General features: G+C 30.9%; 114 protein-coding genes and 1 tRNA gene (2 of these 115 only partly in view). 45 read left to right on the forward strand and 70 right to left on the reverse strand.

Annotation, left to right across the window (positions count from 1 at the left end; genetic code table 11):
- A protein-coding gene (locus ACTT9U_RS06180) for an aminomethyl transferase family protein (RefSeq protein WP_440932291.1) crosses the window boundary here: on the forward strand, window positions 1-248 show its final stretch. Its footprint begins 1,111 nt before the window's first position; only the last 248 of its 1,359 coding nucleotides appear in the window; its start codon lies beyond the left edge, outside the window; it ends in the stop codon at window positions 246-248.
- Window positions 249-397: 149 nt separating this feature from the next.
- Window positions 398-943: a hypothetical protein gene (locus ACTT9U_RS06185; protein ID WP_440932292.1), complete on the forward strand. Its 546-nt coding sequence runs from the start codon at window positions 398-400 to the stop codon at window positions 941-943.
- On the opposite strand, the gene ACTT9U_RS06190 is transcribed toward ACTT9U_RS06185, so the two are convergent.
- Genes ACTT9U_RS06190 through ACTT9U_RS06210 form a run of 5 tightly spaced genes read right to left on the reverse strand, consistent with a single transcriptional unit; the run spans window position 940 to window position 5,167 of the window.
- A complete protein-coding gene (locus ACTT9U_RS06190; RefSeq protein WP_440932293.1) occupies window positions 940-1,101 on the reverse strand; it encodes a hypothetical protein in 162 nt (53 codons plus the stop codon). The two genes, ACTT9U_RS06185 and ACTT9U_RS06190, sit on opposite strands and share 4 nt — an antisense overlap.
- Window positions 1,101-1,925: a DUF4422 domain-containing protein gene (locus ACTT9U_RS06195; RefSeq protein ID WP_440932294.1), complete on the reverse strand. Its 825-nt coding sequence runs from the start codon at window positions 1,923-1,925 to the stop codon at window positions 1,101-1,103. Before ACTT9U_RS06195 ends, ACTT9U_RS06190 begins: the two co-directional genes overlap by 1 nt.
- Window positions 1,918-2,526 (reverse strand): DUF3726 domain-containing protein, encoded by a 609-nt coding sequence (locus tag ACTT9U_RS06200; RefSeq protein WP_440932295.1) that lies wholly within the window; start codon window positions 2,524-2,526, stop codon window positions 1,918-1,920. Before ACTT9U_RS06200 ends, ACTT9U_RS06195 begins: the two co-directional genes overlap by 8 nt.
- Window positions 2,527-2,531: 5 nt before the next feature.
- Window positions 2,532-4,193, reverse strand: coding sequence for a hypothetical protein (locus ACTT9U_RS06205; RefSeq protein ID WP_440932296.1), 1,662 nt, complete (start codon window positions 4,191-4,193; stop codon window positions 2,532-2,534).
- Window positions 4,194-4,195: 2 nt separating this feature from the next.
- Window positions 4,196-5,167, reverse strand: a complete 972-nt coding sequence (locus ACTT9U_RS06210) for a membrane dipeptidase (RefSeq protein ID WP_440932297.1) — start codon at window positions 5,165-5,167, stop codon at window positions 4,196-4,198.
- 92 nt (window positions 5,168-5,259) lie between these two features.
- Between ACTT9U_RS06210 and purE the strand changes: the two genes are divergently transcribed.
- From purE to ACTT9U_RS06240, 6 genes are read left to right on the forward strand one after another with little or no spacing between them, the layout of a single operon-like run.
- On the forward strand, window positions 5,260-5,745 hold the full coding sequence (gene purE, locus ACTT9U_RS06215) for a 5-(carboxyamino)imidazole ribonucleotide mutase (protein ID WP_440932298.1): 486 nt from the start codon (window positions 5,260-5,262) through the stop codon (window positions 5,743-5,745).
- Between the two features lie 5 nt (window positions 5,746-5,750).
- On the forward strand, window positions 5,751-6,797 hold the full coding sequence (locus ACTT9U_RS06220; RefSeq protein WP_440932299.1) for a 5-(carboxyamino)imidazole ribonucleotide synthase: 1,047 nt from the start codon (window positions 5,751-5,753) through the stop codon (window positions 6,795-6,797).
- Window positions 6,797-7,261, forward strand: a complete 465-nt coding sequence (locus ACTT9U_RS06225; protein ID WP_440932300.1) for a GNAT family N-acetyltransferase — start codon at window positions 6,797-6,799, stop codon at window positions 7,259-7,261. The genes ACTT9U_RS06220 and ACTT9U_RS06225 overlap by 1 nt, the downstream gene beginning before the upstream one ends.
- A gap of 13 nt (window positions 7,262-7,274) precedes the next feature.
- Window positions 7,275-8,021, forward strand: coding sequence for an aspartate/glutamate racemase family protein (locus tag ACTT9U_RS06230; protein WP_440932301.1), 747 nt, complete (start codon window positions 7,275-7,277; stop codon window positions 8,019-8,021).
- 3 nt (window positions 8,022-8,024) lie between these two features.
- Window positions 8,025-8,465 carry a hypothetical protein gene (locus ACTT9U_RS06235; protein ID WP_440932302.1) on the forward strand — a complete coding sequence of 147 codons (441 nt, stop codon included), beginning with the start codon at window positions 8,025-8,027 and terminating at the stop codon, window positions 8,463-8,465.
- A gap of 2 nt (window positions 8,466-8,467) precedes the next feature.
- Window positions 8,468-9,316, forward strand: coding sequence for a DMT family transporter (locus ACTT9U_RS06240; RefSeq protein WP_440932303.1), 849 nt, complete (start codon window positions 8,468-8,470; stop codon window positions 9,314-9,316).
- 1 nt (window position 9,317) lies between these two features.
- On the opposite strand, the gene ACTT9U_RS06245 is transcribed toward ACTT9U_RS06240, so the two are convergent.
- The 4 genes from ACTT9U_RS06245 to ACTT9U_RS06260 are packed head-to-tail and all read right to left on the reverse strand — an operon-like array spanning window position 9,318 to window position 14,418.
- Window positions 9,318-9,902: a sarcosine oxidase subunit gamma gene (locus tag ACTT9U_RS06245; RefSeq protein ID WP_440932304.1), complete on the reverse strand. Its 585-nt coding sequence runs from the start codon at window positions 9,900-9,902 to the stop codon at window positions 9,318-9,320.
- Entirely contained in the window at window positions 9,899-12,895 is a 2,997-nt protein-coding gene (locus tag ACTT9U_RS06250) for a sarcosine oxidase subunit alpha family protein (protein ID WP_440932305.1), read from the reverse strand. The genes ACTT9U_RS06245 and ACTT9U_RS06250 overlap by 4 nt, the downstream gene beginning before the upstream one ends.
- Entirely contained in the window at window positions 12,892-13,161 is a 270-nt protein-coding gene (locus tag ACTT9U_RS06255; RefSeq protein WP_440932306.1) for a sarcosine oxidase subunit delta, read from the reverse strand. Before ACTT9U_RS06255 ends, ACTT9U_RS06250 begins: the two co-directional genes overlap by 4 nt.
- The gene (locus ACTT9U_RS06260; protein ID WP_440932307.1) at window positions 13,162-14,418 is read right to left on the reverse strand and encodes a sarcosine oxidase subunit beta family protein; all 1,257 of its coding nucleotides are present in this window, start codon (window positions 14,416-14,418) and stop codon (window positions 13,162-13,164) included.
- A 106-nt stretch (window positions 14,419-14,524) separates the two neighbouring features.
- Between ACTT9U_RS06260 and ACTT9U_RS06265 the strand changes: the two genes are divergently transcribed.
- Window positions 14,525-16,204 carry a formate--tetrahydrofolate ligase gene (locus tag ACTT9U_RS06265; RefSeq protein WP_440932308.1) on the forward strand — a complete coding sequence of 560 codons (1,680 nt, stop codon included), beginning with the start codon at window positions 14,525-14,527 and terminating at the stop codon, window positions 16,202-16,204.
- Here ACTT9U_RS06265 and ACTT9U_RS06270 read toward each other — a convergent pair.
- A complete protein-coding gene (locus ACTT9U_RS06270) occupies window positions 16,201-16,983 on the reverse strand; it encodes a type 1 glutamine amidotransferase (RefSeq protein ID WP_440932309.1) in 783 nt (260 codons plus the stop codon). The genes ACTT9U_RS06265 and ACTT9U_RS06270 overlap by 4 nt on opposite strands.
- Window positions 16,984-17,083: 100 nt before the next feature.
- Here ACTT9U_RS06270 and ACTT9U_RS06275 point away from each other — a divergent pair, with 100 nt between their 5' ends.
- Complete coding sequence (locus ACTT9U_RS06275; RefSeq protein WP_440932310.1) at window positions 17,084-18,415, forward strand: NAD(P)-binding domain-containing protein; 1,332 nt, start codon at window positions 17,084-17,086, stop codon at window positions 18,413-18,415.
- Window positions 18,416-18,420: 5 nt separating this feature from the next.
- Here ACTT9U_RS06275 and ACTT9U_RS06280 read toward each other — a convergent pair whose 3' ends face one another.
- The 13 genes from ACTT9U_RS06280 to ACTT9U_RS06340 all read right to left on the reverse strand — a co-directional run bounded on the left by ACTT9U_RS06280 (window position 18,421) and on the right by ACTT9U_RS06340 (window position 32,238).
- Window positions 18,421-19,452 carry a 2-dehydropantoate 2-reductase N-terminal domain-containing protein gene (locus tag ACTT9U_RS06280; RefSeq protein ID WP_440932311.1) on the reverse strand — a complete coding sequence of 344 codons (1,032 nt, stop codon included), beginning with the start codon at window positions 19,450-19,452 and terminating at the stop codon, window positions 18,421-18,423.
- Between the two features lie 6 nt (window positions 19,453-19,458).
- On the reverse strand, window positions 19,459-19,725 hold the full coding sequence (locus tag ACTT9U_RS06285; protein ID WP_440932461.1) for a DUF2160 domain-containing protein: 267 nt from the start codon (window positions 19,723-19,725) through the stop codon (window positions 19,459-19,461).
- 95 nt (window positions 19,726-19,820) lie between these two features.
- Window positions 19,821-20,621 carry a carbohydrate ABC transporter permease gene (locus tag ACTT9U_RS06290; protein WP_440932312.1) on the reverse strand — a complete coding sequence of 267 codons (801 nt, stop codon included), beginning with the start codon at window positions 20,619-20,621 and terminating at the stop codon, window positions 19,821-19,823.
- On the reverse strand, window positions 20,618-21,484 hold the full coding sequence (locus tag ACTT9U_RS06295) for a carbohydrate ABC transporter permease (RefSeq protein WP_014953515.1): 867 nt from the start codon (window positions 21,482-21,484) through the stop codon (window positions 20,618-20,620). Before ACTT9U_RS06295 ends, ACTT9U_RS06290 begins: the two co-directional genes overlap by 4 nt.
- The gene (locus ACTT9U_RS06300) at window positions 21,484-22,551 is read right to left on the reverse strand and encodes an ABC transporter ATP-binding protein (RefSeq protein WP_440932313.1); all 1,068 of its coding nucleotides are present in this window, start codon (window positions 22,549-22,551) and stop codon (window positions 21,484-21,486) included. Before ACTT9U_RS06300 ends, ACTT9U_RS06295 begins: the two co-directional genes overlap by 1 nt.
- Window positions 22,544-23,608 (reverse strand): ABC transporter ATP-binding protein, encoded by a 1,065-nt coding sequence (locus tag ACTT9U_RS06305; protein ID WP_440932314.1) that lies wholly within the window; start codon window positions 23,606-23,608, stop codon window positions 22,544-22,546. Before ACTT9U_RS06305 ends, ACTT9U_RS06300 begins: the two co-directional genes overlap by 8 nt.
- A gap of 74 nt (window positions 23,609-23,682) precedes the next feature.
- A complete protein-coding gene (locus ACTT9U_RS06310) occupies window positions 23,683-25,401 on the reverse strand; it encodes an ABC transporter substrate-binding protein (RefSeq protein ID WP_440932315.1) in 1,719 nt (572 codons plus the stop codon).
- 162 nt (window positions 25,402-25,563) lie between these two features.
- Window positions 25,564-27,045 (reverse strand): glycerol kinase GlpK, encoded by a 1,482-nt coding sequence (gene glpK, locus ACTT9U_RS06315; RefSeq protein WP_440932316.1) that lies wholly within the window; start codon window positions 27,043-27,045, stop codon window positions 25,564-25,566.
- Window positions 27,045-29,198 (reverse strand): ABC transporter permease, encoded by a 2,154-nt coding sequence (locus ACTT9U_RS06320; RefSeq protein WP_440932462.1) that lies wholly within the window; start codon window positions 29,196-29,198, stop codon window positions 27,045-27,047. Before ACTT9U_RS06320 ends, glpK begins: the two co-directional genes overlap by 1 nt.
- Before the next feature lie 10 nt (window positions 29,199-29,208).
- Window positions 29,209-30,231 carry a quaternary amine ABC transporter ATP-binding protein gene (locus ACTT9U_RS06325; RefSeq protein ID WP_440932317.1) on the reverse strand — a complete coding sequence of 341 codons (1,023 nt, stop codon included), beginning with the start codon at window positions 30,229-30,231 and terminating at the stop codon, window positions 29,209-29,211.
- A gap of 62 nt (window positions 30,232-30,293) precedes the next feature.
- The gene (locus ACTT9U_RS06330; RefSeq protein WP_440932318.1) at window positions 30,294-30,827 is read right to left on the reverse strand and encodes a hypothetical protein; all 534 of its coding nucleotides are present in this window, start codon (window positions 30,825-30,827) and stop codon (window positions 30,294-30,296) included.
- 3 nt (window positions 30,828-30,830) lie between these two features.
- Window positions 30,831-31,208 carry an MORN repeat-containing protein gene (locus tag ACTT9U_RS06335; protein ID WP_440932319.1) on the reverse strand — a complete coding sequence of 126 codons (378 nt, stop codon included), beginning with the start codon at window positions 31,206-31,208 and terminating at the stop codon, window positions 30,831-30,833.
- 85 nt (window positions 31,209-31,293) lie between these two features.
- Entirely contained in the window at window positions 31,294-32,238 is a 945-nt protein-coding gene (locus tag ACTT9U_RS06340; RefSeq protein WP_440932320.1) for an ABC transporter substrate-binding protein, read from the reverse strand.
- A 129-nt stretch (window positions 32,239-32,367) separates the two neighbouring features.
- On the opposite strand from ACTT9U_RS06340, the gene ACTT9U_RS06345 reads away from it, so the two are divergent.
- The 17 genes from ACTT9U_RS06345 (at window position 32,368) to ACTT9U_RS06425 (ending at window position 50,462) form a co-directional block, all read left to right on the forward strand.
- Window positions 32,368-34,704 (forward strand): DUF1989 domain-containing protein, encoded by a 2,337-nt coding sequence (locus ACTT9U_RS06345; RefSeq protein ID WP_440932321.1) that lies wholly within the window; start codon window positions 32,368-32,370, stop codon window positions 34,702-34,704.
- Between the two features lie 4 nt (window positions 34,705-34,708).
- Window positions 34,709-35,059, forward strand: a complete 351-nt coding sequence (locus ACTT9U_RS06350) for a hypothetical protein (RefSeq protein WP_440932322.1) — start codon at window positions 34,709-34,711, stop codon at window positions 35,057-35,059.
- A gap of 99 nt (window positions 35,060-35,158) precedes the next feature.
- Complete coding sequence (locus ACTT9U_RS06355; RefSeq protein WP_440932323.1) at window positions 35,159-36,484, forward strand: NAD(P)/FAD-dependent oxidoreductase; 1,326 nt, start codon at window positions 35,159-35,161, stop codon at window positions 36,482-36,484.
- A gap of 67 nt (window positions 36,485-36,551) precedes the next feature.
- Window positions 36,552-38,021, forward strand: a complete 1,470-nt coding sequence (locus tag ACTT9U_RS06360) for a glutamine synthetase family protein (protein WP_440932324.1) — start codon at window positions 36,552-36,554, stop codon at window positions 38,019-38,021.
- A 45-nt stretch (window positions 38,022-38,066) separates the two neighbouring features.
- Window positions 38,067-39,011, forward strand: a complete 945-nt coding sequence (locus ACTT9U_RS06365; RefSeq protein WP_440932325.1) for a glutamine amidotransferase — start codon at window positions 38,067-38,069, stop codon at window positions 39,009-39,011.
- Window positions 38,999-39,847, forward strand: a complete 849-nt coding sequence (locus ACTT9U_RS06370; RefSeq protein ID WP_014953530.1) for a GXGXG motif-containing protein — start codon at window positions 38,999-39,001, stop codon at window positions 39,845-39,847. The genes ACTT9U_RS06365 and ACTT9U_RS06370 overlap by 13 nt, the downstream gene beginning before the upstream one ends.
- Window positions 39,847-41,268, forward strand: coding sequence for an FMN-binding glutamate synthase family protein (locus ACTT9U_RS06375; protein ID WP_440929930.1), 1,422 nt, complete (start codon window positions 39,847-39,849; stop codon window positions 41,266-41,268). The genes ACTT9U_RS06370 and ACTT9U_RS06375 overlap by 1 nt, the downstream gene beginning before the upstream one ends.
- 9 nt (window positions 41,269-41,277) lie before the next feature.
- Window positions 41,278-41,688, forward strand: a complete 411-nt coding sequence (locus tag ACTT9U_RS06380) for a hypothetical protein (RefSeq protein ID WP_440932326.1) — start codon at window positions 41,278-41,280, stop codon at window positions 41,686-41,688.
- 116 nt (window positions 41,689-41,804) lie between these two features.
- Window positions 41,805-43,205 carry an ammonium transporter gene (locus ACTT9U_RS06385; protein WP_440932327.1) on the forward strand — a complete coding sequence of 467 codons (1,401 nt, stop codon included), beginning with the start codon at window positions 41,805-41,807 and terminating at the stop codon, window positions 43,203-43,205.
- A gap of 9 nt (window positions 43,206-43,214) precedes the next feature.
- The gene (locus ACTT9U_RS06390) at window positions 43,215-43,439 is read left to right on the forward strand and encodes a hypothetical protein (protein ID WP_440932328.1); all 225 of its coding nucleotides are present in this window, start codon (window positions 43,215-43,217) and stop codon (window positions 43,437-43,439) included.
- Window positions 43,440-43,497: 58 nt separating this feature from the next.
- Complete coding sequence (locus tag ACTT9U_RS06395) at window positions 43,498-43,647, forward strand: hypothetical protein (RefSeq protein ID WP_440932329.1); 150 nt, start codon at window positions 43,498-43,500, stop codon at window positions 43,645-43,647.
- Between the two features lie 5 nt (window positions 43,648-43,652).
- Entirely contained in the window at window positions 43,653-44,531 is an 879-nt protein-coding gene (locus ACTT9U_RS06400; RefSeq protein ID WP_440932330.1) for a class II glutamine amidotransferase, read from the forward strand.
- Between the two features lie 3 nt (window positions 44,532-44,534).
- Entirely contained in the window at window positions 44,535-45,215 is a 681-nt protein-coding gene (locus tag ACTT9U_RS06405) for a protein glxC (RefSeq protein ID WP_440932331.1), read from the forward strand.
- A complete protein-coding gene (locus ACTT9U_RS06410; RefSeq protein ID WP_440932332.1) occupies window positions 45,216-46,532 on the forward strand; it encodes an FMN-binding glutamate synthase family protein in 1,317 nt (438 codons plus the stop codon).
- Between the two features lie 32 nt (window positions 46,533-46,564).
- Window positions 46,565-47,890 carry a type III glutamate--ammonia ligase gene (gene glnT / locus ACTT9U_RS06415; RefSeq protein ID WP_440932333.1) on the forward strand — a complete coding sequence of 442 codons (1,326 nt, stop codon included), beginning with the start codon at window positions 46,565-46,567 and terminating at the stop codon, window positions 47,888-47,890.
- Between the two features lie 3 nt (window positions 47,891-47,893).
- The gene (locus tag ACTT9U_RS06420) at window positions 47,894-49,045 is read left to right on the forward strand and encodes a diaminopropionate ammonia-lyase (RefSeq protein WP_440932334.1); all 1,152 of its coding nucleotides are present in this window, start codon (window positions 47,894-47,896) and stop codon (window positions 49,043-49,045) included.
- Window positions 49,038-50,462 carry a cryptochrome/photolyase family protein gene (locus tag ACTT9U_RS06425; RefSeq protein WP_440932335.1) on the forward strand — a complete coding sequence of 475 codons (1,425 nt, stop codon included), beginning with the start codon at window positions 49,038-49,040 and terminating at the stop codon, window positions 50,460-50,462. The genes ACTT9U_RS06420 and ACTT9U_RS06425 overlap by 8 nt, the downstream gene beginning before the upstream one ends.
- On the opposite strand, the gene ACTT9U_RS06430 is transcribed toward ACTT9U_RS06425, so the two are convergent.
- The 8 genes from ACTT9U_RS06430 to ACTT9U_RS06465 are packed head-to-tail and all read right to left on the reverse strand — an operon-like array spanning window position 50,459 to window position 57,894.
- A complete protein-coding gene (locus tag ACTT9U_RS06430; RefSeq protein ID WP_440932336.1) occupies window positions 50,459-50,878 on the reverse strand; it encodes a secondary thiamine-phosphate synthase enzyme YjbQ in 420 nt (139 codons plus the stop codon). The two genes, ACTT9U_RS06425 and ACTT9U_RS06430, sit on opposite strands and share 4 nt — an antisense overlap.
- Window positions 50,878-51,924 (reverse strand): cell division protein ZapE, encoded by a 1,047-nt coding sequence (zapE, locus tag ACTT9U_RS06435; RefSeq protein WP_440932337.1) that lies wholly within the window; start codon window positions 51,922-51,924, stop codon window positions 50,878-50,880. Before zapE ends, ACTT9U_RS06430 begins: the two co-directional genes overlap by 1 nt.
- Complete coding sequence (locus tag ACTT9U_RS06440) at window positions 51,917-52,345, reverse strand: hypothetical protein (RefSeq protein ID WP_440932338.1); 429 nt, start codon at window positions 52,343-52,345, stop codon at window positions 51,917-51,919. Before ACTT9U_RS06440 ends, zapE begins: the two co-directional genes overlap by 8 nt.
- Window positions 52,345-53,649, reverse strand: coding sequence for an outer membrane protein assembly factor BamB family protein (locus ACTT9U_RS06445; RefSeq protein WP_440932339.1), 1,305 nt, complete (start codon window positions 53,647-53,649; stop codon window positions 52,345-52,347). The genes ACTT9U_RS06440 and ACTT9U_RS06445 overlap by 1 nt, the downstream gene beginning before the upstream one ends.
- Window positions 53,642-54,286, reverse strand: coding sequence for a hypothetical protein (locus ACTT9U_RS06450; RefSeq protein ID WP_440932340.1), 645 nt, complete (start codon window positions 54,284-54,286; stop codon window positions 53,642-53,644). Before ACTT9U_RS06450 ends, ACTT9U_RS06445 begins: the two co-directional genes overlap by 8 nt.
- A gap of 2 nt (window positions 54,287-54,288) precedes the next feature.
- A complete protein-coding gene (gene acnA, locus ACTT9U_RS06455; protein WP_440932341.1) occupies window positions 54,289-56,958 on the reverse strand; it encodes an aconitate hydratase AcnA in 2,670 nt (889 codons plus the stop codon).
- 2 nt (window positions 56,959-56,960) lie between these two features.
- Window positions 56,961-57,551 carry a LysE family translocator gene (locus tag ACTT9U_RS06460; RefSeq protein WP_440932342.1) on the reverse strand — a complete coding sequence of 197 codons (591 nt, stop codon included), beginning with the start codon at window positions 57,549-57,551 and terminating at the stop codon, window positions 56,961-56,963.
- Window position 57,552: 1 nt separating this feature from the next.
- Window positions 57,553-57,894 carry a tRNA-binding protein gene (locus ACTT9U_RS06465; RefSeq protein WP_440932343.1) on the reverse strand — a complete coding sequence of 114 codons (342 nt, stop codon included), beginning with the start codon at window positions 57,892-57,894 and terminating at the stop codon, window positions 57,553-57,555.
- Between the two features lie 27 nt (window positions 57,895-57,921).
- Here ACTT9U_RS06465 and argE point away from each other — a divergent pair, with 27 nt between their 5' ends.
- Window positions 57,922-59,100 (forward strand): acetylornithine deacetylase, encoded by a 1,179-nt coding sequence (gene argE, locus ACTT9U_RS06470; RefSeq protein ID WP_440932344.1) that lies wholly within the window; start codon window positions 57,922-57,924, stop codon window positions 59,098-59,100.
- Here the strand turns inward: argE and ACTT9U_RS06475 are convergent.
- Entirely contained in the window at window positions 59,097-60,530 is a 1,434-nt protein-coding gene (locus ACTT9U_RS06475; RefSeq protein WP_440932345.1) for an aldehyde dehydrogenase family protein, read from the reverse strand. The genes argE and ACTT9U_RS06475 overlap by 4 nt on opposite strands.
- A gap of 19 nt (window positions 60,531-60,549) precedes the next feature.
- Window positions 60,550-61,509, reverse strand: coding sequence for an agmatinase (gene speB, locus ACTT9U_RS06480; protein WP_014953552.1), 960 nt, complete (start codon window positions 61,507-61,509; stop codon window positions 60,550-60,552).
- A gap of 53 nt (window positions 61,510-61,562) precedes the next feature.
- Here speB and ACTT9U_RS06485 point away from each other — a divergent pair, with 53 nt between their 5' ends.
- Together ACTT9U_RS06485 and ACTT9U_RS06490 are read left to right on the forward strand one after the other, a co-directional pair.
- Window positions 61,563-62,285 (forward strand): putative zinc-binding metallopeptidase, encoded by a 723-nt coding sequence (locus ACTT9U_RS06485; protein ID WP_440932346.1) that lies wholly within the window; start codon window positions 61,563-61,565, stop codon window positions 62,283-62,285.
- Window positions 62,282-62,929, forward strand: a complete 648-nt coding sequence (locus tag ACTT9U_RS06490) for a peptidylprolyl isomerase (RefSeq protein WP_440932347.1) — start codon at window positions 62,282-62,284, stop codon at window positions 62,927-62,929. Before ACTT9U_RS06485 ends, ACTT9U_RS06490 begins: the two co-directional genes overlap by 4 nt.
- Here ACTT9U_RS06490 and ACTT9U_RS06495 read toward each other — a convergent pair.
- The 7 genes from ACTT9U_RS06495 to ACTT9U_RS06525 form a co-directional block, all read right to left on the reverse strand.
- Complete coding sequence (locus tag ACTT9U_RS06495; RefSeq protein ID WP_440932348.1) at window positions 62,918-65,140, reverse strand: 3-hydroxyacyl-CoA dehydrogenase NAD-binding domain-containing protein; 2,223 nt, start codon at window positions 65,138-65,140, stop codon at window positions 62,918-62,920. The genes ACTT9U_RS06490 and ACTT9U_RS06495 overlap by 12 nt on opposite strands.
- A gap of 15 nt (window positions 65,141-65,155) precedes the next feature.
- Complete coding sequence (locus ACTT9U_RS06500; RefSeq protein WP_440932349.1) at window positions 65,156-66,010, reverse strand: ABC transporter permease; 855 nt, start codon at window positions 66,008-66,010, stop codon at window positions 65,156-65,158.
- 5 nt (window positions 66,011-66,015) lie between these two features.
- Entirely contained in the window at window positions 66,016-67,269 is a 1,254-nt protein-coding gene (locus tag ACTT9U_RS06505) for an ABC transporter permease (RefSeq protein ID WP_440932350.1), read from the reverse strand.
- Window positions 67,270-67,336: 67 nt separating this feature from the next.
- On the reverse strand, window positions 67,337-68,464 hold the full coding sequence (locus ACTT9U_RS06510) for an extracellular solute-binding protein (RefSeq protein ID WP_440932351.1): 1,128 nt from the start codon (window positions 68,462-68,464) through the stop codon (window positions 67,337-67,339).
- A gap of 98 nt (window positions 68,465-68,562) precedes the next feature.
- Window positions 68,563-69,648: an ABC transporter ATP-binding protein gene (locus ACTT9U_RS06515; RefSeq protein WP_440932352.1), complete on the reverse strand. Its 1,086-nt coding sequence runs from the start codon at window positions 69,646-69,648 to the stop codon at window positions 68,563-68,565.
- A 50-nt stretch (window positions 69,649-69,698) separates the two neighbouring features.
- Entirely contained in the window at window positions 69,699-70,868 is a 1,170-nt protein-coding gene (locus ACTT9U_RS06520; RefSeq protein WP_440932353.1) for a M24 family metallopeptidase, read from the reverse strand.
- 2 nt (window positions 70,869-70,870) lie between these two features.
- Window positions 70,871-71,614, reverse strand: a complete 744-nt coding sequence (locus ACTT9U_RS06525; protein WP_440932354.1) for a maleate cis-trans isomerase family protein — start codon at window positions 71,612-71,614, stop codon at window positions 70,871-70,873.
- Between the two features lie 53 nt (window positions 71,615-71,667).
- On the opposite strand from ACTT9U_RS06525, the gene ACTT9U_RS06530 reads away from it, so the two are divergent.
- Window positions 71,668-72,390 carry a haloacid dehalogenase type II gene (locus ACTT9U_RS06530; protein WP_440932355.1) on the forward strand — a complete coding sequence of 241 codons (723 nt, stop codon included), beginning with the start codon at window positions 71,668-71,670 and terminating at the stop codon, window positions 72,388-72,390.
- On the opposite strand, the gene ACTT9U_RS06535 is transcribed toward ACTT9U_RS06530, so the two are convergent.
- Window positions 72,391-73,416, reverse strand: a complete 1,026-nt coding sequence (locus ACTT9U_RS06535) for a D-2-hydroxyacid dehydrogenase (protein WP_440932356.1) — start codon at window positions 73,414-73,416, stop codon at window positions 72,391-72,393.
- Between the two features lie 143 nt (window positions 73,417-73,559).
- Between ACTT9U_RS06535 and ACTT9U_RS06540 the strand changes: the two genes are divergently transcribed.
- The 4 genes from ACTT9U_RS06540 to ACTT9U_RS06555 are packed head-to-tail and all read left to right on the forward strand — an operon-like array spanning window position 73,560 to window position 77,583.
- Entirely contained in the window at window positions 73,560-74,726 is a 1,167-nt protein-coding gene (locus ACTT9U_RS06540) for an LLM class flavin-dependent oxidoreductase (protein ID WP_440932357.1), read from the forward strand.
- Window positions 74,726-75,313, forward strand: coding sequence for an amino acid synthesis family protein (locus ACTT9U_RS06545; protein WP_440932358.1), 588 nt, complete (start codon window positions 74,726-74,728; stop codon window positions 75,311-75,313). Before ACTT9U_RS06540 ends, ACTT9U_RS06545 begins: the two co-directional genes overlap by 1 nt.
- 2 nt (window positions 75,314-75,315) lie before the next feature.
- Window positions 75,316-76,101: an alpha/beta fold hydrolase gene (locus ACTT9U_RS06550; protein ID WP_440932359.1), complete on the forward strand. Its 786-nt coding sequence runs from the start codon at window positions 75,316-75,318 to the stop codon at window positions 76,099-76,101.
- Complete coding sequence (locus ACTT9U_RS06555) at window positions 76,102-77,583, forward strand: aldehyde dehydrogenase (RefSeq protein ID WP_440932360.1); 1,482 nt, start codon at window positions 76,102-76,104, stop codon at window positions 77,581-77,583.
- On the opposite strand, the gene panB is transcribed toward ACTT9U_RS06555, so the two are convergent.
- Genes panB through ACTT9U_RS06605 form a run of 10 tightly spaced genes read right to left on the reverse strand, consistent with a single transcriptional unit; the run spans window position 77,580 to window position 85,312 of the window.
- Complete coding sequence (gene panB / locus ACTT9U_RS06560; protein WP_440932361.1) at window positions 77,580-78,362, reverse strand: 3-methyl-2-oxobutanoate hydroxymethyltransferase; 783 nt, start codon at window positions 78,360-78,362, stop codon at window positions 77,580-77,582. The genes ACTT9U_RS06555 and panB overlap by 4 nt on opposite strands.
- Window positions 78,349-78,753 carry a hypothetical protein gene (locus tag ACTT9U_RS06565; protein ID WP_440932362.1) on the reverse strand — a complete coding sequence of 135 codons (405 nt, stop codon included), beginning with the start codon at window positions 78,751-78,753 and terminating at the stop codon, window positions 78,349-78,351. The genes panB and ACTT9U_RS06565 overlap by 14 nt, the downstream gene beginning before the upstream one ends.
- 27 nt (window positions 78,754-78,780) lie before the next feature.
- Window positions 78,781-79,200, reverse strand: a complete 420-nt coding sequence (locus tag ACTT9U_RS06570; RefSeq protein WP_440932363.1) for a VOC family protein — start codon at window positions 79,198-79,200, stop codon at window positions 78,781-78,783.
- A 24-nt stretch (window positions 79,201-79,224) separates the two neighbouring features.
- Window positions 79,225-80,787: a glutamine-hydrolyzing GMP synthase gene (guaA, locus tag ACTT9U_RS06575; protein WP_440932364.1), complete on the reverse strand. Its 1,563-nt coding sequence runs from the start codon at window positions 80,785-80,787 to the stop codon at window positions 79,225-79,227.
- Window positions 80,777-81,214, reverse strand: a complete 438-nt coding sequence (locus ACTT9U_RS06580; protein WP_440932365.1) for a tetratricopeptide repeat protein — start codon at window positions 81,212-81,214, stop codon at window positions 80,777-80,779. Before ACTT9U_RS06580 ends, guaA begins: the two co-directional genes overlap by 11 nt.
- Window positions 81,214-82,290: an IMP dehydrogenase gene (guaB, locus tag ACTT9U_RS06585; protein WP_440932366.1), complete on the reverse strand. Its 1,077-nt coding sequence runs from the start codon at window positions 82,288-82,290 to the stop codon at window positions 81,214-81,216. Before guaB ends, ACTT9U_RS06580 begins: the two co-directional genes overlap by 1 nt.
- Before the next feature lie 37 nt (window positions 82,291-82,327).
- A complete protein-coding gene (locus ACTT9U_RS06590) occupies window positions 82,328-82,939 on the reverse strand; it encodes an RlmE family RNA methyltransferase (RefSeq protein WP_440932367.1) in 612 nt (203 codons plus the stop codon).
- Complete coding sequence (locus ACTT9U_RS06595; protein WP_440932368.1) at window positions 82,940-83,851, reverse strand: glycosyltransferase; 912 nt, start codon at window positions 83,849-83,851, stop codon at window positions 82,940-82,942. It abuts the gene before it with no gap.
- Window positions 83,852-84,661, reverse strand: a complete 810-nt coding sequence (pssA, locus tag ACTT9U_RS06600; protein ID WP_440932369.1) for a CDP-diacylglycerol--serine O-phosphatidyltransferase — start codon at window positions 84,659-84,661, stop codon at window positions 83,852-83,854. It abuts the gene before it with no gap.
- 3 nt (window positions 84,662-84,664) lie between these two features.
- On the reverse strand, window positions 84,665-85,312 hold the full coding sequence (locus ACTT9U_RS06605; RefSeq protein ID WP_440932370.1) for a phosphatidylserine decarboxylase: 648 nt from the start codon (window positions 85,310-85,312) through the stop codon (window positions 84,665-84,667).
- Window positions 85,313-85,385: 73 nt separating this feature from the next.
- Between ACTT9U_RS06605 and ACTT9U_RS06610 the strand changes: the two genes are divergently transcribed.
- Entirely contained in the window at window positions 85,386-86,600 is a 1,215-nt protein-coding gene (locus ACTT9U_RS06610) for an NADP-dependent isocitrate dehydrogenase (RefSeq protein WP_014952836.1), read from the forward strand.
- Here the strand turns inward: ACTT9U_RS06610 and alaS are convergent.
- From alaS to ACTT9U_RS06640, 6 genes are all read right to left on the reverse strand, one after another.
- Window positions 86,592-89,258, reverse strand: a complete 2,667-nt coding sequence (gene alaS, locus ACTT9U_RS06615; protein WP_440932371.1) for an alanine--tRNA ligase — start codon at window positions 89,256-89,258, stop codon at window positions 86,592-86,594. The two genes, ACTT9U_RS06610 and alaS, sit on opposite strands and share 9 nt — an antisense overlap.
- Before the next feature lie 101 nt (window positions 89,259-89,359).
- A complete protein-coding gene (gene recA / locus ACTT9U_RS06620; protein ID WP_440932372.1) occupies window positions 89,360-90,517 on the reverse strand; it encodes a recombinase RecA in 1,158 nt (385 codons plus the stop codon).
- A gap of 107 nt (window positions 90,518-90,624) precedes the next feature.
- Complete coding sequence (locus tag ACTT9U_RS06625) at window positions 90,625-91,920, reverse strand: TolC family outer membrane protein (RefSeq protein WP_440932373.1); 1,296 nt, start codon at window positions 91,918-91,920, stop codon at window positions 90,625-90,627.
- A complete protein-coding gene (locus tag ACTT9U_RS06630) occupies window positions 91,917-92,846 on the reverse strand; it encodes a uridine kinase (RefSeq protein ID WP_440932374.1) in 930 nt (309 codons plus the stop codon). The genes ACTT9U_RS06625 and ACTT9U_RS06630 overlap by 4 nt, the downstream gene beginning before the upstream one ends.
- Before the next feature lie 3 nt (window positions 92,847-92,849).
- Complete coding sequence (locus tag ACTT9U_RS06635) at window positions 92,850-93,215, reverse strand: GFA family protein (RefSeq protein ID WP_440932375.1); 366 nt, start codon at window positions 93,213-93,215, stop codon at window positions 92,850-92,852.
- 10 nt (window positions 93,216-93,225) lie between these two features.
- Window positions 93,226-93,423, reverse strand: a complete 198-nt coding sequence (locus tag ACTT9U_RS06640; RefSeq protein ID WP_440932376.1) for a hypothetical protein — start codon at window positions 93,421-93,423, stop codon at window positions 93,226-93,228.
- Window positions 93,424-93,595: 172 nt separating this feature from the next.
- Here ACTT9U_RS06640 and ACTT9U_RS06645 point away from each other — a divergent pair, with 172 nt between their 5' ends.
- On the forward strand, window positions 93,596-93,991 hold the full coding sequence (locus ACTT9U_RS06645; protein WP_014952829.1) for a LexA family protein: 396 nt from the start codon (window positions 93,596-93,598) through the stop codon (window positions 93,989-93,991).
- Window positions 93,969-95,246 carry a Y-family DNA polymerase gene (locus ACTT9U_RS06650; RefSeq protein ID WP_440932377.1) on the forward strand — a complete coding sequence of 426 codons (1,278 nt, stop codon included), beginning with the start codon at window positions 93,969-93,971 and terminating at the stop codon, window positions 95,244-95,246. The genes ACTT9U_RS06645 and ACTT9U_RS06650 overlap by 23 nt, the downstream gene beginning before the upstream one ends.
- 5 nt (window positions 95,247-95,251) lie before the next feature.
- On the opposite strand, the gene ACTT9U_RS06655 is transcribed toward ACTT9U_RS06650, so the two are convergent.
- The 3 genes from ACTT9U_RS06655 to ACTT9U_RS06665 are packed head-to-tail and all read right to left on the reverse strand — an operon-like array spanning window position 95,252 to window position 98,347.
- On the reverse strand, window positions 95,252-96,079 hold the full coding sequence (locus tag ACTT9U_RS06655) for a heparin lyase I family protein (RefSeq protein WP_440932378.1): 828 nt from the start codon (window positions 96,077-96,079) through the stop codon (window positions 95,252-95,254).
- A 9-nt stretch (window positions 96,080-96,088) separates the two neighbouring features.
- Window positions 96,089-96,958, reverse strand: coding sequence for a glycosyltransferase (locus tag ACTT9U_RS06660; protein ID WP_440932379.1), 870 nt, complete (start codon window positions 96,956-96,958; stop codon window positions 96,089-96,091).
- Complete coding sequence (locus tag ACTT9U_RS06665) at window positions 96,959-98,347, reverse strand: glycosyltransferase family 39 protein (protein ID WP_440932380.1); 1,389 nt, start codon at window positions 98,345-98,347, stop codon at window positions 96,959-96,961. It lies immediately after the preceding gene.
- Between the two features lie 82 nt (window positions 98,348-98,429).
- Between ACTT9U_RS06665 and ACTT9U_RS06670 the strand changes: the two genes are divergently transcribed.
- A complete protein-coding gene (locus ACTT9U_RS06670) occupies window positions 98,430-98,999 on the forward strand; it encodes a TraR/DksA family transcriptional regulator (RefSeq protein WP_440932381.1) in 570 nt (189 codons plus the stop codon).
- Between the two features lie 2 nt (window positions 99,000-99,001).
- Here ACTT9U_RS06670 and ACTT9U_RS06675 read toward each other — a convergent pair whose 3' ends face one another.
- The 4 genes from ACTT9U_RS06675 to ACTT9U_RS06690 form a co-directional block, all read right to left on the reverse strand.
- Window positions 99,002-99,628 carry a glutathione S-transferase family protein gene (locus ACTT9U_RS06675; RefSeq protein ID WP_440932382.1) on the reverse strand — a complete coding sequence of 209 codons (627 nt, stop codon included), beginning with the start codon at window positions 99,626-99,628 and terminating at the stop codon, window positions 99,002-99,004.
- On the reverse strand, window positions 99,625-100,641 hold the full coding sequence (locus ACTT9U_RS06680) for an NAD(P)/FAD-dependent oxidoreductase (protein ID WP_440932383.1): 1,017 nt from the start codon (window positions 100,639-100,641) through the stop codon (window positions 99,625-99,627). The genes ACTT9U_RS06675 and ACTT9U_RS06680 overlap by 4 nt, the downstream gene beginning before the upstream one ends.
- Window positions 100,641-100,961 carry a 2Fe-2S iron-sulfur cluster-binding protein gene (locus tag ACTT9U_RS06685; protein WP_440932384.1) on the reverse strand — a complete coding sequence of 107 codons (321 nt, stop codon included), beginning with the start codon at window positions 100,959-100,961 and terminating at the stop codon, window positions 100,641-100,643. The genes ACTT9U_RS06680 and ACTT9U_RS06685 overlap by 1 nt, the downstream gene beginning before the upstream one ends.
- 86 nt (window positions 100,962-101,047) lie before the next feature.
- Window positions 101,048-101,815: a bacteriorhodopsin-like gene (locus ACTT9U_RS06690; RefSeq protein WP_014952819.1), complete on the reverse strand. Its 768-nt coding sequence runs from the start codon at window positions 101,813-101,815 to the stop codon at window positions 101,048-101,050.
- A 213-nt stretch (window positions 101,816-102,028) separates the two neighbouring features.
- Between ACTT9U_RS06690 and ACTT9U_RS06695 the strand changes: the two genes are divergently transcribed.
- On the forward strand, window positions 102,029-103,930 hold the full coding sequence (locus tag ACTT9U_RS06695; RefSeq protein ID WP_440932385.1) for a propionyl-CoA synthetase: 1,902 nt from the start codon (window positions 102,029-102,031) through the stop codon (window positions 103,928-103,930).
- Entirely contained in the window at window positions 103,923-104,255 is a 333-nt protein-coding gene (locus ACTT9U_RS06700) for a DMT family transporter (RefSeq protein WP_440932386.1), read from the forward strand. Before ACTT9U_RS06695 ends, ACTT9U_RS06700 begins: the two co-directional genes overlap by 8 nt.
- On the opposite strand, the gene ACTT9U_RS06705 is transcribed toward ACTT9U_RS06700, so the two are convergent.
- Window positions 104,248-105,555, reverse strand: a complete 1,308-nt coding sequence (locus ACTT9U_RS06705; protein ID WP_440932387.1) for a dihydroorotase — start codon at window positions 105,553-105,555, stop codon at window positions 104,248-104,250. The two genes, ACTT9U_RS06700 and ACTT9U_RS06705, sit on opposite strands and share 8 nt — an antisense overlap.
- Window positions 105,556-105,559: 4 nt before the next feature.
- Between ACTT9U_RS06705 and ygfZ the strand changes: the two genes are divergently transcribed.
- Complete coding sequence (ygfZ, locus tag ACTT9U_RS06710) at window positions 105,560-106,489, forward strand: CAF17-like 4Fe-4S cluster assembly/insertion protein YgfZ (protein WP_440932388.1); 930 nt, start codon at window positions 105,560-105,562, stop codon at window positions 106,487-106,489.
- 5 nt (window positions 106,490-106,494) lie between these two features.
- Here the strand turns inward: ygfZ and ACTT9U_RS06715 are convergent.
- Window positions 106,495-106,579 (reverse strand) — tRNA-Leu (locus tag ACTT9U_RS06715).
- 55 nt (window positions 106,580-106,634) lie between these two features.
- Between ACTT9U_RS06715 and nadA the strand changes: the two genes are divergently transcribed.
- Complete coding sequence (gene nadA, locus ACTT9U_RS06720) at window positions 106,635-107,624, forward strand: quinolinate synthase NadA (protein ID WP_440932389.1); 990 nt, start codon at window positions 106,635-106,637, stop codon at window positions 107,622-107,624.
- Between the two features lie 6 nt (window positions 107,625-107,630).
- Window positions 107,631-108,464, forward strand: coding sequence for a carboxylating nicotinate-nucleotide diphosphorylase (gene nadC, locus ACTT9U_RS06725; RefSeq protein WP_440932390.1), 834 nt, complete (start codon window positions 107,631-107,633; stop codon window positions 108,462-108,464).
- 2 nt (window positions 108,465-108,466) lie between these two features.
- On the opposite strand, the gene ppdK is transcribed toward nadC, so the two are convergent.
- The 4 genes from ppdK to ACTT9U_RS06745 are packed head-to-tail and all read right to left on the reverse strand — an operon-like array spanning window position 108,467 to window position 114,870.
- Complete coding sequence (ppdK, locus tag ACTT9U_RS06730) at window positions 108,467-111,130, reverse strand: pyruvate, phosphate dikinase (RefSeq protein WP_440932391.1); 2,664 nt, start codon at window positions 111,128-111,130, stop codon at window positions 108,467-108,469.
- The gene (gene glyS / locus ACTT9U_RS06735; RefSeq protein ID WP_440932392.1) at window positions 111,127-113,193 is read right to left on the reverse strand and encodes a glycine--tRNA ligase subunit beta; all 2,067 of its coding nucleotides are present in this window, start codon (window positions 113,191-113,193) and stop codon (window positions 111,127-111,129) included. Before glyS ends, ppdK begins: the two co-directional genes overlap by 4 nt.
- 2 nt (window positions 113,194-113,195) lie before the next feature.
- Entirely contained in the window at window positions 113,196-114,074 is an 879-nt protein-coding gene (locus ACTT9U_RS06740; RefSeq protein ID WP_440932393.1) for a glycine--tRNA ligase subunit alpha, read from the reverse strand.
- Window positions 114,064-114,870, reverse strand: coding sequence for a S49 family peptidase (locus tag ACTT9U_RS06745; RefSeq protein WP_440932394.1), 807 nt, complete (start codon window positions 114,868-114,870; stop codon window positions 114,064-114,066). The genes ACTT9U_RS06740 and ACTT9U_RS06745 overlap by 11 nt, the downstream gene beginning before the upstream one ends.
- Before the next feature lie 118 nt (window positions 114,871-114,988).
- Between ACTT9U_RS06745 and ACTT9U_RS06750 the strand changes: the two genes are divergently transcribed.
- On the forward strand, window positions 114,989-115,343 hold the start of the coding sequence (locus ACTT9U_RS06750) for a polyprenyl synthetase family protein (RefSeq protein ID WP_440932395.1). Its footprint extends 659 nt past the window's final position; 355 of the gene's 1,014 nt are visible here — the first part of the coding sequence; its start codon is at window positions 114,989-114,991; its stop codon lies beyond the right edge, outside the window.

Below are 115,343 nucleotides of genomic sequence, written 5' to 3' on the forward strand. Positions count from 1 at the left end.
CAGTTGGTTTTGTTACTTCTCCTTGGTATCACCCTGAGAAAAAACAAAATATTGCAATGGGATATGTGCCTTTTGATGGAACATTAAATGCTAATGGTTTTCCAAAAGGTAAATTAGGTACAAAGTATAAAATACATTTGCCTGATCAATATGCAGACAACCCAGGTCAACCTGTGGATGCTGTAGTTGTTGATATTCCATTTAAAGAATCTTACAACGCAAATACAAGAGAAGTTGTAAAAGGTTAATTTTTATTTTTAGGGGGCAAATACATTGCCCCCTTTAAATTATGTCAAAAACTTTCCTAATCGCTGTTTGCATTATTATTGCGATTGCTTTAATAATATTTCCACTAATTGTTTCATATAAAGAGCAAAAAGATAAAAAAAAATAAAATATGTTTGGTGAATTTTTAAATATAATCTTCAAATCTATAAAATTAGATAAATCACTTTATAAAGATAATAAAAATTTTGGTGAGGCTGCTATCTATTTTGCTGGTCTTATCATGATTTTAGATGGTGTGGCTGGAGCAGTTGCGGCTAACACTGTTGTTAAAACTGCTATAGGTGTCTCAGGTTTAACTGCAATTATAACATGGTTTGTATGGGCAGTATTGATTTATGTAATTGGTGTGAAATTGTTTCCAGATAAAGATACTAAAATATCCTTTAAAAAGGTATTAACAGCTGTTGGCTTTGCTCATGCTCCTGGATTGATCAGATTTTTTGCAGTTACTCCGGAATTGATGATACCAATAATTTTCCTTACTCAATTTTGGATATTTGCTGGATTAATCATTTCTACCAAACAAATATTAAATCTTAAATCAAATATGAAATCTTTTGGTATTGTATTTTTATCTTTTCTTATAATTGTATTCTTGTCAATTTCATTTGTAATGAGCAGGATGGATGCAATGCCAATCAATCAAATAAGTTAAAGAGGAAATATAGTTTTCGACAATCTACAGGATTTGCATAACTTAAATCCTGTTAATATCAAATTTTGCAAAACACTTTCATCTTCTTTTTTGCACTCTTCACATTCTTTATTCTCAAATTCATTACTTATTTCTTTATTTGTATCTTTATCTCTCATTAATATTTCTTACCTATTAAGGATAATTTATTTTTTTCAAAATGACACATGCATATTGGATTGGTTGTAAAGTCGGTAAAATTTTTAAACCAAAAATCTGAAAATCTTTCGTTAAGATATTGAAAAAATCTTGGTTTATTTACCAAAGTTAAATTTGATACAGGATCTATAATACTTTCACATTTTTCATACCAATCAAAAGAAATTGAAAAAAAATTATCTAATATTTTTGGAGTAGAAATATACATTCCATGCGCACTAAGAATGTTAGTATGACTTATATGAGTATCAAATTTTATAGCTAAATCGTTAGGTAACTCTGAAAGAATTTTCTCGTATATACTTTCCGCACCATTGCCTAAACTTTGGAACATTTGTTTTTTAATATTAACTTCACTTTCAAAAAAGTTTAAATTTTTTAACTTTTCAATAAATTTTTTTTTAAATATGAATGGTGTAGTCAAAATACTTTCATAATCATCCCATTTTTTTTCACTTTCTTTCAATATTAAATTTTCTAAATCCTCAAATGAATAATTTTTATTTGTAAAATTGTTATTTACCCAATGTCTTCGATACTGTGAAAAAGATATTAACATTTTTTCATTGAGTAAATTTTTTATTTCATTTTTCCAAATTAAGTAATGCGCAGTAAGATCAGCGTAACTTAAAAATTTATGATTAATATTATCTTTGTTATGTAAACTGATCCAGTTTCCACCAATATCTTTTCCGCTACAAGAAATTAATTTTAAGTGAGAAAAATTATTTAAATAATCAACTCTCTTATGAGAAGTACAAAAAAATATTATCTTTTTAGTCATTGTCAGTCAATCCAGCACCAGCACTACTTTGTTTTAAACTGTCAGTTTCTTCAACAAAAGTTTCTTCGCTTAGGCTGTAAAGGTTTTTCCAATCACTTTCGGAAAAATTATCTCGATTTTCTAAAAAATTTATTTCTATGTTTTGTGCATCTTTAATTTCATTTAGTAAATCGCAATTAGAATAAATACTTAAATTCAGATTTAAAATGAATCTCATTTGATTAAATTTTAACTCTATTTTTTTTCCAATAATCTCAGAACTTCTACTGAGAAATGGTAAAATGAGTAATGGATAACCTGCCTTATTAAAAGTTATTTTGTTATGTTTAATAGTTTCTGCTTGATCTAAAAAGTTTATTCCAATTGAAATAGGACAAAATAATTTGTCGTTTGTATTATTCATGTCTGATAATAATTTTAAATTTTGAAAATTATTTTGTTTTTTCTCTAAAAGATAAATACTTAGTGTTTTAATTCCTGAGAAACCAAACGTTTCGAGCAGCCTGATATTCTTACCAATTTCCTCTGCTTCACCCCAGCTGAAACCAGCTGCTCTGCTAGCTCTTTTAGATACAGTTTCAATTTCACTTAGAGATCTCATCTAAATTATATTTCAGTTTTATATACCCACTGTTCATCATAATTTTTCAAATTATTTGGCAGAGGCGCTCCTTGAAACATACAAATTCTGAGCCATTTATCTGATCTTGGATCAAATTTTAATGCTCCAAAAAAAGATAATTTTAATCTTAACATATCAATCGGCATGATTGATTTAGATATAGTATTATCTTGAATTTCAGAATAAGGAAATTTTTCAATTATAAAAACACGTCTTACTACATGTCTCAATTGATTATTATCTGATAAAAACTCAGCTACAGATATATTTTTTTCTAAACTCTCTAGTTTTTCATGCAATCTTTTAATATCCCTTGCTATAGCCAAAGGTTGTTCCAAATCAGATCCATGTTCTTCAAATCTATCAGCAAGCCTAGGTTCCTCTTTGTTTTTTGATATAAACCAGAAATTTTGATTATTTTCTCTATTGTTAAAGTCAATTTTTAAAATTTCTGAATATCTATTTTTTAAAATTCTGATCATATCATCGGTTGTTCTTTTAGTTGGGATATTAAAATATTTTTCTTCTTCTGAGCTCATTTTTTGGATCAAGGGATCTACTATTTCACCATATGGCTCAAGCATAATTGAGACTACATACTCTGTAGCTTCTTCACATGTGTTTTCTTCAACCCAATTATAAATTTCATTAAATAAATAATCTTTATTTTTATCTAATTTTATTTCAAAAAATTTAATAAATTTTTGAATATCTTCCAAAAGAGACTTAATTTTTTGAATTTGATATTCACTGTCTGAATTCCAACTTGTTATATTCTTTAAAGAGCTTTTCAAACAACCTAAAAATAATAAATAATCTTTCTCTTTTACATTTTTTATTTCTCTTATCTTTTTCAGAGCTGTCTCTCTCATTAGAATCCAATTATTTAGTAATGTTGGATGATTTACAATAAATGGTGCCATGCCCAAACCAGTCGAATTACCTATTCCTAAATTTTTACAAATTTTTTCATCAAGAGTAATTGCCTTTTTCGGATTTCTACATTTTGCAATATGATTAACTTGATCAAATGTAAATTGTCTTACCAAATAAACCAACATCATTTCTAATCTGAAAGGTCCATTAATCTCTTCCCTGTTTTTAATTCTAAATCTATCTGCTAATCCAAATTTACCTGAGCCATATACTGCTGTTGTTCTATATAAATAGCCAACTTTAGATAATAGATCCAAATCAGGCTGTAGACCTTCACTCAATCTTTCTATGACATGATTAAATACTCTGACAGATTTATTTGCCCTAGATAAAGTTAATTCTTTGTAGGACATTCGTCCTACCTCCTGTTTTGGCACTTCATTCTTTAGTCTTTCAATATCTTTTTTGGTAGGAATACCATCATGAAGAGTAAAAGCTGCATCCCATTTTGTTGCAATTACTCGATCAGATCTTTCGCTATCATCAATTTTATTTGCAAAACATATTAAAGAATAAACTCTTTTATTTTTTCTAAAAGAATATACCGCTGTTCCAAAACCATCATTGTCAATTTCAAATAAATCTCTGTTATATTCCCAATCTTTAAATTCTTTTAAAAAACTTCTTAAAAATGAAAGCTTTGATTGGTGAAATGAGCCTAACCTAGATAGTTTCATAACTTTATTAGGATCTCTAAGTTGAATATTCATAATTAAATCTTTTTATAAAAATTGTACCAATTATTTCCTAAAATTCCGTTAACATCTTCTTCAGAAAAACCAATTTTTTTTAATCCATTTTCAATGTTGTCAAAACCTCTAGCATCTTTAAACCAATTTGGTTGCTCAGGGAAACCAGGTTTATTCTTTGAGCCTTCACCGTAGTTTTTAGTTTTTGTCCATGTTCCATTTCTCATCCACTCAACAACTTTATCTGGTTGGTTAAGACAAAGATCAGATCCTATTCCAATATTTTTTACATCCATTATTTCTGCAGTTTTTGCAACCATTTCGCAAAAACTTTCTAGTGTGCATTTACTATTATTATGCAAATGGTGAGGATATAAAGAAAGACCCAACATACCATTGCTATCGTTTAATACTTTTAAAAGATCATTAGATTTATTTCTTTTTGCTGGATGCCAAAAAGATGGATTGGCATGTGTAATCGCTATTGGTTTTTCACTAAACTCAATTGCATCTAAACTACTTTTTTCTGCCGAGTGTGACATGTCAATTACAATTCCCACTCTATTCATCTCTCTAATTACTTCTCTCCCAAAGTTTGTTACACCACTATCATTTCTTTCATAACATCCTGTTGCTAGTAAGGATTGGTTATTATATGTAAGTTGCATAAATCTACATCCAAGTTGATGTACTTTCTCAACTAGAGAAATATCATCTTCAATCGGTGAACAATTTTGAAATCCAAAAAATACTGCAGTTTTATTTAATTTTTTTGCTTTCTCTATATCTGTCGAATTATTAGCTAAAAAAATTAAATCAGAATTATTTTCAGCTAATTTTTGCCATTTCTTAATTTCTAATAATAATTCATCATAGTCCTCGTGATAAACTATTGTTACATGTACAGCATCTAACTTTGCTTCTCTATTGATCTGAAAAATTTCTCTAGACCAATTACAATATTGCAGATTATCAATTCTATAATTATTGCTCATGATGATGTAAATAGTCTATCAATCTCATGTTCAATTTCTATAAATTTATTGAAATTTTACTTAGAGTTTGAAATAAAGATTTTAAAGTATCAATGAAGAAAAATAAAAAAGTATCAATAGTTATGGGTAGTCAATCTGACTACAAAACTATGAAATTAGCTGAAAATATATTGAAAAAAATTGGCGTATCTTTTGAAACTAAAATTATATCTGCACACAGAACTCCTGATAGAATGTATCAATTTGCTAAAAAAGCGGAAAAAAATGGCACTGGCGTGATAATTGCTGGCGCTGGTGGATCAGCGCACTTGCCAGGTATGATTGCAGCGATTACATCTTTACCAGTATTAGGTGTTCCAATTGAGAGTAAAAAATTAAAAGGACTAGATAGCCTGCTTTCAATCGCTCAAATGCCAAAAGGTATTCCGGTAGGTACATTAGCAATTGGTGAAGATGGGGCAATTAATGCAGCTTTATTATCAGCATCAATTTTAGCGAATGATGATGATAAAATTAGAAATAAATTGAAGTCTTGGAGAAAATCACAAACGAATAAAGTTAAGAAGAGACCCAAATAAGATAAATGTCAAATATTTCTTTAGGGATAATCGGTGGTGGACAGCTAGGTAGTATGTTGACTGTTGCTGCAAAAAAGTTTGACATAAAAGTTGTTGTATACTGTGATGATAAAGATGGGCCAGCACAAAATTTCTGTGATGAATATATTCATGCAGCTTATGATGATCAAAATAAAATAAATGAATTTGTTCAAAAAGTAGATCTAATTACATACGAGTTTGAAAATATTCCTTATCAAACTTTGAATGAAATGAATAATTCAAAACCTGTTTTACCCAAACCTTCTGTAAATAGAATTATACAGCACCGTATTGCAGAAAAAGATTTTGTTAATAAATTTAATATAAGAACAACAAGATATGCAATAGTTGAAAAAAAATCTGACTTAGAAGCTTTAGGAGATTTATTACCAGGAATTCTTAAAACCACTACCTTGGGGTATGATGGCAAAGGTCAATACCCAATTAAATCTCATGATGACATAGAAAAATTAAATATAGATTTTTCTAAAGAATATGTTTTAGAAAAACTAATTAAGTTAAAACAAGAGATTTCTGTTATTGTTACTAGGTTTGGTGTTAATAGTTATGAAGTATATGAGCCAATAGAAAATAAGCATGAAGATCAAATTTTGAAATATTCAGAAATACCAGCGAATATAAGTGAAAATATTTTAAATCAATCTAAAGAATGGGCCACATTGCTTGCTGAAGAATTGAAATATGTTGGGACAATGTGTGTAGAATTTTTTGTTGATAGAAATGACAATCTCTATTTAAATGAAATTGCACCTAGGGTACATAATTCTGGTCATTTAACAATTAATGCGTTCAATGTAAGTCAATTTGAAAATCATATAAGAGCAGTTTGTAAATTAGATAAAATCCCTCTTAAAAAATTATCAAATGCAAAAATGATTAATCTAATTGGTGAAGATATTCTACATTATAGACAGAACCCTAAACTTGAAAAAAATCAATTCTTTTTTGACTACTTGAAAAAAGAAGTTAAAAAGAAAAGAAAAATGGGTCACCTAACAACGCTTATATAATGATTAAATCGATTGAAGGAAATTTTGAAAATCCTGAAGTTAATGAATTGCTTATAAAACATTTCATAGAATTGAGGGCTGCATCTCCAGAAGGGAGTGCACATGTTTTGGATATTCCAGGTTTAAAAGATCCAACAATCAAATTTTGGAGCTTGTGGGAAAATGAAAATTTAATGGGGTGTGGTGCACTTAAATTTTTAGATAAAGAGCATGGTGAATTTAAATCAATAAGAGTTCACGATAAATTTAGAGGCCAAAATAATGGAATAAAAGTCATTAATCATCTTATTGAAGAGGCAAAAAAACTTAAAATTAAAAGATTAAGTATAGAAACTGGTGCTGGAAAATTTTTCTTACCAGCAAGGAAATTATTTGATAGATGTGGTTTTAAAGTTTGTGAGCCTTTTGCACATTACAAAGAAGATATTAATTCAATGTACTACACAAAACTTATTAATGAATAGGATTAATTAATTTATGATTGGTATTCTTGGTGGAATGGGAACTCAAGCAGGTCTTGATTTTTGTAATAAACTTGCAACTCAATATAGGGGTAAAATAGATCAAGATTACCCTCTTTTTTTTCTATACAATAAATCAAATATTCCTGGAAGACCTGAGTCTATAGGTAAAACTACTGGGACGCTTTCAAATAGATTTGAAAATCTTTCATCAAAAAGAAAATATGAAAAAGTTTTAAAAAGTTTGATTGATGGTTGTAAAAAATTAGAAAAAGCAAAATGCAAGTTCATTGTAATACCATGTAACACCGCACACTATTGGTATGATGATTTACAAAAAAAGATAAGAATACCAATTATAAATATGCCAAAAGAAGTTTTTAATCATACCAAAAAAACATGTAAAAAAAATTCAAAGATTGGTCTTCTTGCAACAGAGGGTACTTTAAAAACAAAAGTGTATGATAAAATTTTTAATAAAGATTATGAATTATGTTTTCCAACAAATAAACTTCAAAAACAAAGTGTAAACAAAGCTATTAAAGAAGTTAAAATGGGTAATGTAAAAAAAGCAGCTAATGTCATTCAATCATCAATAAAATATTTAATTAAGAATAAATGTAAAAAAATTATTTTAGGATGTACTGAACTTCCAATTGCAATTTTTGCTTTTAAATCAATCAAAACAGCAAAAACTTCAAAAATTTTTTTAGATCCAAATTTAATTTTAGCTACATCTGCTGTTAAAAAATATAAGAAGTAGAAAGTGAAAATTTCAAAAGAGAAACCGTATATTCTTTATGTTGCTGAACTAATTTATCTAAAAGTAGTTCAGATAAAAAAAGAAAACCCTGGAATAACTAATATTGATGCTGTTGATAGATTTATTGGATCTGAGTTTTATAAAGAAATTAGCAGTGGAAAATTTCATGATGATTGGTTTGAAGAATTAAAAAAAAACAATTTTGTAGATAAAAAAACAAAAAAGAAAATTCCCGAAGAAACAATCAGACTTTTAAATATTCAAAAAGATATGATGGTTAAACAATTAATCCAATTTTCTGGATTATATTATGCAAAAAGCCATTATCCTCTAGAAATATCTCAAAGAGCTTTTGATCATTTATGGAGAACTTGTGAAAGTTACGAATTATGGTGTAAAGAAACTAAACAAGAAAATTTGATCAAATTATATATGATTGACTGATAGTGATTAAAGTATTTCCATTTATATTTATCATTCTTTGGTCTTCTGCTTTTATAACAACAAAACCTCTTACCGATAATAGTGATCCATTCTCAGCTTTGGCATTTAGATTTTTTTTGGTTTCGTTAGGATTTGCTATTTATTCAATTTATACGAACCAGAAACTTTTAGTTAACAAAAGAAATATTTTTGAGTCATTGTTGAGTGGTGTTTTATTTCATGGTTTTTATCTAGGCGGTGTTTTTTATTCAGTATCAAAAGGAATGCCAACAGGCATAGCTGCTTTAATTGTTACTCTTCAACCAATACTAACAAATGCTTTAAGTGGACCTATTTTAAATGAAAAAGTAACTTTCAGACAATGGCTTGGAGTAATACTTGGTTTTATTGGATCAGCAATGGTTCTAGGTTTAGATATTGGCGCTGAAATCCCAATTTTAGGTTTAGTCGCAACAATTATAGCTTTATTAGCTATTACAACTTCAACGCTTTGGCAAAAAAAAATCAGTAACAATTTATCATTAGGGGTAAGTAATTTTTACCAAGCAGTTGGTGGTTTTTTATTTCACATTCTAATTATTATTTTATTTGCAGACCCTTTTATAAATTTTACTAAAACTTTTTTAATAGCAATGGCACATCAGGTTTTTCTTGTATCGTTTGGTGCTTTTACAATTTTGATGTTCTTAATAAAAAGAAATTCTGCAAGCAAAACTGTTTCTATATTTTTTTTAATTCCACCAACCTCAGCTTTGATGGCTTGGTTTTTTTTAGGAGAGAACTTAAGTAACTTAGATATAATTGGATTTCTAATTGCTACCGCTGGAGTGTATATTGCAACAAGAAAATAGATTAAACTGACTTATACCCAAACTCTAAACAAGCATCAGTTATAGAATGATGTAATGACTCCCCAAAGCTTCTCAATCCTGATATTCTAACTTTTTTTGGATTATCTGAGATAAAGTCTAATGTTACTGTAATTCCATTATAAACAGAATTCGCACAATCACCTTCTTTTAGAGAATTTATATCTAATGGACATCCTTTTTTTATTACTTCATCTACTAAATCACCCTCTATTTCTATAATTGTTCTTGAATGTGAGATATCAGTAATTGCAAAATGCTTATCATCAAATTGATCCTTTTCTTTTTGGATTAGATCTAAGCTAGATGAAAAAACTAACCAATTATCAGGTCCTAACCATAATATTCTTGTTTTTGAATTTGAGGATGATTGTAAAGATGATGGCAATTCAAGATTATCAATTTTAATTTTTGAAGTATCAAAATCAGAATTCCGATATTTTGCTATTTGGAATATTAATAGTTCGTTTATTTCCGAAACTTTTAATAAGTCTTTTTCATTTTTTCCTTCAAAATCTCCAAATTTACCTGATTTATGTACAAAATTAAGCGGTGAAACATTTGTCATGATCTAACTCTCTTTCCTTCGTGATCGACATAATGAGAAGATATAATTTCAACTTCAATTGCAGTGTTTTTTAATGGAGACACTGCAAATAATTTTTTACCAATCATATTTTTTCCATCTTTAACAATGGCTAATGAAAAAGGATTATTATTTTCAACGCTCCAACAAGAAGAAGATACATGACCTAGTTTTGGATTAGGCAATTTTGCATTTTTATCTACAACTAAGTGAGAGCCCTCTGGAATGCTTGATTTTTTATCTATTGGAATAAGCCCTACAATTTTTTGTCTATCGTTCGTATTAAAAGCTTCTTTTTGTAATGATCTTTTGCCAATAAAATCTTTTTTCTTGGATACTAATCCTTCTAAAGAAACATCGTATGGAATTGTTCTTCCATCTAATTCAGGTCCAGCTACGTGTCCCATTTCTATTCTTAAGGTTGATAATGCCTCTGTTCCATAAGGTTGAATATTAAATTCTTTTCCAACTTCCATCATTTTCTCCCACATGAAAAGACCATGATCAGAAGCAACATTTATTTCATAAGCTAATTCACCTGAGAAAGAAATTCTAAATATTTTTGCATTAACACCAAATAAATTTCCTTCAGTGTAACCCATGAAAGGTAGAGCTTCATTACTTACATCAAGATCGGGGAACAATTTTGCTAATACATCTCTTGAATTTGGTCCAGCTAATGCTGCTCCAGCCCATTGCTCAGTTGTTGAAATTACATTTACATTTAATTCTGGCCAAACAACTTGTAAATAATATTCTAAGTGAGATAATACGTTAGCTGCTTGAGCAGTTGTTGTAGTCATATGATAATGGTTTTCTGAAATTCTTGTTGTTGTTCCATCATCCATTACAATTCCATCTTCTCTTAACATTACTCCATATCTAGCTTTACCAATTGGTAATTTTAACCATGCATTAGTGTAAACCCTATTCAAAAATTCAGCAGCATCCGGTCCCTTAATATCTATTTTTCCAAGCGTTGTTACATCACAAATACCAACATGTTCTCTTACATTTTTTGCTTCTCTTTTAGATGCTTCAAATAAAGTTTCATTTCCTTGCTTGTAATATCTAGGTCTTTTCCATGCTCCTGCATCAACAAACACAGCATTATTTTTTTCATGCCAAGTGTGCATTGGAGTTTTTCTTGTAGGCATGTATTCCATATCAACTTCTCTGCCAACAATTGTGCCAATAGTAATAGGGGTAAATGGTGGTCTAAAAGTTGTATGCCCGACCTGTGGAACAATTTTTTTCTCAACATTTGCAACTAACTGAAGACCATTTAAATTACTTGTTCGACCTTGATCAGTTGCCATACCTAATGTTGTATATCTTTTTACATGTTCTATTGATCTGTAACCCTCTCTTAAAGCAACTTCAATATCAGAGACAGCAACATCGTTTTGAAAATCTACAAATCTTTTATAATTTTTTCCTTCAGGTAAAGGTGAACACCAAAATTTATCGTGAGCATTTTTCTTAGGTTCATTTGAGTTTGGAGTAGGCATTGAAATATCATTATTTGTTATATTTTTTGAGACTTCAAATCCAGTTTTAAAACCTTCGTCTAAAGTTTTTTGTAAAGTAAAAGTACCTTTTGATGCACCAATAGAAGTTTCATTTTGTTTTGATTTATCTGGAACAAACGCATCAATTTGATCATTAAACTTAAGTTTATTTCCTGATTGAGAAGCCAAATGCACAGTCGGTGTCCAAAAACCAGAAACACAAATACAATCACATTCAATGGTCTCGGATGACTCAATTCCAGTTTTATCTTTATTAAGTCTACCAATTTGAGCTGATTTTACTTTTTTATAACCATTTGCAGCTATTACAGCATATGAAAATTTTATTTTTATATTTTGATTTTTTGCAGCATCTATTAATTCAGATGATTGCTCTTCTCTTGTATCTAAAATAATTGGCTCAACACCCTGTTTTTTAAATTCTAATGCGGTTTCGTAAGCACTATCATTGTTAGTAAATATTAAAGGTTTTTTTCCAACTAGAACACCATAGACTTTAATATATTCTTTAGCTGCTGCAGATAAAAATACTCCAGGTGTATCATTATTTCCAAAAACTATAGGTCTTTCAATTGACCCTGTTGATAACAAAACTTCTTTTGCTCGTATGTACCATAATCTTTGTCTTGGGGTATATTTGGGTTTTTCTTTTAAATGATCACCTGTTCTTTCAAACATCACCATCATATTGTGATCATAGTATCCAAAAACTTGAGATCTATTTTTTACAATCACATTTGGCATTTCTTTTAACTCAGTAATGATTTTATCAGTCCATGCCTTTCCAGATAAATTATCAATTGTAACATCGTCTGTTAAAAGTGATCCACCAAATCTTGGTTTGTCTTCTGCTAAGATTACTTTTGCACCATTTTTTGCTGCAGCATATGCACTTGATAATCCAGCTGGACCTGATCCAGTAACTAACAAATCACAATATTCATATTTATGTTCATATCTTTCTTTATCTTTTTCAATTGACGCAACACCTAAACCTGCTGCTTTTCTTATAAAAGGTTCATATATTTTGTACCAAAAGCTTTTTGGCCACATAAATGTTTTGTAATAAAAACCAGCTGGAAAAAATTTATTTAGAAAATTGTTTATTGCTCCAACATCAAATTCAACTGATGGCCAGCAGTTTTGACTTGTAGCCTCTATACCATCTACTAGTTCAATTTCTGTTGCATTGACATTTGGTTCTGAGTGACCATTTAATTGAATTTGTAATTTTGCATTAGGTTCATCAACACCTGCACCAAAAAAACCTCTAGGTCTATGATATTTAAAACTTCTACCAACTAAATGAACGCCATTAGCTAATAAGGCTGAAGCTAAAGTATCCCCTTCATAACCAATATATTTTTTCCCATTAAAAGAAAAAGTTATTTCTTTATTTCTGTTAATAAGACCTTCGTTATTTAAACGGTGTGATTGGCTCATTTTATTTCTTCATTCATTTTTGCAGTTTGAAAAATTTCATGTGTAACAGTATCTCTTTGAACCTTAAACCATTGTCTACAACCAGCTATGTGATGCCATAACTCAATATGTTTGCCTCTTGGACTTTTTCTCAAATAAACAAACTCATTCCATTTTTCATCAGATACTTCCTGATTTAATTCAGGTCTTTTTACAGTTCCGTCACCTCCATAAGCAAATTCCTTATGACCTCTCATTCCGCAATATGGACATTTAATATTTAACATTTATGAAATCCAAGTTTTTGTTCCGAGACCTTTTTCGTCTAACAAATAACCCTTATCAAACCTACCTAGACTTAGCTCAGAATTTAATTCGTGTATTCTATCTTGAGCGATTGTGTGTGCAAAAGTCCAACCAGACGCTGGAACAGATTTGAAACCTCCATAGCACCAACCACAATTTAAATACAAACCATCTATGTGAGTTTTGTCAATAATTGGGGAACCGTCCATAGACATATCCATGATACCGCCCCATGTTCTGAGCATTTTTAATCTACTTAAAAAAGGAAATAAAGCTATACCTCCAGTTAAAACATGTTGGATTGTAGGTAAGTTTCCTTTTTGAGCGTAACTGTTATAACCATCTAAGTCACCACCCATGACCATTTCACCTTTATCTGATTGACTTATATAAAAGTGACCTGCACCAAAAGTTACTACCCCATCTAAAATAGGTTTTACTGGTTCTGAAACACATGCTTGTAATAAGTGTGTTTCAATGGGTAAAGTAATATTAAGTTGTTCAGCTAAAACATTAGAACTTCCAGCAACACAAAGTCCAATTTTTTTTGTTTTTATATTTCCTCTGCTAGTTCTAACACCTTTGATTTTTCCATTTGCTACATCAAATCCTGTCACTTCACAATTTTGAATTATATCAACTCCCATAGAGTCAGCCTGTCTTGCATATCCCCAAGCAACAGCATCATGTCTTGCGGTTCCTGCACTTGGTTGTGCAAGACCACCAAAAATTGGATACCTTACATCTTCTGAAAAATCAGCCATAGGTATCATTTTTTTTATTTGCTCTCTATTTAGTAATTCGGCGTCAATTCCATTCAATCTCATTGAGTTACCTCTTCTTGCATAAGCATTCATTTGTGCATCTGAGTGAGCTAAATTAACTATACCTCTTGGAGAAAACATAACGTTAAAATTTAATTCCTGACTCATATTTCTCCATAAATCCATTCCAAATTCATTAAATCTCGCATTAGCATCGTACATAAAATTTGATCTAATGATTGTTGTGTTACGGCCAATGTTTCCTCCACCGATCCAACCTTTTTCAATTATAGCAACTTTTGTAATGTTATGTTCTTTTGCTAAGTAATATGCTGTTGCCAAACCATGGCCTCCACCACCAATTATTACTACATCGTATTCTTCTTTTGGCTCAGGATCTTTCCAAGCTAAATCCCAGTTTTGATGATTTGAAAAAGCATTTTTAACAAGACTAAAAATTGAATATTTTTGCATTCGATGATTTTAGCGAAAAATATCTAAACTTTTCTTATTATTTTTTATATATATTTTTTAGAAGTTTAAAACTAATTAAAATTGAATAGAAAGTCGAAATTATTTTATGCCAAAATCAGATATAGAAATAGCACGAGAAGCAAAGATGCAACCTATCAAGGAGATCCTTGATAAAATAAATGTACCTGATGAGCCTGAAGCATTTAGCCCAATGGGCAGACATATTGCAAAAATAAATCTTGAGTATCTTGATAAGTTAAAAACCAATAAAGACGGAAAACTTATTCTAGTTACAGCTATTACTCCTACTCCAGCTGGAGAAGGTAAAACAACTACATCTGTAGGTTTAAATGATGGATTAAACAAAATTGGAAAAAAATCTATAGTGTGTTTAAGAGAGCCAAGCTTAGGTCCTTCATTTGGAATGAAAGGAGGAGCAGCTGGAGGTGGTTATGCTCAAGTTGTTCCTATGGAACAAATAAATTTACATTTTACTGGTGATTTTCACGCAATTACATCTGCTCACAATCTTCTTTCTGCATTAATCGATAACCATATTTACTGGGGCAATAAATTAAATATTGATGTCAGAAGAGTTACTTGGAAGAGAGTAATGGATATGAATGATAGAGCCCTTAGAGCTATCAACATTAATTTAGGCGGAGTTGCTAATGGATTTCCAAGAGAAGATGGTTTCGATATAACGGTTGCTTCTGAAATAATGGCTATATTCTGTTTAGCTAATGACCTAGAAGACTTAGAAAATAGAATTGGAAATATTACTATTGGTTACACTAGAGAAAGAAAACCAATTTTCGCTAAAGACTTAAATGCTCAAGGTGCGATGACGGTATTATTAAAAGACGCAATCAGACCAAATGTAACTCAAACTTTAGAAAATAATCCTGCAATTATTCATGGTGGACCATTCGCAAATATTGCTCATGGTTGTAACTCTGTAATTGCTACTAAAGCTGGACTTAAGTTGGCTGACTATGTTGTTACAGAAGCAGGATTTGGTGCAGATTTAGGTGCAGAAAAATTCTTAGATATTAAATGTAGAAAATCGGGTTTGAAACCTAGCTGTGTTGTGATTGTTGCAACAATAAGAGCTTTAAAGATGCACGGTGGTTTATCAAAAGATGAATTAAAAAATGAAAATGTTGATGCACTAAAAAAAGGTTTAGTTAATTTAGAAAGACACGTTGAAAATGTGAAAAAATTTGGACTACCTGTTGCTGTTGCAGTAAATCATTTTATAGCAGATACAGAAAATGAGGTTAATGAATTATTGGCATCATGTAAAAAAATGGGTGTTGAAGCAAAACTGTGTACTCATTGGGCAAACGGTGGTGAGGGTACAAAAGAGCTAGCTTCCCATGTTGTTGAACTAATAGATAAAGGTGAAGCGAATTTCAAATTTCTTTACGAAGATAAAACACCATTATTTAAAAAAGTAGAAACAGTAGCAAAAGAAATTTATAGAGCGAGTGAAGTTACTGCTGATACTAAAATAAGAGACCAATTAAAGTCTTTTGAGGAGCAAGGTTACGGAAATCTACCAATATGTGTTGCAAAAACACAGTATAGTTTTTCAACAGATCCTAATTTAAAAGGAGCTCCATCAGGTCATGTTTTGCCAATTCGAGAGGTAAGACTTTCATCTGGTGCAGAGTTTATAGTAGTGATTTGTGGAGCAATAATGACAATGCCTGGCCTACCAAGAGTTCCTGCTGCAGATGCGATTAAGCTAAATGATAAAGGTCAGATCGAAGGTTTATTTTAATTAATAAAATTTAACCAATTTCTTAGTTCCATCATTGTTTTATCTTTATCAGAGATTGCAATCTCTTTTTTAATAAAATCAATATGAGTATCAATATCCTCTAAAGACTCAAACGCTTTACGAGTCTCAACAAGTTTTTCTTTTCTAAATTCAATAAGGCTTATCATTTTTTCATAAGTAATTTCAGGATGATATTGAAGCCCCCAAACTTTGGTTTCATTAATCTCAAAATATAAACTTTGAACATTGTTTATTTTATTTGAAGCTAAACAAACTCCATTATCAGGAATTTTAACTACCTCATCAAAATTAAATGCTGGTGTGTTAAAAATTTTATCTTTATCTTTATACAAAGGATGGCTTAATCCCTTATCATTAATTTTTACTTCGTTTGCTATACCGATATTTGAATTGTCAGCTTTTTTTACTTCACCGCCTGCTGCAGTGACTGCTACTTGCATTCCCCAACATATAGCTAAAATTTTTTTAACTTTTTTTTGACATTCTCGCATAAATTCGATTTGTCTTCTTATTTCAGGAGTATCATTATAAATATTTAAACTACTGCCTCCCCATATTAAACCATCGTAAGAAGAAAGTTTTTTTATTACAGGTTCAATATTTTTATCAGATGAAGGGTTTACAACATCAAAATTTAAATCATTTGTGAAATAAGCTAGACTGTCTTTTAGACTTTGAGTGTGAGTTTGTATTCCAACTTTTGAAAAGCTGTCATTTTCTTCTCTTAGATTGCCCTCAACAATCAGAATTTTTTTCATAAACTAAGATCCTTAGTCGCACTCATGATAAAAATAATCTATTGATAATATTATCCTTTTTAGATTATGATTATCTATTAAGAAAAGGGAGAGAAAAATTATGACAAAAGTCGCATTAATAGGTGCAGGCCCATGTGGTCTATCATTTCTAAGAGCTATAGAACAAGCTGAAAAAAAAGGTGAAAAAGTTCCCGAAGTAGTTTGCTTTGAAAAGCAAGAGGATTGGGGAGGTTTATGGAATTATAGTTGGAGAACAGGTTCAGATCAATATGGTGATCCAGTTCCAAACAGCATGTATAGATATTTATGGTCTAATGGTCCAAAAGAATGTTTAGAATTTGCTGATTACTCTTTTGATGAACATTTTGGTCGTACTATTCCTTCTTTTCCACCAAGAGAAGTTTTATACGATTATATCGTAGGAAGAGTAAAAAAAGGTAAATCTAAAGACAAAATAAAGTTTAATACTAGAGTTGCAAACATTGAATTTAAAAATGATAAGTTCGATGTAAGTTATCAAGACAAAGTTAATAATGAGATGTCTAAAGAAACATTTGATTATGTAGTTGTTTCATCTGGTCATTTCTCTGTTCCTTTTATCCCTGAGTATAAAGGAATGAATTCTTTTCCTGGAAGAATAATGCATTCTCACGATTTTAGAGACGCTGAAGAGTTTAGAGGCAAAGATGTAATTGTTCTTGGTAGCAGTTATTCTGCAGAAGATGTTGCTCTTCAGTGTAATAAATATGGTGCGAAAAGTGTAACTATTGGCTACAGGCATAATCCAATGGGTTTCAAATGGCCTAAAGGAATGAAAGAGGTTCACTATCTAGATAGACTTGAAGGCAAAAAAGCTATTTTTAAAGATGGAACTGAGCAAAATGCTGATGCTATAATTTTATGTACTGGTTATCTTCATCACTTTCCATTCATTGATGAAAGTTTGAAATTAAAAACTCATAACAGATTATATCCACCAAAATTATACAAAGGTGTAGTCTGGCAGGATAATCACAAGATGATGTATCTTGGAATGCAAGATCAATTTCACACATTTAATATGTTTGATTGCCAAGCCTGGTTTGCAAGAGATGTTATCATGGGCAAAATTAAAATGCCTGACTCTAAAGAAATTGAGTCTGATATTAATAAATGGGTTGGTATGGAAGAAAAACTTGAAAACCCAGATCAGATGATTGACTTTCAAACTGAGTATACAAAAGAGTTACATAATATGTCTGATTATCCAAAAATTGATTTTGAATTGATCAGAACACATTTCAAAGAATGGGAACATCATAAAGTGGAAGATATAATGACTTACAGAAATAAGTCATTCTCTTCACCAGTAACAGGATCTGTTGCACCAGTTCATCATACACCGTGGGAAACTGCGATGGATGATTCTATGAAGACTTTTTTGGATCAGTAATTTATTTACTTCCAATCAATTTTGAGTTTTTCATTGTTACAAATGCATTCAATCATGCTTAGTAACAATGGAAACTCTTTTTTATCAAATTCCTTTAATATTTTTGGGCCAATCGCAAAAGCTAAATCAGCTCCTTCAACTGTAATCTCTTTCATAAATTTATCTTTAGCATCTTTAAAAGTATGTCCTTTTCCAAGATAAAATCCCATTTTGCTATTTCTTCCACCAGCTGAGCTTACGTGCAAATCTCCTAAACCAGCTAACCCATAAGCTGTATCCGGCTTACCATTAAGTTTTTTTGTAAGATTTTTCATTTCTGAAATCGCTTTATAAACTAAAGAGGCAGCAGTGTTTAAATAATACTTGTTTTTTATTTCATCTTTTTGATCTTCGCTACTTAAACCCTCTGAAGCTCCAATTAACATTGAGTATATATTTTTTGTTGCAGCACATACCTCAACACCCATAAGATCATCTGAGTATTCTGTTGAATAATATTTTGTTGATATCATTGAACCAATTTTTTTTACAATGTCTAAATCTTCATTAGCTAAAACTACACTGCTATTTATTCTATTTGCTAAACCACTTGCCAAACATGGTCCACCTACTGCTGAAATTTTTGCAGCTTTAATATTTTTTTCTTCTAAAATTTTATTTAGTTTTTCAGCTAAAGTTTCAAATTTATTCTCAATCACAGCCAAACCTTTTGTAAGTAAAAGAATATTTGTAGAATGATTATAAAATTTAGATAGTTCTTCTCCAATCCACTCTATCCCTTTTGAGCTCACACCTACTACTAATAAATCAATATCTTTTTTAATTTCGTCATTAAATTCAGAAAACTTCAATACTTTAATTGAAGTAGGAAGTTGACATTTTAAAACTGGATGAAAATTTTTATTAGAATTAATTTCTTCAATTACTTTATCTTCTAAAAATGAACCAACTAAATAAACTTCATTAGAATTGTCTGCACATGGGACTGCAAAAGCTGATCCCATTGCACCTGCACCTATAATTACTATCTTGCTCATGAATTTTTAAACGTATCTAAATACAAATATTGCAAAAATAAATGATAAAATAGTAGCGATCCAAAGCATTGGTCCAATTATACCTAACCAACCTAAATGAATATAAGCCGAACTTAAAAGAGAAATAAACAGTCTGTCTCCTCTTGTAGTGTCTAACCCTAAAATTCCTTTTCTAGGACTTCCACCAGGTTTTTTCTTTTCCCATAAAATCATTATTACAAAACATAAGATTATGAATAAAAAAAATGCTGCAGTCTGCCAAGTCCAAGCCATCCAGGTGATGAATTCAAAATCAAAAAAACCTTTTTTTTGAGTTTCTGCAACAGAGCCCCAAGTATTAGTTTCGGCTGCAAATGAATTAGTAAAAATCATACCCTACCTAATGCAAACCCTTTCGCAATGTAGTTTCTAACAAAATAAATTACTATAGCACCTGGAACTATTGTTAAACTACCAGCGGCAGCTAGTAATCCAAGTTCATATCCTGATGTGCTGGCGGTTCTAGTCATAGTTGCCGCGATTGGTTTTGCAGCGACTGCTGTTAAAGTTTTAGCAAGTAAAAGTTCAACCCATGAAAACATGAAACAGAAAAACATTGTAATTCCTATTCCTGCAGTAATTGTTGGTATAAATATTTTAAAGAAAAATTTAGTAAATGAATAACCATCAACATAAGCTGTTTCATCTAATTCTTTTGGCACTGCTGACATAAACCCCTCTAAAATCCAAACGGCTAGAGGAATATTAAATAAACAATGCGATAAGGCTACAGCCACGTGTGTATCAAACAAGTTTACTGAAGAATAAAACTGAAAGAATGGTAACGCAAATACTGCTGGTGGTGCCATTCTATTTGTAAGCAACCAGAAAAATAAATGTTTATCACCTAAAAATTTATATCTTGAAAAAGCATAAGCGGCTGGCAAAGCGGCTGCAACAGAAATAACAGTATTTAAAACTACATAATAAATTGAATTTAAATACCCAGTATACCAAGTGCTATCTGTAAATATTTTTTTATAGTTTTCTAAAGTAAATTCTTGAGGCCACAATGTATATGTATTTATTATTTCAGTAGTTGTCTTAAAAGACATGTTCAATAACCAATAGATTGGCAACATTAAAAAAATTATATAAATAGTAGGTACTAACCACTTAACTTTTTTCATGATTGACTCTCATTTTTCATCATTAAATTATAAAAAACCCAACAAACTGTAAGAACAATAAAAAAATATATTAATGACATTGCAGCTGCTGGCCCTAAATCAAATTGTCCTAACGCCATCTTCACTAAGTCGATAGATAAGAAAGCCGTAGCATTTCCTGGTCCTCCGCCAGTTAAAACGAAAGGTTCAGTATAAATCATAAAACTGTCCATGAACCTGAGAAGGATTGCGATAGTTAAGACTTTTTTCATCTTTGGTAATTCTATGTGTCTAAATACAGCCCATCTTGTTGCACCATCTATTTCAGCTGCTTGATAATAAGCAGGTTGAATAGATCTCAATCCTGCATACGAAAGTAAAACAACCAATGAAGTCCAATGCCAAACATCCATTAAAATAGTAGTGAACCAAGCATCACCACTTTGTTGTGTAAAATTATAATCAAAACCCATTGCGTTTAATGAATGACCTAAAAAACCAATATCTGGTAGCGCAAAAATATTCCACATTGCTCCAACTACATTCCAAGGAATTAATAGTGGCATAGACATTAAAACTAGACAAATGGGAACTCCAATTCCTTCTTTTGGCATGTTTAATGCTATAAAAATTCCCAAAGGTATCTGTATAACTAAAATGATTAATGTGAATAGAACTTGTCTACCTAATGCAGCATGAAATCTTTCAGAAACCAAAATTTGTTTAAACCATCTTGTTCCCTCCCACATAAATACATTGTTTCCAAAAGTTTCCTGAAAAGCATAATTGACAACAGTCATCAAAGGAATGATTGCATTAAATGCAACCAGAACAAAAACAGGTATTACAAAGAACCAAGCTTTTTGATTTACTGTTTTATTCATTAATCTACTATCCAGTTGTCCCCATACACATAAGTGTATTCTTTTTTAAATGTTAAGAAAGCTGAGCCTTCAGGTATATTTTCTGAAGCTTTAGTAATTAATTTTATTTTTCCACTATCGCTTTCAGTTTCTATTATTTTATTTTTTCCAGTGTTGCTAACATTAAGGATTTTGACTGGTAGACCTTCCTTATTGAAGGAAATAAACTCAGGTCTCACACCAACTTCCATTTTTGAAAAATTAGAATTATTTATTTTTGAATTTGAAGTCTCAATTTTTGTGCCATTTATAGCTACTAAACCTTTACTGATTTCACATGGAAGAATATTCATTCCTGGAGAGCCTATAAAATGACCAACAAATGTATGTTTAGGTTTTTCAAACAATTCTACAGGTGTTCCTGTTTGAACTATTTGACCTTCATGCATAACAACTACTTGATCAGCAAAAGTTAAGGCTTCCGTTTGGTCGTGAGTTACGTAAATCATAGTTCTCTTTATTTTTTGATGAAGTTCTTTAAGTTTTGATCGTAATACCCACTTCAAATGAGGGTCAATAACAGTTAATGGTTCATCAAACATAATAACATTTACATCCGATCTAACTAATCCTCTTCCTAGTGATATTTTTTGTTTTCCATCAGCTGTTAGGCCTGAGGCTCTATTTTGTAATGTTGAAGTAAGTTCTAACATTTCAGCAATTTCATTAACTTTTCTAGTTATTTCTTCTTCTGGAATTTTTCTGTTTCTTAATGGAAAAGCTAAATTTTCAAAAACGGTCATCGTGTCATAAATTACTGGAAACTGAAATATTTGAGCTATGTTTCTCTCAACAGGATTTTTTTCTGTAATATCTTCGTCATTAAATAAAATTTTTCCTTGAGTTGGAATTATTAATCCTGAAATAATATTAAGTAATGTTGTCTTTCCACATCCGGAAGGTCCAAGTAAAGCATATGCTCCTCCATCCTCCCAATCAATATTTACATTTCTAATTGCCCAATCTTCTTCTTTACTTTGAGATTGTAAATAACTATGGCTTAATTCATTTAGGGTTATTTTAGACATTTCCTACCAATCTATTATTGCTGTCGAAATATAAAAATTCATCAGCATTCATGAAAAGTTTTGTATTTTCTCCTACATCTTTTTTATGAATTCCCTCTGACAATGATACCCAATTTAAATCTCCATTGTTAAAATGAATCATGCTTTCAGATCCACTCAGTTCTGAAATGATTACCTTTCCATTTATTTCTATAGAATTATCTCCTTCTTTATATGTGGTGATATTATGAGGTCTAATTCCAACTTTATAATTTCCATCTTTTAGATTTAGATTTGTTTTCCAGCTAACTTTATCTGATAACAATGAACATGTTTCTCCTTTTTTGCTTATATCTGCAATGTTCATAGGTGGATCGCTAAATACTTTTGCTGAATCTAAATTATTTGGTTTATTGTACACATCTAAAGTTTTGCCATGTTGGATTACTCTTCCCTCTAAGAGTGTTGCAGTGTAACCACCGATCAATAAGGCGTCCGATGGTTCTGTAGTTGCATAAACCACTATACAATCTCTATCTTTAAATAATTTTGGTAATTCTTCTCTTAACTCTTCTCTTAGTTTAAAATCTAAATTAGCTAAAGGTTCATCTAGCAAAATTAAATCTGAGTCTTTTACTAAAGCTCTAGCTAATGCTGTTCTTTGTTGTTGGCCTCCAGATAATTCCATTGGTTTTTTAGTCAACATTGGAGTAAGTTTTAATAAGTCCGCAACTTTGCCAACTCTTTGATCTATCTCACTTTTTTCTATACCAATAATTTTTAATGGTGATGCAATGTTTTCGTAAACTGTAAAATTTGGATAGTTTATAAACTGCTGATAAACCATCGAAACATTTCTTTTTTGAACTTTTACACCAGTTACATTATTGTCATTAAACCAAATCTCTCCTGATGTTGGCTTGTCTAAACCAGCCATTATTTGCATCAAAGTTGTTTTTCCAGCTAAAGTGGAACCTAATAAAACATTGATAGTATTTTTTTTGAATTTTAAATCTGTATTGTAAATATAAGTTTCTTCACCTACTTTTTTTTCAATACCTTTTAATTCTAAACTCATATAAAAAATTTTGTGATTAAAACAAAGAGGGGTTTTCACCCCTCTTTGATATAGATTTTATTTACAAAATAAAATTAGTTCCAAGCTTTTTCGTAAGGAACAGTTTTACCTTGTGGTTTCTCATCACGCTTAGCTTTTGGTGATCCTGGTTGACCTAACCAATAATCTGCACCTTTTGGTTCAGATAATCTTGGACCACATCCACCATATGTGTTGTTAGCTTTATCCGCAGCTTCCATACGTGACATTACTAAGTTCATCTCTTCTGCAAGACGATCCATAGCCTCTTGTGGAGTAAACGCACCTGAGTTAACATCTCCAATTTGTTGCCACCAGATTTGTGCTAATTTCGGATAATCCGGAACGTTAACACCAGTTGGTGACCACAATACTCTGTTAGGAGATCTGTAGAATTCTACTAATCCACCTAACTTAGGAGCTCTCTCAGTAAAAGATTTATGATTAATGTCACTATCTCTAATGATTGTTAAACCTACGTGGCTTTTCTTTAATGATACAGTTTTTGATACAACGAACTGAGCATATAACCATGCAGCTTTTCTTCTCTCCACTGGAGTAGACTTAAATAAAGTCCATGATCCAGCATCTTGATAACCAAGCTTCATACCTTCATCCCAGTAAGGTCCTTTTGGTGATGGACCCATTCTCCATAAAGGATTTCCATTGTCATCAACTGTTTTATTTCCAGAACTTTTAGGCGCTACCATTGATGCAGTAAACGCTGTGTACCAGAAAATTTGTTGAGCAACGTTTCCAGATGATAATGCAGGTAATGACTGATAGAAGTCCATACTTGCGGCACCTGGAGGAGCATAAGCTCTTAACCACTCATCCCATTTTCTAATTGCGTATACAGCAGCAGGACCATTTGCAGCTCCACCTCTAGCTACGTCAGCACCAACTGGGTTACAAGTACCTTGTTCCATTCTTATACCCCACTCGTCTACTGGCACACCATTAGGTTTTCCAACTGAACCTGCTCCAGCCATTGATAACCAAGCATCAGTCATTCTCCAACCTAAGTCCGGAGCTCTTTTACCATAGTCCATGTGACCATAAACTCTAACGCCATCAATTTCTTTAACATCATTAGTAAAATATTCAGCTATGTCTTCATAAGCTGACCAGTTAACTGGTACACCTAAATCATAACCATATTTTGCTTTGAATCCTTTTTTGATGTCTGCTCTATCAAACCAATCTTTTCTAAACCAATAAAGGTTAGCAAATTGCTGGTCTGGTAATTGATATAATTTTCCGTCTGGACCAGTTGTAAATGATTTACCAATAAAATCATCAATATCTAAAGTTGGTAAAGTAACAGCTTTACCTTCTCCAGCCATCCAGTCAGTCAAATTTACAGCTAGCTGTAATCTTGAGTGAGTACCAATTAAGTCAGAGTCATTAATGTAGGCATCGTATAAATTTCTGCCTGTTTGCATTTGTGTTTGTACAGCTTGTACAACTTCACCTTCTCCTAAAAGTTGGTGATTGACTTTAATACCTGTAATTTCCTCAAATGCTTTTGTCAGTGTTTTAGACTCATACTCGTGAGTTGGAATCGTTTCAGAAAGTACATTGATTTCCATTCCTTTGAATGGTTTTGCAGCTTTTTGAAACCACTTTAGTTCTTTAATTCTTTCTTTTTCAGAAAGAGTAGAAAGACTAAACTCACCAGTTGCATACTTCTTAACTGCGTCTGCATAAGAAGATGTTGCTAGTAATGAGAATGAAACAACAAAAGCTAGGAAAGTTTTGATATTTTTAAACATTTATTTTCTCCCTTGTTGTTTTTTGAATTCAAAGACTAACAAAGAAATGTATTTAATGTAAAGATGGTAATTTTGTAATTTTAACATTTGTTAAATTTGTTAACAAAAAAAATATTGAGAAATTTGATATATATTAATTAATTTTATACTACCTGAAGTTGTTTATGTTATTAAACTTCTTTTGATAGCTTTTTCCCAACCAGTGATAAGTGTTTTTCTTTTTGAATTTTTCATTTTGGGAGAAAATTTTTTATCTAAAGCCCAGTTTTTAGAAATATCTTTTAAAGATTTGTAAACACCAATTTTTAAACCAGCCATAAATGCAGCACCTAATGCGGTTGTTTCGTCAACTTTTGGTCTTAAAACTTTTACATTAACTACGTCACTCAAAAATTGAGAAAACCAATTATTCTTTACCATACCACCATCAACTCTTACTAGTTTAGGTCTAAGACCATCATTTTTCATTGCTTCAAATAAATCATAAGTTTGATAAGCAACAGACTCTACTGTTGCTCTAACAATTTCATTTACACCGGTATCTCTTGTTAGGCCACTTAATACACCTCTGGATTTTGCATTCCAATAGGGCGTTCCTAATCCAGTAAATGCCGGAACTAGATAAATTCCACTGTTAGAGTTTAATTTTTTAATTAATTTTTCTGTATCAGATGCTTTTTTTATAAAATTAATTTTATCTCTTAACCATTGCACTCCTGCACCTGCAATAAATATTGAACCTTCAAGGGCATAAGTAGTTTTCCCATTCAATCTATATCCAATAGTAGTTAACAATTTATTTTTTGAATAAATTATTTTATTACCAGTGTTTAAAAGTAGAAAAGCGCCAGTACCATATGTGCTTTTTAAAGAACCAGGTTCAAAACAACATTGGCCTACTGTTGCTGATTGTTGGTCTCCTATCATTCCTGTTATTGAATATGATGCACCTGTTATCTTCGGATCTGTGTGCCCAAAATCATCAGAACAATCTTTTACCTCAGGCAATATATGCTCAGGTATTTTAAGCATGTCTAAAATCTGTTTATCCCACTTATTGTTTGTAATATTAAATAACATCGTTCTGCTAGCATTAGAAGCGTCCGTGAAATGATTTGTGCCTCCCGTTAATCTCCATAATAAAAAACAATCTATGGTTCCAAACAATAATCTTTTTTGTTTAATTAATTCTTTTGCCTTTGGAACATTATCAATTATCCACTTAATTTTGGTTGCAGAAAAATACGCATCTATTAGTAATCCTGTTTTGTTATAAATGATTGTTTCTTTTTTTTGTTTTATAAGTTTATTGCAATAATCGACCGCTCTTCTATCTTGCCAAACAATTGCATTATAAACTGGTTTACCAGTGTGTTTATCCCAAAGAATTGTAGTTTCTCTTTGATTGGTAATTCCTATTGTTAAGATTTTACCTTTTAATTTTTTACTTTTGTTTATTACATCTTTCAAAACTTTTTTAGTAGTTGACCAAATTTCCTCTGGGTTGTGTTCAACCCATCCATCTTTTGGAAAGTATTGAGTAAATTCCATTTGAGAGACAAATTTTGGTTTACCTCTCAAATCGAATAAAATTGCCCTACTCGATGTTGTTCCTTGATCTATAGAAATTATAAATTTTTGCATTAATCTATCCCAAGATTTTTCTTTTTTTGTTCAACCCAAGTTCTTATTAAGTTGTCAAAAATTAAACCAATAAATGCAACACAAATTCCAAGCGTTAAACCTTTTCCTCCACCTTGCTTGTCCGATAGTGCTTTTAAAATATATTGACCTAAATCTTCAGTTCCAATGAATGCACCAATGATTACCATGAATAAAGCAAACACAATGGTTTGATTTAAACCTAACATGATGTGTGGAAAAGCTAATGGAAATTCAATTTTTGTTAATCTTTGAAATTTAGTTACACCTGACATTGTTGCTGCATCATGTAAAGCAGGTGAAACTCCTCTTAATCCTTCGATTGTATATCTTGTTGCTGGTATCGTTGCATAAACTATAACCGCAATTAAAACTGATGTGTCTGTTATTCCAAATAACATCATAACTGGAATTAAATATACAAAAGATGGAAACGTTTGAAAAATATCACAGACACCCAACATAAAATTTGTAGAATGTTTATTTTGAACACAAATAGTACCAACAATTAACCCTATTATCATTGATACAACTACTCCAAAAGTCGCCATATAAGTGGTAACTAAAGCTCTATCCCACCATGGACTAAAAGCTATAAATAATGTCAAACCACCAACAACCATTGCAGATCTTATTCCACCAATAATGTAACCAGCGCCTACAACTAAAACTAAAGTTGCAACAGCTGGCATTCTTAAAAAGAGCGCTCTCATTGGCTGTAACACTTCTGTTATCAGCCATGTATTAAAAGCTTTTATGTAAACAAAAAAAGTTTCAAAAATCCAATCTACACCTTTGTTCCAAAATGCGGCTGTTGAAATACCTTTGTTATGTGGAATTTCATATAAATAATTAAAAGTATCTTTAAAAATTAGAGTTCCAGAATATGCAAGTATTGATCCAAGGATTACAGCTCCAATAAAAAATAAAGAGTTTTTATACTTTTGATAAAAAGTTAAATTTCCAAAATAATCTTCTTGTTTGTTTGCCCAAGCTAATGACATTTTGTCCAGAAGAATTGCAATTAAACTAATACACAACCCTGCTTCTAAAGCTAAACCAATATTAAGTTGATTAAGAGCTAATAATAAATTCCAACCTAAACCTTTCGCACCAATAAAAGCTGCAATAACCGCCATTGAAAAACAAACCATAATCACTTGGTTAACACCTATAAGAATATCTCTTCTAGCTGTTGGTATTAAAACTTTAGTCATTAGTTGGAAATTTGTACATCCACTCATTTTGCCTGCTTCAATTACTTCCGGCGGAACTGCTCTCAGTCCGAGTAGTGTTAAAAGTATCATAGGTGGTATTGCAACAACCATTGTGATTATAACTGCAGCATGATCCCCGATCCCAAATAACACCATAGCAGGAACTAAGACTGCATATTGAGGCATTGTTTGCATAACTAAAAGAATTGGATAAAGAGCTTTTTCTACTCTTTTACTTTTGAAGGCCATAATTCCTAATGTTATTCCAAAAATAAAAGATAATGGTACAGCAACTAAAATAAACGACAAAGTCTGCATTGATGGTTTCCACTGACCAAAAATTGAAATGTAGATCATTGTAAAAGCAGCAAAGATAGCTAATCCTTTACCACTTAACTTGTAACATAAAATCGTAACACCAGCTGCAACGATAGTCCAAGGTAAACCGGGTAGCTCTGCCCAAGGATTTGCGTCTATCCAGTCCCAACTAGTAAAAGAAACTATTGTCTCAACACCTCCTAATAAAAACTCTCTAAATAATTCAATTAAGAATGTCATGAAAGAAGTTATATTTCTTGTGATTTGAAGAACTAGAGGACGAGTTTTGTATTCTTGAGTATCTTCATTCCAAAACTCCATCGGCATCCATTCCTCAAGGAGAAAAAATAATCCATCATTGATCCAGATTGGCAACCATCCTAGTAAAGGGGGTAATCGCCAAAAATTATCAAAAGCATAATATCTTACTTCTTTTCCAAGAAAGAAATATACACTTTGGTTTGGATCTTTAACAAATTCTGCTTGGCCTCTAATAAATTTATAAGTTTCAGGAACATCAATTGCAAAACATAAACCAAAAAAAACTGCCAGTAAAAACAACCATTGAAAAGTTTTTGGATGTTTTTTTAATAGCTCCATAAAATTTAGTTTATTTTTTTCCTCCAAAAACAGTATCAATTATTTTAGAGGGTTTAATTGAACCAATGATTTTGTTATTTTCGTCTGTAACTCCTACAATACTTTCTTGAGTTAAAATTTTTTCTGCAACATCCTCTATAATATCATTTTTTGAAACCTTAATGCTTCCTAAATTATCAGTATTTTGTTTATCCATCACATCTTCTATTTTTAAAACTTTTTCTCTTGGTACTTCTTCTGTAAATTTTCTAACATATTCAGTAGCAGGATTTAAAACTATGTTTGCTGGTGTATCTAATTGTTCAATTATGCCATCTTTCATAATTGCAATTCTATCTGCAAGTTTTAAAGCTTCATCAAAATCATGTGTAATAAACATAATTGTTTTTTGAAGTTTTTCTTGAAGTCTTAAAAATTCATCTTGCATTTCTTTTCTGATAAGAGGGTCTAATGCTGAAAAAGGTTCATCAAGAAACCATATATCAGGCTCTACTGCTAGTGATCTTGCAATTCCAACTCTTTGTTGCTGGCCACCAGAGAGTTCTCTTGGAAAGTAATTTTCTCGACCCTCAAGACCAACTAATTTCGCCATGTCTAATGCTTTATTAATACTTTCTTCAGTTTTAATACCTTTGATCTGAAGAGGAAAAGCAATGTTTTCAATAACTGTTTTGTGAGGTAACAGAGCAAAACTTTGAAATACCATACCCATCTTATTTCGTCTCAATTCAATTAAATCTTTATCTTTTAAAGATAATAAATCCTGTCCTTCTATAAAAACTTTTCCAGATGTAGCATCAGTTAATCTTGAAATGCATCTTAATAAAGTAGATTTACCTGAACCTGATAAACCCATAACAACTAACATTTCACCTTTTGCAACCTCAAAGGAGGCGTTGTTAACACCAACTATACATCCATTTTCTTGAAAAGTTTTTGCATCTACATTGCCATCAGCTTTTTCAAGCATCTCTTTGGCATTAGCACCAAAAATTTTGTATACACCTTCACATTTTATTACTGCTTCAGACATAAATTACTAGTAGCCTACACAAAAAACTTAATAAAATAAACTGTATAAACTTTCTCTACCTCCTAAAAATTTTTTATATAATAAACTCTGGTATCAATACCTGTGCTTAAAAAACTTAATGCTTCCCCGCTAACTGTAATTGTTTCAATTGTGCCATCATCCAGTGGTCCTTCTAAAGTAAAGCCAGCGAAACATTTATTGTTTTCCCATTTTACAAATGTTTCCTTAATCAAATTTCCGTTATTAGTATAAATTTGAAAAGCTTTATAATTAATCAAATTTGCTCCCATTACTGCGCGTTGCGGAATTAATTTTGTCACCTTACATACTGACTCATAAATTTCGTCAGTTAATCTGTGATTTTCAGTACCATCATAAGTAACTAAAATTCCTGATGGAAGTTTTGAAATAACTTCATTCAATTTTCTTTCTTGGGCAATTCTTTCCTCTTCTGCTTTCATCTTCGCAATAAGCTCGTCTCCACCACCGAAAATATTATTTAAAATTGTAAAAAATAAAATCACAATTACAGTGACAGTAACAAGTCCCACAAATTGTTTTACATTGTCAGGAAGAGTTTTAAATTTTTCAACCATAACTTATTTTTGAAGTTCTCCGTTTTTCCAAATTCCAACTGTTTCTGTGCCATCGGGTAATGTAAATTTTCCTTCGCCATTCATAAAACCATTTTCCCAACTACCTTCATATTTTGAACCATCAGGAAATATTAAAGTTCCTTGACCGCTCCAAACACTATTTTTGAACTCACCTTTATAGATATAGCCATTAGGCCATGTTTCTGTTCCTTGACCATGTTTTTTTGTTGCTACCCACTCACCCTCATAAGTAGTCTTATCTGTATAGATCCATTTACCAAAACCATTTTCACAATTCCCCTCCTTGCAACCAGTGCTTCTTGCAAAAACTGAAGTTGAAATTAAAAAAGTAAAAATTAAAGTTAATAGTAAATTTTTCATTTCATTATCTTACACAAGAATTTAATTAAAAAAAATCTCCCCCAACAAAGTTGGGAGAGATTTAAAAGTTTAATTTGATTTACCTTTATTTAGTAAATGGCTTCCAAACACTCTCATTATCAGCTAACCATTTTTTAGCAGCATCTTCATGAGAAAGTTTGTCGATATCAACTAATGATGCCATTGCACCAATGTGACTTGTTGAGAAAGACATTTTCTTAAATGCTGCAGCTGCTGCTGGATGAGTTTTTGGGAAATCTGCGTTAACAGCTTTCTTTAAGTAACCATCAGGAGAACCACATTTTCCATCACCACCATCTTCTGGTCTGCAACCAGCTGTGTATGGAGGGAAGTCGATAAATGTAAAACCAGCACCATCAGTAAAGTTTGGTGTCCAGTTGAAAATTATAGTTCCTCTACCTTCTTTTTCTGCTGCTGCTAATTCTGCCCATAATGCATCAGCACCACCAGCAAATTTAACAGTCCATAAATCACCTAATCCAAGAGCTTCAACTCTTTGAGGGATTAAGTCACCGTGCCAAGATTGTGGACCTTCTAACATTCTACCTTTACCACCAGAGTCAGGTGTTACAAAGTTTTTTGCACAGTCAGGATTTTTTAGAGCAGTCCAGTCTGGAAGACCTGGGCATAGACCTTTTTCTGCAACCCAGTTTGGATAACCCATATCTTCAAGAGTTCTTGCTTCATGATCACCCCAGTCAAGGATACCACCTTTTTCTAAAGCTGTTGTAAATGATTTACCAAAAGCTGACTCCCATACCTCGTGTGAGATTGTTACATCGCCAATTCTAATTGACTCGTATACAGCTTGTGAGTCTGCTGGTACATATTTTACATTGTTACCCATAGACTCAAAAATACCACCGATTACATAAGCCATTACTACTTGTGAAGACCAGTTATGAGTTGGGATAACTATTGGTTTTTTACTATCTGCTGCGTTAGATACTCCAGTAAAACTCACTAAAGCTATCACTGCTGCTGATAGAGTTGATATTAACTTTTTCATTTTTTCCCTTTCCTTATTCCTAATTAAGAATATCTAACTATAAATTTAAATTACCTTCAACATTAATTATTTTTTTTATATATAAAAAATATAAACAAGTTATAATTATTATTAAAATATAAGTGTTTCATGAAAACGACTTTGGACATTAAAGAACCTGGACTAAATGTCCTACCTCCAGGAGTAGAAAGACACGTCGTTAACAGTGGAGGTCTAACTGCTTTTCAATTGTTTCCTGACGATGAAGTTGAAATCATAAATGATGAAGGAAATCAAATTTGTGAAGTAATTTGTTTTAATAAAGATGGTAAGTCAGAAGTAGGTATTCTTAATCTTAGAGAAAATTCAGATAAAAATTTTATTAGAGATATTTTAAATGGAAAAGATGAAACTATTCTAGCAACAAACTATCAATTAAAAAAAAGAAACTTAGATATTACTCAATCAAGATCATCTATAGTTTTTGACAAAGATACTCCTCCAGGTGAAAAAATTAAATTAAAATCAAAAGATAAATGTTACGCAATTTTCTCTGCTCCAAGTGAAGATATGTTGGTGACAAACCAAAATCCTGCAAGTGAATTAACTATTTTTATTAAAAGAGCAAAAATTATAAACGATAAAGAACTGAATATAATTCCTGATCCAATATTCGAACCTTTGTATGAACAAAATATAGATAAAGAAACTTCAATTGCTTATGAGGTAAAAGAAGGAGACTACATTCAAGTTATAAGCCCAACAGGTAGACAATGTTCAGACTTTGTAGCTTTCGATACAAGAAAATTAGAAAAAGGGATAGAAAAAGGTTTAGACTGGCAAACAACAAGAACATTTATGGGAAATACATTTCCTGGCCCAGGATTGTTTTCAAAATTTTATGATACTGATCATGAACCACTAGTAGAGGTTATAAGAGATACCGTCGGAAAACATGATACTTTTAACTTAGCCTGTACTTCAAAATATTATGAAGATGCGGGTTACTTTGGACATCCTAATTGTTCAGATAATTTAACAGAGTCTATGTCAAAGTATGGAGTTCAAAAACAAAAAGGATGGCATGCAATAAATTTATTTTTCAATACATCAGCTGCTGGATTAAATTCTGTTATATCAGATGAGTCTTATTCAAGACCTGGCGATTATGTGATGTTTAAAGCTTTAAAAGATTTAACAATAGGTACTACGGCATGTCCAAGTGATATCGATGCATGTAATTCATGGAATCCTACAGATATTTTTGTTAGAACTTACGATAAAAAAAAAGAATTTAGTAAATCTTTTGCATTTAGAATGAAAACGGATTCAGAAAAAAAACTTACAAAAAACTCTGGCTTCTATGAAAGAACTTCAAAACTAACAAGAAACTTTGTTGATGCTAGAGGTTTCTGGTTACCTAATGATTATACAAAACACGGTCTAGTTAACGAATATAATGCTTGTAGAGAGAAAGCTGTTTTAATTGATTTGTCATCTTTAAGAAAATTTGAGATCATTGGACCTGATGCAGAAGAATTATGTAACTACACTCTAACAAGAAATATTAAGAAATTATCTGTTGGACAAATTGTTTATTCTGCAATGTGCTATGAAAATGGAATGATGTTTGATGATGGAACATTATTAAGATTAAGTGAAACTGGTTTTAGATGGATTTGTGGAGATGAATATGCGGGTGAATGGTTAAAAGAAGTTGCCAAAAAGAAAAACTATAAAGTTATAATCAAAAATTCTACAGATCAAATTAGTAACGTTTCTATTCAAGGACCAATGAGTAGAGATATCTTAAAAAAAATAATTTTTACTCCACCTACTCAACCATCTATTGATGAGCTTGGTTGGTTTAGATTTACAATATGTAGAGTTGAAGAGTTACAAGGAATCCCATTAATTGTTTCGAGAACTGGTTACACGGGTGAGCTTGGCTATGAAGTGTGGTGTCATCCAAAACATGCTCCTGAAGTTTGGGATAAATTAATGGAAGCTGGAAAAGAATATGGAATTATTCCTGCAGGCTTTGCTGCATTAGATAAACTTAGAATAGAAGCAGGATTAATTTTATTCGGTGCTGAGTTTGATGGTCAACAAGATCCTTTTGAAGCTGGTATAGGTTTTGCTGTTCCACTAAAAACTAAAGAAGATGATTTTATTGGAAAAGAAGAATTAAAGAAAAGAAAAGAAAATCCTCAAAAAAAATTAGTTGGTTTAGAATTGATTGGAAAAGAGCCTGCAGGTCATGGTGATTGTGTTCACATTGGAAGATCTCAAGTTGGAATTATTACTAGCGGATGTTTATCAACTGTTTTAAATAAAAATGTAGCTTTATGTAGAATTGATGCACAATACTCAGAAATTGGAACTGAAGTAGAAATAGGAAAAATTGATGGTCATCAAAAAAGAATTTCAGCAAAAGTTGTTAGGTTTCCTTTTTATGATCCTGACAAAACAAGAGTTAGAGCGTAAATAAATGCCAAAAACATCAAAAGATCTTCTAGAGTTTTGGGAAGAACAAATGAAGCTTTCACATACATCTAGTAATTATTTTTTTAGAAAATCACCTTCTCACTATCATATGATGTTAATTGTAATGAATTCATTTAAAAGAAAAGAGAATCTGTCAGTAGAAGAATTAAAAACCAGACTGTTTAAGACATCTAGACCTAAGTCAGCTTTGATGATCAAAGAAGCGTGTGAGAAAAATTTCTTTAGTTTAGAGAAAAAAGGTAAAGATCACCGAAAGAAATATGTGATCCCTACCCAAGGATTTATTGAAGAATTTGGTAATTATTTAACAACTCTTAAAAATCTAAGCTTCTAAACTTTATCAACAATTAAAAGTTGTAGATCTAAAGCTTCTAAAAATTATATATAAAAAATAATATATTTTTTTGTTTTACAAAAAAATAATGTTTCGATTATGTCTATACCTTCAAAAGCAAAAGTTGTTATCATTGGTGGCGGTATTCATGGTTTGAGTACAGCTTGGAAATTATCAGAAACTTATAAAAACCCTGGCGATATAGTTGTTCTAGAAAAAAAAGATACAGCTGCAGGTGCTAGCGGAATTGCATGTGGAGTTGTTAGAAATAACTATTTCCAACCTGCAATGAGAGAATTAATGGCTCACTCAGTAGAAGTTTGGGAGAGTGACCCTAAAGCATTTAAATACAATGCTGTAGGTTATTTACAAATATCACCAGAAGTAATGCATGCAGATGTTGCAACAATTTATGAACAACAAAAAGCAATCGGATACGATTCTGAATTTATTGAAGGTGAAAAAGATTGCATGAAGTATATGAAAGGCATGTTCGATGATTGGCAAGCACAAGGAATTACATCTGTGCTTCATGAAAAAAAAGGTGGATATGCGTTCAATAAAGATTCAATTAAAGCATTAGAAAACAAATCAACTTCTAACGGTGTTCAAGTTATAAAAGGTATAACTGTTAATGGTTTCAAAAGAGGTAGTAATAGCAAGGCTGTTACAGGAGTGGAAACTGATAAAGGAGTTATTGATTGTGATCAAGTAGTAATTGGTGCTGGCCCTTGGGCAAGAGATTTTTGGAATATGTTAGAGCTACCAAAAACAGCAAACATTAAAGATAAAGATGGTAAAATGCACACAACTGACATGTGGACATATTGGATGTTACAAGAGGGTGTTATTGGTGTGGAGCCAGATTTTTTGAAAATGAATAATGGTGAACAACCACCTGTAATACACGTGGACTCTACTGCACCTTTATATTCAGATAAAACAAAAAAACTAATTACAGATAAAATTTGGGGAATCTATTACAAACCAGATATTGAAGGTCTTGGTGTTCAAGGTGGAACTTCTCCTTACATAGTTGATAAACATTTTGATCAAGTTAATGTAGACCCATACGGAATTGAGTCACCAGAATACCAAACTACAGAAGCATTTAATGATATGTGGTGTTCTGCTTTAGCTCATTGCCAAAAAAGATTTGAAGGTAAGTCTGACCTATATAGAAAAGGACCTTCAGGAGGTCTTGGATGTATGACACCAGACTCTTTTCCAATCTTTGATAGATTTTTAGAAAATGTATATTTAATTGCTGACGCTAACCACGGATATAAAATGATAGGTGTTGGTGAGTTGGTTGCTAAAGAAATTTTAGGACAAGAAAGTGAATTGTTAAAACCGTTTAGATTCAACCGGTACGAGAAAGGTGAGCTTCACCCTACTTCTAACAGTCCGTTCCCTTGGAGCTAATTATCCAAGTAGACAGACTTTTTGATTTCAGTTAACTTTTTGTTCTGAAAATTAAAAAGGGGAAAAAATGACTGATCTAGAAAAACATGTAAATCAACCAGGCAGAGATAAACTTGTAAAAAAAGTTAGAGAAAAAATTAATGAGTTAGGAATTACTTATATTTATTTCCAGTTCATTTCAGTAACAGGTAGAATTGTAGGTAAAGGTATACCAGCTGATCATTGGGAAAGAACAGCGGAAAAAGGTTTTCAACTTGTTTATGGTGCAACAGCAAATTTATTTTTAGATCGTCATAATAATTACATTGGATATGGACCTGAAGCTAAAGAATTAGTTGGTATCCCTGATCCTGAAACTTTTGTTCAGTTGCCTTGGGATAAAAAAGTAGCAAGAGTTTATTGTACATGTTTTAGAAATAGAGAAGAAAGAGAAAATCCAGGTGGACATTTAACATCTGATTGCAGAGGAAACTTAAGAATTATTGCTGAAGAGTTTAAGAAGAAGCATGGTTATCAAATGAGAGTAGGAACAGAACCTGAAATGATGTGGTTAACGAAAAATGAGGATGGAACTCCTACTGGAAAAGGTTTCTCAAAACCATTTTGTTATCATATAGATCAATTTGAATCTTTAAGACCTGTTTTCATGAAAGTAATTGAGTATGCAAATGCAATGGGGCTAGACATGATTCAAGGTGACCATGAAGATGCTCCTGGTCAATTAGAACTTAATTGGATGTTTGATGATGTACTTAGAAATGCTGATAGACTTTCTACTTACAGACAAATTTGTGCGCAGGTAGCTAGGGAGCATGGTTTAATTGCTTGCTTTATGACTAAACCATTTATGGGTGTGTCTGCAAGTGGTTGTCATACAAATATGTCTTTATGGAAAGGTGGAAAAGATAAAGTAAATAAACTTGGTCATAAGAGTTTACCTGGAGTTGACGAGGTATTTACTTATGTTGAGGGTGGAGAAAATACATTTATGCCTGATACAAAAGATATGCAGCTTCCAGGAAAAGTTGGATTACAATCTATTGGAGGGGTAATGAAACATTTACCAGCGCTTACTGCTATAGGTTCATCAACAGTTAACTCTTATAGAAGATTATGGGACCAAGGTTTTTGGGCGCCTGTGTATGCAGATTGGGGTTATCAAAATAGAACTTGTGGTCTAAGAGTTTCTGCTCCAGGTAGATTTGAGTATAGATCTGTAGATTCAATGCATAACCCGTATTTAATGGGTGCAGCTTTGTTAAAAGCATTTGATGATGGAATATCAAATAACATTGATCCAGGTAAACCTGAGTCTAGAAACATATACGAAGCTCAAAAAGCAGGTAAGGATGTAAAAAAACTTCCATTAAGTCTTGGTGAAGCTTTAGATAGATTATCGGAAGACAAAATAATTCAATCTGCAATGCCAGATGAAATGTACAAGATTTTTCATTGGTATAAAAACGATGAGTGGGAAAGATTCCTTGGAGCTACAACTCAATGGGATCTAGATACTTATTTAGATTGTCTACCGTAGTAGAAAAAAGGAATATAAATTAACAATTTAACATAAGGAAAAGATATGTGTGGAATAGCAGGACTTATACATAGAAATAAATCTTCTAATGTTGGAAGTGAACTTCAAGGTATGCTTCAAGCTTTAAAACATAGAGGAGAAGACTCTACTGGATATGCGTTATATGGAGATACTGACGGAAAAAATTTCATTATGAGATTTAAAGTCGGTGAAAATGTTGGTGAAGGAAGTTCATCTGTAATGGAAGATGTTTCTGTTTATGATGAAAGAATAAAAATAGTAAATGCTAAATTAAAAGAGTTAGGTGCTAACATAATTAAAGAAGAAAGAATTCTTCCCTACTCTTTAAGATATGAAATCACATATGATGCAAAGGATCTAAGAGATTTATCTGAAAAAATTGAGAGTGTTCCTGGTGTTGAAATATTATCTTTAGGAAAATCTTTAGAGGTAATTAAAGATCTAGGAAATGCTAAAGAAGTTTGTGATAGATATAGCCTGGGGAACTTAGTTGGAACTCACGCAATTGGTCATGCTAGAATGGCAACTGAATCTGGTGTAGATATTAAATCTGCCCACCCTTTTTGGGGATATCCTTTCAGTGACGTTTCGGTAGTTCACAATGGTCAATTAACTAACTATTGGAATAATAGAAGAGTTCTTGAAAACAAAGGCATGAGATTTATGTCAGAGTGTGATTCAGAGCTTATCGCTGTATATCTAGCTGATAAAATGAGAAATGGTGCTTCGCTTGAAGAAGGTATGAAAGATTCTCTTCATGAGTTAGATGGTGTGTTTACATATTTTGTTGCGACTAAAAATTCATTAGGAATGGCAAAAGATACAATGGCTGCAAAACCATTAGTACTATATGAATCAGATGATCTTGTGGCAATGGGATCTGAGGAAATAGCAATTAGATCAGTATTACCTCAAGAGATTGACACTTATGATCCATTTAATGGAGAGGTTAAAGTATGGCAAATTTAAAGACTGAAAAATCAAAAGCTCGTTCAATGGGTATGCACACTGAAGTGCTTACTGGTAGAACTCAGCAAAAATTCTTTAATCCTGATGAAGCTGAAAATTTCTTTTATTTTGGAACTTACGATGTAGATTTTAATAAAAGAACAGAGCTTGACGTTAAAGATATGACTGCAACTGAAGCTAATAAGGAAATAGATAACCTTATGAGCAAAGGTTTTGGAACTATAGTAATCAAAAACCCTCAAGGAAAACACAGTTTGGGAGTTGGAATATTAAATAAACTTAATTTAATTTTTGAAGGAAGTTTGGGTTACTTTGGTGTTGGATCGTGTGACGGACCAGTAGTTAGAGTTAATGGTCGTGTTGGTTGGTCTTGCGCAGAAAATTTGATGGCTGGTAAAGTAGTAATTGAAAAAAATGCTGGTTCTTCATTTGGTGCTGCTATTAGAGGTGGCGATTTAATTTGTAAAGGTAGTGTTGGTTCTAGAACTGGTATCGACATGAAAGGTGGAACCATCATAATTGGTGGTGACGCTGGAGCTTTTACAGGCTTCATGATGCAAAGAGGAAGAATAATCATTCTAGGAGATGTTGGAATTAACCTAGGTGACTCTATGTATGATGGAATTATTTATATTGGTGGAAAAATTGAGTCTTTTGGAAGTGACGCTGTAACAGCAGAACTTACATCAGATGATGTTTCTTGGCTAAAAAGAAAATTAAAAGTTGCAGAGATTGGTGAAAACTTTGATGTAAGTAAGATGACTAAAGTTGTAGCTGGTAAAAAACTTTGGAACTACGATAACTTAGAACCTACAGAGAAAAAAGGAGCAATTTAATGGCTAAAAAGAAAACAAAAGCTAAAAAGAAAAAATCAAATGGACAAGCTGGAGTTGGTGGAAAAGCTGACGTTCATCTAAACAAAAGCGGGGGAAGAAATAAAAGTTTACTAGGCCTAAATGCTATTTTTACTCCTGATGTAATTGACGATATTCATATCAAAGCTGAATTAGGAAGATACAGAATGCGAGGAATGGCATTGATGAAGAAAATTCCTGATTTTGACGACCTAACATTCTTACCTGGAACACTTACAAGATTTGTAATTGAAGGTTACAGAGAAAAATGTGAAACAAAAACTGTAATTGGTCCAAGATGTGAAAATCCCGTTGAACTAGATATTCCAGTTTATATTACTGGAATGAGTTTTGGTGCTTTATCTTATGAAGCTAAAACAGCTTTAGCAAGGGGAGCTACAATGGCTGGAAGTGCTACATGTTCAGGAGAAGGTGGAATGATTCCAGATGAAAGAAGATATTCTGAAAAATGGTACTACCAATGTATTCAATCAAGATATGGTTTTAACCCACATCATGCACAATTAGCTGATGGTATTGAAGTATTTATTGGTCAAGGTCAAAAAGTTGGAATGGGTGGTCACCTAATGGGTCAAAAAGTTACTGATCAAGTAGCTGAAATGAGATCTTTACCTGCTGGTATAGACCAAAGATCGCCAGCGAGACACCCTGACTGGTTGGGTCCAGATGACTTGGCATTAAAAGTTCAAGAGTTAAGAGAACTGACAAAAAACAAAGTGCCAATTCAATTAAAGCTTGGTGCTGCTAAAGTGTATGATGATGTTCGTATGGCAGCTAAATGTGATCCAGACTCTATCTATATTGATGGTATGGAAGGTTCTACTGGTGCAGGTCCACATATCGCTGCTGCAAATACTGGTATCCCAGGGATTGCTGCTATCAGAGAAGCAAGAAGAGCAATTGATGATGTTGGTAAAAATGGAAAAGTATCATTAATTTACGCTGGTGGTGTAAGAGATGGTGCTGATCTAGCTAAATGTTTGGCATTAGGAGCTGATGCAGTTGCAATTGGTACTGGAGCTATGATAGCGCTTAACTGTAACAAAGAAATTCCTGAGTCTAATTTTGAAAAAGAAATGGGAGTTAAAGCAGGTGAATGTTATCACTGCCATACTGGTAGATGTCCAGTTGGTGTGGCTACTCAAGATCCTAAACTAAGATCAAGACTAAATCCTGATGATGCTGCTTTAAGAGTATATAATTATTTACACACAATGACTTTAGAAGCTCAACTATTAGCTAGAGCATGTGGTAAAACTAATATTCACTCTTTAGAGCCAGAAGATTTAGCGGCATTAACATCAGAAGCTTCAGCATTAGCTAAAGTTCCTCTAGCTGGAACTAACTACACAGTTGGTGTTGACAACTTCCATAAAATATAAGGATTAATTATGCCAAAGAAAAAAGTTAAGAAAACTAAATCTAAAAAGGTAAGTAAAGCTGTTGTAGGAAAATCAAAAGAAACAGCTAGAGAAAAGATGATAGGACAACATATCGGCTATAGGTATGATGTTAATCTCCTACCAGATTATAAGAAGCTAACTCCATTTCTTAAAAAATATATAGAAGCTATGGGTTGGGATGATTTAAATTGGTTAGAAGATGTCCATATGGGATATGAAGAAAATAGACCAGCAGTGTTTTGCAGAAATGCAAATGGTTGGGTAACTATTCCTAAATCTATTAAACTACCTAACAATCAACAAGACAGAGACATGATAGCAAGAGAGCTATTGGTCAAATTTCAAATGTCAAAAAAACATCCCCTTGTTGATTTGAAAAAAGCTTATTTAAAGTTTTAAACTCAATTATTAGTTGATTTTTTATAAAGACCAGCGTCATTATGGCTGGTCTTTATATTATTGTAACCACTCCTCTATTTTAATAAAGTTTTAAAAAACTAACATGGGGAGAGAAAATGACTGATCAGTTAAGTGCTCTTACGACCATATTTACAGAGTTTTACTACTGGGTAACAGTAGTCCTAATGTTCTTAATTCACGTTGGGTTCTGTATGTATGAAGTTGGAGCTTCTCGTTATAAACACCATCAACACACATTAATGAAAAATACAATGCTGATACCACTTGTAACAGTAACTTGGTTTTTCTTTGGTTGGTGGATATATTGGGCATTTCCAACAGGACCAGGAATTGCTCCATCAATAATGAACGAAAGTACTGCATTGATAACGGATGATAGTGCTTTTAGTGCATCTTGGTATGTGCCTAGTTCAGACTTAATGGCTGTAAATTTAAATGACCATATAAGTGGTGTATTCTGGGCAGCCTTCTTACTATTTTCATGGACTGCAGCATCAATTGTTTCTGGTGCAGTGATTGAAAGAATTACTACATTTGCTTTTGGTATTTTAGCAATAGCAATTGGTTCAGTGTTTTGGACAATCGATGCAGCGTGGGGATGGCATTTTGATGGATGGATGCTCAAAATTTTAGGCTATCACGATGCCTATGCTTCTGGAGTAATTCACGCGATTGCGGGTGGATTTGCTTTAGGTGTGCTTATGGTGCTTGGACCTAGAATTGGTAAATTTTCATCTAGCGGTGAACCAAGAAATATTGGGCCTAGAAATCCTTGGCTTGTAACAGTGGGATTATTTTTAATCTATACTGGTTTCTGGGGATTTTATGCTGCATGTAATATACCAATATTTGATCTTGGACCTGAATATGGAATGGAAGGTGTAACATTCTGGACTGCAACGAACATATATGTAACTCCTACTACACTTAGTGGTATTACTTTTAACTTCTTGATGTCGTTATCAGGAGGATTATTAGCCGGATATGTAATTGCTAAAGGCGATCCTTTCTGGACATACTCAAGTGGATTAGCGGGTGTTATTTGTGCGTCAGCCGGAAATGACTTATACCATCCAATTCAATCAATGATTATTGGTATGATAGGTGTAGTTATTGCTTACAAACTTCATTATTGGGTTGAACGTAAGTTCAAAATTGATGATGCAGTTGGAGCTGTAGCTGTACACGGTTATGCTGGATTTGTTGGTCTAGTAATTTGTGGTTTTGTTTTAAATGGCTATCCTTCGTCTGGATACAGCGTTGGAGCTATGTGGGATGGAACAACATATGCTACAATCAATCCACTAGGACAATTCCTTGGAGCAATAATTATGTTTGTTGTTCTAGGATTAATACCAGGTTACGTTCTTGCAAAAATACTTAACGGTATGGGTAAATTAAGAATCCCTCGTGAAGTAGAATTAGCAGGACTTGACTATGAAATAATGGAAGCTGATAAAGATGCAGAAAAAGCAGTTTCCTCAGCAACTAGGTAAAGGAGATATATGGCTACAGTAACAAACTGGATAGATCATTTAAGTGCAGACGAAGTTGCCGGAGCAGTTTATCCGGGAGCTGGATCTAGTGAAACTTTACTAGTTATCTTAGGTATAGTTTTATGGATCGGTTGGCATGTTTTGACTGCTAAATCTGAGAGCGAAAAGCTTGAAAAGTTAAGCAGAAAAAGACGTGGCGCAAATGATTATAAAAACAATATTGCCAATTGGTAATTAAATAATTAAATTAAAGGCGCAGTTAATTTTAACTGCGCCTTTTTTTTATTACTTTATGAGCGAAGAAGAAAAAAATTTACCACCTACAAAAATGAGAGGAGTTGCTTTTCCAAAAGCAAAATATGGAGCTATTGCTGCTGTAATCATTATTGTAATAGTTAATTTAATCTATTATAAGGACGCTCTTTTATCTTTAGTAAAATAAATTTTATGTGTGGAATAGTAGGTATATATCTTAAAACTAAAAAATATGAAAAACACTTAGGTAAGTTTTTATCTGGGATGTTAGACGGAATGGCAACAAGAGGTCCTGATAGTGCAGGCTTTGCAATCTATTCAAAAGAAAAAAAAGATCTTTATAAATACTCAATATGTTTAAATAACTTAAGTATTGATCAATTTAAGAAAAAAATTTCAAAATATATAAAAAAAGCCAAGATAAACATATTTTCTGATCATGTTGTTCTAGAAACAAAAGATAAACCAAAGAAAGTTTTAGAAATTATAGAAAAAAACTTAGATGAAGTATCAATTGTAGGTTACGGAAAAAGTATTAATATTTTTAAACAAACTGGAAATCCAAAAGATGTAGTTAAAAAATTTAAACTTTCTTCTTTTGCAGGAACGCATGGTATTGGTCACACAAGAATGGCAACGGAAAGTGCAATAACTACACAAGGATCACACCCCTACTCTACTGCTGAGGATGAGTGTTTGGTTCATAATGGCTCACTTTCAAATCATAATAATGTTAGAAGAGTATTGATTAAAGATGGACAAAAATTTAATTCTGAAAATGATACAGAAGTAGCAGCTGGTTACATTTCAAATCAAATTTCAAATGGAAAAAACCTAGAGAAGACCCTCAATAACAGTTTAAAAGACTTAGATGGTTTCTACACTTTTATTGCTGGTACTAAAGATGGATTTGCTTTGTTAAGAGATGAAATAGCTTGTAAACCTGCAGTGGTAGCAGAGACAAAAGACTACGTTGCTGTAGCTTCTGAATTCCAAGCTATGGCTCATTTGCCTAATGTGAATGAAGCAAAAATATTCGAACCTAAACCTGGTGTTGTATATCATTGGTAGTTTATGAATTTAGATTTAAAAAAAAAGAAATTAAGAGAAGTTAATTCGTATCTTCAAAATATTGATAGAAAAGATAATCAAAGAAAATTTGAGATTTTAAATCCTCAAGGACAACATGCTATCTGTGCAGGTTTGAAAGATGAAATAGATGTCAATATTAAAGGACACACTGGTTATTATTGTGCTGGCATGAATCAAAAAGCAAATATCAAAGTGGATGGAAATGTCGGAACTGGCGTTGCAGAAAATATGATGTCTGGAAAAGTAACAATTTGTGGTAATGCATCGCAAGCTGCTGGAGCGACTGGACATGGCGGAACTCTTATTATTGAAGGTGATGCTAGTTCAAGATGTGGAATTTCAATGAAAGGTATTGATATTATTGTCAAAGGTTCTGTTGGACACATGTCGGCATTTATGGCTCAAAAAGGAAATTTAATAATATTTGGAGATGCTGATGAAGATCTAGGTGACTCTATTTATGAAGCCAAGATATTTGTAAAAGGTAAAGTAAAAAGTTTAGGCGCAGATTGTGTAGAAAAAAAAATGGATGAGAAAAATATTCAAATTTTAAAAGATATTTTTAAAGATAATAATATTAAAGAAGATCCAAAAAACTTTAAAAGATATGGATCAGCAAGAAACTTATATAATTTTAAAATAGACAACGTAGGATCATATTAAATGAAGAAAAACCTTAAAGAATTTAAAACATTTCCAACTTCTACAATTCAAGAAATACAAAGAGCTGCAAATGAGGGAATTTATCAAATAAGAGGGCTTGGAGCTAAAAGAAAAGTTCCTGACTTTGATGATCTTGTTTTTCTTGGTGCATCCATGTCTAGATATCCACTAGAAGGTTATAGGGAAAAGTGCAACACTTCAGTTATTCTTGGTGATAGATTTGCAAAGAAGCCTTTACATTTAGATATTCCAATAACAATTGCTGGAATGAGTTTTGGTGCACTTGGTGCAAATGCTAAAGATGCATTGGGTAGAGGTGCCTCAGAAATGGGAACTTCAACAACTACTGGTGATGGTGGTATGACTAAAGAAGAAAGAGGTTCCTCAAAATATTTGGTTTATCAATTGTTGCCATCAAGATATGGAATGAATCCTGATGATTTAAGAAAAGCTGATGCGATTGAGGTTGTTGTTGGTCAAGGTGCTAAACCAGGAGGCGGTGGTATGCTTTTAGGACAAAAAATTAATAAAAGAGTTGCGGGAATGAGAACTCTACCAGAAGGCATAGATCAAAGAAGTGCTTGCAGACATCCAGATTGGACCGGACCTGATGACCTAGAAATTAAAATTCAAGAATTAAGAGAAATCACAAATTGGGAAAAACCGATTTATATTAAAGTTGGTGCTGCAAGATCATACTATGATACTACTTTAGCAGTAAAAGCTGGTGCTGATGTTGTTGTTTTAGACGGAATGCAGGGTGGTACAGCAGCAACTCAAGATGTTTTTATTGAACATGTTGGTATACCTACTTTAGGTGCATTAAGAGAAGCTGTTGATGCATTAAAAGAACTGAATATGCATAGAAAAGTTCAGTTAGTTGTATCTGGAGGGATAAGAACAGGCGCAGATGTTGCGAAGGCCCTTGCAATGGGTGCAGATGCAGTTTCAATTGGTTCAGCTGCAATGATGGCACTTAACTGTAATGCAGATTTATATAGAGAAGACTATGAAAAATTAGGTACAGAACCTGGTTTTTGTCATCACTGTCATACTGGTAGATGCCCCGTAGGAGTTGCTACTCAAGATCCTAAATTAGAAGAAAGATTAAATCCTGTTGAGGGAGGAAAAAGATTAAAAAATTATTTAAGTACTTTAACTTTAGAATTACAAACACTTGCTAGAGCAAATGGTAAATCAGATGTAAGAAATTTAGAACCTGAGGATCTTGTCGCTTTAACAGTTGAAGCTGCAGCGATGGCAAGAGTTCCTTTAGCTGGGACAGATTGGATACCTGGTTTAAAAGAAAAGAGTTGATTAGTTTCGGCTAAATTAATAAAATTTTAATTATGCCAAAAAACTTATCAAAAATTGCTAAACAACAAAAAATCAAATATTTCTTAATAAGCTTTGTAGACTTCTTTGGAGTTTTACGCTCAAAATTAGTGCCAGCGCGTGCTATTGATGAAATGCAAGAAAATGGCGCAGGGTTTGCTGGGTTTGCTACTTGGTTAGACATGACTCCCGCAGATAGTGATATGTTTGCAATTCCAGATCCTGATAGTTTAATTCAATTGCCATGGAATAAAGAAATTGGGTGGTTAGCTTCTGATTTATATATGGATGGTAAACCAGTTAAAGCATCCCCAAGAGTAATTTTAAAGGAACAAATAAAAAAATTATCTAAGAAAAAACTTAATATGAAATCTGGTGTTGAATGTGAATATTTCTTGATAAGTGAAGATGGTTCATCAATTGCAGATGAAAGAGATATACAGTCTAAACCTTGTTATGATCAATCAGCACTAATGAGAAGATATGATTTAATCAAAGAAATATGTGACAGTATGATTGAATTAGGTTGGAACCCATATCAAAATGATCATGAAGATGCTAATGGTCAATTTGAAATGAATTGGGATTATTCAGATTGTTTGATAACAGCTGATCGACATGTATTTTTTAAATTTATGGTTAAAAGCTTAGCTGAAAAACATGGTTTAAGAGCAACTTTCATGCCAAAACCATTTTCAAATCTAACTGGCAATGGTTGCCATGCACATGTTTCATGCTGGGAGGGGAAAAAAAATAAATTTTTAGACAAATCTGATAGCCTAGGATTAAGTAAAACAGCATATAATTTTTTAGGTGGATTGATAAAAAACGCTGACTCTTTATCTGCGTTTTTTAATCCAACAATAAATAGTTATAGAAGAATTAATGCACCACCTACAAAATCAGGAGCTACTTGGTCTCCAAGTAGTATTTCATACACTGGTAATAACAGAACTCACATGGTGAGAATACCTGATCAAGGAAGATTTGAGCTTAGATTGATGGATGGATCAGCTAATCCTTACCTGTTACAAGCAGGTGTGATTGCTGCTGGCTTAGATGGTCTGAATAATAAAATTGATCCAGGTGAACCTTTACACTGCAACATGTATGAAGATCATGAAAAATATCCAGATCTTCCAAAACTACCGAATGATCTTAATGAGTCTTTAGAAAGATTAAAAAATAATAAGATGATTAATGAGGCATTTGGAAGTGATGTAATAAATAGTTATTTGAAACTAAGATCTGCAGAATTGAAGGAATTTAGCAATAAAGAGAACTTTGATAAAACTAAACCAATTACTGAATGGGAACGAAGAAATACTCTAGATTGTTAATAGATGAACTCAATATTAAAGAGTAGTATTTTTTCAATCACTAATTTTGTAAAAAATAAAAATTATAATTTTAATAAAGGTCAAATTTTAGAATCTCTTCCAAATGAATATATGGAAGAAGCAGCAAAAACAATTTGTTCTTGGGAAACATATAAGCCTACACCACTTGTAGAATTAAATAAGTTAAGTAATTATTTAAATGTAAATAAGATTTACTATAAAGATGAGGGATTTAGATTTCATCTAAAGTCATTCAAAGCATTAGGGGGAGCTTTTGCTGTCGACAAAATAGTTAAAGAAACAAAGACCAATACAGTTGCAACAGCTACTGCTGGTAACCATGGAAGATCAGTTGCATGGGGTGCTCAAAAATTAGGAATAAATTGTAAAATTTTTATCAGTGAATTCGTAAGTGAAGAAAGAGCATCAGCAATGAGGGAGTTGGGTGCAGAAGTGATAAGAGTTAAAGGTAATTATGATGCTTCTCTTAAGGAATGTTTAAGAAAATCAAAAGAAAATAATTGGGAAATTGTTCAAGATGTTTCTTGGGAAAATTATATGGATGTTCCAAAATATATCATGGCAGGTTATTCAATTATGATTAAAGAGATTATAGATGAACTTAAAGATGAAAAAATTACTCATGTTTTTTTACAAGCTGGTGTTGGAGGTATGGCTGCAGCAGCTATAGCTGGATTTGCAAAATTTTCTAAATATGTTCCTAGTTTTATTATTGTTGAACCTGAAGATGCTGAATGCGTATTAGAAAGTATTAAAAATTCTAAACCAACTTCAATTAATATCAAAAAAGAATCTATTATGGGAGGTATGTCGTGTGGAGATGTTTCGGCAGTTGCATGGGATATTTTAAAAAATTCATCTAATTATTGTTTGTCGATTTCAGATCAAGGAATTGCTTCAACAGTTGCTCTGTTATCTAATGAAGAATTTTCAAAAAATAAAATAATCGCTGGTGAATGTGGTGTGCCTGGAATAATTTCTTTAATCAGTCTAGTGAAAGATCAAGAAAAAATAAAAGATATTGGAATCAATAAAAATTCAAAAATTCTTCTTATTGGTTGTGAAGGCTTAACAGATCAAAAGATGTATGATCAGCTTTTGAATGAAGGGCTGAGAAAGATTCAAAATGTCTAATAAAGCAATTGTATGGATCAGAGAAGATTTTAGGATTAATTTTAATCCAGCACTTGCTCATGCTTCTCAAAATCACGAGGAAATAGTCGCTCTTTACATTTTTAATCCAAAAAATTTTAATAATAAAAGAGAAGCTCAATTATGGTGGATTTCTAAATCTTTAGAAAATTTTTCAAAAGAGCTTTCTAATTTAAATATCAATTTAGAAATTCAAAAAGGAGATGAAATTGAAATTTTATCAAAAATTAAAAAAAAAGATAACATAACCCTTTATTGGAATAAAATTTATGAACCAGAAATTATTAATCTTGGTAAAAAAATAAGAGATAATATTTTATTAAAAAATGAAATCAGCTTTAAATATTTCAAAGGTAATATTTTAAATGAATATCAAGATGTTACTAAAAAAGACCAAACACCCTTCAAAGTATTTACTCCTTTTTGGAGAGTAGCTGAAGAAATATACTTAAATTCAGTACCATCAAAAATTTCAAAAATACAAAAAGTAAAAAAAAAATTTAATTATTTTAAAAATAATATTGAATCAAAAGATTTATTACCTAAAAAAAATTGGTACAAAAAATTTGAAAAATATTGGAATGTATCTGAAAGTGAGTCACATAAATTATTGGAAGATTTAATTAAAAATAAAATTAATAACTATGGGACAGATAGAGACATACCAAGTTTAAATGGAACTTCAAAACTTTCACCATATATTAAACATGGACAAATACATGTAGAAAAAATTTTCAAAAAATGTTCAGAAATTAAACCTAAAAATATCAATATAAAAAAATATACAAACGAATTAGGTTGGCGTGAATTCTCACACAGTCTTATAAATTATTTTCCTGAAATGTTAAAAGGAAATTTAAGAAAAGAATTTGATAAATTTCCTTGGGTAAAAAATGAAAAATTTTTAAATGCTTGGAAAAAAGGTATGACTGGATATCCTATTGTTGATGCTGGTATGAGAGAATTATATGAAACTGGTTGGATGCATAATAGAGTGAGAATGATAGTGGGATCATTTCTCGTAAAACATCTTAGGATAAACTGGCAGGAAGGAGAAAAACATTTTAGGAATTGTCTTTTAGACTTTAATGAAGCTAACAACGTTGCTCAATGGCAATGGGTTGCCGGTTGTGGAGCTGATGCGGCTCCCTATTTCAGAATATTTAACCCAATTCTCCAAGGAGAGAAATTTGATAAAAAAGGATTGTATGTAAAGAAATGGGTGCCTGAATTAAACAAAGTTCCAGATAAATTTATTCATAAACCGTGGGAAATGGAAATTAAATATCAAGAGTCTATAAGTACAATAATTGGAAAAAATTATCCTAAACCAATTGTTATTCATGAAGAAGCAAGAGCAGCCGCACTTAAAGCTTTTCAAACATTAAAAAAAAATTAATCACCCAAATAATGAAGGACTACAGTTCTTTGTTGAGGGTGAATTCTGTGTTCAAAAAGAAATATCCCCTGCCATGTTCCAAGTAATAATTTTTTTTCTTTGATACTTAATGAAATTTGATTATTTGTAATTGATGATTTGATATGAGCAGGCATATCATCTTTTCCTTCTGTAGAATGAATATAATCTTTTTCATTCATTGGAACCAACTTATTAAAATAATTTAATAGATCTGTCTTTACATCTGGGTCAGCATTTTCTTGAATAATAAGAGAGGCGCTAGTGTGCATAATGCTTAAATTTAAAATTCCATTAGTAAAATTATTTTTCTCAATCCAATTCAATATCTTGGGTGTTAACTCATATAAATTTTGGCTATTAGTGTTTATGTTTAATTCATAAAAAGTTTGTTTCATTATAAATACCTTACTGATGTTAATTCATTTAATCTACTTATTGTTCTTTTAAATACGTCTTTTAAACTTTGAGAAGAATTAAATTCATTTAAATTTATTTCAGAAGTAATTAATAAAGGAATATTTTTTTCATACAAAATATCGATCATTATTATAAATCTTTGTTGTTGATTGGAATTATTTTCATAAAAATTTGGAACATTTTCTATAAATAGAAAAGAACAATTATTTGCAATTTCTATATAATCTTCAGCACCAACATTTCGATCACATAAATCTTTAAAATCTAATCTGATAATACCATCATAAAAGTTTTCAACTTCAAAATTTCTTCCTTTGATTTTAAAAATTTTTCTTTCAAGTTTTTTATTCTTTGTAATTTCTCTAAAAAACTTATTCGCTTTAAAATTATTTGTTGAATTAAGTGGAGATAAAAATCTTTCAGTTCCTCCTTTTTCTAATCTGTAATCATTATCTATTGAAAGATCTAATTCAACACAATGCCTATTAATTATTTTAATAAATGGAATAAATTGATCTCTTTGAAGTCCATCCTTATACAGATTTTCAATTTTGATATTTGACGAAAAAAAAACAAAAATATTTTGACTAAATATTTCCTGGAACAATCTACCTAAAATCATTGCATCAACAATATTAGTTACTTGAAATTCATCAAAATAAATTAAATTTAAATCTTTTTTTAATTCTTTAACAAAAGACTCTATAATTTTATCCTGATTTGAATTATTAAATTTAAAATCATGAAATTTGATCATAAATTCATTAAAATGAAGTCTTTGTTTTTTTATCTGTAGACTGTTAAAGAAAAAATTTAGTAACATAGTTTTACCCACACCCACATCTCCATGTAAATAAATTCCCAATTTTTTTTCTTTTTTATTCTTGAAAATATCTAGAAAGGATGAATCTAAATATTTATCTTTAAAATTTTCAAACTGCTTGATGATTTGAATTTGACCTTGATTAACCTCAAATCCATTAGATTTACAATAATCTAAAAATCGATCATTTAGACTACTCATTGTTGAAGTTGAAATTATATTTTGCTCTTGGACCTTTTCTTAACCCAAAGGGTCCAGGTATAAATATTGTGAGTGGTTTTTTAGTCCCTTTTTCAAGATCTACTCTATGATAAGTATTTGCAGAGCGAAATCCTACATATCCTGGTTTTCTCCAAAATTTTCCGTCTTTTGTTGTTTCCCAATATCCACCACGTAAAATAATTGTAATATATGGACACATATGATTGTGAACACCATCACCATGGTCATCATCTAGCATCTCATGAATTAAAATATTAAATGGAAACCATCTAGGTCTGTTTCGAAATAGCAAATAATATCTATTCATCCATGGTTTAGCCAAATCATATCTTGGATGTGAGGGACCTCTGTCTAACACTACTCTTTTTTTCCCTAATTTTTCTAAAATTTTTAAAAACATTAATTCAGTTTAATTACAGCATTATCTTTAACTATATATAAACTTTGATTTGAAATAAATGGTCTAGAAACTTGTTCAGAGTCTACTTTTAAAATGGATGTTGTTTTGCCGCTTATTGTATCGAGAATAAATAACTTCCCATTACTTGTTGTGAGATAAATTTTGTCTAGCCCAACAACAAAGCCAATAGGTTTTATTTTAGATCTTTTTTTTTCTTTTATGCCCTTAAATATGTCCGTAACTCTGATAATATTTCCGGTATTCTTTTCGGTAATTACTAAATAGCCTTCTAGAGAAATTGAAAAAATTAAATTTTCAACAATTGTTGATCTGAGATTAGAATTAATCTTATTTTCCCAATTCACAATTCCTGTTTTCATATCAACAGAAAAAAACTGGTTTTTATTATTTGAAATATACAAGCTTTTATCATCTGCAATTAAATCAGATGATTTTAGAGAAAAAGCATTTTCGTAAATTAAACTGCTTTGTGTTGGTGTTTGCCAAATCAAACTACCTTCATTCATATCAATTGCTGTTACATCTCCCAATGAATTATTAAAATATAAAACATCATTAACAATAACAACTGATAATTTCTTTTGTGATCTTACTAGAGAATTATCTGTTTTTACGTTCCAATTTTCTGATCCATCTTTAATTGAAAAACTTCTTATAGTATTTTCAAAATCTACTGTAAAAAAATTATCATCCTGAATTTTAATTTGTGAATTAAAAGGAGCTTTATTTATTTTAGACCAAATCAATTTTCCATCATTTAAGTCTAATGAATAATACTTAGCGATACTATCGGTTACGATTAATACACTTCCATTATTTACAAATTGAAGAACTGGATTCAATTTCATCTCTTTTTTTGTATATATATTGGTTGACCAGATTAAATTTGATTGGTTATCAAACATAAATATGGTTCCTTTTTTATCAAAAAAAATAATTCCATTATTTGTAAATGAAATTTTTGGATCATATTTGTAAAAGTCTTTAATTTTAGAAAATTTAAATTTTGAAATTTGATCTAAATCACTATTGAAATCAACTCTTCCATTGTTGTTATCTAAATTATTTTCAAAATAATTTTCATTAGGTTGATTTGTTAGTTTAATTTCTAATTCGGGATTTAATTCTAAACTTATTGCTTCATCTTCTTCAAACTTAATAATTCTATTTGGATTATCTTCTGAAATTATTTTTTTACTTTGAGACCAGAAACTTGAATTTTTATTAAAAGAACAATTTGATAAGAGAAATATAAAAAAAACTAATGAAAATATTTTATTCACTTAGATCTCTATTTAATCTTTTTTGTGATTGTATTTTAATCTCTGAATTTGCGTTTTCTAAAGCTTGTATTTGTTCAAAAAATTCTTTTGCTTTTTGTTTTTCCCCTTTAGAAAAAAAATATTCTGCAATTAAATATAAAGAATGAGATTTCCATACACTATTAGAATTATTTATAGGTTTAAGAATATTTAAAAGTTCAATTTCATCCACACTGTCAGCACTAAACAAAGCTTTCTTATAAATTACTAAATTCTTTATTTCATCTTCCAACGAAGTTTCCTCGATTAATATGTTGAAAAAATTGTTAATTTCGTTTTTGTCTTCACTTAATTTATTATCAATAATAAAATATAAGGCTAATGGAGAATATGTGGGGTTTTTAGAATTAATAACTTCTACCAGTAGCTGGAAAGTTTTATCTTTATTTTCAACATTGTAACTAATAGTTGCAGAATTAAATTTATCTGAAATTTCTTTTTTTAATTTCTTTTGATATTCACCAAAAGCAAAAATTATTACAAATAAAATAACTACAACAATTATAGCTGAAATTATCTTTGATTTATTGTTAATAAAAAAATTTTTAATTTTTTCATTTCTGGTATTTGTATTAATTAAATCTATTTCCTCATTCATAACTAGATCATATTTCTAAGAACGTATTGTAAAATTCCACCATTTTTATAATATTCTAATTCATTCTTGGTATCTATTCTACATAGCGTATCTATAGTCTTGCTTTCTCCAGAGGCGTATTTAATTTCTATTTTTACTTTGTCAGATGGATTAATTCCTTTTTCTAATTCCACAACGCTTATTAACTCTGAGCCTATCAATTTAAGAGTTTTTCTATCCATACCTTCTGTAAATTGTAATGGCAATATACCCATACCTATTAAATTTGACCTATGTATTCTCTCAAAACTTTCTGCAATTACTGCTTTAACACCCAAAAGTTTAGTTCCTTTTGCTGCCCAATCTCTAGATGATCCTGTGCCGTATTCTTTACCACCAATAACTACCAGATCTGTTCCTCTTTTTTTGTATTCAACCACAGCATCGTAAACTGGCATAACTTTTTCTTCTGGATATAATTTTGTAAACCCACCTTCTGTTCCAGGAGCCATTTCATTTCTAATTCTAATATTTGCAAAAGTTCCTCTCATCATAACTTCATGATTTCCACGTCTAGAACCATAAGAATTAAAATCTTTTTGTTGAATTTGGTGTTTCATAAAATACTCACCAGTGGGGCTATCTTTTTGAATGTTTCCAGCTGGAGATATATGGTCAGTTGTTACCATATCGCCTAGAATTAATAATGGTCTCGCATCCTTTAATGCTTTAAAACCTTCTGGATCATCAGATAAGTTTTCAAAGAAAGGGGGTTTTTTCACATACGTTGAGCCCTCGTCCCAATTATAAATATCACTTTTTTCAGTGCTAATTTGTTGCCACTGCTTTGGACCTTCTGAAACATTAGAATATCTTTTGACAAACATTTCAGCGTTAAGAGATGATTTCAATGTATCCTCAATTTCTTTATTAGAAGGCCAGATATCTTTTAAATAAACATCATTGCCATCTTTATCTTTACCAAATGAATCTTTGTAAAGATCAAAATCCATATCACCAGCTAACGCATATGCTACGACAAGTGGTGGTGAAGCAAGATAATTTGCTTTGATATGTGGAGAAATTCTTCCCTCAAAATTTCTATTTCCTGATAAAACTGAGACTGCATATAAATTTTCTTTTTGAATTGCGCTCACAATATTATCAGCCAATGGTCCAGAGTTTCCAATACAAGTTGTGCAGCCGTATCCAACAAGGTTAAATCCTAATTGATCTAAATATGAATTGAGACCAGCTTTTTCGAGATAATCTGTTACGACTTGTGAGCCAGGAGCTAAAGACGTTTTTACCCAAGGTTTTACATTCAATCCTTTTTCAATTGCTTTTTTAGCTAAAAGACCAGCTCCAATTAATACGTTTGGATTAGAAGTGTTCGTACAAGAAGTAATGGCTGCAATTAAAATAGAACCATCTTTAATTTCATAATCAGAATTTTCAACTTTCGCAATTTTTTTCTCCTTACTATTAGTTGCTTCTTCATAAACTTTATTAAAACTCGTTGAAGCATCTGTTAATAAAACTTTATCTTGAGGTCTCTTTGGACCTGAAATTGTTGGAACAATTGTTGACATATCTAAAGATATTTTGTCAGTAAATTCTATTTGATCGCTTGCCCATAAACCTTGCTCTTTAGCATATGCTTCTACTATTTTAACTGTATCTTTATCTCTTCCTGAAAATTCTAAGTACTTTAATGTTTCATCATCAACAGGAAAAAAACCACATGTTGCACCATATTCGGGAGCCATATTTGCAATAGTTGCTCTATCTGCTAATGTTAAATTTTTTAATCCTTCGCCATAAAACTCAACAAATTTTCCAACCACACCCTTATCTCTTAACATTTTAACAACTGTTAAAACTAGATCTGTTGCTGTTGTTCCTTCTGGCATTTTATTTGTTACTTCAAACCCAATAACTTCGGGGATTAACATTGAAATTGGTTGACCTAACATTCCTGCTTCAGCTTCAATTCCTCCAACTCCCCATCCTAAAACTGATAGTCCATTAACCATTGTAGTATGACTGTCAGTTCCAACTAAAGTATCTGGAAATAAATATTTATCTCCTTTGAATTCTTCAGACCAAACTACTTTTGATAAGTATTCTAAATTTACTTGGTGACATATACCAGTTCCTGGAGGAACAATTCTAAAGTTATTAAAAGCACTTTGTCCCCACTTTAAAAATGAGTATCTTTCTCCGTTTCTTTGAAATTCAATATCTACATTTTTTTCAAATGAATCAGCTTTTGCTGATTGATCAACTTGAACAGAGTGGTCAATAACTAGATCAACAGCTGATAAAGGGTTTATTGTACTAGGATCTTTATCTTTCTCCTTAACTGCTTCTCTCATTGCTGCCAAATCAGCAACTGCTGGAATACCAGTATAGTCCTGTAATAAAACTCGTGCAGGTCTATAAGCTATTTCCGTTTTAGACTTTTTATCTTTCAACCAAGATTTGATAGCTTCTATTTGAGCTTTTGTAACTGACAAATCATCTTCATACCTAAGTAAGTTTTCTAATAAAACTTTTATTGATTTTGGTAGTTTTGAGATACCGTCTAATCCATTCTCTTCTGCTTTTTTTAGAGAGTAATATTTATAATCTTTTCCGTTAATATTTAAGTTTGATAGTGAGTTGTATGAGTTTTTATTTCCTGGTTTCATAGTTATATATAAAATGTTATTATGCTTAATAAAAGAAGTCCTGACATAACATAATTAAAGTATTTTATAAATTTCTCATTTGTCGCGAATTTCCTTAAAAATTTACCAATAAATGTCCATAAAGTAATACTGGTAGACGAGAATAAAAAGGCAAGTAGAACAACTTGAGTCGCATAATTAAGATAATTTTCTCCTAATTCAACATAAGTTGATACAACAATTATACCAACCATTACTCCTTTGGGATTTAAGTATTGAAATAAAAATGTTTCAATAAACTTTACTGGGTTATCTTTTTTTACTTCATCTGATCGAGTTGAAGAGGCAATCTTATAAGCTAGATATACAAGAAATAATGTTCCAAGATATTTAATTATCTCTTGAATAATTGGAAATAATTTAAAAATATTAATTAAACCAATTGTTAAAAAAAGAACCAATGATGTAAATCCCAGAGTTACACCTAAAATATGAGGAATCGTTTTGGTTACACCAAAATTAAACCCAGAATAAGATGCCACAACATTATTTGGGCCTGGAGTATATGCTGCCACAAACCAAAATAAACTTATAGATAAAATTTCTGGATGCATTTTAAGCTATCGGTAAACCGTTTTCTGCTTTTTGTGATGGATGTAAAAGTGTTACTTTGCCTTCTTCATCAATTGAACCTAAAAGTAGAAATTGAGATTTAACACCTGCAATATTTTTTTCTGGAAAATTACAAACGCCTATTACTTGTTTTCCAACCAAATTATCAGAATTATAGTAATGTGTAATTTGTGCTGAAGATGTTTTTACTCCAATGTCTTTTCCAAAATCAACTTCTACTACTAATGAAGGTTTTCTGGCTTTTTCATTTTTTTTTACTGACAAAACTGTCCCAAGTCTAATATCTAATTTTTCATAAATATCGTAGGTTATTTGAGGTTTCATAATAATAATGTATAATTAAGTTTTACTATGGCTATAGATAACAATTTATACGAAAAATCAATCAAGATCTTAACTGATCTTATAGCTTTTCAAACTGTTTCTGGAACAGATAATAGTGAATTAATTAATTATTGTGAAAAAATTCTTAACGAACTTGGTATTGAAACTTTCAAAGTTTTTGATGATGAAGAAAAAAGGGTAAATTTATTTGGAACTTTAAAAGCAAAAAAAACTAACGGTAAGAAACCTATAATTTTATCTGGACATACAGATGTTGTTCCTGTCTCAAAAGGATGGTCCTCAGATCCATTTACAGCAACAATAAAAGATGAAAAATTATATGGAAGGGGATCTTGTGATATGAAAGGGTTTATTGCTTGCACATTAGCCTTTGCGCCTGTCTTTAAAAAAAGTAATTTAGATCGTGATATTCACTTTTGTTATACATTTGATGAAGAAACTGCATGTATTGGTGCTCCTTTATTAATTAAAGAGCTTAAAAAAAGAGATATCAAAAATGGGATTTGTATAATTGGAGAACCAACAAATATGAAAATAATTGATGCTCATAAAGGAATGAATGAATACACAGTTCACTTTGGTGGACTTGCAGGACACAGTTCAAAACCTCATATGGGTGTAAATGCAATTGAATATGCATCAAGATATATAAATAAACTTTTGGAATTAAGACAAGAATTAATTAAAAGAGCACCTAAGGATTGTATCTTTGATCCACCTCACTCTACTTTATCTATAGGAGGAATATCTGGTGGAATAGCACATAATGTTATCGCCGATAAATGCAAAGTCGAATGGGAGACAAGACCAGTCAATAAAGCTGATGGAGATTTTGTCACTCAAGAAATAGAAAAATTTGTAAGTGAAAAACTTTTACCTGATATGAAAAAAGTTTTCCCTGACTCATATATAAAGAAAGAAATTATTGGAGAAGTTGTAGGTTTTGAAAAATTAGATGAGTCTGAGGCTTGTGAATTTGTATCATCTATAACAGGTGATAACTCTAGAGAAGTTGTGTCATTTGGAACTGAAGCTGGTCTTTTTCAAGAAGTTGGTATTAGCACGGTTGTTTGTGGTCCAGGTTCAATTGAACAAGCCCATAAAATAGACGAATTTATAGAACTTAATGAACTAAAGAAATGTTTGAATTTTTTAGATGGAATAAAAAATAAATCTATTAATTAATTCCAACCACCTACTGCTTTAACTTCTAAAAATTCTTCCAAACCATGTGCTCCAGCTTCCCGACCAATACCAGAGTGTTTATAACCACCGAAGGGCGCATCAACTGCTATTCCTACACCATTAACATCAACCATTCCTGAACGAAGTTTTCTAGCAACTCTTTTAACTTTTTCTGGATCTTGTGTTTGGATATAATTTGTAAGTCCATAAGGAGTATCATTTGCAATTTTAATTGCTTCTTCCTCATTTTCAAAAGGCATAACAGATAATACCGGCCCAAAAATTTCAGTTCTTGCTACTTCCATATTATTATTAACATCAGCAAAAACTGTTGGTTTAACAAAATATCCCTTTTCCAAACCATCAGGTTTTCCAACTCCACCTGCAACTAATTTTGCTCCTTCATCAATCCCTTTTTGAATAAGAGTTTGAATTTTGTTGAATTGAGTTTCTGAAATAACAGGCCCTATATGTTCACCTTCTTTTTTAGGATCACCTACTTCAAAATTTTCAGCGTATTTCTTAAGTCTTTCAACAGCTTCTTTATACATTGATTTTTCAACGAGCATTCTTGTTGGTGCATTACACGACTGACCAGAATTTCTAAAACATCTTAAAGCTCCTCTTTCAATTGCTTCTGGATCTGCGTCATTAAAAATAATATTTGCACCTTTGCCACCTAGTTCTAAGCTAACTCTTTTAAAATCTTTTGCTGCATTTTGTGAAATTAAAGCTCCTGCTCTAGTTGATCCAGTAAATGAAATCATATTTACATCAGGGTGTGCGGTTAATGCATTTCCTGTTGTGGCACCATCTCCATTCACTAAATTAAATACCCCTGCTGGAAATTTAACTTCATCTATGAGTTCAGCAAGTATCATAGATGATAATGGTGCTAATTCTGATGGTTTTAAAATCATTGTGCAACCAGATGCAAGTGCAGGTACAACTTTTAAACATACTTGGTTCATTGGCCAATTCCACGGTGTAATTAAAGTACAGACACCTTTTGGCTCATAAAGAATTCTTTGATTTGGCGCATGTTCACCTAATGGTTTTTCAAACTCAAAGTTTTTTAAATATTTTATAAAAGATTTAATATGAGCGGCACCTGTTCCAGCTTGTAGTTTTGTTGAAAAATCTTTTGGTGCTCCCATCTCCATAGTAATTGCTTCAGCAATATCGGCCCATCTTTTTTTATAAACTTCATATAATTTTTCTAATAAACTTATTCTTTCCTCTTTTGGACTAAAAGCCCAAGTCTCAAAAGCTTTTTTCGCAGCACCCACTGCAGCATCTACATCTTGTTGATTTCCTAAAGATATCACTGCGCAGTTTTCTTCTGTTGCAGGATCTATTACTTTAATTTCTTCAGAACTACTAGGTTTTACCCACTGTCCATTGATATAAAAATTTTTTTTATCTAACATGATTAAAACTATCCTTTCATTATGTTTTTGCAAATAAATTTGTTAATTCGTAAACTATTGTTGCAGCTGCAAGAGAAGTAACTTCTGCATGGTCGTAAGCTGGTGAAACTTCTACAACGTCAGCTGAAACTAAATTTAATCCTGATAAACCTCTTAGAACATTTACCATTTCTCTAGTTGTCATTCCCGCTATCTCAGGTGTGCCAGTTCCTGGTGCAAAAGCTGGATCTAAAACATCAATATCAATTGATAAATAAAGAGGATTATCACCTACTCTCTTTCTTATTCTTTCAGCAATTTTATCTGTACCTTCTGTTTGAAATTCATCACAGTGAATAATTTTAAATCCAAAACTTTCATCATTTTTAATGTCATCTCTACTATAAAGAGGGCCTCTTATTCCAACATGCATTGAGGCATCATCTAAAAATAGACCTTCTTCTCTTGCTCTTCTAAATGGAGTTCCGTGAGTATAAGGTGCACCAAAATAAGTATCCCAAGTATCTAAATGAGCATCAAAATGAACTAAAGATACTGGTCCATTCATTTTTTTATTTATTGCTCTTAATAATGGAACTGCAATTGTGTGGTCACCACCTAAGCTGATAATTCCACCAACTTTATTCAATAAATCTGTAGCACCAACTTCTATTTGTTTTATAGCTTCATCAATACTAAATGGATTACAGGCAATATCTCCAGCATCCGCAACTTGTTGAATTTTAAATGGTTCAACATCATAACTTGGATGATAATTAGTTCTTAAATGTCTTGAAGCTTGACGAATACTTTGTGGTCCAAATCTAGCGCCTGGTCTGTAGCTAGTTCCAGCATCGAAAGGAACTCCAACAATTGCTACATCACAACTTTCAACATCTCTTAACTCAGGTAATCTTGCAAATGTTGATGGTCCAGCATATCTTGGAACTTTAGTTCCACTAACTGGTTGAATAGGATTTTTATTTTTCTCTTTTTTCATTAATTAAGCCTACCACATTCTTTTAAATTGGAATATCTTCAATTATCAAAATTATGAGGTTAATTAAATCTTTTTTTATATTGATACTTTTGTGTTTTTCCACTCATGCAAACACAATTTATGAGCTCATCAAGATACCAAATCTTGAAATCTATAATTTAAAAAATGAGAATAAATTAAGATACTTGTACGCTAAACAACCTTTTACTATTGGTGTGAAGAACAATATAAATTGTTTTAATTCGTCTCAAGAAGATTTAGATGAAAAATATACGGTCATTAAGAAAAACCTAGATAGGTATTCAAAGGAATTTTTAAAAAAAATAAATTTGAAATATATTGTTCTTTGTGAAGATTTATCGATTTCAGGAATAAATACAGCTGGAATTCCAGATAATGTAATGAAAACTCTAATCATTGACATTAAGTTTAATCAAAAATACTTTGAAAGAGTTATTCATCATGAGGTTTTCCATATAATTAACGATAGTTATAAAGACTTATTTAATTATGATGATTGGTCAAAATTCAATAATAACGACTTCAATTATGCAGAATGTTCTACATGTACTGAAAAGCTTGGATTAGATACTTACTTAAAAACAAATGGATTTATTACAGAATACTCTCAATCTACAGCATCTGAGGATATGGCAGAAGTATTCTCACACATAATGATGGGATTAATTCCAAATAATGATGATCCAATATTAGAAAATAAAATTAAATTTTTAAAATCTAAAATTCAAGAATTAGATAAAAAATTTAAATTATGATTAATAAGATCAAACCATCTAGATCTGAAAAGATTATTTTTATATTTATCTTAACTTTAGCAACTTTCACTATAACTTCATTTTTTCTTTTAAAAAATAAATGTTTATTTATTGAAGATTTCGATCCAAAAAATTTAGTATTTGATAATCCAGAAAATATAGCAGTACTTAATATAGATTGTGGAAATGTGATTATAGAGCTATATCCTGATCTCTCACCTAATTCTGTAGAAAGATTTAAAACTTTAATCAAATCTAAAGTTTATGACGATGTTGCTTTTCATAGGGTAATTAAAGATAAATTAGTTCAAACAGGTGATGTTGAATTTGGAAAACGAAATAACATCGATTATGGAAAAATTGGTACAGGTAAATCTGGTTTGGGAACTATAAATTCTGAAGTAGATAAAGATTTTGATTATGATGCTGGAAGTGTAGCACTAGCAAGAAGTCAAAGATATAATACTGAAGACAGTCAATTTTTTATAACTCTTCAAGATGAGCCATTATACGAAGGTGAATACACACCTATTGGAAAAGTTTTATATGGATTAGAAACATTGAGGACAATTAAATACCTAGATAAATCTGTCTATGTCCTAAGACCAGATTTCATTAATTCATTAAGAATGTTAGTTGACTAAAGGTTTTCCTGTAGCGAGGGTGTGCTTAATTCTTTCTTGAGTTTTCTTAGTTTCTATAAGTCTCATGAAAGCATCTAGCTCTAATTTAAATAAATCATCTTCTGATAAAGTTTTTTCAACTGTTGTATCTCCACCACTCAACACATATGCTAATTCTTTTGCAACTTCAACACCATGATCTAATATAACTTTATCATTATAAAGTTTTTCTAAAATTTTATGCATTTCTCCTCTTACACTTTCTCCAGGTAAGTTAAATTTCAATTCTTCAGTTGGAGTGAAATTCTTATTTTCATCTAATATTTTTTTTGAAACCTCAAGTAAGCTATTTCTATTCATTATAGTTTTATCTTCAGGTTTTAGGTATTTCATAGGAACTGCCTCAACAGGCGATGTAGCTGTTTTTCCATATCCAATAATATCAAAGACTTTTAACGGCGCATAATTTGGATCTTTTTTAGCTTCTTCAGTTTCAGACCACCTTGCCAACATTTCTTTGCAACCGCCTCCAGCAGGTATCAAACCTACGATAGTTTCGACTAAACCAATTACAATATTAGTATGAGAAGCTACAAAATTACTTTGAACTAAAACCTCAAATCCACCTCCTAAAGTTAATCCTGAGGGAGCAGAAATTACTGGATATTTTGAATATTTCAAATGCTTACAGGTATCTTGAAAATATTTAATAAACTTTTCTATAGATTTAAAATCACCTTTGTCAGCAAAATTCATTGTGTAAGTTAAATTTACTCCTGCTGAAAATTGCATACTTTCATTAATAATAATTAAAGGTTTGTCAGTAGCTTTTTTTAAAGCGTCCATTGAATCATAATCCAATGCATTAGCTTTGGTAGTAAACTCAACTATATTGTAATCTTTAAATCTATAAATTTGTGCTGAGCTATTTCCATCAACACTTTGGGCTTTTCTTTTTACTTTTCCAACTGTTTCAATATTTGTGTATTTTTGTCTTTCCCCGTAAAATTTTTCATCTTTTGTTTTTGACAATTCCTCCAAAAATTTATTTCCCTTAAATTCATCAATTTTGCTAAAAAAATTTTCAACTCCTATTTCTTCTAACATTTCAAAGGGGCCTTTTGCCCAATTAAAGCCTAGTCTCATCGCTTCATCAATATCATTAAAATCTTTTGTAATTTCTGGAACTAGAGATGATGCATATTTAATTATTTTTGATAAAACAGACCATGCATACTCCCCGTATTTATCGCCTCTATTTATTAAAGCATTAAGATCAACCTTGTCTGATTTAACATCAATTTTTTTGCTGGGTGAATATTCTCCTGTTTCTAAATTCAAAGCCTCTAAAACTTTTGATCCACCTTCTTTATTTATTCTATAAAAACCACCTTTACCTTTTCTTCCTGTATATCCTGTATCGATAAGTTTTTTAACTAATGGAATTTCTTGAGCTACAATGTGAAATTTATCTGTCTCAGAAAGTTCCTTGATAAAGCTTTTTAAAACATCTGCCATTAAATCTATACCAATTAAATCATATAAACCAAAAACTCCTGTTTTTGGTATTCCCATTGGTCTTCCAAAAATTGCATCTGCTTCTTCAACAGAAAGTTTCATATAAAATGCTTCTGTCATAGCAATTTGCATTGCATAAACACCTACTCTATTTCCTAAAAAGCCTGGGGTGTCATTACAAACAATTGCACCTTTCCCTAATTCAACTTCACAAAATTCTTTTAGACTATTAATTTTATTTAAATCATTATTTTCATTTTTAACTATTTCTAATAAACCCATATACCTAACTGGATTAAAAAAATGAGTAATACAAAAATCTTTTTTTTCTTTATCAGTAAGATTTTCAGATAAAACTTTAATTGGTATTGAAGAAGTATTTGATGATACTATTGCTCCATCTTTTCTAGCTTGAAATATCCTTTCATAAATTTTGTGTTTAATATCAATTCTTTCAACTACAGCTTCTACAATCCAATCTGCATCTTTAACAACATCAAAGTTATCATTTATGTTTCCAACTTTAATGTTATTTATTTTAGTTTTATCAATTAAGAGTGGTGGTCTTGATTTGTGAATTCTGTCTCTTGCATTTGTAGAAATTTCTGTAGTCAAATCTAAAAGAGTTACAGGAATATTTGCATTACATAAATGAGCAGCAATACCGCTTCCCATAGTACCTGAGCCTATAACAACCACATTCTTAATTTTCATGATTTTTTAATTATACTAATGATTGATACCTCTGAGTCTTTCAGATCTTCTTCTTAATAACTCAGCTGTAACTAATATTAATGTAGATAAAATAATTAGACAAGTCGCAACTGCCAAAATGGTCGGACTTAACTGTTCTCTTAATCCAGTCCACATTTGAATTGGGATAGTTGTGTTCTCTAAGCCAGCTAAGAACAATACAACTACAACTTCATCAAATGATGTCACAAATGCAAACAATCCTCCTGAAATGACCCCTGGTAAAATTAATGGTAAGGTAATTTTCATAAATGTATGAACTGGATCGCTTCCTAAGCTTGCCGCAGCTCTTGTAACACTATGATCAAAACCTGATAATGTTGCAGTTACCGTAATTACCACAAACGGTGTTCCTAAAATTATATGGGCTAAAATTATTCCAGTATGCGTTGCTGCTAATCCGGCTTTTGCCATGAAGAAAAATATTGCAACACCTGAAATAATTAATGGAACAATCATTGGAGAAATTAATACAGCCATAATCAAACCTTTATAAGGCATATGTCTGCTGCTCAATCCCAATGCTGCAACTGTTCCAAGTATTACTGATCCTATTGTTGCAAAAATTGCAATTATAAAACTATTTTTAGCAGCTAATCCCCAAGGATTTTTAGTTCCATAAATCATATCTTTGTACCATCTTAGTGAAAAAGCGTCTGGATCTAGACGTTTCATACCATCTGAAAAACTTAGAAACTCTTCAGCGTTAAATGATAATGGAAATATTACAAATAAAGGTGCAATTAAGAAAAAGAAAACTGCTCCACAGATTGTAAGATAAACATAATGCCAAATTCGATAATGTGGTTCTGTATATTTTGGTAAAGCCATCTTATTTATCCTAATTTAATATTATCTATTCCAACTATTTTATTATACAGCCAATAAATTGCTAAAACTCCAGCTAACAACATTAAACCCATCGCAGATGCAAAGCTCCAATCGAGTGTACTCTTCATATGAAAGGCAATTTGATTACTTATTAAAGTTCCAGATGCACCACCAACTAAAGCTGGTGTTATGTAATATCCAATCGCCAAAATAAATACTAGTAAACACCCTGCTCCAATTCCTGGGATTGTTAAAGGAAAGTACACTTTCCAGAATGCTACAAAAGGTGTTCCGCCTAATGATTTTCCAGCTCTCATTAAACTTGGCGATATAGTTTTCATCACACTGTAGAGTGGTAAAACCATAAATGGCAGCAAGATCTGTGTCATAGCAACATAACTACCTGTTTTATTGTACATCATCTCAGGTCTGCTATCGTCATCCACCAGTCCTATTCCAACAAAGAAATCATTTACTACACCTTGCTGTTGTAACAATATCATCCAACTGGCTGTTCTTACAAGAAGTGATGTCCAAAACGGAAGCAGTACGCAGATCATCAGCAAGTTACTGTACTTCATTGGTAAAGTAGCTAGCAAATGAGCTATCGGATAAGCCATTAAGAAACAAAAGACTGTAACAAAAAAAGCAATTTCTAAAGTTCTTAACCACAAAACTCTGTGAATTCTTCTATCTTCTTCAACACTTACAATATTTCCTTCCTCATTTTTATACATATCCATTGCTTTTAGATATTTTTGATTTGTAACTTCTGGAGCTCTTCTTTTAATTGCTCTCCAGTATTCAACATCAGCCCATCTTTTATGAACTGACATTATTTGTTCTTTATAATTTCCTTCTTCAAATTTTTTGGAAGCTCTTCTTAATTTTTTAATGATACTTTTAAATCCATTTTTTGTGTAATTAAGTTGTGTAGAAAGTTTACCCTCACGTTTTTCATCAACTAATTTTATAAAATCTTCATGAAAGGCAGCAAAAACTTCTTCATCGGGTAACTCTTGACCATCCCATATCTCCATTGCCTTAAAAGTTTTTGGAAGCATTTGTGTTACCATTTTATCATCAACACTTCTCAACAACATACCGCCTATTGGGAAAACGTAAGTGATAATTAAAAAAAATAATAAAGGAGCAACAAGTAAAAAGGCTTTTATTTTATTTTTTCTTTCAGCCTTTTTTAAGCTTACCTCTAACGGTATTCCGTCTGTTGTTAAAATTTTATTTGTTTCTGAGCTCATAAATAAAAAGGGCGGTTTAAAACCGCCCTTTAATTATATTATAAATTTAAGTTCTATAAAACCTAAATTACAGACCAGCTTTCATTGCTTCCCATTTTTCACCAAGCTCTGTGCCGTTGTCAGCCCAGTAAATTGGATCAACTAAGAAGTAATTTTTAGTGTTCTGTGGTGCAGTAGGCATTTGTGGTACCATATTTGTCTTACCATCTTTGTACCATGGCTCTCCTGCTTCCATAATTGCTATAGATGATTTTCTCCAAGGAGCGTATGCAATATATTTTGCACTACCAGCTAACATTTCTGTGCTAGTCATCATAGCTAAAGCTTTCTTAGCCATACCATTTGCATCGTTAGGTCCGCCTTTAACTTGTACGAAATATTCGTAGTCAAGACCTTGAGCGTCCCAAACTTGTTTAATTGGTGCACCTTCTCCAACTTCAGCGTTGAAGAATCTACCATTCCAACCAGTTGCCATTACTACTTCACCAGAAACTAGTAATTCAGGTGGTTGAGCACCAGCAGACCAGAATACACATCCACCTTTAGGGTCTGTGCAAAGCTCTTTAATCTTGTTCATTGCTCTCTCAACACCAGCATCTGTACTTAATTCTTCATAGATGTTAGCGCCACCTTTTCCTGGTTTAACACCATCTGCTGCTAAAGCGATCTCTAAGTTTGTTAGAGCGCTTTTGTAGATAGCTCTTTTTCCAGGGAATTTTTTAGTATTGAAGAAATCTCCGATAGTCTTTGGAGTACCTTTAACATTCTCAGTGTTATAAGCGTAGTTCCAAGAGTATAAGATGTTTCCTACAGCACACTTACTTGGCATTGCAGTAAAGAAATCTTCACTTGCAGGAGTTCCATCTGGAGCTGCTGGGAAGTCTTTGTCAAAATCAAATTCAACAAATAAACCTTCATCACATCCATTGATAGTATCCATCGCAAATACGTCGATTATATCCCACGTAATTTTGCCAGCTTCTTTTTGTGCTTTGATTTCTGATAATCCACCTGAATAGTCAACCCAAGCAATGTTAATGCCAAGTTTTTTAGCAGTTGGATCACCATAACCTAACTTTTGAGACTCAGTGTAAGCTCCACCCCATGATACAGCTGTTACAGTTGTAGCGAAAGCTGAAGTAGTTACAGAAAGTACAAAAGAAAGTGCTAGTAATATCTTACTAAGTTTTTTCATTTTTCCTCCGTTTAAACGTTTAAAAACAAAATTAAAACAATTTCAAAGGGAAGTGTCAACAGCCCTTTTTGGCTAAATGTTAACAATATATGGTATGTCTATTTAGGATCTAATGCTCTAGCATCATCACTATTCCAACCTATCTTAATCTCATTTCCAAGTTTGATATCTAGATTAGATGATGAATTTGGCACCTTAAGAATAAATTCTGGGTTACCTAAAAGATTAATTCTTACCCTGGTGTGATCTCCATGATAAATAATTTCTTCAATTTTACCATTATGAACATTATCCATCTTGTCTGAAGGATTAATTAATGCTCTTTCTGGTCTTAATGAAACAGTAGTTCTATCACCTTTCGATTTTACAGAAATTGGATTCGCTAATATTTCTGCGTTAGCCAATTTTACCTTACATTTGTCTTTAGAAATATCTGAGATCTCTCCTGCAAAAGTATTGTTCTCTCCAATAAATTCTGCAACAAAAGAGTTTACTGGTTTTTCATATAACTCATCAGGACTTGATAACTGTTGAACTTTACCATCATTAAATACTGCAATTCTATTGGACATTGTTAATGCTTCGCTTTGATCATGTGTTACGTAAACGACTGTTACTCCAATGCTCTCGTGAATATGCTTAATTTCATATTGCATACTCTCTCTTAAATTTTTATCCAATGCACCAAGAGGTTCATCCATAAGCACAAGCTGAGGATCAAAAACTAATGATCTTGCAACAGCTACCCTTTGTTGTTGACCGCCTGACAATTGTCCTGGCATTCTAGATGCAAAGCCTTGAAGAGAAACCATTGATAAAGCCTTATCAATTTTTTTATCTGCTTCATCCTTTGGAATTTTTCTTACTCTTAAAGGGAATGCTAAGTTTTCATAAACAGTCATGTGAGGAAACAATGCATAATTTTGAAACACCATTCCAATTCCTCTTTTGTGTGGAGGTATACTTGAGATACCTTTTCCGTCTAAATAAATTTCTCCATTAGTTGGAGTTTCAAACCCAGCCAACATCATCAAGCAAGTTGTCTTACCTGAACCAGATGGCCCAAGCATTGTTATAAACTCACCTTCAGCGATATCTAAATTAAGACCTTTTACTACTAAGACTTTACCGTCATAGCTTTTGTCTACATTTTCAAATTTGACGAATTCTTTGTTACTACCCATAAATCAGAACACTTTAAAACATGCGTGAGAATAAATTTCAACCCCTAACTTTAACCCTTTATTCTAAGTTCTTTGGGAAAATCATAAAATAATTCTGAACCTTTGTCAGTGACTCTAATCGATTCAGATGCTTCCACTCCCCAATCTCCAAACTGCATTACTGCTATCATATGAAAAGTCACATTTGGTTTTAGCTCAGTCATATCTCCTTTAGAAATATTTAAAGTATGTTCTCCCCAATCTGGTGGATAGCCAATACCGATTGAATATCCTGTTCTCGATGTTTTTTCGATACCATACTTATCTAATATTTTCCAAAAGGCTTGTGCAACATCATCTGCAGTATTTCCTGCTTTAGTTGCATCAATACCTGCTTGTAATGCTTCAATTGTTTTGTTCATTGTATCAATCTTTAATTGATCTGGCTTACCTAACAAAACAGTTCTAGCCATTGGGCAATGATATTTTTTATGTGTCCCAGCTATTTCAATGATGGTAGCTTCTCCCTCTACAAATTTATCTTCAGTCCATGTTAAATGAGAAGCTGATGTTCCTTTACCAGTTGGTAACATTGGAACAATTGATGCATAATCGCCTCCAAACTCTGGAGTGCCCTTAATTAATGTTGAATATATTTGAGAAACAGCATCACATTGTCTAACACCCGGATTAATTGCTTCCATTGCTTTTTCCATTCCTAGTTTTGTTATTTCAGCTGCAGATTTCATCAATTTTATTTCAGCATCAGATTTAACTACTCTCACCCAATTAACCAATCTTTCACAGTCTTTAATCTTAGCATTTGGTAAACCATTTTTTATTTTCTCATAACAGTAAGCTGTAAAATAATGACTATCCATCTCTAGACCAATTGAAAGCTTATCCCATTTCTTTTCTTTAATTAGATCAACTAATGCATCGTATGGATGTAATGGCCAATTATGAATATATTTTTCATTATATTTAATAATATTTTCACCTTTTAAATATGTTTTTATATAAGCGCCTCCAGCATCTTGATCTCTTACAAAACAAATAGGTTCATCACAGTTAACATGGACAACTACACATTGTGCATAATAGAAAGACCAAGCATCATAACCTGTTAGGTAATTCATATTGGATGGATCTTGAGAAATTAAAAGTTCAATGCCTTTATCCTGCATTGATGATTGAACTTTTTTTAATCTGCTTTTGTATTCTTCTTTTGTAAAATTCATGTTTAATTTTTAAATAATCTTCCAAATCCTTCAATATTATAATCTGAATTAATGAGTTCTAAACAATCCCAAATCAAAGCTTGGTTACTAGATATAACAGGTTTATTAAGTTCTTTTTCTAAGTCATTAATTAATGAGAGAACTGGTAAAGCGGTGCATGATACAAATAGTGCATCACTTTTTGATAAATCAATTTTTTTTAAAACACTAAATAGATGTTTGGAATCTACTTTTCCAATATCTAAATCTGAAGCTATATCAAAATAATTCATATCATTTATTTTAAAATTTTCTTTGTTAAAAAAATCAGCAACTGAGTCATTTATTTCTGATGTATAAGGAGTAAAGATTGACAAATTTTTTATACCTAGTTTTTTCATCCCTTTTATTGCTGCAGTTATTGGTGTTGATACTTTTGTATTTGGTTTTGCTTTATTTACTTTTTCAAAAATTGAATCATAACCTGCTGCTATCGAACCAGATGTACACCCATAAGCTACACAATCTAATTTCTGATCAGGTAAAATTTCTTTTGTAACATCTGTAATATCATTAGCCATTTTTTTTAAGGTTTCATTTGTAAGTGGATTATAGCATCGAATTCTATTGCAAAATAAATCTATATCCTTTCCGTAAATTACATTATTGAAATCTTTTTCAATTCGAAAATCACTCGCTAATGTTATTAGTCCAATTCTTGGATTGGGTTTTGAATTAAATTTTGGATCTATTTTGTTAAGTTCCATATGAGAATACTATTATTATTGATTTTAATTTCCAATAAAATAAATAAAAGCACATGAATTATAAAAATTTTAAATTTTTAAGCTTTGATTGCTATGGAACTTTAATTGATTGGGAATCGGGTATATGGAATGCATTTCAACCAGTTATACTCTTTAATAAAAGAAATGATTTAACTAGAGAAAAAGTTTTAAGAAATTTTGCATTACTAGAGTCTGAACAACAAAAACAAACTCCATCAATGTTGTATTCGGAAATATTATTTTACGTTCATAAAAGATTTACTAAAGAAAATGAATTGAAGACAACAGAAGAGCTTGATAAAAATTTTGGTCACTCTGTTCCTTTTTGGCCAGCATTTGCTGATAGTGCAGATGCTTTAAGATTACTTAAGTCAAAATTTAAACTAGTAATCCTTTCAAATGTTAATGTGGGTGGCTTTACCGCTTCTAATAGATGGTTAGGAGTTGAATTTGATGAAATTTATACTGCAGAACATGTTGGATCTTACAAACCAAATCCAAGCAACTTTGAATATATGTTTAATAATTTAAAGAAAGCACATAATGCTGAAAAAAAAGATATTCTTCATGTTGCCCAAAGTCTTTTTCATGATCATGTACCAGCAAAAGAATTTAATATGAACACAGTATGGATTGATCGACAAAATCTTAGCAAAGGTGGTAATTGGGGTGCTACAAAAGTTGTTGAAAACCAACCAAAGCCGGATGTTATTTTTGAGGATTTAATTTCTTTTGCAAATAAAGCTACAAGCTAATCAATAACCTAATTTTTTATCTATTAAATTATTTAGCGTTTTATTTTTTAAAAATAACTTTAGATTTTCAAAAAATATATCTAAAACCATTTCTACATAATTCCCCTCACTATCAGAAGAAACATGAGGAGTAATTATCAAATTAGGCGTATCCCAAAGTTCAGAGTCTTTAGGTATGGGTTCTTGAGAAAATACATCCAATATCGCACCGGCAATTTCATTATTTTTTAATTTCTCACACAAACTTTTATAATCTAACACTGTTTCTCTTCCTATATTTACTATTCCACAAGAAGGTTTTAGCATGTCTAATCTTTTTTTATCTATCAAACCTATCGTTTCTTTTGTTTGTGGAACTGCTAAATAAAGAAAATCAGCAACAGGTAAGACTTCCTCTATTTTGTCGAAAGTAATCACTTTAGAACACCCATCTACGGATTTACCTTTTCTATTAATTCCTATTACCTCAACATCTAATTTTGCAATATGTTTGATCATTGACCCACCAAGAGAGCCCGTTCCAACTACAACAACTTTTTTTCCTGCAATTGGTTTACTTAATAAAGATATAAATTCTTTATTTTTTTGATTTGTAACAATTTTTGTTATGTGGTTTTGAAGCATTAAGATACTCATCAAGCCAAATTCTCCAGCTTTTTTTGCATGCACACCACTACTGTTTGTTAAAACACATTTTTCACTCATCCAGTCAAATGGATATAAATGATTTACACCAGCTGAAATAACATGAATCCATTTTAAATTTGGAGCAATATTTTTTATCTCTTTTGTTGGAAAGTTCCATCCTAATAAAATATCAGAATTACTTAATGATGATTTAAAATTATCATCATCCCAATCAATAAAATATTCTATTTTATCTTTTACTTCAGGATAAACCTTTAACTTTTTTTCAAAAATTTCTTTTGTAATTGTGTTATTTATTTCACCCTCTAAATCACATGGTAACGAACCAGCTTTCCAGTGATTATTTCTTATGTGAATCTTAATTTTTTTGTCTGTCAAATAGTTCTCACTTTTTTATTTCATATATTCTTAAATTATTATAAAGTCGAATTAAAGAAGACACATAACTCGTCGTGTAATTTTTGTTTCATTTACGAAAGTGGGATCGGTTTTCTTAAATTTAATTATTTAAGGAGGTTAAGATGAAATTTGGATACTTTTGTAATACCACTAATTGGACAAAAAAACCTTACGAACAATTGCTAAAAGAAGCTCAAGAGATCACAACATATTGTGATGAAAATAATTGGGATTCTATTTGGTATACAGAACATCATTTTAATCATGAGGGGATGGAATCTTGTACAAATCCTATAATGATGGGTGTTGATGCAGCTGCAAGAACAAAACAAATTAGAATTGGTCAAGCATGTAACGTCATTACATTTCATAATCCAATAAGACTAGCTGAAGATATAGCTTTACTTGATCAACTTTCAAATGGAAGAGTTGAAGTTGGTATTGGAAGAGGTGTTTATGGAAGAGAAGCGGTAAATATGAATAAAGAGGCTGATCTAAAAGATCAGGCTAAGAATTTTAGATTGTTTGAAGAAACTCTTACAATTATGAAAAAAGCTTGGACAGAAGAATTTTTTAATCATCAAGGAGAGTTTTATACATTCCCATCACCGAACTTTGTTTGGCAACATGATATGAGTCCACCAAGTGAAAAGTTTTTAGATACTAAAACTAATGAGATTAAGAAGATAAGTGTAGTACCTAAACCAAAACAAAATCCTCACCCACCTATTTGGCAAGTTGTCGATGGTGCAAGATCAATTGAATGGGCCGCACAAAATGGTTTGAACACTATAATGTGGATACCAACGGTAAAAGCTTTAAAGAAAAGATTTGAAATTTATCGAGATGCAAAATCAAAAGCTGAAAACAGAGATGTACCTTTGGGTGAAGGTATATCTTTAGTAAGAGACATGTTTGTAGCTGAAACTATGGAAGAAGCTGAAAAAATGGCTGGTGATCATATAATTAATTATATGAAATGGGTTTGTCATTGGAGAGGTCTTGGTAATCACATGGATCCTGGTGAAGAATTACCTGAAACTAAACATAAATTAGACTTACTTAATTATGATTTTTTACATAAAAGAAATTTATTATTTGGTACTCCAGAGTATGTAGTAAATAAAATTAATGAACTTCAATCAGAACTAAATCTTCAAAATTTACAAGTATGGTCAAATTTTCCAGGCATTGATCATGAAGCTTGTATGAGAAGTATTAAGTTATTTAATGATGAGGTTATTCCAAAAATTAATTTGGATGCTTCTAGTCTTGAAAGAGCAAGTTAATGAAACTTGAACTAAGAAAATTTACAAAATTTGTTGATAAAACTTTCATTGAAGGTGGCAAAGAAGCAAAAGAACCAGTTCTTTTAGTATCAGTAGCTGCTGTATTTAAAAACCCATGGGATGGACAAGGTTTTGTGGAAGATTTAAAACCTGTTATTTTAGATCTAGCACCAAAATTGGGTGATCTATTGGTACCAGAATTAATTAAAGAAATTGGCTCTCCAGAAAAAATTTTAGCATACGGTAAAGCTGGTATTGTTGGTTTAAATGGTGAAATTGAGCATGCATCTGCATTTATTCATACTTTAAGATTTGGAAATAAATTTAGAGATGCAGTTGGAGGTACTTCTTATTTAAGTTTCACTAATACAAGAGGTCCAGCTGGATCAAAAATTTCAATACCAATGATGCACAAAACAGACTCTGGTCTTAGACCGTATTATTTAACTCATGAATTTACTATTCATGATGCGCCTTTTGATAATGAAATAGTAATTGCAATAGGTGGAGCATCCTCTGGTAGAGCTCACGCAAGAACTGGAGATAGATATCAAGATATGAAAGAGATGGGCTTAGACCCTAAATAAAAATGTCAAAAACTAATTTTGATAACAATCAAAATTATTTTAATTTTATTGATAATGATACAATCCCCTTAGTATTTATTCATGGTGTAGGTTTAGATCACAAGATGTGGAAACCTCAGATAAATTCATTAATAGAGTATTCAATTCTTACTTTTGATTTATTAGGTCATGGTAAATCAAAATTAGAGAAAGAAGTAGTAACTCTAAATGATTTTTCAAATCAGTTATTGTCTATCATTAATTTTCTTAAGATTGATAAGATAAATTTAGTTGGATTTTCTTTAGGGTCTCTTATTTCTTTAGATTTTGCAGCAAGATTTCATGATAGACTTAATTCTCTAATATTGATTGGAACAACATATAAAAGAACTGAAAGTCAACGACAAATGGTAATTGATCGATATAAACAAGCAAAACTAAACAAACCAATTTCTAAACAAGCTTTAAAAAGATGGTTTAGCGATAAATACTTAGAAGCACATCCTGAAACTTATAAGGAATTTATGGAAATTCTTAACAAAAAACCTGATGATCATAAAAATTTTTTAAAAGCATATAATTTATTTGCCAATCATGTTGAGGAAATAGAAAAAATTAAAAAGATCAAATGCAAAACATTAGTTATGACAGGTTCTGATGATCAAGGTTCAACACCTGAAATGTCAAAAGAATTAACAAGAGATCTTCAGAATGCTAAGTTTTTAGAAATTAATGCCGGAAAACATCTTTGTAGTATCGAGTGTGCAGATGTAGTAAATAAGAACATAAAAAATTTTATAGAAAATTAAATGTCAAATATTCAACATTTTAAAATGTTTATTAATGGAGAATGGGTCAATTCATCTTCAAATAAATTAATTGAAAGTTTAAATCCAGAGAACAATGAAGTTTGGGCAACTGTCCCTGAGGCTAATGAAAAAGATGTAGATAATGCTGTCAAATCTGCACAAAATGCTTTTGAAAATTCTTGGAGTACTTTACATCCTAAAGAAAGAGCAAAATATCTAAAACTAATTGCTGAGCAATTAAGAAATAATGCTGAACATCTTGGTAAAATTGAAACTATAGATACTGGCAAACTTTATAGAGAAACAAAGACACAAGCTAATTACATTGCTGAATACTATGATTATTTTGCAGGACTTGCTGATAAAGTTGAAGGAACAGTAGTCCCAATTGATAAACCAGACATGCAAGTCACAACCACAAGAATTCCAATTGGAGTAGTAGCTGCAATAATACCTTGGAATTCACAAATGCTTTTAACAGCAGTTAAATTAGCTCCAGCACTTGCGATGGGTAATACAGTTGTAATTAAGGCATCTGAACTAGCTCCTGTTACGCTTTTAGAGTTTGCTAAACTGATAGAAAAAACTGGAATTCCTAAGGGAGTGGTGAATGTTATTACTGGTCTTGGTGAACCTTGTGGAAAAGCTTTAACAACTCATGATCTTGTTGAGAGAATAGCTTTTACTGGAGGACCAGAAACTGCAAAACATATAGTTAAAAATTCATCCGAGAATTTATCTCAAGTAAGTCTAGAGTTGGGTGGAAAAAGCCCAGTGGTAGTTTTTGAAGATGCAGATCAAGAAAATGCACTTAACGGAATTACAGCAGGAATATTTGGTGCAAGTGGACAAAGCTGTATTGCTGGCTCTAGATTATATTTACATGAAAATATTTATAATGAGTTTCTAGATAAGTTAATTGAGAAAGCAAAAAAGATAAAACTGGGTGGACCTATGGAAAAAGATACTCAAATGGGTCCTCTTAATAGCTATAAACAATTAGAAACCATAGAAAAAAATATCAAAGCCACAATAGCCCAAGGTGGAAAAATAAGATGTGGTGGAGAAAGGTCGTCTATTTCTAATAAAGGATATTATTTTCCAGCAACAATTATTGAATGTGAAAACCACAATCTCCCAACAGCTGAAAATGAATTATTTGGTCCAATTTTATCAGTAATGAAATTTAAAGAAGAAAAAGAAGTAATTAAACTAATGAATGATAATAAATATGGTTTGTCCTCAGGAGTTTATACATCAAATTTAGCAAGAAGTATGAGAGTTTCAAAAGCGATAAGAGCAGGGATAGTTTTTGTGAATACATATAGACTTATTTCACCTGTAGCTCCTTTTGGCGGGATAAAAGATAGCGGATACGGAAAAGAGGCAGGAATAGAGTCGATTAAAGACTATACTAGAATAAAAACAACTTGGTATAATTCATCTGATAAACCGATGGCTGATCCATTTACGATGGGTTAGATTTTTTTGAAAAAAGACTGTTTAGATTTAGGGAATTTCTTAGACTTAACATCTAATCTATAATTCAGAATTGATTTATTTATAATCTTATTTAAATCGACATATTTTTTTACAAACTTAAAATTTGTCTGATTTAAACCTAATAAATCATCTGTAACTAAAACCTGACCATCACAATGATTTGAAGAGCCTATACCAATAGTAGGAATATCAATTAAGTTAGTTATTTTTTTAGATAAATTTCCTTCCACACACTCTAAAACGATTGAAAAAACACCAGCAGACTCCAATAACTTTGCATCTTTAATTATTCTTTTACTTTCATTTTTTTGTTTCCCCTTAAATGTAAATTTTTTTTCAGTTTGAGGTAAAATTCCTAAGTGACCCATAACTGGAATTTTATTTTTAATTAAATCTTTTATTATTGACAGTATTTTTTCTCCACCTTCTAATTTTACAGCGTCACATTTTGTTTTCTTCAATATTAATTTTGCATTTTTTAAAGCTAAAGATTTAGTTTTGTAAGTTCCAAAAGGCATATCGACAACCATAATGGATTTTTTTATTCCTTTTCTAACACTTTTTGAGTGTTCTATCATTGTGTCTAAGGTAACTTCTTTAGTGGAAGAATAGTTATAAAGAACAGATCCTAAGGAATCACCTACCAAAATAAGATCACAATGTTCATCAAGAATTTTGGAAATATTATATGAATATGCTGTTAAACAAACAATTTTAGATTTATTTTTTTTTAAAATTAAATTTTTAATTTTTTTCATTTAATTCACTTTTGTAATATTTTCTTAACATGGTTTTTGAAATTGATAACTTTTTTAATATCGGAGTATTTTCATCAATAATTCTCCAAAATGGGAGATTTGGTTTTTTTAATTTTTCTTTTTTTTGTTCCTCTAAAGATGCTTCAATTGCAATTCTCAAAAAAATTCCAGTAGAGACAGGACAAGTTTTATCTGCTTTTGCTTTTTTTGCCAATGCATCTCTCATTTGTATTACAGTCCTTTTTTTTCCAGAGGGAATTTTTTTTATATATTTTGAAATTGATTTAGGTGATGAAACTAACATTTTTTGACCTTTTTTAATGTCTGCAAAATTAAAAGTTAACTTTTTAATTTTTTCCTTCTTTTCTTTATTAAACCTTTCTTGCCACATAAATAAAAATTGGAAAATTAAGTTAATTTACCATGTTCCAGTGTTTTGCATAGAAGCCCAAGGTTCCTGGGGTTCAAGATTTCCTTTTTGCAAAAGTTCTACTGAAATTTTATCTGGCGATCTAACAAAAGCCATGTGTCCATCTCTTGGTGGTCTATTTATAGTGTAGCCCATGTCCATTAATCTTTGGCAAGTTTCATAAATATTATCAACTCTATATGCCAAATGACCAAAATTTCTTGAACCTTCTCCAAGATTATCTCCATCCCAATTATAAGTTAATTCTATTTGTGCATTTTCATCATTTGGAGCTGCTAAAAAAACCAAGGTAAATCTTCCTTTTTCATTTTCCATTCTGTTAACTTCTTTTAAACCTAAGCCATCACAAAAAAATTTTAAAGTTTCATCTATATTCGAAACTCTGATCATCGTATGTAAATATTTCATTGTTATCGTTTTATATTAATTTTTTTATTCTAGTTCAATAGTGCTAGGTGGTTTAGATGTAACATCATATACAACTCTATTAATACCTCTTATACTATTAACTATTTTATTTGAAATTTCTTGAATAAATGTTTTTTTAAAATCATAATAGTCAGCTGTCATACCATCTTGTGAAGTAATAGCTCTTAGTAAACATAGATATTCATATGTTCTATTATCGCCCATAACACCAACGGTTTTTACTGGCAACAAAGCTGCATATGCTTGCCAAATTTTATCATAGAGATTATGGCGTCTTAATCCATCGATAAATATTTGGTCTGCTTCTTTTAAAATTTTTATTTTTTCTAAAGTAATGTTGCCAGGCATTCTAATAGCCAAACCTGGGCCAGGAAATGGATGTCTTGATATAATTTCTTTACTAAGCTTCAGTTCTAATCCAAGTTTTCTAACTTCATCTTTAAATAAAAACTTCAATGGTTCTACTAATTTCAATTTCATTTTTTTTGGTAAGCCACCAACATTATGATGTGATTTTATTTTAGAAGTTTGACTTCCGGTAACAGACTTACTCTCAATTAAATCTGGATATAAAGTTCCTTGTGCAAGAAATTTGACGTTCTTAATTTTTTTAGAATATCTCTCAAAAATTTTTATAAATAAATTTCCAATAATTTTTCTTTTTTTTTCAGGGTCTGTTACATTTCTTAGTTTTCCTAAAAATTCTTTTTCAGCATTAACATAAATCAAATTCATTTTAAGCTTTCTTTTGAAAGTATTAATAACTTGTTTTTCCTCATCTTTTCTTAAAAGACCTGTATTAACAAAAATACAATGTAAATTTTTTCCTATTGCTTTATTCAATAATTGAGCAACTACACTACTATCAACACCTCCTGACAAAGCACAAATTACTTTTTCATTACCAACTTGGTTTTGAATTTCTTTGATGAGTTTTAATCTTTGATCTTTTGAACTCCAATTTTTTTTAATCTTACAGATTTGAAATAAAAAATTACTTATAAGTTTTTTTCCATTATGTGTATGAGTTACCTCTGGATGAAATTGCACACCATAATAATTTTTTTTATCATTCTCTATTGCGGCAAACTTTGAATTTTGACTAGAAGCTATTATTTTAAATGATTTTGGAATTTTTGTTACTTGATCAGCATGGCTCATCCAAACTTTAGAAATATTTTTTTTATCAAAAAAACCTTTTAATAATTTACTGTTTGATTTTTTTTTTAGATTAGCTAATCCAAATTCTCTATGTTTTGACTGTTTAACTCTTCCACCCAAAGATTTAGATAAGATTTGATGTCCAAAACAAATACCAAGAATTGGAAAATTTTTTTTTAAAATATTTTTATCAAATGAAAATTTGTCTTTTTCATAAACATTCAAAGGTCCACCTGAGAGTATTAATCCTTTTACATTACTATTTACTTTAGAAACTGAAATTTCTTTATGGCTTACAATCTCACAAAAAACGTTCAGCTCTCTTATTCGTCTTGCAATTAATTGTGTAAATTGAGACCCAAAATCAATAATTAATATTTTATCTAATTTTTGATTAAGAATCATTTTTTGGCTCTAAGTCTTTTAGAGACTCTAAAATTCTATCATTTTCTTTACATAAATCTTTACAGATTTTAACAAATTTTTCTGACAATTCTTTTACTTCTGAATAATTTGATCTTTCAATTGAAATATCCATTAATCGTAAAGTTGCATCTTCATTGCTTGGATCGAGCAACAAAGTTGTATTTAAATTTTTTTCTTCCTCTCTTTTATTTTCTTTTTCTTTAAAAATTTTAGCTAAATACAGATATGAGTTTGCATCTTTTGGATTAAACACAATGCTTCTCTCGAACAAAAACTTTGCTTCATCATAGTCTTTTTTATTAAATTTTTTTAATGCTTGTTTATAAAAATCATTCTCAGCATAAGAGAAATTTATTGTGAATAAAATTGAGATTGTTGTTAAAATTAATTTATTAAATTTTTTCATTAATATTTCCTATCATCTTTTATTTGATCAACATTATGAACCATACTTTCATAAAATCCAGCTTTAGTAATTTTAACAAATCTTGGTTTATCACGTAGGTTCTTTATTTGCTTTGCGCCTAGATAGCCCATTGATGATTTAAGGCCCCCCACAAGTTTATAAATTACACTATCAACTTTCCCCTTATACTTTACAAATCCTTCAACACCCTCTGGAACATATTTAGATGCATCTTTTTGTTTTTTTTGAAAATATCTATCTGCAGAGCCTTTGTTCATAGCTCCAACTGAGCCCATACCTCTAAAACTTTTAAATTTTTTACCATTTTTTGTTATCAATTTTCCAGGTGTTTCATCGGTACCGGCAAACAATGAACCTATCATTACTGCATCTGCTCCTGCAGCAAAGGCTTTTGCTAGATCACCTGAATATTTTATACCACCATCAGAAATAATTTTGGCTTTTTTATTTTTTAATCCATTTCTTACAGCTAATATTGCGCTTAGTTGAGGGACACCTATTCCAGCAACTAATCGAGTTGTGCAAATTGAGCCAGGGCCAATACCTACTTTAATGATGTCTACACCTAAATTTAAAAGATATTTAGCTGCTTCTGCTGTAGCAATATTACCAGCACACAATGTAATTTTTTTCGATTTTTGACGTTTAATAAATTTAATTATTTCACCAACTTTTTTAGTATGACCGTGAGCAGTATCAACAACAATTAGATCTACTCCCTCATTAATAATCTGTTCTGCTCTTTTATGTTCATTTGGTCCTGCACCAACAGCTGCTCCTACTAATAAATTTTGTTTTTTTACTTTTTTAATCTCATTTATTTGGTCTTTAATATTTAAATTTCTGTGAATAACTCCAATGCCACCTGCTTTTGCAATGGCAATCGCCATTTTACTTTCTGTTACTGTATCCATTGCTGAGGTTAAAATTGGAATTCTAAGTTTAAGATTTTCTGAAAGCTTTATACTTGTATCTACCTCTGAAGGTAAAACTTCAGAATAATTAGGTGCCAGTGTAACATCATCAAAGGTGAGTGCTTCTTTAATAGGATCCATAATAATTTATATATGATTCCTTTTATTTTTAAAGCCTTTATCTTAATTTTTTACAAATAATAAAACTTTCTTTAGAATCTTTTCTGCTAGACTTTGGTTTAAAAACTTTAACTTCTTTGAAAATTTCTTTTCCTTTAGCAACAATTTCATTAAATGAACCTCCCATAAATATTTTTGATATAAAGCTCCCATCAGATAACAAAACATCCTTGGAAAAAATCATAGCTTCCATACAAAGCTCTCCAGTTTGAATTGCATCAATATTTTTAATTCCTGTTGTATTTACAGCCATATCAGACATTACAATATTTACTTTTCTCTCTGTTGATTTCAAAATTTGGTCTTTAATGTTTTCCTCTGTAAAATCTCCTTGGATTTGAATACTTTTCCCTATTGGTTCCATTTTTTTAAGATCAACAGAAATAAGTTTTCCATTTTTTATTTTTTTTTCAGCATACTGTGACCAACTTCCAGGCGCAGCACCAATATCAACTACTGCAAGGCCTCCTTTAAAAATTGAAAATTTTTCATCTATTTCCATTAATTTATATGCAGATCTTGCTCTATAACCATCAATTTTAGATTGTCTGACGTAAATATCTCTTCTTTGTTTATTTACCCAATTTTTTGAAATTTTATTTTTTTTCAATTAATTAATGAACCTAAGGCTTTTTAAAATTTTTTGATTTTCAGTAGTCTCTATTTCAATTTCAATATCTTTATTTACTCTCATATCTTTTCCATCTTTCCAAATTCCTGCAGCTAAATGCATAATACCTATTTTATAATGCGGTAAATATGGTTCTACAAAAGTATCTTTTTTTTGATCATATTTTGGAAGCAAATTGCTGGTTATCCAATTACAATTGAGAGGTAAAAATTCAGTTTCTAGATCATCAATGTAAACTGACATATTAATTGCTAAACCCTCTGAACCAAAAATATTCCCTGCTTTAAGCGTAACTTCTAAATTTTTTTGCCACGAAATCCAGCCTGGTGAATTTTTTTCTAACGAAAAAACTCCGATATTTATATGAGGTGCAAATGCAAGTTTTCTAGCTTTTTCAAATCCAATTTTAGATTTAACAGCATGTTTAAAATTCTGAGATTTAATAATTGCTAATTTCCCGAATAACCAATTTACTTTAGATGTTATTTTATACCCAGGTCCAATTGTTTGCGTAATTCCAAGCTTACCATTTTCACAAGCTTTAAAATATAATTCTATAGTTTCCCAATCATTGACCCAAGCATCACAATCAATCCAAAGATATTTCTCATAATTGGGAAAGTATTTTGGTAAGAAAGCTCTAGAAACTTGACTTTTAAGCCATTCTTTTCCTCTAACTTTAAAAGCAGGAACTTCTATATCCCATTCGGCCGATTTAATTTCATCAACTTTTTTTGATAATCTTTCCTTTTGCTCATTTGTCAATCCAGCATCTAATATACAAATTGCAATGCTTTGACTTTCTTTAAATCTTTTTATGGAATTTATTAATTCATCTAATAAATCAAAATAATTAGAATCAGCTAACGAAACAATTACATTTTTTTTCATTTAAAGAACATCTTCAAGATCTTCATTTTCATCTTTTTCGATATCTTTCTGTTGTTTTTTCAATCGTTTAAAATGAAAAAAGCTTATAGGTAAAAGTGTTAAATAAATTATTGAACTTATTGTTATTACTTCAAATGTATAAATTAATAATAAACCAAAAAATAAAATTATTCCAAATAACAGAAATATTGTAGCTCTTCGTCTAATAACAATTTTTTTAAATGAATAAGTGGGAAATTTACTAATCAATAAAATTGAAGTTGTAATAAAAAAAATCATTGAAAGAATATTATAATTCAAAGAAAAAATATAAAATTTATCCAAGCCACTTAAACTAAATATTAAAGGTGTCATTACTAATATTCCACCAGCTGGAGATGGAACACCTTCAAAAAAGTTATCTTTCCATGAAGGTTCTTGATTGGAATTTACATTAAATCTTGCAAGTCTTAACGCAACACATACAACATAGATTAAACATAATAACCAACCTAATCTGCCAAGGTTATTCATTACCCAAAAATACATAATAAATGCTGGAGCAACTCCAAAACTTATCATATCAGTAAGTGAATCTAATTCTTTACCAACTTTTGAAGTGCCCTTTATCAATCTAGCAATTCTTCCATCTAAGCCATCAATTAATGCAGCAAACATTATTGCAATGATAGCAAATTCAAATTTTCCATCTAATGCAAATCTAATTGAAGTAAGACCAATACAAACACCAATCAAGGTAAGCATGTTAGGTAAAATTACTCGTGTTCTATGGTCAGTAACAATTTTTAAATTACTTTTTGGTTTTTCCATGAATTATTTTTTTGCTAGCAATGTTTCGCCTGCAACAGCTGTTTGTCCTATTTTTACAAGTGGTTCATAATTTTCATAATAAACATCTGCCCTACTTCCAAATCTAATCATGCCAATTCTTTCACCTTGTTTTAATTCTTGATCTTTTGAAGATTCACAAACAATTCTTCTAGCTATTAATCCTGCTATCTGAACAACAATAATATCCTCACCATCTATATTTTTAATTTTATAATAGTTTCTCTCATTATCTTCACTAGCCTTATCGAGTGAAGCATTTAAGAATTTTCCGGGCTTATATAAAATTTCATCTATTTTACCACTACACGGAGTTCTGTTTACATGACAATCAAAGACATTCATAAAGATACTTATCTTTTTAAATTTTCTATCTTCTAAACCTAACTCTTTTGGTCCATCGACTTCTTCTACTTTTATGATTTCACCATCTGCAGGACTTACTAAATACTTATCATCATTAATTGAAGTTCTATCTGGGTCTCTAAAGAAATAATATACCCAAATTGTAATTACTAACCCTAGTAATCCTAAAAAGGTACTTAAGGCATACAATATAAGAGTTGCAACACCTGATATGATTAAAAATCTATAACCCTCTGTATGAATTTTTGGAAATATTTTACTAAACATTTTCTTATAATTGATAATTTTTGATTAATATGTATATAAAACCGTGAAATTCAATTGATAAGATTAAAAATTAATGAGCAAAATCAAAGTAAAAAATCCAGTTGTAGAGCTAGACGGCGATGAAATGACCAGAATTATCTGGGAATTCATTAAAAACAAACTGATACTTCCATATCTAGACTTAGGTATTGAATACTATGATTTGGGTATGAAAAGTAGAGATCATACGGATGATCAAATTACAATTGATTCTGCTAATGCAATTAAAAAAATTGGTGTTGGAATTAAATGTGCAACAATTACTCCTGATGAAGCTAGGGTTGAAGAATTTGCTTTAAAAAAAATGTGGAGATCACCAAATGGAACTATAAGAAATATAATTGGTGGAACAGTATTTAGAGAACCAATTATTTGTAAAAATATTCCAAAACTTGTCCCTTCTTGGACTGATCCAGTAATTATTGGAAGACATGCGTTTGGAGATCAATACCGTGCTACTGATTTCAAAGTACCTGGAAAAGGTAAGATGGAAGTTAAATGGACATCTGAAGATGGTTCACAAGAATTAAAATATGAAGTATTTAATTTTACAGGTCCAGGTGTTGCACTTTCAATGTACAATTTAGATAAATCAATAGAGGACTTTGCAAGATCTTGTTTTAGCTACGGACTTATTAAAAAGTGGCCAGTTTACATGTCTACTAAAAATACAATTTTAAAAAGATATGATGGAAGATTTAAAGATATATTCCAAGAAGTATTCGATAAAGAATTCAAATCAGAATTTGAAAAACATAAACTTACTTATGAACATAGATTAATTGACGATATGGTTGCATGTGCAATGAAGTGGAGTGGTAAATATATTTGGGCATGTAAAAACTATGATGGTGATGTTCAGTCAGATACTATGGCACAAGGATATGGATCTTTAGGATTAATGACTAGTACTTTATTAACACCAGATGGCAAGGTTATGGAAGCTGAAGCGGCTCATGGAACAGTAACGAGACACTACAGAATGCACCAACAGGGTAAAGAAACTTCTACAAATCCTATTGCATCAATTTTTGCTTGGACTAGAGGTTTGGCTCACAGAGGTAAATTAGATAATAATGATGAACTAATTAAATTTGCTAATAGCTTAGAAGAAGTTTGTGTCGAATGTGTTGAAAATGGAGAGATGACTAAAGACCTTGCAATATTAATTGGTCCTTCTAGTAAATATCTCACTACCAATCAGTTCTTAGATGCTATTGATGCTGGTTTAAAGAAAAAATTAAATTAAAGTTTTTATTTTTTCAAAAGCTTCATCTATTTTGTTTGGATCTTGGCCACCAGCTTGTGCAAAATCTTTTCTACCACCACCACCTTTTCCACCAATAATTTCTGAACATGCTTTTACAAAAGCAACCGCATCATACTTTGAGGTTAACGATTCTGTTACACCGACTGCAACTCCAACTTTTCCGTCTTTAATCGCAAATACCAATACAATTCCATCTTTAAGTTCTTTTTTACCGTCGTCAGCTAATTTTCTTAATTCTTTTGGAGGTAAATCCTCAATTTTTTGAAATCTAATTTTCACTCCATTGATTATTTCATCTTTAATCACATTCTTAGTTGTGTCAGTTAAAATTGATTTATTTGAGAGTATTTCTAATTGTTTATTTAAATTTTTAATTAAAGTTTTTTGATCATCTTGATCAATATTTGGCTTACCACCAAGTTTAATAATTTGTTCTGATAGATCCTTAATTATTTTTTCATTTTTTTCTAATGACTCATTGGATAATTTTTCTTGGTTCTTTAAATAATTTTCTAATTGTTTGTCTCTTAAAGCTTCAACCCTTCTCACACCTGCTGCTATTGAGGATTGACTAATAATTTTGAATTTACCAATATCTCCAGTATTACGAACATGTGTTCCACCACATAGTTCTGTGGAGAAATATTTATCTTTTTCATCACCCATTGATAAAACTCTAACTTCATCTCCATATTTTTCACCAAAGAGTGCTAAAGCTCCTTCTTCTACTGCTTCTTTTGGTGACATAATTCTTGTTTTTACTTCTGATTTATTTTGAACCATTTCGTTAACAAATTTTTCTATTTTGGTAATTTCATCTGAACTTATTGGCTTCATATGACTAAAATCAAACCTTAATCTATCAGGTTCAACTAAAGATCCTTTCTGAGTTACATGTTCACCTAAAACTCTTCTTAAAGATTCATGTAATAAATGTGTTGCTGAATGATAAGCCCTAGTATTGTTTCTTCTAACAACATCAATATTCATCTCAACATTTTCTTCAACTTTAATAGTTCCAGATAACACTTTTCCATAGTGAACAAACAAATCTCCTAATTTTTTTTGAACATCATTTACTTCAAATCTAAAATTTTCATTTGATATCATTCCAGTGTCACCCACCTGTCCTCCAGACTCTCCATAAAAAGGTGTTTGGTTAACTATGATCATGCCTTCATCACCCTCATTTAAAACTGAAACTTCTTTTGAATTTTTCAATAGACTTTTTACTACACCTTGTGCTTGATCATTTTCATAACCAATAAATTCTGTTGCTCCGTGTTTTTCCTTAATTCCATACCAAACTTGTTCGACAGCGCTATCACCTGAGCCTTTCCAATTTTTTCTTGCAAGTGCGATACTTTCTTGCATCAACTCACCAAATCTTTCTTTATCAAACTTCAAATGTTTTGATTTTAAAATGTCTTCAGTTAAATCAATTGGAAATCCATAAGTCTCATATAATTTAAAAGCAACATCTCCTGGTAAAACTTTATTGATTTTAGAAATCTCTTCATTTAAAATTTTAATACCTCTATCTAATAACACTAAAAATTTTTCCTCTTCCATTTTAAGTGTTTCTTTAATCAATGACTCAGCTCTTTTAAGTTCAGGATAATTTTCTGACATTTCTTGCAATAAAGTATCAAATAATTTTGAAAAAACTGGCTGCTTAGATCCAAGCATATGGGAGTGTCTCATTCCTCTTCTCATTATCCGTCTTAATACATATCCTCTTCCTTCATTGGAAGGAAGAACACCTTCAGCAACTAAAAAAGAGCTAGCTCTTAAATGATCTGCAATTACTCTAAAGCTCGAGAGGTTTTCTTTATTATGTTTTTTATTTACCTCATTCTCTGTTGCTGCAATTAATTTTTTAAAATGATCAGTTTCATAATTGTCATGAGTTCCCTGTAAAAGAGCTGCTATTCTTTCTAAACCCATTCCTGTATCAACTGAAGGTTTTGGTAAATTAATTCTTTCTTCTTTTGAAATCTGTTCATATTGCATGAAAACTAAATTCCAGATTTCTATAAATCTATCTCCATCTTCATCTGGTGTTCCTGGTAGACCACCTTTTAAATGATCGCCATGATCATAAAATATTTCAGAACAAGGACCACATGGACCGGTATCACCCATCGACCAAAAATTATCTGATGTTGAAATTCTGATTATTCTATCGTCACTAAAGCCTGCAATTTTTTTCCAAAAGTTAAATGCTTCATCATCTTCATGAAAAACAGTTACATAAAGTCTATTCTTATCTATTCCAAAATCTTTGGTAATTAAATTCCATGCATAATTAATTGCTTGTTCTTTAAAATAATCTCCAAATGAAAAGTTACCTAACATTTCAAAAAATGTATGATGTCTTGGAGTATAACCAACATTCTCTAAATCATTATGTTTTCCACCGGCTCTTACACATTTTTGTGAAGTGGTTGCTCTTTTATAGACTCTCTTTTCTAATCCTGTAAAAACATTCTTAAATTGGACCATTCCTGAATTTGCAAACATCAGTGTTGGGTCATTATTAGGTACTAAATTGCTAGACTCAACTATTCTATGATCATTCTTTTCAAAGTATTCTAAGAATGTTGTTCTAATCTGATTTAGTGTTTTATTAGCCATATTTTTAAAATACAGCTTTTTTATTTTATGTCTAGATTTGTAAAAATGGGAAAAAGGCGCTTATTTCTAAGCGCCTTTATAATTTAAAGATGACCTATAAATTAATTTTTTTTAGTAGATGCAGGTTCTGTTGCTATTTCTTTTGTTTCTTTAGCAGTAGTTCCTTTTTTCTCTTTTTCTACTTTTTCAGGATCTAATGGATTTCCTTCAATTTTTTTTGAAATCACACCAGCTTTTTCTCTAATAGCTAGCTCCACTTCAGCAGCAATTTTAGGATTTTGAGCTAAGAAAGTTTTAGCATTTTCTCTTCCTTGTCCAATTTTCTCACCTTTATATGCATACCAAGCACCTGATTTTTCAATAATATCTGCCTTAGCACCCAAGTCTACTAGCTCACCCATTTTGCTAATTCCTCTTCCGTACATAAGATCAAATTCAACAACTTTGAATGGTGGTGCAACTTTGTTTTTAACCACTTTCACTCTTGTTGTATTACCAATGATTTCATCTTTATCTTTGATAGCACCAATTCTTCTAATATCCATTCTTACAGATGAATAAAACTTAAGAGCGTTACCACCTGATGTAGTTTCAGGACTTCCAAACATAACACCAATTTTCATTCTGATTTGGTTAATGAAAATCATCATTGTGTTTGTGTTTGAAATTGAACCAGTTAATTTTCTTAAAGCCTGACTCATTAATCTTGATTGAAGACCAACATGGTGATCTCCCATCTCACCTTCGATTTCAGCTTTTGGAGTTAAAGCTGCAACAGAGTCAATAACGATAACTGAAATTGAGCCTGATTTTACTAATGTATCAGCGATTTCTAAAGCTTGTTCACCAGTATCTGGCTGTGAGATTAATAATTCTTCAGTATTCACACCTAATTTTTTTGCATAAACTGGGTCTAAAGCGTGTTCAGCATCAACAAATGCACAAATTCCACCTGATTTTTGAGCTTCAGCAACAACTTGTAATGCTAAAGTTGTTTTTCCTGAAGATTCAGGTCCATATACTTCAACAATTCTTCCTTTTGGTAAACCGCCTATTCCTAAAGCTAAGTCTAAACTTAGAGAACCAGTAGATACAGACTCAACATCCATAGCCTTTCTTTCTCCAAGCTTCATTACTGAACCTTTACCAAAATTATCAGTTATTTGACTGATAGCAGCGTCTAACGCCTTATTTTTTTCTTTTAAATCCATTTCTTGATCTTTAGTAGATTTCACTACCTTTAAATTACTTTTAGTCATTTATTGCCTCTTTTTTTACGTTTTTTAACACTCGAATCATGGTTTAAATGTACACATTTTGTTCTCATTGGCAATAGATAATGTTCTACTATTCAAAAAAGCCCGAATTAGTTGATTTTTAAGTAATCGCTATTCAACAAACCAATACTCTTAAGTAAATTGAATTGAGAAAGAAAATAGTTTCTTTCAGAATCGGCCAAAGAAATTTGAGCATCTAAAAGAAGAGTATTGGATTGAATAACATCTAAAGTCGTTCTTCCAGATCCACTATTATATTCTGCTGTAATTCCTTCATTAGCTATTTCAGCAGCTCGTACTTGTGATTGAACAGAATTTAATAAACTTTTGTTAGACTGATATGAGGACCAAGCACTCGCAACAGAAGTTTCATTTTTTTTAATCATATCATCTAATAGTAATCTTTTATTCAATTCTAAACTTTGATTTTTTCTTATTGAAGCAAGATTTTTACCTCCAGAATAAAATGGCCAAGAGACTGTAGCTGTTATGGTATCTCTCTCTCTTTCATCATAAGTGGAGCTCAAATCCTCACTGTAAGTTCTATCTAAAGATAAAGTGGCTGATGGAGCTAAATCAGATTTAGCTGAAAAAGTATCTTTTTTAGACTGTTCATATTCTAATTGAGCTATAATCAAATCTGGATTATTAATTTTTGATTTATTGATAGCTGAATTTAAATCAGCTGGAAGATTTACCTCAAAAATTGATTTTTTATCTAAAGATTTTGGATCTAATAATGATCCAATCACATTTTCATAATTTAATTTACTAGTTAATAAATCATTTTCAGCTTGTATTAATTTTGCTTTAGCACCTGCCAATGATGATTCTGATTGAGCAACATCTGAAAGTGTGCTTTGTCCTCTTTCAAGTTTGATCTGGTCAGACTCAACTTGTCTTTCTAATAAACTAACATTATCTCTATTAATATTTAATTTTTCATTCGCCAGAATTAGACCTGTATAAGCCTCTACCGATTTATATAAAATATCTTGTTCTTTTTTTAAAAGTTTTGCCTTTGCAAGATCAATACCTATTGTTTTTTTCTCATAATCAGCACCTCTTCCAAAATCAACCAAAGTTTGTGTTATTGTTAAAGATTTTGTTGTCGGATCAACATCACTGATTGCTGCATTGCCACCAGATTGATTTGTGAGTTTATTAGTCTCTTGCTGACTTTTGCTTCCACTTAAAGTTACAGATGGCAAATAATTACTTCTTGATACTTTAAGTTCTTCTTCAGAAATATTTATATTTTCTCTTTCAGCATTGAGTTCTGAATTATTCTTATAAGCTTTCTGTAATGCATTCGTAAAACTTTCTGCATAAGCATTTCCAATTAAAGCTACTAAAGCAAAAGCGAATATTAAAATTTTTTTCATTTGTCTTTATATACTGCAGTTTTGATAATATGGTTACTATTTAAATTCATTATAATTGAAGCATATTTTGGAGCTTTCTTAAACATGTTTTCAGTTACCCTTTGGTAAGTTTGCATAAATTCTAAAACTTCATTTTTATTCATTATTTTACTCTTTGAATTTTTTTTACTTTTTAATTTTAATTTATTCTCTTGTTTTAATCTCCATTTTTGCAGTAATGAGAAATCTTTTGCTTTTAAATAAACCAATGTATTTAATTGAGAATAAAGTTTTTTATAATTAGTTTTTAATTGAGTGTTTACATATTTTCTCCAAATAAATTTTTTATCTCTATTTCTTTCCATTGTATTTATTGATTTTAATAATGATTTATTTTCTTCAGCCTTAGCCCCAACACACCAGCCTTCAAATATTATTATGTCAGGTTTTTTATTTACATTATACCAATTTTTTTTTGGATAGCGATCATCAGTGGATTTATCAAATTTTGGAACTTTAATAGATCTAAACTTTTTTTGTTTAGCATTTTTAAAAAAAGTTTGCATAAGCTTTAAATCATGAGTACCAGGCACGCCTCTTGTCATTAACATTGGATGAATAGATTTTGATAGCTTTGATCTATCTTTTCTTGTTTTGTAGAAATCATCAATTGAAACTCTAAATACATTTTTCTTGAAATATTTTTTTAAAATAATGGATATTAAAGAACTAATAGTTGTTTTACCTGTTCCTTGACCTCCAGCTAAACCAACAAAATATGGTCTTTTTTTATCTGCTTTTTTTGCAATCCAATCACATAAAGGTATTAAAAAAGACTTTAACATTTTTTCTTTACCCTTAAATTTTTCTGTTGATGTTTCTTGTGATTTAATAAATTTAAAACAATCCTGTTTTACTTTACCAAAACACTCATCAGTAATTTTCATAGATTATTTTTTTTGATCAAGCGGATGATTATTTCCATCTAAAACTGCTATATCATTCATTTTAAAAGTATCTATTTCATCCACGCAACCAACATTAAAACCAGTCATTGCTGGATTACTTCTAGGATTATGATGTGTATAAATTCCACAAACAGAACAAAAATAATGTTTAGCGATTTTACTATGAAATTGATAAAGTTTTAATTTGTCTTCACCTTTAGTAATTTTAAAATCTTCATTTTTAACCATAGACATCACTGCGCCTTTTCTTTTGCAAATAGAGCAATTGCACTTAACAACCTTTTCTAAATCTCCGCTTAAATTAATTTCTGCCTCAACTGCTCCACAATGACATGTAAGTTTTTTCATAATTTATTTCCTATCGGTTATTGTATTGTTCATAAATTTTTTCTCTCTCACTTTTATTCATTCCTTTTGTTTCTTCTATAAATTTATTTCTTAACTCTCTTGTTTTTAATATGAAAAAACAAACGGTATCTTTACTATGATAAATTGCTTTTAATTCATCATCTGTTTCATTTAGCTCTTTTGGAATATCTGCTTTTATACAAATCATAGTTTTCCTTTGGTTTATATTTGACTACTTATTGTAAAAGTTATCCACATGTCCACTAAATGTTGTTTTGGATGTTCACGTTTTGATTCACTTTTGATTCAATTACGGACTCAAAATACAACCTATTGAGTGTATTGAATAAATAGTCTATAAAAGAGAACAAAACAAGAACATGAAATTAACTATTCCATACTACTTACATAAAGCAGGCGCTGGGTTTCCCTCTCCTGCAACAGATTACATTGAGGAAGATATTGATCTTAATATGCATTTAATAAAAAACGTTCCTGCTACTTTCATTATCAGGGTTCAAGGAAAATCAATGGTTGATGTCGGTATCAATGATGGTGATTTGTTAGTTGTCGATAAAAGTTTAAAACCAAAAAATTTTTCAACTGTTATCGCAAATGTTCATGATGAGTTAGTTGTTAAAACTTTAGTTCAAGAAAAAGATAAAAAATTTTTAACTTCAGGATCAAAAGAGTTTTCTGACAGAATTTTGATTAACGAAGAACAAGATATTTTTATTTGGGGAGTTGTGACTTATGTCATCCATTCAACATACTAAAAAGATAGCTTTAGTTGATTGTAATTCTTTTTATGTTTCTTGTGAAAGATTATTCAATCCTAAGATAAGAAAAAAACCAGTTGTTGTTTTATCAAATAATGATGGCTGTATCATTTCAAGATCAAATGAAGCAAAGGCTCTAGGTATCAAAATGGGTGAACCCTACTTTAAAGCAAAAAATATTATCATTAAAAATGATGTTCAGGTTTTTTCGTCAAATTATTCTTTGTATGGTGATTTATCTAGAAGAGTTATGAGAACTCTAAAAAGATTTAATTCACAAATAGAAGTTTATTCAATTGATGAAGCTTTTATGGATTTATCTAATTTTTCTGATGAAGACGTAGAAAGAGTTGGAAAAGAAATTAGAGGAACCGTTCTACAATGGACAGGCATACCAACTAGTATTGGAATTGCTAAAACTAAAACTCTAAGTAAAATTGCAAATCATATTGCAAAGAAAAAACAATCTGGTGTTACAAGTTTAATTGGTGTTGAAAACTTAGATCCAATATTAGAAAAAATAGAAATTAATGATGTTTGGGGTGTTGGTAGACAACTTACAAAATTTTATCAAAAAAATGGAATTTATAATGCTAAACAACTTAAAAATAAATCTAATACGTGGATTAAAAAATGCTCTAATGTTTTAAGCTCAAGGACTGCAATGGAACTTAGAGGTATTCCTTGTATCAGTTTAGAGACAACACAAACAAAAAGAAAAAGTTGTGTTGTATCAAGATCATTTGGGAAAAGAATAGAAACTTTTCAAGAATTAAAAGAAGCTGTTTCTAATTACTGTTTAAATGCATCTGAAAAAATAAGATCAGAGTCTTTAGTTGCAAAAGCAATAACAGTATTTGTTAGAACAAGTCCTTTTCAAAGAGATTATGGATATTACTCAAATTCAAAAACGATCGATTTTCCAATTGCAACTAATAACAGTATTGAAACTGTTAAAACAGCAGTTGCAATACTTGAAAGCTTATTCAGGAATGGTTATCGATATCAAAAAGCAGGTGTAATGTTAACAGGACTTAGAGATGATGATGGGAGAAAAAATTTATTCTCATCAGAAAAAGATGAAAAAATAAATAGTCTAATGAGATCTATTGATAGTACCAATCATAGATATGGAAGATCTACACTAAGCCTTGCAAGTGCAGGTGTTCAAAAAAGATGGAATATGAGAAGAAATTACTCTTCAAAAATAGATACTGCTGACTTTTATAGTTTGCCCACTATCAGAGCTTAAAAAGATTAATTTTGAATTAATTTAAGTAATTTTTTTTTACTATTAGTTCTGAACAAATTGTCATAGTAGACAATCTGCGTTGGATACTCTCCATAAACTTCTGTCCACCTGCTAATCCAACTATGATAAATGCCAAACTTATTATAAAATTTACCTCCATAACCAGTTCTTCCCTCATAATCGTTATAAAGCTCACCATTTACATACATTTTAACAAAACCTTTTAAGGGATCTTTAGTCATGTTTGCATGAAATATAATTGTGGTCCACTTCCCTCTCATGTCATCGATTTTAAGGTCTTTCTTTACCCACCCAGGAGAATCCATTCCGTTAACAGCAAAATATCTTGGTTCTAGATTGCCTCTTTTGACTCTAAGCATCATTCTTGGGTGCCTTTGTTGATTAGTTTTTCCCCATTCATAAATCTGGAAAAGCGAAGTACTCACAGGCTCAACTGATTTAAAATCTTGAGGTATAAAAATACTTACTGACATCCATTTCTCACCAGTAAACATTTTAGATGAGGAAGAATATTCGCTTCTGGCCCTATCACCTCCTCCATGTCCTACAACTGCGTCTTTACCATTATTTTTACAATCAGAATAGTTTCCATCATTATCTCTTCCACAGTCTTTTGGTAACAATGTTATCTTCCATGCTTTTTTGCCCAAAGCTGGCAAAGTGACAGTTTCTCTAAAATTAAAAAGTTTTTTACCTTTAGCTACACTTTTCTTCCACTGAATATTTGTGATTTCTTTAGCAAAAGCTTTGTTTAATGAATAAGTAGGATTTAGAAATAAAAATAAAAGAAAAACAAAAAATATTTTTTTCACTGAACAATTTTACTTAAGATTGATTACATCCTCAATATTTTTCAATGAATTATTATATTCATCAATATTTTCTCTTAATGCTAAACTGGAGATTGAATAAATCATCATCAGTAATAAAACTAAAGGAATTAGAGTAATAATTGATGCATTACTTTTTATCATCAAAATATAAACCACAATAAATAATGCAGATCGAAATAATACAGTTTTTCTAAACACACTTATTATTGATAAAGAATGTTTTAATAAATTTGAAAAACTCATTTTTGATGGCCCAAAATATCTTACTCCTCTGATTGATGGTATAGGTATTAAATCTTTTTGAATTTTTTTTAATGAACCTGAGAAACTATTCCAAGTTGATTTTTCCTGAACTAATTTTTCAACAACTGCTTTAGGCAAACAAGTAAAATTACCAAATTTTATTGAATGCCCTGTAAAAAATAAAGTGATTAATTTGTGGATATAATAACAAAATTTAAATAACAAATTTTCAGACCTTTTAACTCTTTCACCAACTATAGGTTTTTCATTTGAATTTTTAATTTGACTTACAAAATCCTCAATTTCCTCAGGTCTATCTTCGCCATCACCATCCATAGGAATGACATAATCAAAATCCTCTTTTTCATAAATATATTTTAAGCCAGTTGCTATACATCTTGTGTGCCCTTGATTAACTGACATATTTAAAATTTTAACAGATTTTAAATTATGCCAGTTATAAACTTTATCCTCTCTATCGTGATTAGATGCATCATTAACAATTAAAATTGATATTTCATGTTCAGAAATATTTGGTAAATCATTTATTTCATCCACAACTTTAAACACTGATTGCCAATCATTATAAACTGGTATTAATATTTTAATCTTCATTTATCTAGAACCTATCATGCAGAAACCTTGTTTTTTAATTTTACCAAAATCACCTGGACAGACCTGCTTTAAGATATCTGCATTACCAGTATAAACAATTCCACCCGTAGGATCTAATTGATCTGCTTTTCCCTTAATATCTTCGAACCATATAGGTCTCGAACTAATATGATATGATAAGTTACCAGCAATCCATTCATCACCAATTACGTATTTTATTTCATTAGAAAAATTTTTAGACCATCTTCTTTCAATTAATTCTGCAATTTCTTTACCAGGATAATCTGTCCGTTTATTATCTTTGGTAATAGAAATGTAACCGTATAAAGATGGTGATAAAAACAACAAGATAAAGAAAATTACAAAAAATTTATTTAATTTCTTTAAATTTATATGTCTTTTATAAATCTCGATAAATAATACACCAAAAAATAAATAAAAAGGTGTCATCCACATAGTTCTAATTTTTGAACCTGAAATTAAAGAAGTTAGGAACATTAGAACTATTGGTAAAATGGATACAAAAATTAGAAATATTAATTTTTTATTTTTTTTATCAAACTTAAATTTAATTTTTGAAGTTAAAGAATAAATTAATAAGAAAAATGGAATTAAAATACCAATTTGCTTTAATAGGAATAATAATGGGTATTTAATATGATCAGATATCTCTTTCTCTTCTAAACCTGTTCTAGCTAATCCATAAGTAAGGGTAATATAATTGTTATTTGTTAACCAAATGAAATGAGGTACTAGTAAAATCAAGAAGACTTCTAAGATAATTATGTATTTGAAATCAAATTTTTTCTCTTTTTTTGAAAAAATGATAAACAAAAAGAATAAGCCAATTGATAACAGCAAATAAACAAAAAGATATTTGGATAAAAAACCTAAAGCAGCGAATAAACCAATCAGGACACAATCTTTAAAGGTAATAACTTTATCATTATAAATTTTCCATGAATAATAAACCACTAGTGACCAAAATGGTAACTGACAGACATTCACATTGAACTCTGGTGTTGTAAAATTGTGAAAATAAATACCTTCTAAAACCAAAACAGATAATAAACTTAGAGGTTTATTTTTAAATATTTCTACTGAAAATTTGTAAACAAAATAAAAAGATATAATTACAAATAATTGACTTAGAAAATAATATGCCCAGTCGTTTGGTCCAACAATTCTATAAATTATTTCAGGAAAAAAAGCACTCATTGGTGGATGTTTATTAAAGCCCCAATCTAGATTGCTACTCCATGCTAAAGCTTCAATTGTATCAAGAGGTAAATTTTGGTTAGTGAGTGATGGAACCAAAGTCCATACAATCAAATGGAATAATAAAAAAATATAAAATAATTTATCTACGTTTTTGTAATATCTAGTCATTAATCAGTGTTTTTTACATTAATTAGTCTTTCTTGACACTAATAATTTGCTGAATATACTCCCACCATTCAAAATTAAAAGAATGCCAAAAGCAACTAAAGTAAAAAAGAAAAAAGTTATTAAAACTAAAGCAAAACCAAAAACTAAAGTTTCTGCTAAACCAAAAGTTTCTGCTAAACCAAAAGTTTCTTCTAAACCTAAGGCTGCACCTAAAAAAATAGTTCCACCAAAAGGTCCAGTTAAAATCTCAAAAACTTACGAACCAAAAGATACAGAAAAATATATGTGTGAAAAACACTTGGTGTTTTTCAGAATGAAATTAACAGAATGGAGAAAAGAATTAGTTAAAGCAAATAATCAAGCTCTTTATAACGGGAGTATGGATGATAACAGTATTTCTTCAGATATTGTAGACCAAGCGAATTCTTATTTAGATAAAAATGTTGAAATGAAAGCAATAAACAGACAAATCAAATTAATTTCAGAAATTGATAAAGCTTTAATGAGAATTAAGGATGGAACTTATGGTTATTGTTTAGATACAGCAGATCCAATTGGCCTTAAGAGACTTATGGCTAGGCCTGTAGCTAAATACACAATTGCTGCACAAGAAAAACATGAGAAAGAAGAGAAAGTTCACGCAGACGATTAAGTCTAAACTTTAGGAACTTCTTCACCACTTTTCATTAAATCAAAACCTTTTATTACTGCTGGTCTTATGGCTATCTCTGAATACCATCTTGTTAGGTTTTTGTAATTTTTTAGACCAATATCATGCCACTCATGTCTTGCTATCCATGGAAAAGTTGCAATATCTGCAATTGTATACTCTTCACCTGCTAAAAATTTTGATTGTTCTAATCTCGTATCAAGTTCTTCATAAATTCTTTTAGATATTTTAAAATAACGTTGTTCACCAAACTCACTTTTACCTGGATTGTAATGATGAAATTGATGATGCTGACCAAGCATTGGACCCACATAACCCATTTGCGCCATTAACCACTGAATGATTTTTGTTTTGTCTTTTTCGTTATAAAACTTTCCACTTTGTTCCCCCAAATAAATTAATATTGCCCCTGACTCAAAAATAGTTTGATTGTTTTTAATATCTTTAATTACAGGTATTTTGCTGAACGGACTTATTTTTTTAAATTCAGGTTTAAATTGATCATCGTTACCAATATCAATAAAGGTAACTTTGTATTCATAACCAATCTCTTCTAACATAATACTTATCTTTTTTCCGTTAGGAGTATTTGCTGTTAAAAGTTCAATCACTTATTAACACCAAGTCTTTCTTGAGCAGTTTTTGAGGTGGTTGTAAATTCAAATCTTAATTTTTCATCTGGCCTTGCATATTTAAAACACCCTCTTGCTGCAAGAGCACCTTCATGAAAACCTGACAAAATAAGTTTTAATTTTCCTGGATAAGAACATATATCTCCAATCGCAAAAATACCTTCTTTGTTGGTTTCAAAATTTTCTGTGTTAACTTCAATTGTTTTTTTATTTATATTTAATTCCCATTCTAAAATTGGACCTAATTGCATTATTAATCCAAAAAAACCTAGTACGTAATCTGATTTTAATTCTTTAATTTCACCATCATCATGTTTTATTTTTATGCTCTCAATTGAGCCATTACCTTGAATAGAATCTAATTGATATTTTGTATAAAGGTTTAATTTTCCTGTGCTTGCAAGATCTTTTACTTTTTGTACGCTTGACTCCGCACCACTAAAACCATCTCTTCTATGAATTAAATTAATATTACATTCTTTTGATAACTCCATCGCCCAATCTAAAGCTGAGTCTCCACCACCAAATATAGATATATTTTTTCCTTTAAATTTTGATTTGTCTTTTATTGAGTAAAATAAATTTTTACCCTCAAATTTATCTATATCTTTTGTAGAAAATTTTCTTGGTTCAAACGAACCAACTCCACCAGCAATTACTATTGATGCTACTTCAAATTCTTTTTGATTATTTGTTTTAACATTCCAAACATTACCATTCTTTTTTACTTCCTCTACTCTATCATTTAAATGAAATTTAACTTTAAAGGGTTCGATTTGTTTGATTAAATTATTTGTTAATTCTTCACCAGTGCATTCAGGAACTGCAGGAATATCATAAATTGGTTTATCTGGATAAAGCTCTATACATTGGCCGCCAACTTTATCTAGGTTATCAACTATTTCACACTTCAAACCAATCAAACCTAATTGATGAGCACAAAACAAACCAGTTGGTCCGGCTCCAATAATTAGTACATCTGTTTTAATCATTATCCCTGTTTTGAAGGTATGTTAACAGTTAAACCTTCTAGTTCATCTGACACGATTAACTGACAACTTAATCTACTATTTTGTTTTGGTTCAAAAGCCATATCAAGCATGTCTTCCTCGCCATCTTCTTTTGCCGGAAGTTTATCTAACCATTCCTCATTTACATAAACATGGCAAGTTGCACATGCCATACCACCACCACAATCAGCATCTATTCCTGGAATATCATTTTGCACAGCACCTTCCATCACTGTTAGTCCATTTTGAACATCTATAGAATGAGTTTGGTTATCGTGTGTGATGTAATTTATTTTAGTCATGGATTATATATAGTATGTAAAAAAAATAGGGCAAGTATGTGGTTACATACCTGCCCTATCTTAAAATTTAAACTTAGTAAAACTTATTACTTAGCTCTACCAGGTTGTTGCATAGCTGCTGCCCAAATGATTAGACCAAAAGCGATCTTGTTCAAGAAGTCAGCTGCGTTGTAAATCACGTTTAGTGAGTTAGCATCTACACCACCTGTTAGGTAACCAAAAATGTAACCTAATGGGTAGATCGCCCAACCTACAGTAACGATCATTCTCATCGCACCAAAAGCAGTAACAAGTGCCTTGTTTCCACTCTTAGCAGCTCTTTTACCTGCTTCACCAGAGAATACTTCATATAAGATGTATACCCAACCAGCCATACCGATTATGAAACCAAGTGTAGCGTTGATGTATCCAGCTTCTCCTAAGTATCCACCTACAAGCATTACTAATGTACCAATCATCAATCTCCAGAAAATTCCTGAATCTGATTTGTTTACTGCTGCTAATACAAAGTAGAACTCAAGCATTAGTAAAGGTACTGTAATTAACCAGTCAATGTATCTGTATACAGTTGGTGAGTCACCAGTCATGATCCATACATCTCTCATGTACATGTAGTGTACGAATGCAATACCAGTTACTAGACCAGCAACTGTCATTGAAACTCTCCATCCAGCTGGTACTGAGCTTCTTTCTAGGAAAAAGAACACAGTAGAAGCTAAACATGCCATTGATACTAGCCAAAATGAAATTCCTACGAAGTCATCCTGTGCTAACATGACAGTTTCAGCGTTTGCTACACCTGTAACACCCATAAGAGCAACAGCTGTAAGAGCAAACAATTTAAGTTTTTTCATAAAAAACTCCCTCTTTCGTTAGTTTTTATTTATTAGTTTATATAAACTAAGCTTAGGCTTCCCTAAGCCAAAGTTGGGGTTAAATAGCAAATAAATTTAGATTATTGAAGACTTAATTTGATTATTTTTCGTTGATTTTACTTGTTTTTTAAATTTAAATACAATTTTAAAGTTAAAAACCTTAAAAATAAGCAAAATCGAATCAAATTTTATATGTCTGACAAGTTTAATAATATCTATGAAAAATCAATCAAAGATCCTGAGAATTTTTGGAAAAATGCTGCTGATGATATTTTTTGGTTTAAAAAACCTTCTAAAATTCTAAACAAATCTAACCCACCATTTTATAAATGGTATGAAGATGGTGTAACTAATACTTGTTACAATGCATTAGACATTCACATAGATCAGGGTAAGGGAAAAAAAACTGCTTTAATCTACGATAGTCCTATTACAGGCAACAAAAGTAAGTTCACATATGATGAATTAAGATCAAAAGTTTCAAAGTTTGCTGGAGCATTGTCTAATCAAGGAGTTAAAAAGGGCGACAGAGTAATAATATACATGCCAATGATCCCTGAAGCCGTAGTTGCAATGTTAGCATGTGCAAGAATTGGGGCCATCCACTCTGTAGTATTTGGTGGATTTGCATCAAATGAGTTAGCAAGTAGAATTGATGATAGTAAAGCAAAACTTTTAATAACTGCGTCTTGTGGTTTTGAGCCTGGAAGGACAGTTGAGTATAAGCCTTTAGTAGATGAAGCAATTAAACAAGCTACTCACAAAGTTAGTAAGATTATTTTATTTCAAAGACCAGGTCATGAAGTGAAACTTAATGAACCAGCTGAAATTAGCTGGGAGGAGGCTCTATCCAATGCTGATGATCATGATTGTGTAGAAATAAATTCAAATGATTATGCATATATTCTTTATACATCTGGAACAACAGGAACCCCTAAAGGAATAGTCAGGGATATTGGAGGTCATATTGTTGCTCTTAAATGGACAATGAAAAATATTTATAACATAGATGAAGACGACATATGGTGGTCTGCAAGTGATATTGGTTGGATTGTTGGACATTCATATATAGTTTATGCTCCACTGTTTAAAGGTTGCACTACAATTCTTTTTGAAGGTAAACCAGTTGGCACACCTGATGCTGGAACATTTTGGAGAATAATTTCAGAATATAAAGTTAAATCATTATTTACTGCTCCTACCGCATTTAGAGCTATCAAAAAAGAAGATCCTGATGGGAAGTTTTTTTCAAAATATAATCTGGATAGTTTTGAAAGTTTATTTTTAGCTGGGGAGAGAGCTGATCCAGATACAATTAAATGGGCAGAAAATTTATTAAAAGTTCCTGTAATTGACCACTGGTGGCAAACAGAAACAAGTTGGGCAATTAGCTCAAATTGTACTGGGATTGAAATGATGAAAACAAAATATGGTTCAGCTTGTAAAGCAGTACCTGGTTACAATGTTCAAATTATTAAGCCAGATCAATCTTTAGCAAAACCAAATGAAATGGGAGATATTGTTGTGAAACTACCCTTGCCTCCTGGAACTTTTCCAACTCTTTGGAATGCTGACAAAAGATATGAAGAAAATTATATGAGTAATTATCCTGGTTACTATCAAACTTACGATGCTGGTCACATTGATGATGATGGTTATATTTGGATAATGTCTAGAACCGATGATATTATAAATGTTGCTGGTCATAGACTGTCAACTGGAGCAATAGAAGAAGTTTTGTCAGACCACCAGTCTGTAGCTGAGTGCGCTGTACTTGGTATTGCTGATAAACTAAAGGGCCAACTACCTATTGGTTTACTAGTTTTAAAAGCTGGTGTTGATAAGGATAATGATACAATTTCAAAAGAATGTATTAAAATGGTAAGAGACAAAATAGGACCTGTCGCGGCATTTAAAGTTGCGATCGTTATTAAAAGATTACCAAAAACAAGATCGGGAAAGATATTAAGAGGAACAATTAGAAAAATTGCTGACAATGTAGAATACAAAATGCCTCCTACCATTGATGATCCGGCAATCCTAGATGAGATAAAACAAGATCTAATAGATAATAAAATCTTAAATAATGTTTAAAACCTACGTCATATTGTTAGTTGCTATCTTTTGTGAAGTAGCTGGAACAATGTTGCTACCTGTTTCAAATAACTTTACAAAAATTGTTCCTACGGTTTGTTTGGCTTTATTTTATCTAACTTCATTCTATTTAATGACTTTTGTGATGGACAAAATTCCAATTGCAATTGTATATGCTACTTGGAGTGGTCTCGGTGTATTTACCATAGCAATTCTGGGCTATTTCTTTTTTAAACAAACTTTAGCTTGGCAAGCAATAGCTGGTTTATTTTTGATTGTTATAGGAGTTATATTGGTAAATAGTTTTGCTGTTAAGCTTAATTGAATTGTAAAGGAGTTCCATCTGGATCTCCAACAATTTCTCCATCTTTCATTTTAATCTTTCCAGCTATTATAGTTGCAACAGGAGTGCCTTTAAACTCATCACCATCAAAGGGTGACCAACCACATTTACTTTCAATTTTATTATTTTCTATTTTTATTTTTTTATTCATATCAATAACTGTAAAATCAGCATCATAACCTTCTTTAATAAAGCCTTTATTTTTAATACCAAAAATTTTAACTGGATTTTCACAAACAAGTTTAATTAATTGTTCTAAGGATAATCTTCCCTCATTAATATGATTCAACATTATTGGCATTAAAGTTTGAACACCTGGCATTCCAGATGGTGAGTTAGGATATTCTTTCTCTTTATTTATTTTCAAGTGCGGCGCATGATCTGAACCAATTGTATCATTCAAATTATTTTTAACAGCATGCCATAATCTATCATAATGAGATTTATCTCTTAAAGGTGGGTTCATCTGAGCATAAGTTCCGAGTTTATCATAACAGTCTGGTGCATAAATAGTCAAATGTTGTGGAGTGATTTCAAAAGTAATATTACCTTTATGTTGGGATAAAAAATCTACTTCTTGCTTAGTTGTAACATGAAGTATGTGCGCTTTCTTTTTATAACGTTCAGCAATTCTTACAATTCTTCTTGTTGATGAGATTGCACATTCATCACTTCTCCAAATAGGATGAGTATGAACATCACCTTGCTTAATTAATTTTTTATTTCTTATTAATATTTCCTCATCTTCTGAGTGGACAGAGACTACTTTTGAACTATTTTTAAAAACTGTTTCAATATCTTTTTCTTCGGCCACAAGAAGATTACCCGTTGATGATCCAGCAAATAGTTTTATCCCACAACACCCTTCAAGATTTTTTAAATCTGCTAGTTCATTGGCATTATCAGCTGTTGCACCAAAATAAAAAGCGTAGTTGCAATACATTCTGTCTTTTGCAAGATCTAATTTTCTTTGAAATTCTTTTTTATTTGAAGTTGGGGGGTTTGTGTTAGGCATTTCAAACACAGCGGTAATTCCACCTACTATTGCTGCTCTGCTTCCAGAATGCAGATCTTCAGTATCAGTTGAACCTGGTTCTCTAAAATGTGTTTGGGTATCAATACAACCTGGCAAGACTGTTAGATTTTTGGCTTCATAGATCTCTTTTGCATCTTCTTTAATTTCGCCAATCTTCAAAATTTTACCATCTTTAACGGCAATATCTTTGGTCTCTAATTTACCATTAATATAACATTCACCATTCTTAATTATTAGGTCTAACATTTTTATGAAAAGTAATTATATTATTTCTATCAATCAATCAAATATGAATAATAGCGTATACATTTTAGAGGATCGATCATTACTTTACATAAGTGGAGAAGAAGCTCAAAGTTTTCTCCAAAATCTGATTACCAATGACATAAATAAAGTCACTGAAAAAAAAAGTTGCTTTGCTTCTTTACTTACGCCTCAGGGAAAATTTTTATATGAGTTTTTTATTATTAAACATAAACTTGGCTACTTTGTAGATTGTGAAAAATCCCAAACTGAAAATTTATTTAATCAATTAAATATCTATAAAATAAGATCTAAAATAGATATTTTAAATCTTAGTAATGAATTTGTTGTAGTTTCGTTTGACAAAAATAAATTTCTATCTTTAGATAGAGCCAAAGATGAACCTGGAAACACAATTAAATTCAGAGAGGATCCAATTTTTTTAGACCCAAGAAACTCCGAACTTGGAGCAAGATTAATCATCAATCTTGAAAAACTATATCTTTCATTAAAAAAGTTAGGTTTAAAGGATGATAATATTGAAAAATATTATGAAAAAAGTTTTAATTTAGGAATTAATCCTAAAAACCTTAATGATCTACAGAATAAATTATTTGGCATTGAATATAATTTAGAAGAGTTAAATGCCATAGATTTCAAAAAAGGTTGTTATGTAGGTCAAGAAAATACAGCCAGAATAAAATTAAAAGATAAACTTTCAAAAAGACTTTTACCTTTAAAGGTTATTGATGGAAATATAGAGAAAGATGAGGCAATTTTTCATAATGAAAAAGAAATTGGAAAAATTTTGATTAATGATAAAAAATATCCATTTGGATTAATTAAATTTAAAGAAGCTGATTTTAAATCAAATTTAAAATTTAAAACTAAAAAATCAATAATTGAAATAAATTTACCTAAATGGATTAAAATTTGATGAATTGGTGCGGCCAGAGAGATTCGAACTCTCATGGAAAAATCCACACGGCCCTCAACCGTGCCTGTCTACCAATTTCAGCATGGCCGCAATATGACCCACATTAAAACAATGACAAGTTAAATACAAATTGATAAGTTTGCTCATGGAATTTACACAAGAAGTTAAGCAAGCTACAAATTCAATATACCAAAAAATTTCTAAAGTTGTGCCAGAAATTGAATGGGCAATGCATGCACCATATATTCATGAAATAAATAAACTTAAAAAAGAAAAAAATGCAGTTATTCTTGCACATAATTATCAAACACCTGAAATTTATCACGGTGTTTCAGACTTCGCCGCGGACTCTCTTGCTCTTGCAATTGAAGCATCAAAAACATCAGCAGATATAATAATTATGGCTGGAGTTCACTTTATGGCAGAGACAGCTAAATTAATGAGTCCAAATAAAAAAGTTTTATTACCAGATTTAAAAGCTGGATGTTCATTATCATCATCAATAACAGGTGAGGATGTTAGAAAATTAAAAAAACAATATCCAGGAGTACCTGTAGTTTCTTATGTTAATACTTCAGCTGAAGTAAAAGCTGAGACAGATGTATGTTGTACATCAGCTAACGCTGTAAAAATTGTGAAATCTTTAGGAGTAAAAAAAGTTATTTTTTTACCTGATAACTATTTAGCTCAATATGTGGCTTCTCAAACTGATGTTGAGATTATTTCCTGGAAAGGAATTTGTATGGTTCATGATCAATTTAATGATCAAGAAATACATGAAATTAGAAAAAATAATCCTGAAATAAAAATAATTGCTCATCCAGAATGTCCACCAGATGTAATTAAGGCAAGTGACTTTGCTGGGTCAACGTCAGGTATGATTAAATATGTAAAAGATAATCAACCAAAAAAAGTGATGATGGTAACCGAGTGTTCTATGAGTGATAATATACAAGTAGAAAACCCAAATGTTGAGTTCATTAGACCGTGTAATTTATGTCCACATATGAAAAAAATTACTCTACCAAAAATTTTAGATTGTTTAAAAAATGAAACAGGTGAAATAGTGATGGATCAAGAAACAATTATCAAAGCTAAAACATCTGTTGAAAAAATGGCTGCTATTGGCAGATAAACATTCGTGTCTCAAGTAAAGTTAAGTGAAAATTATATAAAAGATAGAGTAAAACTTGCACTGAATGAGGATTTGTACCCTTATGGAGATATTACAACTAATCTTGTTCAAAATAATAAACGTATAAAGTTTAAACTTATTTCTAATCAAAACTCAATTATAGCTGGAATATTATTTGCTAAATTTGCTTTTCAATTAATTGATAAGAAAACAAAATTTGTAATAAAAAAAAAAGATGGTTCCTCTGTAAAAAAAAATTCCGTAATTGCAACAATTGAAGGAAAAGCACAATCTATTTTAACTGCTGAAAGAGTGGCTTTAAATTTCCTATCTCATATTTCAGGAATTGCCACTAAAACTAATGAATTTGTCAAATTAGCTGGTAAAAAAACAAAAATTTGTTGTACTAGAAAAACTATTCCCAATATGCGTGTTATTCAAAAATATGCGGTAAGAATAGGTGGAGGAAAAAATCATCGATTTAATTTAAGTGATGAATACTTAATTAAAGATAATCATATCGCTAGTTCAAATTTAAAATCTCTGGTAGAGCTAGCAATTAAAAATAAAAAGGGAAGAAAAATTACTGTTGAGGTAGATAATTTAAATCAATTAAAAAAAATATTAGGACTAAAATTTAATACAGTTTTGTTCGATAATATGAATTTAAATTCATTAAAGGAAGGCATTAAAATTGCAAAAAAATATTATGAGACTGAAGCTTCAGGTAATATCAATTTAAATAATGTTAAAAAAGTTGCCGCTACAGGTGTAAATAGAATATCTGTTGGTAGTATTACACATAGTGCACCTGCGGTAGACTTTAAATTACAATACTAAGATTAATTTTTTTTTTGTATTTCTGATTGCGCAGCTGCGAGTCTGGCTACTGGTACTCTATAAGGAGAACAAGATACATAATTCAACCCTGCTTTAGAACAAAATTCAATACTTTTTGGGTCACCACCATGTTCACCACAAATTCCAAGTTTAATTGATTTATTTTGTTTCTTTCCTTGTTGAACTGCAATCTTGACTAAATCTCCAACTCCATCATCAATAGAAATAAAAGGATCGATCGAGAATATTTTATTTTCTATATAATCATTTAAGAATTTTCCACTATCATCTCTACTAATCCCAAATGTAGTTTGAGTTAAATCATTAGTACCAAAACTAAAAAACTCTGCATGTTTTGCAATATCTCCTGCTTTGATTGCGGCCCTTGGTAATTCAATCATTGTACCAACTAGAAAATCAATTTTAACTTTATTTTCATTTTGAACATTTTTTGCAGTATTTTTTACTAATTCTTTCATTAATTTTATTTCCATCTCTGTAGAAACTAAAGGAATCATAATTTCTGGAAATGCAGACTTGATTTTATTTTTCTTTAATTCACATAAAGCATCAAAGATTGCTCTACATTGCATTTCATAAATTTCCGGAAACGATATACCTAATCGACAACCTCTGTGGCCTAGCATTGGATTCTGTTCGTGTAATTCGTTAATTCTATTTTCTATTTCTTTAGCTGGTAAATTGACGACTGATGCTACTTCTCCTATCTCTTTTTCTGTTCTTGGTAAAAATTCATGTAAAGGTGGGTCCAATAATCTTACAGTTACTGGCAGACCATTCATAATTTTAAATATTTCCATAAAATCTTTTTTTTGATGAGGAAGTAATTTATCTAAAGCTTTTGCTCTATCTTCTTTAGTTTTGGATAGAATCATCTCTCTTACTGATAAAATTCTCTCTTCATCAAAAAACATATGTTCTGTTCTACATAATCCAATTCCTTCAGCCCCAAAGTCTCTTGCTGTTTTGGTATCTAATGGTGTTTCAGAATTAGTTCTAACTTTCAGTTTTCTAAAATTATCCGCCCAACTCATAAGTTTTGAGAAATCACCAGAAATTTCTGGTTGAACTGTTGGGACATTTCCTAAGATCACCCTTCCAGTTGATCCATCTATAGTAATTACATCACCCTCTTTAACAATTTGATCTGCTGTTTTGAATATTTTTTCTTCATAATTAATTTCAATTTCACTAGATCCAGAAACACATGGTCTCCCCATTCCTCTTGCTACAACAGCAGCATGACTGGTCATACCTCCTCTTGCTGTTAGAATTCCTTTAGCTGCGTGCATACCATGTATGTCCTCTGGGGAAGTTTCAACTCTAACTAAGATAGTGTCTTGCATCATATCATTTAATCTTTCAGCTTCATCAGAATCAAAAACAACCTTCCCAGAAGCTGCCCCAGGGGAAGCTGGAAGACCATTTGCAATCACATTTATTTTTGTTTTTTCATCTAATGTAGGGTGCAGTAATGTATCCAAAGAATTTGGATCTATTCTTAATACAGCCTCTTTTTTAGAAATTAACTTTTCCTTAACCATGTCTACAGCAATTTTAACTGCAGATTTTGAAGTTCTTTTTCCTGATCTTGTTTGTAACATCCATAGTTTTTGATTTTCTACTGTAAACTCAACATCCTGCATATCTTTATAATGCTTCTCTAGTTTTTTTAAAATCTTATCCAATTCTTTGTAAACTTTTGGCATAGCTTCTTCCATTGATAAAGCTTCTACACCTGCAGACTTTCTAGCTTTTTTTGTAATGTATTGTGGGGTTCTTGTACCAGCAACGACATCTTCGCCTTGTGCATTAATCAAATACTCTCCATAAATATCGTTTGAACCATCTGATGGGTTTCTCGTAAAAACAACGCCAGTTGCACAATCATTACCCATGTTACCAAAAACCATTGATTGAACATTAACAGCAGTTCCCCATTCGGAAGGAATTTGATTTAATTTTCTATAAACCTTTGCTCTATTACTTTCCCAAGACAAAAATACTGCGCTAACTGCCCCTAAAAGCTGATCAAAAACATCTTGAGGGAAATCTTTTCCAGATTTTTCCTTAACTGTTTTTTTAAAGTCATCAATTAAACCATCCCAGTCACTCTCATCTAGATCAGTGTCAAGCAAAACACCTTTAGTGAGCTTATAGTTTTCAATTAATTCCTCGAAATGGTAACTTTCAACACCCATTACAACATTTCCATACATTTGAATGAAGCGTCTATAGCTATCTTTAGCAAATCTACCATTAGATGTTTTTTTAGATAACGCCTCTACAGTTTTGTCATTTAAACCTAAATTAAGAATAGTATCCATCATACCCGGCATGGATACTCTGGCACCAGATCTTACTGATAATAATAATGGATTTTTATTATCCCCAAACTTTTTGGATACATCTTTTTCGACTACTTTTAATTCTTTTTTAATTTGTTCAATTATTTTTTTTCCTAACCTTTTTTTGTCTTTATAAAATAATTTACAGACTTCTGTTGATATCGTAAATCCAGGAGGCACAGGTAAACCCATCCTTCCCATTTCTGATAAATTTGCACCTTTCCCGCCTAGAAAATTTTTAGGATTCTTTATTTTCTTAGTTTCTTTTGATTTAAAATTTAAAATTAGTTTTTTCACTTAGTGGTTTCTAGTTTTGAAAAATTTGTAAAATTTTCAAACGTTTTACAAAACATTTGTAAAAGTTCCAATCTGTTTTTTTTTATATTTTCATCTTTGTCATTTACTTGAACATTATCAAAGAAAGCATCCAAAGGTTCTTTTGCACTGGCTAAAATTGATAAAGTTTCCTCATAATTTTCTGAATTATCAATTGATGAAAAATATTTTCGAATATCATTGATTTTGTTTAAAAGATTTCTTTCAAAATCTGACTTAAAAATACCAGGATCAGTTGTATTATCTAATTTAAATTTTTTTCTATTTTCACTCTCAATTATATTTGAAGCTCTTTTATAAATTGCGATTACATCTTTGCCAGATTGATTAGTGATTAATTTATTTAAAGTTTTTGCTTTATCAAATTCTATCATAGGAGTATTCAGGTTTATATTTACAATTGATGCTTCAATTATATCATGTCTGATGTTTTTTTCCCGCATGTAATATTTAAATCTATCTATCAAGAAATCTTCTAGATCATTGAACAAATTTTGATTTGTAAGTTTTAAGTTTTGAGTTTCGTATAAACTTGCAGAATATCTTATTAAATCTTTAATCTTAAAATCTTTTTTATTTTCAATTATTGTTCTCACAAGACCAAGTGCTACTCTTCGCAATGCGAAAGGATCCTTAGAGCTTGTGGGTTTTTTATCTATACCAAAAAAACCTACCAAACTGTCTAACTTATCAGAAATAGACAATGCTATACTGTAGGGTTTTTTAGAAATTTTTGAATCTAAGCCAATAGGTAAATACTGTTCGCTGATTGCAATTGAAATATCTTTTTCAAAACCCTGTGCCTCTGCAAAATATCCCCCCATTAGTCCTTGTAACTCTGGAAACTCACCAACAATTTCTGAAATTAAGTCAACTTTAGAAATTGATGCAGACAATTCTACTTTTTCTTTACTAATTAAAAGTTCATCCGAAATCATTGATCCCAATTTTCTCATTCTCTGAGCTTTGTCATAGTATGTCCCAAGCCCCTCAAAATAATTCATTGCTTTTAATTTTGAAACTTGTTTGACTAAATTTAAAGATTTATCTTTGTTCCAAAAAAATTCAGCGTCTGTTAGTCTTGCTTCAACCACTCGTTCATTTCCAAGCTTAATCAATCCTTTTTTATCTAACTTATTAGAAACAACTATAAATTCATTAGTAAGATCACCTTTAGTATTATAGGTTGGAAAATATTTTTGGTGATGTTGCATTGTTATTATTAAAATTTCCTTTGGAATTTTTAAAAATCTTTCATCAAACTTACAAATGATACAATTAGGTTGATCTGTTAAATTTATAACTTCATCTAACACTTTACGATTACGATCAATTAAGAAATTTTTTTTATTTTCAATTTTACTAAATTGTTTTTCTATTATTTTTTCTCTCTCATCATTATCTACAATTTTTTCTATTTTTTTTAGACTGGATTGGTAATCTTTATAATCTTTGACTATCTTTGTTCTTTCTTCAAATTGAGCATCCAAAAAAGTAAAGTTATTAGATTGTATATGATGAAATTTAAAATCTATTTTTTTTTTGTCATATATAGCTAAAATTGACTTTAAAGGTCTTCCCCAATTTAATTGACCATAGCCCCATCTCATTGATTTTTTCCATTGTATTCTGTTCAAATTTTCTAAAATTAAATCTTTTAAAATATTCTGAGTTTTTATTTTTTGTTGTTTTTTTTTAAAAAAATAGAAATCACCTTTGTCTGTTTTTTTGATGATCAAATCTTTTTTTGTAATATTATTAGATCTTAAAAATCCTTCTGTTGCTTTTTCAGGTGCTTTGATATTTGGTCCTTTTATTTCTTCAGATTTTATTATTGTCTCTTTTTTAAGTCCTTCGAAAACTATTACAGCACGATTGGGAGTGGATTTGCTAAAACTATTTTTAAATTCAATTGATTTTTCATTAAAACTTTTTTGAAAATTTTCTAATAAATCATCTCTTAATTTTTTTTGTAAATTAGAAGGTATCTCTTCACTGAACAATTCTAAAAAGAATTCTGACATTTCTAATTTTGACTTTCTACCCAAGCTGCTGCTGCAGTTTTTGTAATCTCTCTAATTCTTGCAATATAGCCTGCTCTTTGAGCAACACTTATTGCTCCTCTAGCATCTAAAATATTAAATACGTGACTAGCTTTTAAACATTGGTCATAAGCAGGTAGTGATATTTTTTTTTCAGCTAAAGATTTTGCTTCTTCCTCATGCATATCAAACATTTTAAATAAATTTTCTACATTCGCTTTTTCAAAATTGTAAATTGAAAATTCTTTTTCAGATTGATGAAAAACATCTCGGTATAGCAAGCCTTCAGAATTCCAAACTAAATCATAAACATTTTTTTTCTGCTGGGTAAACATACAAATTCTTTCTAAACCGTAAGTTAATTCTACTGATACTGGTTTGCACTCAAAGCCAGCCATTTGTTGAAAATATGTAAATTGAGTAATTTCCATTCCATCACACCAAACTTCCCAGCCCAAACCTGCGGCTCCTAAAGTTGGACTTTCCCAATCATCTTCAACAAATCTAATATCATGATCTTCATGATTTATGCCGATACTTTGTAAACTTTTTAAATAAAGTTTTTTAATATTGTTCGGTGATGGTTTAATCAAAACTTGAAACTGATAATAATGTTGTAATCTATTTGGATTTTCTCCATATCTACCATCAGTAGGTCTTCTTGATGGCTGGACATAAGCTGTTTTCCAAGGTTTGGGTCCTAGAGATCTCAGAGTTGTTGCAGGATGAAATGTTCCTGCTCCGACCTCCATATCATAAGGCTGTAAAATAGCACATCCTTCCTTGCTCCAAAACTTTTGGAGGTTCATTATAGTTTCTTGAAAAGTTAGTGTTTTTGGGTGAGTTTTTTTTTTAGAAACCATATCTTTGCCAAATAGATCTTTCCTCAACAATATTAGCAAACTGATCAATCTGATCTGTTGAAGACGAAAGTTTTTTGCTCAACCAACTCTTTGATTTTTCAAACTTTTTAATAACAACATCATCTCCGTACTTATTCCTCAAAACTTCATTAGCATCACCAATTCCATCAACAAGTCCTAATTCTTTTGCTTTTGAACCTGACCAAAATTCACCAGAGAATAATTCGACATCATTTTTATTTAACTTTACGCCTCTACTTTCTTCAACAACATTTATAAAATCTTTATGTAAATCTAACTGAATCTTTTTTAATCTTTCTATATCTTCAGGTTTTTCTTCCATAAAAGGATCTAGCGTACTTTTATTTTTTCCAGCAGTGTGTACTCTTCTTTCTACTCCAACCTTTTTAATTAATTCTGTAAATCCAAACGAAGAATAAATTACTCCAATAGAGCCTATGATAGAACTTGAGTTTGCGTAAATTTCATCTCCAGCACATGCAATTAAATAACCTCCTGAAGCAGCAACATCTTCAGCAAAAACAATTACTTTTGTTTTATTTTTTTTTGCTTGATATCTAATTAATTTATAAATCAAATGAGATTGCACTGGTGACCCCCCTGGTGAATTAATAGTCACTGCAACACATGGTGATTTTTTAAGCTCAAAAGCTTTTTTAATAATTTCTTCTTGGCCAGCAAAATCTATACCTTGCTTAAATTTTCCAACATTACCAATTACACCGCTTAATTTTATATGAGGAATAATTTTTTTCTTTTTAAACAATGAGAACATATTTGATTTTTATAGTTTTTTTCTAGATTATAAAGACACCTTATAATTGAAGTTTAAGGTGCGTCAATTGATAAGTGATAATTACAAACTAATTATACTAATTATACCCAATCAAATTATGGGAACAGTAGTACAATTAAAAAACAAAATAAATAATTCTTACTTTCAACTGAGAGATTCTAATGAACAGAGGCTAGCTTTAGTTGAAGAGAGAATCGAAAAAAAATTAGACAGTCATGTAGAATTAGTCAAAGAGATGACTGATTATCATATTAAAACTGGAGGTAAAAGACTTAGAGCTTTATTAACTCTAATCTCAGCAAAATTATGTGGTTACAACAGTGGGTCAAGGGATGTTAACTTGGCTGCGTGTGTTGAGTTAATTCACAGTGCAACTCTTATGCATGATGATGTAATCGATAACGGATTAGTCAGAAGAAATAAAAAAACATTAAATCAAATATGGGGAAATC

The organism is Candidatus Pelagibacter sp. (genome assembly GCF_052049975.1).
Classification (GTDB): domain Bacteria; phylum Pseudomonadota; class Alphaproteobacteria; order Pelagibacterales; family Pelagibacteraceae; genus Pelagibacter.

Excerpts from the sequence above, each read along its gene's own strand:
- zapE (WP_440932337.1), bottom strand. The coding sequence starts at position 51,924 with ATGAGTAGTCTAAATGATCGATTTTTAGATTATTGTAAATCTAATGGA.
- speB (WP_014953552.1), bottom strand. The coding sequence starts at position 61,509 with ATGAAAAAAGAGAAAAATAAAAATCCTATTCAACCAGTTAGTGGAACT.
- ACTT9U_RS06595 (WP_440932368.1), bottom strand. The coding sequence starts at position 83,851 with ATGAAAAAAAATGTAATTGTTTCGTTAGCTGATTCTAATTATTTTGAT.
- guaA (WP_440932364.1), bottom strand. The coding sequence starts at position 80,787 with ATGATTCTTAATCAAAAATTAGATAAAATATTAATTATTGATTTTGGG.
- ACTT9U_RS06540 (WP_440932357.1), top strand. The coding sequence starts at position 73,560 with ATGAAATTTGGATACTTTTGTAATACCACTAATTGGACAAAAAAACCT.
- ACTT9U_RS06330 (WP_440932318.1), bottom strand. The coding sequence starts at position 30,827 with ATGGTTGAAAAATTTAAAACTCTTCCTGACAATGTAAAACAATTTGTG.
- glyS (WP_440932392.1), bottom strand. The coding sequence starts at position 113,193 with ATGTCAGAATTCTTTTTAGAATTGTTCAGTGAAGAGATACCTTCTAAT.
- ACTT9U_RS06420 (WP_440932334.1), top strand. The coding sequence starts at position 47,894 with ATGAACTCAATATTAAAGAGTAGTATTTTTTCAATCACTAATTTTGTA.
- ACTT9U_RS06245 (WP_440932304.1), bottom strand. The coding sequence starts at position 9,902 with ATGACAAATGTTTCACCGCTTAATTTTGTACATAAATCAGGTAAATTT.
- ACTT9U_RS06610 (WP_014952836.1), top strand. The coding sequence starts at position 85,386 with ATGAGCAAAATCAAAGTAAAAAATCCAGTTGTAGAGCTAGACGGCGAT.
- ACTT9U_RS06630 (WP_440932374.1), bottom strand. The coding sequence starts at position 92,846 with ATGAAAATTACTGATGAGTGTTTTGGTAAAGTAAAACAGGATTGTTTT.
- ACTT9U_RS06745 (WP_440932394.1), bottom strand. The coding sequence starts at position 114,870 with ATGTTCTCATTGTTTAAAAAGAAAAAAATTATTCCTCATATAAAATTA.
- acnA (WP_440932341.1), bottom strand. The coding sequence starts at position 56,958 with ATGAAACCAGGAAATAAAAACTCATACAACTCACTATCAAACTTAAAT.
- ACTT9U_RS06570 (WP_440932363.1), bottom strand. The coding sequence starts at position 79,200 with ATGAAATATTTACATACGATGATCAGAGTTTCGAATATAGATGAAACT.
- ACTT9U_RS06525 (WP_440932354.1), bottom strand. The coding sequence starts at position 71,614 with ATGGAACTTAACAAAATAGATCCAAAATTTAATTCAAAACCCAATCCA.
- ACTT9U_RS06320 (WP_440932462.1), bottom strand. The coding sequence starts at position 29,198 with ATGGAGCTATTAAAAAAACATCCAAAAACTTTTCAATGGTTGTTTTTA.
- ACTT9U_RS06375 (WP_440929930.1), top strand. The coding sequence starts at position 39,847 with ATGGCTAAAAAGAAAACAAAAGCTAAAAAGAAAAAATCAAATGGACAA.
- ACTT9U_RS06255 (WP_440932306.1), bottom strand. The coding sequence starts at position 13,161 with ATGTTAAATATTAAATGTCCATATTGCGGAATGAGAGGTCATAAGGAA.
- ACTT9U_RS06230 (WP_440932301.1), top strand. The coding sequence starts at position 7,275 with ATGATTGGTATTCTTGGTGGAATGGGAACTCAAGCAGGTCTTGATTTT.
- glpK (WP_440932316.1), bottom strand. The coding sequence starts at position 27,045 with ATGCAAAAATTTATAATTTCTATAGATCAAGGAACAACATCGAGTAGG.
- panB (WP_440932361.1), bottom strand. The coding sequence starts at position 78,362 with ATGAAAAAAATTAAAAATTTAATTTTAAAAAAAAATAAATCTAAAATT.
- nadA (WP_440932389.1), top strand. The coding sequence starts at position 106,635 with ATGGAATTTACACAAGAAGTTAAGCAAGCTACAAATTCAATATACCAA.
- ACTT9U_RS06565 (WP_440932362.1), bottom strand. The coding sequence starts at position 78,753 with ATGTGGCAAGAAAGGTTTAATAAAGAAAAGAAGGAAAAAATTAAAAAG.
- ACTT9U_RS06185 (WP_440932292.1), top strand. The coding sequence starts at position 398 with ATGTTTGGTGAATTTTTAAATATAATCTTCAAATCTATAAAATTAGAT.
- ACTT9U_RS06580 (WP_440932365.1), bottom strand. The coding sequence starts at position 81,214 with ATGAAAAAATTTAATAAATTAATTTTAACAACAATCTCAATTTTATTC.
- ACTT9U_RS06205 (WP_440932296.1), bottom strand. The coding sequence starts at position 4,193 with ATGAATATTCAACTTAGAGATCCTAATAAAGTTATGAAACTATCTAGG.
- ACTT9U_RS06360 (WP_440932324.1), top strand. The coding sequence starts at position 36,552 with ATGACTGATCTAGAAAAACATGTAAATCAACCAGGCAGAGATAAACTT.
- ACTT9U_RS06390 (WP_440932328.1), top strand. The coding sequence starts at position 43,215 with ATGGCTACAGTAACAAACTGGATAGATCATTTAAGTGCAGACGAAGTT.
- pssA (WP_440932369.1), bottom strand. The coding sequence starts at position 84,661 with ATGGAAAAACCAAAAAGTAATTTAAAAATTGTTACTGACCATAGAACA.
- ACTT9U_RS06625 (WP_440932373.1), bottom strand. The coding sequence starts at position 91,920 with ATGAAAAAAATTTTAATATTCGCTTTTGCTTTAGTAGCTTTAATTGGA.
- ACTT9U_RS06460 (WP_440932342.1), bottom strand. The coding sequence starts at position 57,551 with ATGCATCCAGAAATTTTATCTATAAGTTTATTTTGGTTTGTGGCAGCA.
- ACTT9U_RS06520 (WP_440932353.1), bottom strand. The coding sequence starts at position 70,868 with ATGAATTTTACAAAAGAAGAATACAAAAGCAGATTAAAAAAAGTTCAA.
- ACTT9U_RS06430 (WP_440932336.1), bottom strand. The coding sequence starts at position 50,878 with ATGAAACAAACTTTTTATGAATTAAACATAAACACTAATAGCCAAAAT.
- ACTT9U_RS06400 (WP_440932330.1), top strand. The coding sequence starts at position 43,653 with ATGTGTGGAATAGTAGGTATATATCTTAAAACTAAAAAATATGAAAAA.
- ACTT9U_RS06665 (WP_440932380.1), bottom strand. The coding sequence starts at position 98,347 with ATGACTAGATATTACAAAAACGTAGATAAATTATTTTATATTTTTTTA.
- ACTT9U_RS06555 (WP_440932360.1), top strand. The coding sequence starts at position 76,102 with ATGTCAAATATTCAACATTTTAAAATGTTTATTAATGGAGAATGGGTC.
- ACTT9U_RS06265 (WP_440932308.1), top strand. The coding sequence starts at position 14,525 with ATGCCAAAATCAGATATAGAAATAGCACGAGAAGCAAAGATGCAACCT.
- ACTT9U_RS06700 (WP_440932386.1), top strand. The coding sequence starts at position 103,923 with ATGTTTAAAACCTACGTCATATTGTTAGTTGCTATCTTTTGTGAAGTA.
- ACTT9U_RS06695 (WP_440932385.1), top strand. The coding sequence starts at position 102,029 with ATGTCTGACAAGTTTAATAATATCTATGAAAAATCAATCAAAGATCCT.
- ygfZ (WP_440932388.1), top strand. The coding sequence starts at position 105,560 with ATGAAAAGTAATTATATTATTTCTATCAATCAATCAAATATGAATAAT.
- ACTT9U_RS06275 (WP_440932310.1), top strand. The coding sequence starts at position 17,084 with ATGACAAAAGTCGCATTAATAGGTGCAGGCCCATGTGGTCTATCATTT.
- ACTT9U_RS06365 (WP_440932325.1), top strand. The coding sequence starts at position 38,067 with ATGTGTGGAATAGCAGGACTTATACATAGAAATAAATCTTCTAATGTT.
- ACTT9U_RS06225 (WP_440932300.1), top strand. The coding sequence starts at position 6,797 with ATGATTAAATCGATTGAAGGAAATTTTGAAAATCCTGAAGTTAATGAA.
- ACTT9U_RS06325 (WP_440932317.1), bottom strand. The coding sequence starts at position 30,231 with ATGTCTGAAGCAGTAATAAAATGTGAAGGTGTATACAAAATTTTTGGT.
- ACTT9U_RS06270 (WP_440932309.1), bottom strand. The coding sequence starts at position 16,983 with ATGAAAAAAATTCTGATTGTTGAGGGCAATCTAAGAGAAGAAAATGAC.
- ACTT9U_RS06285 (WP_440932461.1), bottom strand. The coding sequence starts at position 19,725 with ATGGCTTGGACTTGGCAGACTGCAGCATTTTTTTTATTCATAATCTTA.
- ACTT9U_RS06450 (WP_440932340.1), bottom strand. The coding sequence starts at position 54,286 with ATGAATGAGGAAATAGATTTAATTAATACAAATACCAGAAATGAAAAA.
- ACTT9U_RS06740 (WP_440932393.1), bottom strand. The coding sequence starts at position 114,074 with ATGGTTTCTAAAAAAAAAACTCACCCAAAAACACTAACTTTTCAAGAA.
- ACTT9U_RS06405 (WP_440932331.1), top strand. The coding sequence starts at position 44,535 with ATGAATTTAGATTTAAAAAAAAAGAAATTAAGAGAAGTTAATTCGTAT.
- ACTT9U_RS06475 (WP_440932345.1), bottom strand. The coding sequence starts at position 60,530 with ATGTTAGATAAAAAAAATTTTTATATCAATGGACAGTGGGTAAAACCT.
- ACTT9U_RS06660 (WP_440932379.1), bottom strand. The coding sequence starts at position 96,958 with ATGAAGATTAAAATATTAATACCAGTTTATAATGATTGGCAATCAGTG.
- purE (WP_440932298.1), top strand. The coding sequence starts at position 5,260 with ATGAAGAAAAATAAAAAAGTATCAATAGTTATGGGTAGTCAATCTGAC.
- ACTT9U_RS06670 (WP_440932381.1), top strand. The coding sequence starts at position 98,430 with ATGCCAAAAGCAACTAAAGTAAAAAAGAAAAAAGTTATTAAAACTAAA.
- ACTT9U_RS06685 (WP_440932384.1), bottom strand. The coding sequence starts at position 100,961 with ATGACTAAAATAAATTACATCACACACGATAACCAAACTCATTCTATA.
- ACTT9U_RS06290 (WP_440932312.1), bottom strand. The coding sequence starts at position 20,621 with ATGAAAAAAGTTAAGTGGTTAGTACCTACTATTTATATAATTTTTTTA.
- ACTT9U_RS06335 (WP_440932319.1), bottom strand. The coding sequence starts at position 31,208 with ATGAAAAATTTACTATTAACTTTAATTTTTACTTTTTTAATTTCAACT.
- ACTT9U_RS06260 (WP_440932307.1), bottom strand. The coding sequence starts at position 14,418 with ATGCAAAAATATTCAATTTTTAGTCTTGTTAAAAATGCTTTTTCAAAT.
- ACTT9U_RS06490 (WP_440932347.1), top strand. The coding sequence starts at position 62,282 with ATGATTAATAAGATCAAACCATCTAGATCTGAAAAGATTATTTTTATA.
- ACTT9U_RS06510 (WP_440932351.1), bottom strand. The coding sequence starts at position 68,464 with ATGAAAAAACTTAGTAAGATATTACTAGCACTTTCTTTTGTACTTTCT.
- ACTT9U_RS06645 (WP_014952829.1), top strand. The coding sequence starts at position 93,596 with ATGAAATTAACTATTCCATACTACTTACATAAAGCAGGCGCTGGGTTT.
- ACTT9U_RS06440 (WP_440932338.1), bottom strand. The coding sequence starts at position 52,345 with ATGTTTTTAAAAATTTTAGAAAAATTAGGGAAAAAAAGAGTAGTGTTA.
- ACTT9U_RS06350 (WP_440932322.1), top strand. The coding sequence starts at position 34,709 with ATGCCAAAAACATCAAAAGATCTTCTAGAGTTTTGGGAAGAACAAATG.
- ACTT9U_RS06640 (WP_440932376.1), bottom strand. The coding sequence starts at position 93,423 with ATGATTTGTATAAAAGCAGATATTCCAAAAGAGCTAAATGAAACAGAT.
- ACTT9U_RS06705 (WP_440932387.1), bottom strand. The coding sequence starts at position 105,555 with ATGTTAGACCTAATAATTAAGAATGGTGAATGTTATATTAATGGTAAA.
- ACTT9U_RS06280 (WP_440932311.1), bottom strand. The coding sequence starts at position 19,452 with ATGAGCAAGATAGTAATTATAGGTGCAGGTGCAATGGGATCAGCTTTT.
- ACTT9U_RS06210 (WP_440932297.1), bottom strand. The coding sequence starts at position 5,167 with ATGAGCAATAATTATAGAATTGATAATCTGCAATATTGTAATTGGTCT.
- argE (WP_440932344.1), top strand. The coding sequence starts at position 57,922 with ATGGCTATAGATAACAATTTATACGAAAAATCAATCAAGATCTTAACT.
- ACTT9U_RS06200 (WP_440932295.1), bottom strand. The coding sequence starts at position 2,526 with ATGAGATCTCTAAGTGAAATTGAAACTGTATCTAAAAGAGCTAGCAGA.
- ACTT9U_RS06190 (WP_440932293.1), bottom strand. The coding sequence starts at position 1,101 with ATGAGAGATAAAGATACAAATAAAGAAATAAGTAATGAATTTGAGAAT.
- ACTT9U_RS06605 (WP_440932370.1), bottom strand. The coding sequence starts at position 85,312 with ATGTTTAGTAAAATATTTCCAAAAATTCATACAGAGGGTTATAGATTT.
- ACTT9U_RS06370 (WP_014953530.1), top strand. The coding sequence starts at position 38,999 with ATGGCAAATTTAAAGACTGAAAAATCAAAAGCTCGTTCAATGGGTATG.
- ACTT9U_RS06300 (WP_440932313.1), bottom strand. The coding sequence starts at position 22,551 with ATGTCTAAAATAACCCTAAATGAATTAAGCCATAGTTATTTACAATCT.
- ACTT9U_RS06465 (WP_440932343.1), bottom strand. The coding sequence starts at position 57,894 with ATGAAACCTCAAATAACCTACGATATTTATGAAAAATTAGATATTAGA.
- ACTT9U_RS06650 (WP_440932377.1), top strand. The coding sequence starts at position 93,969 with ATGTCATCCATTCAACATACTAAAAAGATAGCTTTAGTTGATTGTAAT.
- ACTT9U_RS06195 (WP_440932294.1), bottom strand. The coding sequence starts at position 1,925 with ATGACTAAAAAGATAATATTTTTTTGTACTTCTCATAAGAGAGTTGAT.
- alaS (WP_440932371.1), bottom strand. The coding sequence starts at position 89,258 with ATGGCTAATAAAACACTAAATCAGATTAGAACAACATTCTTAGAATAC.
- ACTT9U_RS06515 (WP_440932352.1), bottom strand. The coding sequence starts at position 69,648 with ATGGGTAGTAACAAAGAATTCGTCAAATTTGAAAATGTAGACAAAAGC.
- ACTT9U_RS06395 (WP_440932329.1), top strand. The coding sequence starts at position 43,498 with ATGAGCGAAGAAGAAAAAAATTTACCACCTACAAAAATGAGAGGAGTT.
- ACTT9U_RS06295 (WP_014953515.1), bottom strand. The coding sequence starts at position 21,484 with ATGAATAAAACAGTAAATCAAAAAGCTTGGTTCTTTGTAATACCTGTT.
- ACTT9U_RS06355 (WP_440932323.1), top strand. The coding sequence starts at position 35,159 with ATGTCTATACCTTCAAAAGCAAAAGTTGTTATCATTGGTGGCGGTATT.
- recA (WP_440932372.1), bottom strand. The coding sequence starts at position 90,517 with ATGACTAAAAGTAATTTAAAGGTAGTGAAATCTACTAAAGATCAAGAA.
- ACTT9U_RS06495 (WP_440932348.1), bottom strand. The coding sequence starts at position 65,140 with ATGAAAATTAAGAATGTGGTTGTTATAGGCTCAGGTACTATGGGAAGC.
- ACTT9U_RS06340 (WP_440932320.1), bottom strand. The coding sequence starts at position 32,238 with ATGAAAAAGTTAATATCAACTCTATCAGCAGCAGTGATAGCTTTAGTG.
- ACTT9U_RS06310 (WP_440932315.1), bottom strand. The coding sequence starts at position 25,401 with ATGTTTAAAAATATCAAAACTTTCCTAGCTTTTGTTGTTTCATTCTCA.
- ACTT9U_RS06250 (WP_440932305.1), bottom strand. The coding sequence starts at position 12,895 with ATGAGCCAATCACACCGTTTAAATAACGAAGGTCTTATTAACAGAAAT.
- ACTT9U_RS06485 (WP_440932346.1), top strand. The coding sequence starts at position 61,563 with ATGAGGTTAATTAAATCTTTTTTTATATTGATACTTTTGTGTTTTTCC.
- ACTT9U_RS06690 (WP_014952819.1), bottom strand. The coding sequence starts at position 101,815 with ATGAAAAAACTTAAATTGTTTGCTCTTACAGCTGTTGCTCTTATGGGT.
- ACTT9U_RS06505 (WP_440932350.1), bottom strand. The coding sequence starts at position 67,269 with ATGAGCTCAGAAACAAATAAAATTTTAACAACAGACGGAATACCGTTA.
- ACTT9U_RS06545 (WP_440932358.1), top strand. The coding sequence starts at position 74,726 with ATGAAACTTGAACTAAGAAAATTTACAAAATTTGTTGATAAAACTTTC.
- ACTT9U_RS06345 (WP_440932321.1), top strand. The coding sequence starts at position 32,368 with ATGAAAACGACTTTGGACATTAAAGAACCTGGACTAAATGTCCTACCT.
- ACTT9U_RS06530 (WP_440932355.1), top strand. The coding sequence starts at position 71,668 with ATGAATTATAAAAATTTTAAATTTTTAAGCTTTGATTGCTATGGAACT.
- ACTT9U_RS06635 (WP_440932375.1), bottom strand. The coding sequence starts at position 93,215 with ATGAAAAAACTTACATGTCATTGTGGAGCAGTTGAGGCAGAAATTAAT.
- ACTT9U_RS06410 (WP_440932332.1), top strand. The coding sequence starts at position 45,216 with ATGAAGAAAAACCTTAAAGAATTTAAAACATTTCCAACTTCTACAATT.
- ACTT9U_RS06380 (WP_440932326.1), top strand. The coding sequence starts at position 41,278 with ATGCCAAAGAAAAAAGTTAAGAAAACTAAATCTAAAAAGGTAAGTAAA.
- ACTT9U_RS06500 (WP_440932349.1), bottom strand. The coding sequence starts at position 66,010 with ATGGCTTTACCAAAATATACAGAACCACATTATCGAATTTGGCATTAT.
- ACTT9U_RS06550 (WP_440932359.1), top strand. The coding sequence starts at position 75,316 with ATGTCAAAAACTAATTTTGATAACAATCAAAATTATTTTAATTTTATT.
- ACTT9U_RS06425 (WP_440932335.1), top strand. The coding sequence starts at position 49,038 with ATGTCTAATAAAGCAATTGTATGGATCAGAGAAGATTTTAGGATTAAT.
- ACTT9U_RS06220 (WP_440932299.1), top strand. The coding sequence starts at position 5,751 with ATGTCAAATATTTCTTTAGGGATAATCGGTGGTGGACAGCTAGGTAGT.
- guaB (WP_440932366.1), bottom strand. The coding sequence starts at position 82,290 with ATGGATCCTATTAAAGAAGCACTCACCTTTGATGATGTTACACTGGCA.
- ACTT9U_RS06680 (WP_440932383.1), bottom strand. The coding sequence starts at position 100,641 with ATGATTAAAACAGATGTACTAATTATTGGAGCCGGACCAACTGGTTTG.
- ACTT9U_RS06385 (WP_440932327.1), top strand. The coding sequence starts at position 41,805 with ATGACTGATCAGTTAAGTGCTCTTACGACCATATTTACAGAGTTTTAC.
- glnT (WP_440932333.1), top strand. The coding sequence starts at position 46,565 with ATGCCAAAAAACTTATCAAAAATTGCTAAACAACAAAAAATCAAATAT.
- ACTT9U_RS06305 (WP_440932314.1), bottom strand. The coding sequence starts at position 23,608 with ATGAGTTTAGAATTAAAAGGTATTGAAAAAAAAGTAGGTGAAGAAACT.